Genomic DNA, 111,347 nt, shown 5'->3' with positions numbered 1-111,347 from the left:
TGCCCTGCGCCATTCCTTTGCCACCCACCTTCTGGGCAAGGGCGGGGATCTGCGCGCCATTCAGGAGCTCCTGGGCCACGCCAGCCTCTCCACCACGCAGATCTATACCGCAGTCGACACCGAGCGCCTCCTCGAGAGCTACGCCCGCGCCCATCCGCGCGGCTAGCTGGACGGTTTGCGCCAAACCGCACTTGGCGCTGCCCGAAAGCTCGCGCTAGGAGAATGAGTATGTCTTCCTTCGCGCCCATCCAGCTTCCGCTTATTCGGCATTTCGGACCCATCAGGGCCCGGACCGAAGGCTGACACCGGCTTTCGTCCACGGCCCGCCCCAGGCGGCCAGAGTGGACATCGGCGGGCGGGCAAACAGGAACCACCCGCAATGATACCGCCCTCCGCAGCCCGAACCGCGACCGCACCCGGCACCGATGTGCTTGGCTATGGCCTCGCAATGAGCGGCGCGGCGCTTTTTTCCACCAAGAGCATCTTCATCAAGCTGGCCTATGCCGGCGGCGTGCCCACCGAGACGTTGCTCGCCCTGCGCATGCTTGTCGCCCTGCCCGTCTACGTCGTCATTCTACTCACGCTGCTGCGTCGCAAGCCTGACGCCCGGGCCAGACTCCGCCCCGCGCTCATCCTCTCCTCCATGGCGGTCGGCATATTGGGCTATTATGTCTCGAGCTACCTCGATTTTGCCGGCCTCAATTTCGTGACCGCTCAGTATGAGCGGCTGGTGCTCTTCACCTACCCCTTCTTCGTCCTCATCTTCGGCGTGCTGTTCTTTGGCGACAGGATGAACTGGCGTCTCGTCCCACCCATGGTCGTCTCCTACGCGGGGCTCCTCGTCATCTTCGGCTGGAACCTCGCCGTGCAGCCGGAGGGTCTTTTGACCGGGACGCTGCTGGTGCTGGGTTCGGCGGTCACCTTCGCCTTCTACCAACACCTCGCCCGCCGGCAGATCGTGCTGATCGGATCGGCGCTGTTTACCTGCATCGGCATGTCCACCGCCGCCGTGGTCGCCATCGGCCAGAGCCTCCTGCTCTCCGGCGTTGCCGGCTTTGCCGCCCTCGAACCGGTCGACTGGGGCTACGGCCTGGCGCTCGGCGTCTTCGGCACGGTCTTGCCCTCGTTGCTGATGAACGCCGGCATTGCCCGCATCGGCGCCCGCGCCACCTCCTCGACCGCCGCGTTCGGCCCGATCGCAACGATCCTGCTCGCCGTCGCGATCCTGGGCGAGGCGTTCACCCTTTTCCACGCCATCGGCACGGCTCTCGTGCTGCTCGGGTCCTGGCTCTTCGCGCGCCGGGAACGACAGCTGCGCTGATTCGTGCAGCAGGCGCTTTTGCTGCCCGCAATGGCGCTGTAATGTTCCATCGTCACGATCTGGGGAGGCGCCCGGCATTCAGCGCGGGGCTCGATCGTAAAGCGAGGTATCAGATGACGCTGCATCCGCTCCGCATGGTCTTTGCCGGCGTGGCCCTGTGCCTGGCCACAGCCACGCCGCTCTTCGCGCAGGACATCGATTTCGGGGACGACACCAGCCAGTGGGCCAAGGACGGCGAGTGCGACGATCCTCGCTTTACCGGCTCGGGCGCCGCTGACGAATTGGTCGACGAGGACCGCATGCATGACGCCACCGATTGCCGGGCGGCTTTCGAGGCCGGCACGGTCACCCTTGCCGAGGAGAAGGCACCCCCCAAGCCCGCACCCGATACGCCCGCGCCGCCCGCCGCCCCCGAACCGGCGCCGGTCGCGCCATCGACTTCGTCGACCGCACCCGAGATCGACTTTGGCGACGACAGCAGTCAGTGGGCCAAGGACGGGGAATGCGATGACCCCCGCTTTACCGGGACCGGCGCGGCCACCGAACTCCTGGACGAAGATCGCCTGCACGACGCCACCGACTGTCGGGCCGCCTTCGAGGCCGGCACCGTGACCCTGTCCGAGGGTTCCGGCGGCGGGACCGGAGACATCGATTTCGGCGACGACGCCAGCCAGTGGGCCAAGGACGGAGAATGCGACGATCCGCGCTTCACCGGCACCGGCGCGGCCGACGAACTGGTCGAGACCGATCGCCTCCACGACGCCACCGACTGTCGCGCCGCCTATGAGGCCGGCACCGTCACGCTGGCAGACGAAACTGCCCCTGGCTCTACCTCCGCCGATACCGCGGCGCTCACCGCCATGGCTGGCCGCATCGATTTCGGCGACGACACCAGCGAATGGGCCAAGGACGGGGAGTGCGACGACCCCGACTTCTTCGGCCCCGACGTGGCCGAGGAGCCGTCGGCCGAAAACCGCATGAAGGACGCGACCGACTGCCGGGCGGCCTTTATCGCCGGCACCGCCAGCTTCGGCAAGGCCAGCAGCACCGCCACCCAGCCGGCCGCCTTCGACTACGGCAACGACAGCTCGCGCTGGGCCAATGACGGCCAGTGCGACGACCTGCGCTTTGTCGGGCCCGGCATGGCGAAGAAGCTCGACTACGAAGACGTCATGGCCGACGCCACCGATTGCCGCACGCTCGAGGAGCAGAACGACATTAGCATTCGTGAGGTTTACACCCCTCAATACGCTGCCGGGGCGCCGTACGATTCGAGCGGCGTCGACTTCGGCGACAACGCCTCCGCCTATGCCGACAATGGCGAATGCGACGACCCGCGTTTCGAGGGCCCAGGCGCGGCGGTCACCCTGCTCGATAGCGATCGCGCGGCCGACGCCAATGACTGCAAGGCCCAGTTCGAAGCGGGCCGCATCGTGCTGCGTGACGGCGAGAGCTGAGCCGGTCCGGCATAAAGAAGCCCGCCTTTTCCAAGGCGGGCTTTTTCCTGCAGGAGAAGGCCGGTTCAGGCGGCCTTGCGCTCCACCATCATCTTCTTGATCTGCGCGATCGCCTTGGCGGGGTTCAGCCCCTTCGGGCAGACCTTGGCGCAGTTCATGATGGTGTGGCAGCGATAGAGCTTGAACGGATCTTCGAGGTTGTCGAGGCGTTCGGAGGTGGTTTCGTCGCGCGAGTCGATCAGCCAGCGATAGGCCTGCAGCAGGGCCGCCGGCCCAAGATACTTTTCCCCGTTCCACCAATAGCTCGGGCACGAGGTCGAGCAGCAGGCGCAAAGGATGCACTCGTAGAGCCCGTCGAGCTTGGCCCGGTCCTCGATCGACTGCGTCCACTCCTTGTCCGGCGTGGGCGAGGTGGTCTTGAGCCAGGGCTCGATGGCGCGGTGCTGCGCATAGAAGGTGGTGAGGTCCGGCACCAGGTCCTTGACCACCGGCATGTGCGGCAGCGGGTAGATCTTGATGGCGCCCGAGCTGTCGTCCATGCCCTTGGTGCAGGCCAGGGTATTGAGCCCGTTGATGTTCATCGAGCACGACCCGCAAATGCCCTCGCGGCACGAACGGCGCAGCGTCAGGGTCGGGTCGATCCGGTTCTTGATGTAGAGGAGCGCATCGAGGATCATTGGACCGCAATTGTCGAGATCGACGAAATAGGTGTCGATCCGGGGATTGTCGGCCTTGTCGGGATCGTAGCGGTAGATGTGGAATTCCCGCAGGCGCGTCGCACCCTCGGGCTTGGGCCAGGTCTTGCCCTTTTGCGGCTGGTCGGCCTTGCGCAGCGTCAGTTCAGCCATGGTCTCAACTCTTCCTTCTCAGCGTCGGAGGCCACTTCGGGCCCTCCGAAATCCCGTCGCGCCAGCCCTAGTAGTTCGGCTTGCAGATCTGGTTCGATTTGGCGACATAGGTGTTGTAGGCGTCGTAATCGGCTGCGGGCGGCGACTTGGTCCCCTTCATCGAGCCGATCACGAGGTCCATGAAGCGCTCGTCGATCAGCGTCATCGCCGCATCCGCCTTGCAGCCGCACAGCGTCGCATCCTGTGCGATCCCCATGCAGACGGCATAGAACGCCTCCTTCTGCGCCGCGCTAGGCTGGGCAGCCAGCGCAGGCAGGTTCGACATCAGCATCGCACCAGCGATGATCGGCAGCAGGCCAGTAAGCCGCATCAGTACACCCGCGCCTTGGGAGCGATCTTCTTGAGCGCGATGCCGCCTTCGCTTTCGGGCGTCAGCGGGTCGACATGCACAGGGCGGTAGCCGAGGTTCACTTTGCCCGACCCGGCATCGATCCAGCTCAGCGTGTGCTTGCGCCAGTTCTCGTCGTCGCGATTGGGGAAATCCTCATGAGCATGGGCGCCACGCGATTCATGCCGGGCTTCGGCCGAAACCACCGTGGTCATGGCGCAGGCCATGAGGTTTTCCAGCTCCAGCGTCTCGACGAGATCGGAATTCCAGATCAGCGAGCGGTCGGTGACCTTGATGTCATGGAGCCGCCCGTAGATCTCGCTCATCCGCTCGACACCCTGCTTGAGGGATTCAGAAGTGCGGAACACGGCGGCATCCGACTGCATGGTGCGCTGCATCTCGTCGCGCAGCTTGGCGGTCGGGTTGGAGCCGTTGGCGTTGCGCAGCCGGTCGAAGCGCGCCAGAATTTTCTCGTCCTGCGCGGCGTTGATGCCCGGCACCGGCGCCGCCTTGTCCAGCACCTTGCCGGCCCGTAGCGCCGCCGCACGGCCGAACACGACAAGGTCGGTGAGAGAATTGGATCCAAGCCGGTTGGCGCCGTGCACCGAGGCGCAGGCCGCTTCACCCACGGCCATTAGGCCCGGCACGACCCGGTCGGGATCGGCTTCGGTGGGGTTCAGCACCTCGCCGTGGTAGTTCGCGGGAATGCCGCCCATATTGTAGTGCACCGTCGGCAGCACCGGGATCGGCTCCCGCGTCAAATCCACGCCGGCGAAGATCTTGGCGCTCTCGGTAATGCCCGGCAGCCGCTCGTGCAGCACCTTTGGGTCGAGATGATCGAGGTGCAGGTAGATGTGGTCCTTGTTGGGGCCCACGCCCCGCCCCTCGCGGATTTCGAGCGTCATGCAGCGCGAAACCACGTCGCGCGAGGCGAGGTCCTTGGCGTTGGGCGCATAGCGCTCCATGAAGCGCTCGCCTTCGGAATTGGTCAGATACCCACCCTCGCCGCGCGCGCCCTCGGTGATCAAGACGCCCGCGCCATAAATGCCGGTGGGATGGAACTGCACGAATTCCATGTCCTGGAGCGGCAGGCCGGCCCGGGCCACCATGCCGTTGCCGTCGCCGGTGCAGGTGTGCGCCGAGGTGGCCGAGAAATAGGAGCGACCATAGCCGCCAGTCGCCAGCACCACGAGCTTGGCGCGGAAGCGATGCAGCGTGCCGTCGTCGAGCTTCCAGGCGATGACACCCTGGCACTCGCCGTTTTCGCCCATGATGAGATCAAGCGCGAAATACTCGATGAAGAACTGCGCGTCGTTCTTGACCGACTGGCCATAGAGCGTGTGGAGGATCGCGTGCCCGGTGCGGTCGGCCGCGGCACAGGTGCGCTGGACCGGCGGGCCGTCCCCGAACTCGGTCATGTGGCCGCCGAAAGGCCGCTGGTAGATCTTGCCTTCCTGCGTGCGGCTGAAGGGCACGCCATAGTGCTCGAGCTCGTAGATGGCGGCGGGCGCCTCGCGCGCCAGATATTCCATGGCGTCGTTGTCGCCCAGCCAGTCCGACCCCTTGACGGTGTCGTACATGTGCCACTGCCAGCTGTCCGGACCCATGTTCTGCAGCGAGGCGGCGATGCCGCCCTGCGCCGCCACGGTGTGCGAGCGGGTGGGAAAGACCTTGGTGATGCAGGCGGTGTTGAACCCCTGCTCGGCCATGCCCAGCGTGGCGCGCAGGCCCGCGCCGCCGGCGCCGACCACCACCACGTCGAATTCGTGGTCGATCAGTTCGTAACTTGCCATAGGTAGATCAGCCCCAGAACACGAGCTTGACGAGAGCGCCGGCAGCAGCCAGCGCGACGATGAGACAGAAGAGCGTGTTGAGCATCATGGCGAGGCTGTACATCCGCCCCGCGAAGTAATCCTCGAACACGTCGCGCATGCCGTTGCGCATGTGCACTGCCGCAATGCAGATCAGCGCGGCCAGTGGCAGGCCCACAAAGGCATTGCCGAGGAGCGCCACCATGTCAGACCGGTCCTGCCCGGCCAGGGCGACGACGACGTAGAGCAGCAGTCCAAGAAAGAGGACATTGAAGCCTCCGGTCACGCGCTGCGTGATGAAGTGCCGCGTCGAGGCGGGGGCATTGCCGTAGTGGCTCTTCGGATTGGCGATTGTCGCCTGGCTGATAACGGTTTCACGCATCGCTCAGCCCACCCACACGAAGACTATCCAGATTAGGAGCGTGATGACGACCGAGCCGATGATGGTCGCCCAGGCCATCGCCTCGCGCTGCCCCGCCTCCATCATGGCCGCGCTGTCCCAGACGAAGTGCCTCAGGCCCCCCAGCATGTGATGCACCAGACTCCAGCTGAAGCCGAACAGGATCACCTGCCCCAGCCAGCTGCCATAGATGACGTTGACGACGTTGAGGGCATCCTGCCCGCTGGCCGCTGCGACCAACCAGATGGCGAGGAACGCCATCCCGGCATAGTTGGCGATGCCGGTGGCGCGGTGGAAGATCGACATGGCCATGGTGATGGTCCAGCGGTAGATCTGCAAGTGCGGGGAAGTGGGGCGGGCGCGAGCCGTCATGAGCGAAAGGGCCTTCCTGTTGCAGCGGAGCTGCGTCCAGTTTGGAATGTTTCGACTTTTAGGCTGGAACACCCCGGATTTCCAACCCCCTTATGCCACATTTGCGGCCACAAGCGGCGCTTTGCGCACTTTGTTCGCTTTTCGCACAATGGAGTTCGGATGACGGACGACGTCACCCCGATGAGCCCGGTCACCGCGCTGGTGGGGTAGGCAGAGCCGAATGGCGGACCTTTTCCTCCGCCGCCAATCGGGCTAAGCCGCCCCGAGCCGCAAGAGGAACTTCGTATGGACCGGATCAAGATCAAAAGCGTCACCACGCTGGCCGAACACTGGGGCGCGCTGCGCCAGGCCGATGTCGAATACCGCGCGGCCGATGGGAGCCTGCATCACCTCAAGCGCGAAATCTATGATCGGGGCAACGCGGCGGCGATTGCCCTGTTCGATCCGGCACGGCAGACGGTGCTTCTGGTGCGCCAGGCGCGGTTCCCGGCCCTCCTCAATGGCGACCCCGCCTTCATGCTGGAGGTCTGCGCCGGCATGCTGGATGGGGATGACCCGTTTACCTGTGCCCATAAGGAGGCCCTGGAAGAAACCGGCCACGCCCCGCGCAATGTGCGCAAGATCTGCAACATCTATCCCAGCCCCGGCGCCGTTCAGGAAAAAGTGGCCCTCTTTGTCGGCGAGTACGATGCGCAGACACGGCAGGCACAGGGCGGGGGGCTGGCGCATGAAGGCGAGGACATCGAGCTGGTCGAACTGCCGCTCGATGAAGCCCTCGGCATGATCGAGAGCGGCGAACTAACCGACGCCAAGACCATCATCCTCCTGCAGCACCTCGCCCTCGAACGCGGCGCTTGACGCATTCATAGCTCGTTGGCTATAGATAACTCATAGCCAACCAGCTATGAGTTTGCCATGCCCGATGCCGAACCCCTCTTCAAGGCACTTTCCGACCCGACCCGGCGCGGGCTCTTCGAAGCCCTGTGCCGCAACGGAGAACTGACCGTCGGCGCGCTGACGGTAGGCGCCGGCGTTTCCCAGCCGGTTGTCTCCCGTCATCTCGGCGTCCTCAAGGTCGCCGGCCTCGTCGCCGATCGCCAAGACGGGCGGCAGACCCACTATCGCGCCCGGCCGGAGGCGCTCGCCTCCCTGACCGACTGGGCCGATGACATGCGCAGCTTCTGGGAAAAGCGCATGGATGCGCTGGAAAACCTGCTTACGAGGATGGATCAATGACCCCGACATCGCTCATCCGGCAAAGCCACCGCTGGATTTCGCTCTTCTTCACCCTCACCGTCATCGCCAATTTCGTGGCGCTGTTCGCCGGCCGGCAGATGGATTGGCTGACCTATCTGCCGCTGCTGCCGCTCTTCCTGCTCATCGCCAGCGGCACGGTCCTCTTCTTCCAGCCCTATGTGCGCAAGGCCAAGGCCCGGCGGGCCGTGGCATGAGGGAACAACCCGCACCCGTGCTTCTCTCGGGCGGCAACCCGCAGATCGCCAAGGGCAATGGACCCGAGGTGGTGGAGCAGTACCTCGCGGCCATGCCGGGCTGGAAGCAGGCCGTCGGCCGGCGCCTCGACGCGCTGATCGTCGATGCCCTTCCCGGCCTGCACAGAATGGTCAAGTGGAACTCGCCCTTTTATGGCCCGGACTATTCGAGCTGGTTCGTCAGCTTTCATTGCATGACGCGCTACATCAAGGTCGCCTTCCCCCAGGGGACCGCGCTCGATCCCGTGCCTCCAGGGAAGTCCAAGCAGAAATCGGTGCGCTACCTCGATATCCCCGAAAGCGGGGCGTTCGACGAGGCGCTGTTCACCCGCTGGATCGAGCAGGCGAGCCGCCTGCCTGCAGAACGCTTCTAAGGAGCCCGTCAATGCCCAAAGCGACCGCCGATTGGGATCAATCCGAATCCCCCCGCCACATCGACCAGCGCATCGCGCAGTTGAGCGACTGGCGCGGCGCCATGCTGGCAGAGATCCGCAAGCTGATCCTTTCTGCCGACCCCGACGTGATCGAAGAGTTCAAGTGGAACCAGCCGGTCTGGTCCTGCGCCGGCATCATCTGCACCGGCGAAGCCTATAAGAGCGCCGTCAAGACGACCTTTCCCAGGGGCGCCGCGCTGGAAGACCCTGACCAACTCTTTAATTCCAGCCTCACCGGCAATGCCCGCCGCGCCATCGACTTCCACCAGGGCGACACCATCGACGAAGCCGCCTTCGTCGCCCTCATCCGTGCCGCCATCGCCCTCAACCGCGCCAAAAAGAGCACGCCATGACAGAAACCCGCACCGCCGTGGTGGAACGCGAATTCGCCCATCCGCCCGAAAAGCTCTGGCGCGCCCTCACCCAGCCGCACCTGATTTCGGAGTGGCTGATGGACAACGACTTCGTGCCCGAGGCCGGTCACCACTTTCAGTTGCGCGGGGAGTGGGGCGGCGTGCTCGAGTGCGAAGTGCTGGCGCTCGAGCCCAACCGACGGCTGTCTTACTCCTGGAACTTTGCCAATGACGATCCAGCCTACGCGCTCGAGAGCGTCGTCGTCTTCACGCTGAGCCCGACGGACACCGGCACGCATCTGCGCGTCGAGCAAAGCGGCTTCCGCCCCGAGCAGAAGCAGGCCTATGGCGGCGCCCATGCGGGCTGGCAGCAGTTCCTCGCCAAGCTCGACGAACTGCTGCCCCGCCTCTAGTAGTCGACGAGCTTCTTGTCGGGGTCGTAGGGCTGGTCGCGCACGATCTTTGTCACGGCCTGCCCGCATCGCATCTTCTTGCTGATCGCGTCGAAGCCATAGGTGGGGCTGCCATGCAGCTCCCAGCCCTCGCTCAGCGCCTTGGTGACCTTGTGGCAGAACGCCGAGTCGTCTTCTCCCGAAAGGAATCGATAGATGCGCATGCGCCCCCCTTGCGCTCGCGGCTGTTCCGCCGCATGTGGTCATGTCGCCTCATACAGCTAATCGGGATTTCATGCACAATTTTCCTCAGCATCTCCTGGACGGCCATGCCAGTTTCATGTCCGGACGCTATGTTCGTGAGCGCGAACGCATCCGGGAACTGTCCGAAATCGGCCAGAGCCCGTCGACCCTGGTGATCGCCTGCTGCGACAGCCGCGCGTCTCCCGAGATGATTTTCGATGCCGGACCGGGTGAAATCTTTGTTCTGCGCAACGTCGCCAACCTCGTGCCGCCCTACCAGCCCGACGGCGGACAGCACGGCACCTCCGCGGCCATCGAATTCGCGGTCAAGGCCCTGGAGATCTCCAACGTCGTCGTCATGGGCCATGGCCGCTGCGGCGGCATTCACGCCGCGCTGTCGCCCGAGGCCAGCCCGCTCGACCAGGGTGACTTCATCGGCAAGTGGATGAGCCTGCTCGGCGCGCTGCCCGAACAGCTGGGCCACAACGAGTTGATGACGCCCGCCGAGCGGCAGACGGCGCTGGAGCGCATCTCCATCCGCAATTCGATCCGTAATTTGCGCACCTTCCCCTATGTCGCCGATCTCGAAAATCAGGGCAAGCTCGCCATCCACGGCGCCTGGTTCGACATCTCGACCGGCGAATTGTGGGTGATGGACGACAAGGGCGATTTCATCCGGCCGCAAATCACTCTCGAGCACTAGCGGCCGCGCCGGGTTGCAGCCATGCCGCCGCGGCCTGTTCTCCATCGCCCGCGGTGGCCGATCCGCGCCCTGAGCCGGCGGACGCTCGCCCCTGCCCCGAAATTGCCCTCACATGGCCCCCGGCGGCCCCGCTTGTGGCCCGCCCCTCACCACAAATCCGCGTGATCTTGGATGCCACGGGCCGCCGGAGAGCGACCCGTCGGCGCCTGTGGGCGCCGCCTTTCCCCCATGGAGACACCCCCATGAAAAAGCTCATTCTGTCGTCCGTTGTCCTGCTCGGCCTTTCCGGTGCCGCCGTCGCACAGACACCCATGGCCTTTGCCGATGTCGATACCGACGGCAACGGGACCATCAGCTTCACCGAGTTGCAGGCGGTCTGGCCCACGCTGACTCAGGAAGAATTCGACGCCGCCGACACATCCGGCACCGGCGAACTGACCATCGAGCAGATTGCCACGCTTCAGGCAGGCGCCGGCGCTTCTGCGACCGCACCGGCTCCCGGCGGTGCCGGCGATATCATGGGCAACACCACCGGCACGCCCGCGGACTTGCCCACTCCGGCGCCGACCGAAACGCTCGACTCCCTCTCCGGCGGCAACTGAAACCATCGGGCCACCTCCGGGTGGCCCGCCTCCTAGTCGAGGCGAATGGGCGGCTCGCTCTTGCGCGCCCGGCGCAAGGTCACGATCAGGCCCAGGATCACCAACAGCGCCCCCCCGATCTCGACCACCGTGACCCGTTCACCCAGCACCAGATACCCCGAGGCCAACCCGGTGATCGGCACGAGCAGCGTGAACGGAGCAACAACCGAGGCCGGATGCTGCCCGAGGAGCCAGCTCCAGATCGCGCCGCCCAGCAGCGTCGCGGGATAGGCCAGAAAGGCGATCAGCGCCACATCGCCCCAGGAAAAGCTGCCCACGGCGCCAGCGATAGCCGGCCATCCCTCCGTCAGCAGCGACAGGCCCAGGAGCGGCAGCGGTGCGGCCAGCACGCCCCAGACCGTGAAGGCGACCGCATTCACCTTGCCCGCCTTCTTGGTCAGCACATTGGCAAGGCCCCAGCTCACCGCCGCCATCAGCACCATGCCCAGCGGCACGAGACCGGTTCCTGCCACGTGCTCGCTGCCGATGACGGCAATGCCGGCAAAGGCGACGGCGGCGCCCGCCACCTGAAAGCGGCTCGGGCGTTCCTTGAGGATGACGAAGGCCAGCAGCATGGTGAAGAACGCCTGCGTCTGCAGCACCAGCGAACTGAGGCCCGCCGGCATACCCCAGGCAATGGCGAGGTTGAGAAAGCCGTAAAGCGCAACCCCGAAGGTCAGCCCGAACCCGAGAACCAGCACAAAGGGCGCCTTGGGCGGCCGCACGAACAGCACCGCCGGAAACGCCGCCGCCAGAAACCGCAGCGCTGCCGCCAGGATGGGCGGAAATGCCTCGACGCTGAGTTTGATGACGACGAAGTTGAAGCCCCAGATCGCCACGACGAGGAGCGCCAGCAGCACGTGGCGGATGGGCATCAGGCGCTCCTTGCCCGGACAAGCAACCGCGGCCCGAACACGTTGAGCAGCAGTCCGACGAAGATGAGGCCACTGCCCGCGTATTCGAGCAGGCTCACCGTCTCGTTGAGTAACAGGGCGGCAGCGGCAAAGCCCACGATCGGCACGAGAAGCGAAAACGGCGCCACAAGGCTGGCGGGATAGCGCCCGAGCAGGATTGCCCAGAGCCCGTAGCCGACAAGAGTGGAGCCATAGGCGATGAACAGCACCGAAAAGATCGCCGCCGGCGAAATCGTGCCCAGGGCCAAGAGCGCTCCTGGCCCCTCGAGGGCCAGCGACAGCGCCAGCATGGGCAGTGGCGGCACGAGGCTTCCCCACACCACGAAGGCGAACATGTCGATCCGCCCGGCGCGCTTGGTGACGATGTTGGACGAGCCCCAGAAGAACGCGGCAGCCAGCGTCATGACCAGTGGCGCGAAGGTCGCCGCGCCCAGATGTTCGCTGGCAATGGCCAGAAGCCCGAACAGCGCCACCCCTGCCCCCAGCAATTGCACCGGCCGCGGCCGCTCGCCCAGGAACAGCACGGCCAGCCCCATGGTGAAGAACACCTGCATCTGCATAACGAGGCTGGCGAGCCCGGCTGGCATGCCCAGCCGGATGGCCGTGAAGAGGAAACTGAACTGCAGGACGCCCACCGTCAGTCCATAGGCGATGAGGATCTTCCACGAAACAGCCGGCTTGCGGACGAAGAACACAGCCGGCAAGGCGCAGCCAAGATAGCGCAGGGCCGTCAGGAGGAAGGGCGAGACTTCTGCGACCCCCCATTTGATGGCCACGAAATTGAGGCCCCAGATGACGACGACGAGAAGGGCGAGGAGGAGATCGCGCAAAGGCATGGGGTAACGTCCGGTACGGTTCGCGCTTGTACGCCCGGACCTCGGGAGGCTCAAGGGAAGTTTTTGAAGCGAGTTCCCAGGCCACGGTGGTCGGCGCCGGTTTCAACCAAAAAGTCCCAACCTTCCCCTTGCGAGGAGAGGCTGGGACTGGTTGAGGTCTCAGGTCACAGCGCCGGCCGCACCCTCGTCAGTACGGAAAGGGTGCCAGATTTGCCGCTTCTTCGCAGGATGCGAAAACTCAGGCCGCCAGGGCGCGCGCCTTGTAGCCCTTTTCGATCAGCGTCTCGGCGATCTGGATGGTGTTGAGCGCCGCGCCCTTGCGCAGATTGTCCGAAACCACCCACATGGCGAGGCCATTCTCGACCGTGTTGTCTTCGCGAATGCGGCTCACATAGGTGTCGTATTCCCCGACCGTTTCCACCGGCGTCGCGTAGCCACCGGGCTCGCGCTTGTCGAGCACGGAAATCCCCGGAGCCTCGCGCAGCACGTCGCGCGCCTCGTCTGCCGTGATGGGATTGGCGAATTCCAGGTTCACCGCTTCCGAGTGCCCGACAAAAACCGGCACGCGCACGGCCGTGCAGGTCACCTTGATCTTGGGATCGAGGATCTTCTTGGTTTCCGCCAGCACCTTCCACTCTTCCTTGGTGTAGCCGTCTTCCATGAACACATCGATGTGCGGGATGACGTTGAAGGCGATCTGCTTGGTGAACTTCTGCGGGGTCGGGCTGTCGTTGACGAAGATGCCCTTGGTCTGGTTCCAGAGTTCGTCGACGCCCTCCTTGCCTGCACCAGACACCGACTGGTAGGTCGAAACGACCACGCGCTTGATGGTCGCCGCGTCGTGCAGGGGCTTGAGCGCGACCACGAGCTGCGCCGTCGAGCAATTGGGGTTGGCGACGATGCCGGTGCGCTTGGGATCGGCCAGCCAGCGCTCGAGCACATGCCCGTTCACTTCCGGCACGACGAGCGGCACGTCCGAATGGTAGCGCCAGTAGGAGGAGTTATCGATGACGATGGCGCCGGCGGCCGCAATGCGTGGCGCCCATTCCTTGGCGATCGAGCCGCCTGCGGACATGATGGCGAAGTCCACACTCGAGAAATCGAAGTGCTGCAGGTCCTTGGCCTTGATGATCTTGTCGCCATAGGAAAGCTCCTTGCCGATCGAGCGCGACGAGGCCAGCGCAATGACCTCGTCGGCCGGAAACTTCCGCTCGGCCAGGATGTTGAGAACTTCGCGGCCCACATTGCCTGTGGCTCCGACGACGGCGACCCGATAACCCATTTGGAACTCCGTTCCTTGACCATTTTCCGCCCCCGCACATCGCCTCGGGCGATGCGGCTCTGCTTGATGACGCCTCTCCCCGGCGGGAGACGACCCGGGGACAAGCGTCAGGCGGTTTTGCTGGTTTTGGTCATGGCAGGACCCTTCCCGGTGGTGCGGGAAGCGGCAAGAGCGGTGATGAGACCGAAGCTGCGCATGACGAACTTTTCGCTCGATAAGAAAGCAGGACTTCTCATACTCCTATATAGGAAAGAGTCAATCTCGCCCGCGTTCCGGCCCATCCGGGCCACCCTGCCTCTTGCGTCTCGGCCCCGATTGCGGGACAGGGAGGCGCCGACGCCTCAGCAAGGACCACTCGTATGACCGACTTCGACGTAATGGTGCTCGGCGCCGGTGCCGCCGGCATGATGGCCGGCATCGAAGCGGCGCGGCGCGGCCGGCGGGTTCTCGTGGTCGACCATGCCCGCGACCCGGGCGAGAAAATCCGGATTTCGGGCGGCGGCCGGTGCAACTTCACCAATGTGAACGCCACCCACATCCTCGGGCGTGACCGGTTCTTGAGCCAGAACCCGCGCTTCGCCCTTTCCGCGCTGTCGCGCTACACCCCCGACATGTTCATCGAGCGGGTCAAAAAGCAGGGCATCGCCTTTCACGAAAAAACCCTCGGCCAGCTGTTCTGCGACGGTTCGGCAACCCAGATCGTCACCATGCTGACCCAGGATCTGCGCCAGGCCGGCGCGTCGATCTGGACCGGACGCAGCGTGGGCAGCATCGAAAAGATCGCCGACGGGTTCGACGTGATGATCGGCGATGGCCGGGTCACCGCGACGAGCCTGATCGTCGCCACGGGCGGCAAGTCGATCCCCAAGATGGGCGCCACGGGCCTGGCCTACGACATCGCGCGGCAGTTCGGCCTCGGCGTGACGGAAACCCGCCCCGCCCTCGTCCCCCTCACCTTCGAACCCTCGGCCCTCGAAAAACTCAGAGACCTCGCCGGCGTCTCGACCAATGCGATCGTCAGCCACGGCAAGACGCGCTTCGAAGAAGCCCTGCTCTTCACCCATCGCGGCCTCTCGGGCCCGGCGATCCTGCAGATTTCCTCCTATTGGCGCGAAGGCGATGCCATTTCCGTCGATCTCCTGCCCGGCCGCAACGCCCTCGACCTGCTGCGCGCCGCCCGCAAGGACAGCCCCAAGCTCCATCTCCAGACCGTGCTCGCCAACGCCTTGCCCCGGCGGCTGGCGCAGCTGATGGGCGAGTTCATCGGCCAGCCCGGCATGATCGGTGATCTATCCGACAAGAAGCTCGCCGCCGCCGCCGAATGGATCGAGCGCTGGACCCTCAAGCCCGTCAGCTCCGAAGGCTACCGCACCGCCGAAGTCACCCTGGGCGGCATCGACACCCGTGATCTCGATGCCAAGACCATGATGGCACGTGCCGTGCCCAACCTCTTCTTCGTCGGCGAAGCCGTGGACGTCACCGGCTGGCTGGGCGGCTACAATTTTCAATGGGCCTGGGCCTCGGGTTATGTCGCTGGCCTGGCCGCGTAACGAGCCAGTAGACCTCATGATGAGCCCGTCGTGCCGACCCGTCTCGTTTGGCCCCGTCTGCGGAATGAGAGATCGGCGCGGGCGCCCTAGAACTTCCAGCCCACGCGCAGGCCGAAATTGGACAGCCCATCGTTCTGCGAACAATAGCCATTGTTGGACGTGTGCTCGTAGGTCAGCGTCGCGGTGACGTTCTCGCTCACATGCGCGCCGACGCCCCAGCGCTCGTAGAAATTGACCCGGCAGCCGAAATTCTTGCGTCCCGGCGCCGCCCCGTCCATCGCGCCATTGTTGATCGCCGCGCCCAGTGACGCTTCGAGGTAAAGCGGCGTTTCGAATACCGGCAACTGCCAGGTCAGGCTCGCATGGGCGAGACTGTCCTGCCCGTCAAGATTGATCGTGGTGCCGATTTCCGGGCGCGGCGCACCGATCCAGCGGAACGCGTCGATATCGGGCGAGGTGAACAGCACATCGAAGCTGACGTCCTCGACCTGGTTGAGCCGCCATTCCTTGACGAGGAACGGCAGGGCCGCGTGGTGCACGTCATGGGCACTGAGCCCGATGCGGATTTCGTCGACGACATCGGCGATCGGGTGCGGGTCAAGCATGTTCTGCGCCAGCGCCGGGCCGCTGCTCGCCACAAGAAGGCCCGCAATCACCGCTCCGGTCACCGTGCGCATCGTTCGCTCAACTCCGCATTTTCCGGCGTCATAACGCCCACGCCGGCTTTGGCAAGTCAACCACCGCGGGACGAAACCGGCCGAACGTGATCAAAAGCGCACGCCCAGACGCAACCCCGCCGTGGTCAGAGGGCGGCTCGCCGTGCCGCAAAAACCGAAGTCGGTGACGTGCTGCACTGTCCCCATGAGCGCGGTGTTGGGCAAGACGTCGATGCCAAGGCTGGCCTGGGCCTCGGCCAGCACGCCGCAGCCGAACCGCGCCTTGCTGTTGTGCACGGCGGCACCCAAGCCGGCTTCCAGAAACACCGGCACCACCGGCGCCCGCACCGTCCAACTCAACCCCGCATAGCCGAAGCTCTCGTGCCCCGCGATGTTGAACGTGGCGCCCAGATGCGGCCGCAACTCGCCCAACGGAACCCAGGCGCTGAGATTGGGGATGGTGAACAACATCTCCGCATTGATGTCCTGCACGCGCGTTGGATCAAACAGGCTTACGCCGCCGCCCACATCGTGCGCCGCTACCCCTCCCCTGGCTTCCAGCAGGAGCGTTCCTTGCGCCATCGCGCCCGAAACGAGCGCTGCGGACGCCACCAGCAGGGCAGCCAAACGCCGGCCAACAGTCATCGCGTATCTCCGCTTGGGAAGGAGGAGACGCGAATTGGGCCTGATTCACCCATGCGACGACAACGCTTACTTAGCGTTAGGTTTAAGCAATGCTTAAAATGCAGATGGTCCGCCCGTCGGCGGACCCTTCGCTCGTCGAGAGGAGCGAGCCCTCTTACTTGGGCAGGAGCACCTTGTTGACGACGTGGATGACGCCGTTCGACTGGTTGACGTTCGAAATGGTGATCTTGGCGGCATTGCCGCTTTCGTCCACCACATAGAGCACCGAGCCCAGCTTCGTGAACTGCAGCCGATCGCCGGATACGGTCTTGAGCGTGAAGCCCTCCGGGTTCTTCTCGGCCATGGCTTCGAGATCGGCGTCGGAATAGTTTCCGGCAATAACGTGCGCGGTCAGGATCTTGACCAGCATCGCCTTGTTTTCCGGCTTCAGCAGGGTTTCGACCGTCCCCTCCGGCAGGGCCGCAAAGGCGGCATTGGTGGGCGCAAAGACCGTGAACGGACCTGCGCTCTGCAGCGTGTCGACAAGGCCGGCCGCCTTGACCGCGGCAACCAGGGTCGTGTGATCCTTGGAGTTGACCGCGTTCTCGATGATATTCTTGTCCGCATACATGGCGGCGCCACCCACCATCGGGTTGGACTGGGCATAGGCGCCGACGCTGCCGGCAAGAGAGAGGCTGGCGGCCAGGGCGGCAGCGCCGAAAAGCTTGGTGAACATGAACAATTTCTCCCATTGGACGCTCTGAAGTCGTCGGCGGGAGCTACGGCGGGCACCGTGAAAAAGTTTCGCCCGGCCTTGACGTTGCCGCCAACCATCGTGATCTACCGATCAAGTTCAATAGTGAAAGCCGTTGCCATGCCCGCCGATTTTGCCCTCTCCCTGCAGGACCTCGCCCCCATCGCCCAGGGAACGACGACCCCACAGGCCATGGCCGAAACGGTGCTGTTGGCGAGGGAGGCGGATCGCCTCGGCTACACCCGGCTCTGGTACGCCGAGCACCACGGCATGCCCTCCATTGCCTCCTCGGTACCCGAAATTCTCATCGGCAGCGCTGCCGCCGCCACCAAGGACATCCGCGTCGGCTCCGGCGGCGTGATGCTGCTCAACCACGCGCCCCTGCGCATCGCCGAAGCCTATCGCACGCTCGAAGCGCTCCACCCCGGGCGCATCGATCTTGGGCTCGGACGCGCCCCCGGCGGCGACGGCTACGCCATGCGCGCGCTGCGCAGCGGCGGCGGCGAAGAATTTTCCGCCTATCTCGCCGAACTCATGGCGTTCGACGAAGAAGGCTTTCCTGCGGACCACCCGTTTTCGCGGGTGCCGGTCTCCCCCGGCGGCATCCGTCTTCCCCCCAAATGGCTCCTCGGATCGTCCGGCGCCAGCGCTGCGGCGGCCGGGCAGATCGGCTTCGGCTATGCCTTTGCCGCGCACTTCTCGCACACCCCGGCCGCGCCGGCCTTCGCCGCCTACCGCGAGGCCTTCCAACGCAGCGAACACTTCCCCGAGCCGCGCACCATATTGTGCCTCTCTGTCATCTGCGCCCCCACCGAAGACGAGGCAAAATTTCTCTCGGCCTCGCAGGCCGTCAACTGGGCCCGCTTCGTCACCGGGGAGCAGCGCCAGCTGACATCGCCCGAAGAGGCCCTCGCGCACAAGCTGACCCCGCAGCAGCAGCAGGTCATCGATCACCAATCGAGCCTGTGGCTGGTCGGATCGCCCGAGCGCATGGCCGAGGTCATCACCGAAAAGGCGAAGGCTGCCGGCGCCGACGAGGTGATGGTGACCACCACCATCCACTCCTACGCCCTCCGCCGCCGCTCCTATGCGCTGCTCGCCGAGGCCCTTGGCATCGCAGGAAGGTAACGTCATCAGGCGGCGCGCGTTAACGTTCCCTTCGCGTGCCGCCTTGTAGATTGGGGCCGTCTCGAGCCTTGCGTGTTCCATGAGCGCCGCCCTTTTCGTCCTGGCCATCAATCTGTTTGTGGCCGCCCTCTTCGCCATCGCCTTCGGCGTGGTTGCGGCCGCGGCCCGGTCAAACTCGGGCCCACGGTGGCTGGCGCTCGGCTATGGCTTTGGCATGCTCGATGTCCTGCTCGAGTTCATCCTCCCGAGCCAGGCCGATCCCGCTCCCGCCAGCATCGGCATCTTCCTGAGCTTCCTGTTCGCCGTCAGTTTCACGCTCGTGGGTCTCGCGCGACACTACCGGGTGCCGCTGCCGCGCCTCCCGCTCGGGCTTATCCTCGGCCTCAGTGTCATCGGCATTGTCTTCATCATCGACATGCCACGCTCGTCGCTGCTTCGCGGCACGCTCTACCAGTTGCCCTACAGCGCGCTTCACCTCCTGGGTGCCTTTGTCGTACTTGGCAGTGGCCGGCGCCAACCGCTCGATCGTGTCCTCATCGCCCTTCTTGTCTTCACCAGCGTGCAATTCCTGCTCAAGCCCTGGCTCGCCGTCATCCTTGGCTCGGGCGCCACCGCTCAGGCTTATCTCGGCACCACCTATGCCGCGCTGTCGCAGACCCTTGGCGCGGTCGCCCTCATCGCCATCGGCCTCACCACCCTGCTGATCCTCATGCGCGATCTCAATGCCGAGACCGCCATGCGCGCGGAAACCGACACGCTATCGGGCCTGCTCAACCGGCGCGGCTTCGAAGAACGGGGTGATCGCGCAATGGCTGCGCTCCGCCGCGCCGGACGGCCCGCGGTCATGGTGGCCGCAGACCTCGACCACTTCAAATCGATCAACGATGCCTATGGCCATGCCGCCGGCGACGAAGTGATCCGACACTTTGCGGGCATCCTGGCGGACGTCGCCGGCCCATCGGCGATCGTCGCCCGCATGGGTGGAGAAGAGTTCGCCGTGCTCGTGGTGGGCGCAAATCTGTCGGCAGGCCGGCTGATGGCGGAGGCGGCGCGCGTAGCGCTGTCCGCCTCGTCGTTCGACGAGACCGAACTGAACCGCCGGGTGACGGCCTCCTTCGGCCTGGCCCAGCTTCAAACCAATGACACGCTCTGGGACCTGCTCCGGCGTGCCGATCGGGCCCTCTATCGCGCCAAGGCGGAAGGGCGCGACCGCGTGGCGGTCGCGCTCGATGATGCCGCTGTCCAGCCCCTGGCCAACAGCCGATCGCCGGGCGGGCGATGATCGCTAGTTGAGCGGCGTGCGCGAAACCAGTTCGTAGTCGCCGGTTGGCGCAACCTGCAGGGCAAGATGCTGCCGATCGAGTTCGGCCAGCCAGGCGCTCCACGAACAGGGGCTCATGCTTCCGTCGAGCCGGCCCTCCTCGGCCCTCGCAAACCGCAGCTTGAGTTCCGCGCGCTCCTGCCCGAACCGGTTGCGCAGCTTGCTGATCGCCGGCGTCCCATGTCGATCCGTCACCCAGTTTTGGATGTCCCGGTGTCGGGTCAATGTATGTTTGTCTTTCATTGTGGCCTCCTCCGCATAATTGTCGATCAACGGGACCGTTCATTGCCGGTTCCCGCCTCAAAACATCACTTTTCCAACCACGTCGTGACGAGCTTGAGATCCTCCATTTCCTGGGGCTTGAGATAGTAGAGCCGATCGGGGGGCGTTTCCAGCGCGTGCAGCCAAAGCGCCGGATCAACGCCGCTCTCGGCAAGCTGTCGCGTGACCTTTGCCGTCACCCGCTGCGCGTCCGCCATGGCGACCCCGGCCGCGGCCAGGGCTTGTGCCGGATCGGTCGAAAGCGACGCGGCATAGATCTGGTGCACCCCGATCGCCGCCTGCCGCCCCGCCCGCCGCTCCACGCCCCCGGCAAACACAAGCGGACACGAGGATGCGCAGAGCGTCCCGCTATCCACCTGTGTGGAAAGGCCTTTTTCTCGGATGAGACGTCCCATCTCGAGCGCATCAGCGACCGAGCCCCCCGGTGAATTGAGTACCACCGTCTTCACGTACTCGCCGCGCTGGACGATCTCCTCGGCAAAGCGCACCGCGGCGCCCGCGCCGATGGTGCCGGTGAGGTGGAGATTGCCCCCGCCTTCGAGCGCGATCTCCAGCGGCGCCTCGAGCGCTGCCTGCGGCGTCGAGACCGTCGGGCGCGGCTGGCCGTCCGGATCGGGCGCGCTCGCCGGCGGCAGCACCGGCTCGGGCACGAAGGTCAGGTCCGCCTGGCTGGCGCTTAACTCACGATAATCGACATAGAGCACCCCAGCTGTACCGGCGAGCAGGGCAAAGAAGGCAAAGCGCAGGATCGACCCGTCCTCGATCCGGGCGAGGCGCGCGAGCAAAGAGGGGGACCGGGGTCCGCCTTTGCCGCCAGAACCCGCTTCTGCCGCCGTGCTCATGCCGGTCGCGGCCCCTCCCCACGCTTGCGCTGCGCCATTTCGATCTTGGTCACCGTTCCGTCCTCGGCGGCGGTCTCGACAGGCGGTTCGTCAGCCAGCGGCTGCTGCTCGTTCACGCGCTCTTCATCGGGCTTGATACCCTCCCGCACCGGCGCAATGCCCGCCGCCTCCATCTGCCGGTAGATCGACAGGGCGCGCAACATTTCGGCCGCCGTGATGCTCTCGGCCTCCTCCAGGTCCTGCGCATCGCGCCGCATCGCGTCGTTGACGACCATCAGCACCAGCACCATCACGACGGGCAACAGGTCGATCGACATGGCGCCTGCCCAGGACGGAATGAAATCGCTCCAGTAGCGGATGACGGCCTCGGCCGAAGAAAGCGGCACGAAGCGCCGCTGCTCGACCGGGGGCGTTGCCAGAATTTCGTCCGCCGCCAGCGCCAGCGCCGCCGATTGCGCATCCACCGACGCGCGCACCGTCTCCATTACCTGGTCCTGCCGGCTCGCCAGGTCTGCCGATTGTCCGTCCGCCACCGGGGCGATGAAGCCCGCCGTCAGGTCGGACGCAGCGCGCTTGACCGATCCGGCCACGTCGGTCTGCTGCAGCGCCGCGATCACCGCCGAAAGCTGCACTGCCTCGGCCTGGAAACTGTCGGTCCGCGGCTCGATGGTGCCGGGCGTGGACACGAGCTCGCGCATCCTGGCCAGGTGCTGCGACCCCTCCTCGAACAGCCCCTCCACCTCGGTGCGCGAGGTGGTGATGGTCTGCCCAAGCTGGTTCATCTGCTGGCTCATCTGCGACAAGAGCTGCACCACGCTCCCCGACCCTTGCGTCCCCGTCAGTGCGCCGCTCTCGCGTTCGTCCTGGGCCAGCGCCGCGAACCGCGCCGAAGCGCGTTCCACGTCCGGCAAGAGGCTCTGGCTGGCCAGCGCATTAGCATGGGCGCGGTCGAGATCTTCGGCATAGCCCTGCAGCGTCACGGCCATGTGCTGCTCGAGTGCCGCCGATCCGGCCAGCGCGGCGGCATTGAGCCAGGAACTCATGGCGATGATCATGCCGCAGCCCAGCAGCATGACCAGGAACAGGCTGATGCGCTGCACCCCGCTGACCACCAGCGGAATGAACCGCATCATGTAGGTCCAGAAGGCATAGATGGCGACCGAGACGGCGGCCGAATAGATGATGGCGGCGAAGAACACGAAGGTTGCCGAGCCATCGAGCAGGCCCCGCACGCCCAGATACGTGTATACGCCCGAGGCCAGCGAGAGCACGGCCAGCGCGAATCGCGTCATGGTTTCAACGCCGCGCACCGTTTCGTTGAGGCGGAACGCGTTGGGCTTGAGCTGCATGACATGTCCCCGCACAGCCGGGTCGAACTCCCCGGTTTTAAGCAGACGTTAACATGCACATCCGGGCCGAACAGTGGCAGATGTTAATCCGGTTCGCCAAACACGGCGATTTGCGCGCGCCGTTTCCTGCGCGAGGGGCCCCTCTACCGCCCCCGCCGTTCCACAATCCCCTTGAAGTCGCGCCGCAATCGCGCGATATACCGCCTCGGTGAGGGGCTGTAGCTCAGTTGGGAGAGCGCGTCGTTCGCAATGACGAGGTCAGCGGTTCGATCCCGCTCAGCTCCACCAACTAACTTGTCACACATTTTTTGCAGTAGAATCAGCAACTTGTGCCCGGTGGGTGGCTGATGAACGCCGGTCGGCCCGAAACGCCGGTCGCCGGCATCACGGCCGATGACTTGGGGGCCGCCGCACTCGGCAAGGAAGCGCGCTCTGCTGAAGAGCAGAAGCGGATTGCGGTGCATGAGGCGGGCCATTGCGATACCGGCGCCTGGAACATCGTTGCGCGCCGGGGTGTGCCGTTGTCGGTCAGTGTTTGCTTGCGTGCATGAATGACTGGAAGCAAGCCGACAGTGACGTCATCTTATCGCGCGACCAGTGCTATCGAACCGGTGGATGTGTCGTGCCTCGAAGGTCATCGGCAGTTCCTGGGCAAGGGTGATCTCGTGTTGGCGATCGGTTTTTACCACGACCAGTTGGTCACCAACTCGCACATATGCCAGCATGTGTTCGCCCAATTGCTCCACGATTTCTACCGTGCCGCCTAAAGTCGCCTCCTCCAGTCTCGCCGGTTTGAGGTGCTCTGGTCGTATCCCAACAAGACTGGCGTCGGCGCCAACTCCGCCAGCCAGAGCCGCAGCGGGTAGAAAGTTCATCCGAGGCGAACCAATAAAGCCCGCGACAAAGACGTTGTCGGGCCGATCATAAAGGTCGAGCGGCGTGCCAACTTGTTCGATCCGCCCGCCGTTCAGAACCACTACCCGGTCGGCAAGCGTCATTGCCTCGATCTGGTCGTGCGTCACGTAGATCATGGTGGCGCCGAGCGTCTGGTGAAGCCGGGCGATCTCAATGCGGGTCTGTGCACGGAGAGCCGCGTCAAGGTTGGAAAGGGGTTCGTCGAACAGGAACACCTTTGGTTCTCGGACGATGGCTCGTCCAATCGCCACGCGCTGCCGCTGCCCTCCGGACAGTGCCCGGGGCAGGCGCTGAAGCAGCGGTTCGAGCTGCAAAATCCTCGCAGCTTCCGACACCCGCCGCGCCACTTCAGGCTCGGGGGTCCTGATGTTTCGTAGCCCGAAGGCGATGTTGTCGTAGACGCTCATGTGCGGGTAGAGCGCGTAGGACTGGAATACCATGGCAATGCCACGACCCGATGGCGGCACCTCATTGACCATTTGGCCGCCTATGAGGACGTCGCCCCCTGAGATGTCCTCGAGGCCAGCGATCATGCGCAGCAAAGTCGACTTGCCGCATCCAGATGGGCCTACAAAGACCACAAGTTCTCCTGATGGCACCTCAAGATTTACGCCATGGATCACCTCCAAGCCGCCAAAACTCTTCCGCACATTTCGAAGTGCCATTCCAACCATGAGTTCCTCCTCCGACGGTCATGGGTAAACTCCACCCAGGCATCGTTGACAGACTTTGTTATTACATTATGATGATTTGTCAAACGGTAGCGATCGGCGGGAAGCCGGCTGCCGCTGACCCGTCGGCTGTCAACCGGCGTTCATACGAGGGAGGAATGCAATGAGGAATGTGACACTCGCCATGCTTGGCGTGGCAGTTCTGGTAGGGTGGTCAGGTAGCGTCGCGGCGCAGACCCTGACGGTCTCCAGGTGGGCGGGGCCGCAAGCGGATGCCCAGAAGGTGCTGCTCGACCAATACGCCGCCGAGCATGGCATCGAAATCCGCTTCGATGCCATCGATTACGGCCAATTGAAGCAGAAGCAAACGCTCAACATGAGCACCAAGACGGGCGAGTACGACCTGATCTATGTGCCGGAGGCCTGGTTCGGCGAATACTCCGAGGCCGGCTATCTGGAGCCCCTCACCAAATACGTCGAAAACCCCGAGCTGACTGGCGAAAACTGGGATATGCTCGACTTCTCTCGCGCCGGCATGGACGTTTATTCCGATGCCGACGGCGCGCTGAAGGCGCTCCCCTACTTCGCGCAGACCCCGCTGCTGGTCTACAACAAAACCATGCTGGAAGAGGCTGGCTTCGAGCCGCCACAGACCTGGGATGAACTGCTGGCCGTTGCCAAGTACTTCAAAGAGCAAGGCACCGGCATCGCGCTACCGTTCCGCCAGGGCTCGGCAATCACCAACGTCCTTGCCGTGCTGCTTGCCGGCAACGAGACGGACTTCTTCGCCGCCGACGGAAAGCTCGACCTGACCAACCCAGCCGTGGTCGAAACGGTCAATTTCATGCAGGACCTCGCCCAGTACGGTTTCAACGGCTCCAATGGCTGGCACTGGGATGAGGTCAACAAGGTGCTGCAGTTCGGCCAGGCGCCCCTCGGCATCACCGCCTCTGGGCTGTTCACGGCGCTTGAGGACGAGGACCAGTCCAATGTCGCCGGCCAACTGGGTTATGCCCCCATTCCTCACAACAAACGGGTGGCAGGGCTGCTGCAGATGTGGGGCTGGGCCATTCCGGCCGACAGCAAGAACAAGGAGGAGGCCTTTAAGCTCGCCGCATGGCTCACCAGCAAGGAAGCCCTGACGGCAATGAGCGAAGCCGATCCGTCCTTCATCAGCTTCCGCCAATCGCTCGGCAGCGACCCGGCGCTTGCCGCCACGGCCCCATGGCTGCAGGCCGCCAATGAGGCGCTGGCAAGCGGCGTGACCCTGCCGCTGCGGCCCGCCGCTCCCGAACTGCTGACATCGCTCGCCACCGGCCTGTCCAGCGTAGTGACCGATCCCAATGCGGATGTTGGGGGGATGCTGTCCGGTGTACAGGACGCCGAGGCCGGCAAGTTCTAGGTTGGACCTCCCGCCAGCGCTGCCTTCGGGCGGCGCTGGTCCTTTCATGTAACGGACCGGAAATGACAGTGACCACTGCTGGATCCACCTCCACCTGGCGCCCGACGTCGAGTTATGCGCGGCGAGACCAGATGCTTGCCTGGCTGCTTCTCATTCCCGCAGCCGCCGTCGTGGTGACGGTGATGATCCTACCGCTCGGCTTTGCGCTGTTTGCCAGCCTGTTCCAGTACAGCCTCGGTCAGGAAGACCGCATGGTCTTCGTATTCCTCGACAACTACGTGCGGTTCTTTACCGACCCGGTGGCGCTGCACGCCCTGTTCAACACCCTCCTGTTCACGGTCCTTTCACTCTCGCTCTGCCTGGCAGTTGGCGTGGGGGTCGCTGTCCTGCTGCGCGACATGCATCGGCCGACGGCAAATGTCCTGCGCGCCATCTACGCCATGCCTATCCTGATCTCGCCGATCATCGTCAGCCTCATCTGGCGCTATATGTACGATCCGACCTATGGGCTCGTGTACTGGCTACTGCATCTGTTCGGGCTCGGCGGCTTTCCGGGACTCACCAGTTCGGCCACCGCGCTTATCTGCATCGTCATCGCCGACGTCTGGCACACGGCTCCCTTCATCATCCTCGTGGCCTCGGCCGGCCTGACCGTTATTCCCGAGGAACTCTACGAAGCAGCCCGCATCGATAATGCCAACCCCTTGCAGGTCCTCTTCAAGATCACCCTCCCGCTGCTTACCAAGGTGCTGGTGGTGCTGATCCTGATCCGCGGTACCGATGCGTTCCGCACCTTCGATCTGATCTACGGCCTGACCGGTGGCGGACCGGCTAATGCCACGACCTCACTCAGTATTTACGCCTATCAGCAGGCCTTCGAGAACAATCAGATGGGTTACGCGATGGCCGCGTCCATCGTCACGCTCGCCTGCCTGGTGGTGCTGTTCGGGCCGTTCCTGCGCAACTCTGCTCAGGACCAGGGGGAGTAACGACAATGCGGAAACCAACGGTCGGATCCGTTGCCAAGTGGGTCGCGCTGGTCCTGTTTTGTGTCTGGACCATCGTTCCCATCGCCCTTGTGGTGCTCAATTCCTTCAAGAAGGCCAAGGACATCTTCACCACGACGCCGACGCTTTTCTTCACGCCGACCCTCGACAACTACGTGAACGCCTTTACCAAGGCCAATTTCGGCCTGTTCTACCTAAACAGTATCGTGGTGGCGCTGGTTTCGACGGTGATTGTCATAGTCGTCGGCACCTTCGCGGCCTACGCGCTCACCAATTTTCGCCTACCGTTTGCCAACGCCATCGCCGGCGGTTTCCTGCTTGGCAAGCTTGTGCCGGTGATCTCCATCCTCCTGCCGCTGTTCGTGATGATCAACGCCATTGGCCTCCGTGGCACCCTCGCTGGCCCGATCATCGCGCACGCCGCGCTCAACCTGCCGTTCGTGATCTGGCTTATGATGGGCTTTATCCGAGACGTACCTCGAGAACTCGCCCAAGCAGCGATGATCGACGGCTGCACACGCATGCAGATCTTCTGGAAGGTCATCTTTCCAATCATCCTGCCTGGTGTCGCCGCCGCCTTCGTACTGTCGATGCAGTATTCCTGGAACGAGCTGTTGTTCTCTCTGCAGCTGACAACTCTCGATACCTACACCTTGCCGGTGGGCATCGCGAGTTTCGTGGGAGCTATCTCGGTCGACTGGGGATTGTCGAGCGCTGCCGCCACCGCCACCATGGTGCCGCTGATCATCGTTGGTTTCTTCGTGCAGAAGCACATCGCCCAAGGCACCACCGGCGGCGCGGTTAAGGGCTAGGCGATGTCAGTTATCTCCACGGAACCTCGCGCTCAGCTACTTCTCCACAACGGTCATCTCGAACGCGTACATGTCAGGCCGATAGGAGTTGAGGCCATATTCGAAGGCTTGGCCGGACTGGTCGAAGAAGGTGCGCGTCATGGTCAGAACCGGCGAACCGGGGTCCTGCTCAAACAGGTCAGCTTCCTGCTTCGTTGCTACTCGCGCGCCGATCGTCTGACGGGCCACCCGCATTGCCACACCCCGTCCGCGCAACAGCTGGTAGAGCCCGTACTTCTCGAGGTCGGCGACTGCCAGGTCGAGAAAAGCCGGCGGCATGTAGTTCTCGAGCAGGGCGAACGGCACGTCTTCGCTGTAGCGCAACCGCACCGTGTGCAACACCTCGGTGCCCGGGGGCAGCGCCAGCGCCTCCAGCACTTCCGCCGGCGGCACCACCGCCTCCCTAGTGAGCACTCGGGTAGTGGGCGAGCGCCCGGACAGGCTAAGGGCGTCGTAGAGGCTGGTGAATTCCACTCCGCGCTTCAATCGTCCGGGCACCACTTGAGTGCCGACGCCGCGCCTCCGCACCAGCATGCCCTTGTCGGCGAGCTCGCGAATGGCCCGGCGAACCGTGGGACGGGAGATGTTGAGCTGATCGGCGAGTTCAACCTCATTTTCGATGCGCGAGCCGGCCGGCAATTGCCCACTCTCAATCGCATCCTGAAGCCGCTGAGCGATCTGGTAGTAGAGCGGGATTGGTCCGGCACGGTCCAGGTTGATGAACAGGTCTTTGATGCTAGTCGTCACTGGCCCCCGATTATCATCATGCATGTATCTGCTCCTGCGTCGCGACCTGATTGTAAAAACAATCTATCATATCATGAACTGTCCCGGACACACAAAGGGCGGCGAATTCACAAGGAGTACGCGGGAAATGCCGGCTTCGACTGATACGACTTCGGAAATGCTTGCCGTGGTCAAGACCGGACCGGGACCGGAAAACGTCCTCGTCCAGCCGATGCCGGTGCCCGAAGCGGGCGAAGGCATGACCCGGGTGCGGGTCTTGGCAGCCGGCATCTGCGGCACGGATGTTCACATAGCCCGGGACGAATACCGCTACGAGGCGCCAGTGATCCTCGGTCACGAGATTCTGGGCATGGCCGAAGCCGCCGACGCCGAGCCGCAGCGCGTGACGGTCGAGACTTATTTCTCCACTTGCGGCCGGTGTGACTGGTGCCGCGACGGCCGACCGAACCTTTGCCCCAGCCGCCGATCAATCGGTTCTTTCGAGAATGGCGGCTTTGCCAGCTATGTGGTCGTGCCCGCTCATAATCTCCATCCGCTGCCCGACTTTCTCGACGACATCGAAGGCGTCCTTTCCGAGCCGCTTGCCTGCGTCACGCATTGCCTGCTCGACCCGCCGGTGGTGAGCGCAGGCGACCGCGTGCTCGTCACCGGCCCCGGCACCATTGGCCAACTCGCAGCCCAGGTGGCCCGGGCGGCCGGCGGGCTCGTGACGCTCGCGGGCCTGCCCAAGGACAGTTCCCGGCTGGACATCGCGCGCAGTCTCGGCATCGAAACCACCACAGGATTACCGGAAGCCGAAGCGTTTGATGTCGTCGTCGAGTGCTCCGGTAGCGCCCCCGGTGCCGCGGCCGCCCTTCGTGCGGCCCGCCGTGGAGGGCGCTATGTGCAAGTCGGCATTTTCGGCAAAGACGTCACCCTGCCGATCGATCTCGTGCTCTACAAGGAGTTGGTGGTGACCAGCGGCTTTGCATCGACTCCCAGTTCGTGGCGGCGCGCGCTGGCGCTGATCGAGCAGAAGCTCGTGACACTCTCCCCGCTCGTCACCCGCCGCGCCGACATCCGCGACTGGCCGAGTGCCTTCGAGGCCGCGGCCTCCGGTGAGGGGCTGAAAACGGTGATTGTGCCGGAATGACCTCCGCACCGAGGAAGGGGCGAGGTCGTCTCGCTCCCCTCACGTCTTTTTGTGCCCCACCGAGCCGTTCAACGTCAGCCCGCCATCCACCAGCAACACCTGTCCGGTAACATACCGCGCCGCGGGCGAGCCCATCATGACGATAGCGTCCGCGATTTCCTCAGCCGCGGCAATGCGGCGCAGCGGAATTCGAGCGCGATAGGTGGCGCGCACGTCCTCCGTCCAGCTCTGATCGTTGAGAGGCGTTTCGGTTGCCCCCGGCGATACCGCGTTGACCCGCACTCCCGTCGGCCCCAACTCCACAGCCATGGAGCGTGTCAATCCGGCAATGCCGCCCTTCGCGGTCACATAGGCGGTCATGTCGGTGGGCGGAAACGGGTCAACGGCGGAACTGATGTTGACGATGGCGCCGCTGCCCGCCGGGACCATGTGACGAGCCGCCGCTCGTGCGCCACGGATATAGCCCATGAGATTGGAATCCAGCAGTTCGGACCAGTCGTCGTCCGACATCGACAAGAAGGGCTTCACCAGAAGCCGTGCCGCATTGTTGACCCACACATCGATCCCACCCCAGGCAGCGGCAGCGGCATCGGCCAGCCGGTTGATGTCAGCGGTGCTGCGGGCGTCGCCTACCTGGATCAGCGGCTCGCCCCCGGCGGCGCGGATTTCCTCTTCGAGCGCCCGGGTGGTCTCTGGGTTGGGGTCGCGGTGGAGGCCCGCCACCCGGCCACCCTGTGCCGCATAGACCAGCGCGGTTGCACGCCCGATACCTCGTGAAATGCCAGTGATGACAGCACGTGGTCCAGTGTTCGATCGATCCATAACATCCTCCCGTTCCAAGGCTTTTGTATTAACAATCGAACTATTTGACAATCACTGGCGCACCACTTAGCGTTGCTCCACCGGAGGGGGAAGTGAAAACTACAGCAAACTTAGTCGCCGCCGTTGTAGGTACCGGCTTCATCGGCGCCGTCCATATCGATGCAATCCGCCGGCTTGGGGTGGAAATCGCGGGAGTGGTCGGCTCTTCAGCCGAGCGCGCCGCAGCAAAAGCCGAGCAGTTCGGTGTCGCCCGCAGCTATGCCAGCTTCGAGCAGATGCTCGAAGATCCGCGAGTTGATGTAGTCCACATCACGTCGCCAAATCACCAGCACGCTCATCAAGCTGAAGCAGCACTGCTGGCCGGCAAGCATGTAGTGTGCGAGAAGCCGCTTGCTCTCACCTCCCGCGAGACCGACCATCTGCGCCGCACCGCCCAAAAGACGGGCAAGGTCGCAGCAGTGAACTTCAACATCCGTTTCTACCCGCAGGTGCACGAGATGCGCGCTCGCATCGCGAACGGCGCCGTCGGTAGGCCGAACCTGATTATGGGCTCATACCTTCAAGACTGGTTGCTGCGTGATACCGACTGGAACTGGCGTGCCGAACGCGAAAAGGGCGGTTCGCTGCGGGTGGTTGGCGACATCGGTTCGCACTGGTTCGACCTCGCGACCTTCATCACTGGCCGCCGCATCGAAGCGGTGATGGCGGAACTGCCGACCTTCATTGCCGTGCGCAAGAAGCCGCGGGGCCCCGTCGAGACTTTCTCCGGTGCGGGCGGCGGCTTGACCACCGACGTCGATATCGGTTCGGAAGACGCAGCCATCGTCATGCTGCGGTTTGAAGGCGGCGCTCGCGGCGTGATGACGGCCTCCCAGGTCAGCGCCGGCCGCAAGAACGGCATCACGGTCGAAATCAGTGGCTCGGAAGCCTCCCTTGCCTGGATAGGTGAACGTCCTGATGAGCTGTGGATCGGCCATCGCGACAGTGCCAACGAGGTGCTGCTGCGCGATCCGGGGCTCTTGACCCCTGGGGCCGCAATGATCACGGCGTTGCCGGGGGGCCATGCCGAGGGGTTCGAGAATGGCTTCAAGGCCATGTACCGCGCCATCTATCAGGATGTGCTCGCCGGCAGCCCGTCGGCCACCCCGGCCTATGCCACCTTCGAAGATGGCCATGAAGAAGCTCTGATCGTTGAAGCGGTGGAGCGCAGCGCCCGCACCGGCCAATGGACGACCATTGATCGCCAGCAGCAGGAGACAGTGTAATGAAACTTGGTTTTCTAACGGCACCCTTCGCCCACCAAGACCTTGAGGAGGTCAGCAGATGGGGCCGGGAGGCTGGCTTCTCTGCCATCGAGATTGCAGTATGGCCGCGAGCAGGAGGCGCCAACCGCCGCTACGCAGGAACTTCGCACATCGATGTGGCGACGCTCGATCAGTCGACCGCCTCGCGCCTTCGCGACGATCTAGATGCGAAGGGTCTCGAGATTTCCTCCCTCGCCTATTATCCCAACCCACTCGATCCTGACGAACGGATATCGACCGCGGCATTTGCGCATCTCAAGGATGTGGTGAAGGCAGCGCGGCTTCTCGGCGTGCGCACCGTTGGCACCTTTGCTGGCCGCGACAAGACACAATCGCTCGACGCCAATTTCGACCGCTTCGCTCAGGTCTGGCCAGACATGGTGCATTTTGCGGGCGACCACGGCATCAAAATCGCTATCGAGAACTGCCCTATGATCTTTTCCGGCGACGAATGGCCGGGGGGCACCAACCTCGCCTACTCTCCCGCCAATTGGAGGCGGATGTTTGACATCATACCGGACGAGAATTTCGGGCTCAACTTCGACCCCTCCCATCTGATTTGGCAGTTCATCGACATTCCCCGCGCAATCCGCGAGTTCGGCCCCCGCATCTTCCACGTCCACGCCAAGGATCTCGAGATCCGCACCGACGGGCTCTACGAGCACGGGGTGATGAGTGCCGGCGTGGGCTGGCAGGTGCCGCGGCTCTGCGGGCTTGGACAGGTCGATTGGGGTGCCTTTTTTGGGGCGCTTTATGCTGTGGGATACGACAACGTTGTATCCATCGAGCATGAAGACCGCATGTTCGAGGGCAACCTGGAAAAGGTGCAGCGCGGCTTCGCCATTGCGCGCGACGCGCTCAAGCCTTTCATCCACTAGCCGATGGCGAATCTGCCGAGATTCGGGTTGATCGGCACAGGTGTATGGGCGCAGTCCGTGGCCATGCCAGCGGCCGCCGCTAGTTCTGAGGTCCGCTTTGCCGCCCTGCTTGGCCGCAACGGCAAGGTGGTCGATGCACTCGCCACCCCGTATGGGGCGCAAGCGTTCACCGGTTGCGACAGTTTCCTCGACGCCGTCGACATTGTGGGCATTGCCGTGCCGCCGGCGGTGCAGCCGAGCTTTGCAAGGGCCGCCATTGCCCGAGGCAAGCCGGTGCTGCTCGAAAAGCCGGTAGCGCTGAACGTTGGCGAGGCGGAGCGGATGGCCGAAGATTTGGAGCGCGCCGGCTTACGCTCGGCTGTGTTCTTCCCCACCTCTACATGTCAGCGGTTGCCGACTGGCTCCAACAGGTGACATCGGCCGGCGGCTGGATGGGGGCGCGCATCGAGAGCTTCTCACAAGTTCTGATCGACCCGGCCAGCCCGTATTATGGGACGGCCGCCTGGCGCGGACCTGCAGGGGCGCTTTGGGACATCGGCCCCCACGCGGTGGCACTGCTGCTCTGGGTACTCGGTCCCGTGGAGCGGGTTTTCGCGAACAAGGGCCGTGGCGATCACACCCAGACGCTGCTGGTCCACCGTTCCGGGGCCTTGTCAAGCATCAGTCTCGCCATGGACGCGCCTGCGCCCATTCCCGGGGAAACGGCCTTCTACGGCAAGCACGGCCGTTGGGCCATGCCGCCCATCGGAGATTGGGTTGGCGGGTCCCCCCAGGCTTACGGCTCGGCCATCGCGCCCCTTGTATCGCCAGGAGAGCCGCATCCCGCCGATGCGCGGTTTGGATTGGCAGTGACCCGGGTTTTGTGGGGCGCTGAACAATCCCAGAGGCGGGGGCTTGCAATCATTATTTAAGCGGCCGGCCCGGAGGCCGGCCGCCGGTGGTCAGGCGAGGCGGGCGATCAGCGCCTGGGCGTTCCCGGAGAAGATCTTCCGTTGGTCCGCTTCGGAGAGGCCTGCTGCCTTGATGGAGGCGATCACCTGCTGCGGGCTGAAGTAAGGGGCGTCGCTGCCGTACAGCACCCGCTCCGCCCCCAGTCCATTGACGAGCTCGGCGCAGATAGCGGGATCGGCCTGATAAGCGAGATCCACCAGCAGGTTACTATGCGCCCTCGTCTGTGCGATCGCCTGCGCCCGCTGATCCTGCGTGAACACCGGATGGCCGAGCTGGAAGGTCAGATGCGGAAACGCTGCCGCCACCTTGGCGATGGCGTTAGGATTGGCGCGTCCGTCCGGCGTTGAGTGCAGGAGGATCAACCCGGGCCTGTTTCCCCAGGAAGACAGCACTGCCGCAAAGGCGGGCGAATCGACCGAGAAGCCTTCGAAGGTGGCGTGGAACACCATGCCCTTGAGGCCAAGTTCGTCACGGGCGCGCCGTACCTCGGCATGGCCGGCCTCCCCGTGCCGCACCTCGATGGCGGCAAGCCCCATCGGGAAGCGGTCGGGTCGCTGCCGTACTGCGGCGGCAATGGTGTCGTTCATCCGGCGAGTGTCGGCGAGGCCATCGGCCTGCAGCCCGCCGGCCGCCACCGAGATGATCGATTGCTGGATCGCGGCAGCATCCATGGCGGCGAGCCATTGCTCGGTCGTCTGGCCCACGCCCGAGGTGATCGTGGTCCCGATATGACTGTGGGCATCTATGATGGTCACCAAAGTCAGGCTCCCACACTGTCGAGGCCGAGCTTGCGCCCTTCCTTTCCAGACTTATAGGCGGCCTCGAGGATGAGTTGGGTCTTCAGTCCAAACTCGCCGTCGCTGCGCACCGCCGTGTCGTTCAGGCAGGCATCGACGAAGTGCTGGTGCTCTGGCACCCAGGGGCTCTCCTCCCCGTTGATATGCATGGAAAACTCACGATGGTCCGGCGGCATCACCGGCAGCTTCGGCGATACCCAGCCATTGTTGAGCAGCGGGTCAAGCGCATCATTGTCTGAGGTAAATACCCGAAAGGTGGGACGGGCGGCAGCATCCCAGGCTATTGTGCCTTTGGTCCCGAACACCTGCCACTGGTCCTTGAAGGCGGTAGTGGCGCCCCCCGGTTCCTGCAGGCGGTTGGACCCGGAGATTTCGAGAATGGCCTTTTCCGTCCGCACGAGGATCACCGCTGTGTCCTCCACCTGGACGTCGGCGGTTAGTGCCCCGTACTCGGCGTAGACACTGTCGATCCGTGGGTTCCCCAGCAAGTATAGCGCATTCGATACGTGGTGGACGTTGCCGTCGAGGATAACGCCGCCGCCCGCCAGTTCTGGATTGAATCGCCAGCCGGCCGTCACGTCCGGAGTGTACCACGCCATGATGGCCTTGAAGAAGAAGGGCTCGCCGATCAGCCCCTGGTCGATGATCTGCTTGGCGCGTTCGACAGGCGGCAGAAACAGCTCGAAGAACGATACCATCAACTTAAGGTTCTTCTCCCGAGCGAGCGCAACAGCGGCCCGCGACTCGACCACGGACGCGGTCATCGGCTTTTGCACCAGCACATGCTTGCCCGCATGAAGTGCTTTCATGATCAGCATCCCATGGGGCTTTGAGGAAGTTGCGATCACCACCGCATGCACATCCTCACGGGCCAAAACGGCGTCGAGGTCGGTCGAGCAGGTCTCAAAGCCAAAGCGGTCCTTGAAGCGTTTGGCTGCGGCTTCATCGATGTCGACGCTTGCGACCATCCGGGCATTCGGCACCTTCGATAAGGCAAAGGCGTGGCTGCGGGCAATGCCGCCGCATCCGACCAACACGACACCAAGTCTCTCCGACATTCCAGTTCCTTCCACGAGAAGCACGACGCCAACCTTCAGCGCCACAGACCATATGACAGAATGTTTGCACATACGACTTGACGCCGCAAGCCGGGCTGCTACAGCATGGTGACGACCGATCGCAGGCGCCAAGAACGGCGCTTTGGTCGTAAGTCCTTGCTATGTAAATGACAATTTTTTCTGCAGCAGTGAGTCAGACCGTGGCGGGCGCACCTAAACAGAATATTTGTTCCATTAGGGAGTATTTTTGGAAATGAGCGACTTCCCGGAGCAAATGCCCACCCCCGCCGTCGCGCCCTTACGTGGCGGCCCGGTCCTGCGCTGGGGGGTGCTCGCACCGGGCGATATTGCAAACGACTTCGTCAGGGCCATCCACACCCACACAGATCAACGCGTGGTCGCCGTGGCGGGCCGCTCACCCGAAAGGGCGCAGGCCTTCGCCGATCGCTTCGGGATCGCCCGCGTGCACCCCGACCATGCCGCGCTTGTGGCCGACCCCGCCGTCGACATCGTTTACGTCGCCTCGCCCCACAGCGAGCATAAGCGCATGGCCTTGCTCGCCATCGCGGCGGGCAAACACGTGCTGGTGGAAAAGCCGATCGCCGTGACGGCCGCCGAAGCGCGCGAAATCCGCGATGCTGCGCGCAACGCCCGGGTCTTCGCCATGGAAGGGATGTGGAGTCGCTATCTTCCGCAGACCGACGCAATGCTGAAGCTGCGTGATGATGGGGTTCTCGGTGACCTCAGGCTCGTCACTGCCGATTTCGGAACCCGGGGCAACCCCGACCCCACCGGCCGGATCTATAACTCCGAGTTGGCTGGCGGTGCTCTTCTCGACCTTGGGATATACCCCGTATGGTTCGCACATCTCTGGCTTGGTAAGCCGGATCAAATTACAACATTGGGCACTCTAACGTCCACCGGCGTGGACGAGCAGGCGGCGATTGTTCTGCAGTATAATAGCGGGGCCCAGGCACTCCTCTCGACGACGCTCATGGCGTTCACGCCGGCGCGCGCTAGCGTGAGTGGCACTAAAGCCCGAATAGAGGTCAATCCGTGGATGGCCGTGCCTGCCGGCTTCGAACTGGTGAAGCCAGGCAAAGGGGATGTTCGACTGCAGTTCCGCAACGATACACCCCTTCAATTCCGCGACGGTCTCGCATGGGAAGCCGCGGCAGTCGCTCGCCACGTAGCCGACGGACTACTCGATTCGCCGCTCCACCCCCTCCAGTTTGCCATAGGGGTGCTCGAGACCATGGATGAAATACGCCGGCAAATTGGCACTTTCCGAGCGAGTTCTTCTTGACGCCGGCCGGGAGAGCAGCACCGTGATGGATCCGGTGCGACTTTCTCTGCATCAATCCATTGCCAGAAAGCCATGATTGCCGCGGATGAGCGGCGTTGTGAGGCCTTACCAGATGATCGCTGAGGTCTGAAGGCAGGGTCTAGATGAAGCACCGAACCAGCCGGCCGACAGCCAGATCGTCAGCGACCAGTGAGATGCGGCGCCTCCTGTCTGTCAGGGGCTATGCCCCGACTAGGGTGCGGGCGTAGGCCCGAAGTTGGTCCACAAGCTCGTCGTGACTGTTCGAGGACAGGCTGGTGAGGTGACCCTCAAGGTCTGCGTCATCCTGCCGATCCAGGAAATGCACGGCAAATCCATCGTCACGGTAACGCACTACCCGTCCCAACAGCTTGCCAACGGCTACCGGGGCGCCGAGCTTTGGGCGGATGGCTGCCGAGACCGCCACTCCGGAGCACGACATGTCGATGATGAAGGCATCCGCGCGCGTGCCGTCGAGCAGCACTACAACGCAGTGGCGGTTACGCGGTAGCCGACGCTTGTTCTCACGATGATCTGGTGTGTTGCTGACCTGTCGCTGCTTCATCCAACCGAGCTTGGCTGCCAGGTGGCGCCTTTCAGCTTCAGAAGCCACGATCGCTACCGTGAAGCCTTGCAGCGTATGGCGTTCCACGCGCCCGTGAAACAGTCCCAAATCGTCAAGTTTGATAAAAATGCCTTCGCCGGTGTCACCGCGTACAGGCGCCTCCAGCACCAGGTCTGTCGTGGAAATACTCTGCGCGCGGCACGGGAAGATCTTACTTTGGCCAGTCGCTCCATCCTTATGGCCGGCCAAGGAGTAGCACCCAGAAAAACTGCGAACGAGCCGAATGTCCCTCGACTTGTACTGCGACCCTGTGGCTGTTGAAGGAACAGTAGCCATGATGGAGCAAGCTTGCAGGTTGCCTATCCGATCCTGCGATCATTATTGGAAGAAAGACTTAAATTATAGTAAAATTTAACCGTTTTACTGTCAGCTCCGTTTGCGCCCTCAAGGAGACGACACGGTCAATAAAGCCAATAATGCAGAATTAGTGTCACTACTTATGCGGCATTTCGTTGCTCGAACTTGCCTCGAATTCCGCGGGGTCGCAGCGCCGTATACCTGTGAAGGGCTTTTGTCGGCGGACAAAAAAGAAGCCGAGCTCTCCAGCGGACCAGCGACGATTGAAGGCCGCTCTGGCCGGCATGAAATTTCCAACAGCTCATGATCTCATGGACCGGCCGGTTTCAATCCTGAGTAGTCAATGCAGTCGAACCAGCAGATATTCGTCGCCGAACTGAATGCCGCACACTTCCGCCTCATGCTCTCGGTCAAATTGAGTGATACACAGAGGCGCACGATCACGAGGCTTCTTGCCGAGGAAGTGAAGACCTTGGCCCGGTTCACGGCGGCGGCGGTCGAACGCGCACTGTCCGAATTGCTTGACCTGCTCGCGCAAGGGCCAAACACCCACTGGTGCAACGTTCAGCCGTCGTTCACAGCGTGTCGGGGCGTAGGCCCTGTGGTGCGAAGGTCAACTGATGCCCCACTCTCGCCAGTGCGTTGGCTGTAGGTTCGGCAGACGCTGCATTGTCTGCGCATTCATCCAGCCTCCAAGAGTTCTGCGACACGCAAAGACCAGGGCATGTATGCCCTCTGCGTCGATTACGGCCAATTGGATGTCGCGATCAATTGGGGCGGTCGATATTTCTTGCCACCCAGAATTGGACGCGCGCGCCCTTGAGGCGTCGACTGAAGTTTGCATATGCGTGCTCCGCTCTCAGGCGAGAGCACGTCCATTGTCCCCCAGTTGCCGGCACCTGTGAAACTTCCGGCAATAAAGGAGACTACGCCTCCTGCGGGGGTACAATCCATTTCGACGCCTCGTGTGCCTACTGGCTCGGCCGCCTCAGGTTCTGCGGTCAATCATGCGGGGCACCGTGCTCCGGCGTCTTGCTCTTGAGGCGCCGTCTGGAGTGCTTTCCGGCGCTTGACAGAAAACAGATTTGTCCGGGACACCGGCGGAACGCGACGGCGTGCCCAGTGCTATTACAAACCGGTTCAACTGCTTCGGCCGAGTGGCATGCTGAGCCTTAAGCCACTCGGCGAAATAGAACTGACTCAGGCCCAGCGGCGCTCGAACGCCCAGACGTCTTCAAAGCCCAACAACGCGCACATTTCGTTGAAATCGAACAACGCGGCATCTTTGTCCGCTCGAGCTCGATGGGCGACATCGTCTGGTCCGCCAGTACCGATTTCGTTCTCATTGCCGTCCCGATCTTCATCCTCATGGGCGAGTTGATGCTGCGCTCCGGCATTGCCGGAGGCATGTTCAGTGCGCTCTCAAAGATGCTGTCGACCCTGCCCGGCGGCCTGATGCACGCCAATATCGGGGCCTCCGCGCTGTTCGCGGCCACCTCCGGATCGAGCGTTGCCACCGCTGCAACCATCGGCACGGTCTCGACGCCTCACCTGAAGTCCGGTGGCTACAACAAGCCGCTTTATCTCGGCTCCATCGCCGCCGGCGGCACGCTGGGCATTCTGATCCCGCCCAGCATCAACATGATCGTCTACGGCATGCTCGCCGAAGTGTCGATCCGCAGCCTCTACATCGCCGCGCTCATCCCCGGCCTGGTGCTCGCCGCCCTGTTCATCGGTGTGGTCCTGGTCATCTGCATCGCCAGGCCGGAAATGGGCGGCAAGGAAAAGCGGGCAACACTCAGGGAGGTCTTTGCCGGTCTTCCGGCCCTGCTCTCTCCGTTGATCCTCTTTCTGACCGTGGTCGGCTCGATCTACGCCGGCCTCGCCACGGCCACCGAAGCGGCGGCGCTGGGGCTCATCGCCACCCTCATCCTTGCGGCACTGCGCAAGGAGCTGAACTGGTCCGTGATCAAGGCGTCGTGCGAAAGCGCCATGCGCACCACGGCCATGGTCATGCTGATCATCGTTTCGGCGTTCTTCCTGAACTTCGTCCTGTCCAGCACCGGCCTCACCGCAACGATCTCGAACACCATTGCCGGGCTTGATTTGCCGCCTGTCGTGACGCTGTTGATCATCATCGCGATCTATCTCGTCCTGGGCTGCTTTATGGAAACGCTGACGCTAATGGTTGCGACGACCCCGATCGTGGTTCCCGTGATCGTTGCAATCGGCTACGACCCGATCTGGTTCGGGGTGCTGTTCATGGTGCTGATCGAGGCAGCGTTGATCACGCCACCCATAGGAATGAACCTGTTTGTGGTGCAGACGATTTATCCCTCGGCAACGTCCTGGGACGTGGCAAAGGGCGCATTCCCCTTCCTGCTCGCGATGTTCCTCATGATCGCGTTGCTCATCGCCTTTCCGGGGCTCGCTCTCGCGCTTCTCTAGGCACTTTTGGAACTGGACTGGACATCCCATGCCGACTGGTAGCAAGACACGAGCCCAAGGCAGCAAAGGGGCATCGGCCTTGGACGTGGCGCGGTTTGCCGGCGTTTCTCAGGCAACCGTGTCCCGCGCCTTCACCGAAGGGGCCAGCATCAGCCGGGCACTTCGCAAGTAGGTCCTCAGTGCGGCCCAGGAACTGGGGTACCAGCCCAACATCATCGCCAGGAGCCTCACGACCAGCAAGACCAAGATCGTCGGTCTGGTGATGGGCAATTTTGAGAACCCGTTCTACAGCGTGGTCCTTGAAGAACTCACGCTCGAACTGCAGCGGGGGGGCCTGCACCCCTTGCTGTTCGTGGTCCCACGGGGTCAGGCCGTGGACGGGGTCCTGCCCCAACTCCTGCAGTATCGCGTCGACGCGATCGTCATCGTGTCCGCCACGATGAGCTCGAACATGGCCGAGGCATGTCTCAAGCGCGGGCTGCCCGTTGTCCTGTTCAACCGCAGCATCCCCAATGCTGCCGCCCATGTCGTCATCAAGGACAATTACCGGGGCGGCGGGATCATGGCCGACCTCCTGGTCGGCTCGGTCCACCGGCGGCTGGGATATATCTCGGGCCACACGGACACGATGACCAGCATCGACCGGCAACGCGGCTTCATGGACCGGCTGCAATTGCTTGGGGTGGCCGATGTCGTGACCAGGCAGGGCAACTACACCTATGAGGGCGCCCGCCGCGCCGCCACCGAGATGCTGGCCGCGCGCGACCGCCCGGATGGCATCTTCTGTGCCAATGACCTCATGGCCTGCGGTGCCGTCGACGCCGCGCGCGCCCTTGGTATCGACGTGCCCGGCGAACTGTCCATCGTTGGGTTCGACGACATTCCCCAATCCAGCTGGGCCGGCTATGGGCTGACGACGATGCGCGGCCAGGTGGGCGCCATGGTCCGGTCCACCTGCGACCTGCTCGCGCGCTTGAGCGACAGCGAATCCCCCGAGCGGGTTTCGATCACCATGCCGACCGAACTGGTTGTGCGCGGCTCGGCCCGCATCAACGACGCAACCATCGCAGCCCTGGCCGAGAGCGGCATCGCGGTCGTCCGAGAGCCGATGCCGCAGACCTGATCCAACCCCAAAACGTGCGGAATTGAAAAAAACCCATGGCCAGTCCACGCTCCAATTTTGCCTTTTTTTCGGTGAGCGGCATGCTCTTTTCCCCCGGCGGAGCGCACCAGCTCGCCACCTTCACCCGCGGCGGTCTGGGGCCTCGCGTCTTGCTGGTGACCGATGCCACCATCCGGCGATTGGGGTTGTGCCAGCCGGTGCTGGATGCGCTGGCCGGTTCTGACGTCACCATCTTCGACGCCGTCGAGGCCGATCCAAAGGTCACGACCGTGGAAGCGGCGGTTCGCGCGGCCCGGGAGAACAAGGTCACCGGTGTCGTGGGCCTGGGCGGTGGGTCATCGCTCGACGTGGCCAAGGCCGCAGCCCTGCTCGCCGGTTCGGGCCAGACGCTCGACGAGGTCTGGGGCGTCAACAACGCCAAGGGGCCGCGCCTGCCGCTGGCCTTGATCCCCACCACCGCCGGTACCGGGTCAGAGGCAACGCCGGTGGCCATCTTCACGCTGCCCAATGATGAGAAGCGGGGCGTGTCGACATCGCTCAACATCCCGGACTGGGCCATTCTCGACCCGGACCTCACAGCCGGCCTGCCGCCGCACATCACCGCCATGACGGGACTTGATGCGGCGGTACACGCGATCGAGGCCTTCGTCTCCGCCAATGCGAACAACAACCCGCTGTCGCGGTTGCTGGCGAAGGAGGCGCTGTCGCTGCTGTGCGGCAATATTGGCGCGGCGGTATCGAATGGCCATGACGGAGAGGCGCGCAGCGCCATGCTGCTCGGCTCCTACATGGCCGGCCAGGCCTTTGCCAATTCCCCGGTGAGTGCGGTCCATGCCCTGGCCTACCCCATCGGCGGCGGCTTCCACGTTCCCCATGGCCTCTCGACCGCGCTGATGCTGCCGCACGTCATGCGCTTCAATCAGGCTGCCGATCCGCTGCTCTATGCCGAGCTGGCAGTGGCCAGCTTCCCCAACCTTGCCTCCATCGCGCCGGAAGGGCGGGGCGAGGCCTTCGTCCAGGCGCTGGACGGCTTGCGCCAGGAGATCGGCCTGGTCGGCCGCTTGCGGGACGTGGGCATTGGCGAGGATCACCTTGCCGGCATGGCCCGGGACGCGATGCAACAGCAGCGCCTTCTGGTGAACAATCCCCGGCCGTTGACCGAGCAGGATGCGCTCGACCTCTACAGGGCCGCCTGGTGAAACGCCCACGGCACCATTCGCGATATCCGTTGTCCGATGGGCAGCCCATTGCGCTTGTCGGCATGATGGGGGTCGGCAAGACCACGGTGGGGCGCCACCTTGCCCGCTTTTTCGACTCGCGGTTCCTCGACAGTGACGAGGAGATTTGCCGCTCCGCCGGCATGCCCATCCCCGACATATTCTCATCCTACGGGGAACCGGCCTTTCGCGACCTGGAATACAAGGTCATCGACCGCCTGCTGGGCAAGGGTCCTGCCGTGATCAGCACGGGGGGCGGCGCCTTGACCGATGCCAGGACCCGGCACGCGCTCCTCACGCGCAGCTGCGTGATACGGCTTGATGCATCGATCGATGACATCGCCATGCGCGTGAGCCGCACCCAGGACACGCGACCGAACCTGGCCGGCGAAAGCCTGCTGGACACCCTCGCCAGACTGATCAGGGAACGCGAGCGGTTCTACAGTCTCGCGCACAGGACATTTCACGCTCAAAGCGGGCAGTCGTCACGACAGCTCGCCTTCGACATCGCAACGGCTCTGCTGGACGGGACAAGCCCGACAACAAGCCATTCGTTCAACCTGGAGGACTAAACAATGGCCGAGTGGCTGAAGCGCTCCGTCGCCAAGGGCGAAACGAGCCAGCAAAATGAGAAGGTGGCGGAGACCGTCGCCAATATCCTCCGCGACATAAGGGAGCGCGGCGACGAGGCCGTTCATGAGCTTTCGCGCAAGTTCGATAATTTCGCGCGGGACGACTACCGCCTGTCGCAGGCTGAGATCGACCGCTGCATCGACACGCTGTCGCGCACCGATCGCGACGACATCCGGTTCGCGCAGGCGCAGGTGCGCAATTTTGCCCAAAAGCAGCGCAGCGCCATTCTGGATCTTGAGGTGGAAACGCTGCCCGGCGTGGTGCTCGGCCACAAGAACATCCCGGTGAACGCCGCCGGCTGCTATGTGCCGGGCGGCAAGTATCCCCTTCTGGCCTCCGCCCATATGTCGGTCATCACGGCTCGCGTCGCCGGCGTGCCCACAGTCATCAGTGCCGCCCCCCCGTTCGAAGGCAAGCCGGCTCCCGCCATCGTGGCGGCCCAGCACATGGCCGGTGCCGATGAAATCTATTGCCTGGGCGGCATTCAGGCGATCGCTTCGATGGCCTATGGAACAGTGGGCATGCCGAGCGTCGACATGGTCGTCGGGGCCCGGCAATGCCTTCGTGGCCGAGGCCAAACGACAGATTTTCGGCACCGTCGGCATCGATCTGCTGGCCGGCCCCACCGAGACCCTTGTCATCGCCGATGAATTTGGCGCCGATGCCGAGCTGTGCGCGACCGACCTGCTTGGACAAGCCGAACATGGCGTCAATTCCCCGGCCGTTCTGCTCACCACAAGCCGGTCCCTGGCGGTGGACACGATGCGCGAGGTCGAGCGCTTGCTGGCCATCCTGCCCGCGGCCGCGGTGGCATCGCGATCCTGGGCCGATTACGGGGAAGTCATTGTCTGCGAGAGCGACGCGGAGATGGTGGACGTCGCCAACGAGATCGCCTCGGAGCACGTGCAGGTCATGACGCGGGACCCTGACTATTTCCTCGAGCACATGACCAACTTTGGCGCCCTGTTCCTTGGCGCGCGGACCAATGTGGCCTATGGCGACAAGGTGATCGGCACCAACCACACCCTTCCCACGCGCGGCGCCCCACGCTTCACCGGTGGCCTCTGGGTCGGCAAGTTCCTCAAGACCGTCACCTACCAGCGTGTGTTGACCGATGAGGCATCGGCCATGCTGGGCGAACACTGCTCCCGCCTCTGCCGGCTCGAAGGCTTCGCCGGTCACGGCGAACAGGCCAATATTCGCGTCAGGCGCTATGGCCGAAAGAACGTGCCCTATGCCGGGACGCCCTGATTGCACCACCGCAGGGGGCGGATTCTGCTTACGCGTTGATCAGGCGCAGGCTGTCAGCCACTTCGGGGGCTGACTGCCTTTCGGCGGTAATGAATTCTCGCATGCTCTGGACGAAATTCTGCTCCAGCGCGGGGCGCGCGCCGCGCGGGTGGATGGTGGCGTATGTCACCCAGCGGTCCTGGGTCAGGGGACGCAGCACCAGCGGCTCCCCGGGCCGAATGCGGCCACAGACTCGATCAACGATGGTGAGACCCAATCCATCTCGCACCAGTTGCGTGACGACGGGTGTAGAGGTGGTCTCATAGGGGATGGGTGGGGAAAGCCCGGCGCCTGAAAAAACCTGGTCCATCCGGTCACGCCAGCGCTGCCCCTTGCGCAAGGCGACCAGTGGCTGACCGACCAGGTCTTCGGGAGCCACTGTGCTCTGTCCGGCCAGCGGGTGGTCCGAGGGCATCAGGACGCCCATCCTCGCCTCGAGAAACGGTTCCACCGTGAGTTCGACGATGGCGTTTTCCAGCGGGACGGAGATGATCCCGAAATTGTAGGCCCGGGCAGCCACCATGCTTTCGATGCCGAAGCGGGTTTCGACATTGATGTCGCATTCGAACTGAATGCCCTGGCGCCGCATCCGCACCAGAGTGGGCGCGATGACGCCCATGGCCAGGGGCGCCGCCGTAACCAGCCGCAGGCGGTTGTTGGTCTGTTGCCGGATATCACGGGAGACCGCGCTCATCTCATCGAGGCCGCGCAGGATATGCTCCGTCTCCTTGTAGAAGCGGTCGCCCTCCTCAGTCAGCTCGAGCCGCCGCTTGTGGCGCGCGAAGAGGACGAGGCCCAGCTCGGCCTCCAGCAGCGAGACCAGCCGGCTGGCGGCAGAGGGCGAGATGTTGAGTTCGCGCGAGGCCTGGGCCAGCGAACCAAGGGTGACAATGCGTCGAAAGATGCGCAACGATCGCAGGTTCAAATCGGGGCCTCCGGCGGCAGCTGGCCGCGCGTATCAGTCGGGCTGCGGACGCAACATCTCGAACATCTGGGTAGCCTGCACATAGTCTCCGCGATAGCCGCAGCGCGCAATGGTCCCGGCGCGGACGAGGTCGAACAGGCCATCCACCAGCAGATCTGCACGGATGTGGACCCGCGTCACCTGGCCGATGATCAACTGGCTGATGACCGGCTTTCGGTCGAGATCGTATAACTGCCGGATGTCGAGCAACCGGCACTCCATGGCGGCCGCGGCGCCTGCCACCCTTGGGGCGGCGATTGTCTCGCTTGCAAGTTTTCCGACGCCCGCCACTTCGAATTCGTCCGTGTCCGGCGGATAGGCTCCGGAAGTTGCGTTCATCTGTTCGGCCAGGTCGCGCGTTGCCAGGTTGAACACAAAGCCGCCCGACTGGCCGACATTGGCCAGCGTATCCTTGCGTCCTTCGCTGCCGAAGATCAGGATCGGCGGCCTGTGGCAGAACATGTTGAAATAGCTGTAGGGCGCCAGGTTGGCGGCGCCTTGCGCCCCGACCGAGGAGATCCACCCGATCGGCCGGGGCGCGATGATCGCCTTGATCGGATCATGGGGAAGGCCGTGCCCCTGGGCAGGATCAAAGGAATGATAGAGCGTCAAGCGGTCTGCTTCCCCGTCTGCTGTGGGTCCTGGCGGGGCAGGCGTTGCCGCAACTCGCTGGACACCTCGGACGCCAGCGAAACCGATTGGCGGGCAATGGCTGCGCTTTCGCCCAGATAGTTGGCGGGATCGAGTGCCCGTTCAAGCACGGCGCGGTCGAAATGTGCAGAGATCTTGTCATTGGCCAGCAGCAGATCCACCAGGCTTTGGCCATCGCGGGTCGCCACGGTCACGGCGTGGTGCACCACATCGTGCGCTTGGGAGCGGCCGATCTTGGGCGCCAGCACCATCATGAGGTTTTCCGAGGCAATGACGTTGGCGCTGCGCCGAAGATTATCGGACATCGCTGCGGGCCTGACTTCGATATGCGCCAGCGTCGTCTCGAGCCGCTTCGCCAGGTCCCAACCGAGCATGGAGGCGTTTTCAAGCGTCCGCGACATGAGTTGGTTGCTCGCGGCGTCCCCCTCATGACCAGGCAGGCCCGCCTCGAGCGCGGGAGCGACGCAGGCGCGCAATTGTGCGGCCGTCGAGATCAGATGCACGACGTACTTGGGGTTGACCTTGTGCGGCATGGTGGAACTGCCGATGACGAGGTCGCCGAGCTGTTCGGCCACCTCATCGATTTCGTTGGCCATCAGGCGGTAGAGCTCGTTACCGATGCGCCCCGCCGACATGGCGAACAGGCCCAGCGTCGACACATATTCCGCCAGGGTGTCGATGGAGGCCCGGGAGGGCACCAGCACCTGCCCGAGATCCAGCCGCCGCCCGAGGGCCACCGCCAGCGCAGCGCCGTTGCCCTCGAAGGAGTGCATGGCGCCGATGGCGCCCCCGAAGGACAGCGTGAACAGGCGTTTCTCGCATTGTGCAAAGCGCTGGTCCTGGCGCGACAGCTCCTCGATCCAACCTGCCACCTTGAAGCCGAAGCTGATCGGCAGGGCATGCCGGTTGTTGGTGCGTCCGGCCATGAGGGTTTCGGCATGTTCTTCCGCCCAACCGCCAAGGACGTCGATCGCACTGGCCAGATGACCGAGCATCTGCCGGTGGCCTTGGCGCACCAGGAGCAACATGCCGGTCGACATGATGTTCTGCGTGGTGGCGCCCCAATGCACATAGCGGCCGGCATCGCCGCAGAGACCGGTCAACGCGCGAACCAGCGACACGATAGGCGCCATGGTTTCAGCCACCGACCGCTCGAGCGCGTGGAGGTCAAACAGGTCGAGGCGCGCTTTGCTGGCGATTTCGTCGGCCGCCCATTGCGGGATCATGCCGATTTCGGCCTGGGCCTGCGCCATGGCAGCCTCTACGTCGAGCCAGGCTTGCCAGAGACTGGGGCGGGAAAACAGCGTCTGCGGCGCCAGGCCGGCATCACGAACGGTCATGGATGATGGCCTCGTCGCGGATACAGCGGGTGAGTTGCGGGCCGGTGCGGGCCGGCCGTAGCGCCGGGTCCTCGGCCCGGCAGTCTTGCACCACATAGGGGCAGCGTGCCGAGAAGCGGCAACCGGGCGGCAGGTCGAGCGGGTTGCTGACGATGGCCGAACCGGCATGCCGGACCTTCCTCACGCCGTGCAGTTCAGGCACGGAGGAGAGCAGCAATTGTGTGTAGGGATGACGGGGAGCCGAGAGCACATCGGCTGCCTCCCCCGTTTCGACGATCTGCCCCAGATACATCACGGCAATGCGCGAGGCGACCTGGTGCACCACGCCGATGTCGTGCGTGATGAGCAGATACGTCAGGCCCAGGTCCCGTTGCAGGTCGGACAGCAGGTTGAGGATCTGCGCCTGCACGGAGACGTCCAGTGCGGACGTAGGCTCGTCGCACACCAGCACTGCCGGTTTCATCACCAGGGCCCTGGCGATCGCCACGCGCTGGCGTTGCCCACCCGACATCTGATTGGGATAGTTGTGCATGACGCGCGCGGGCAGGCCCACCCGTTCCATCACCTCCACCACTGCAGCTTCGCGGCTCCGGGCATCGCCGATGCCGTGGATTTCAAGCGGCCGGGCGATCAACCTGCCGATCGTGTGGCGCGGATTGAGCGACGAATAGGGGTCCTGAAAGATCGGCTGCACGAGCCGGGCGCGCCGCAGCCGGTCCATGCTGGTGATCGGTTCGCCTTCGAGCAGCACCTGGCCATTGCTGGCGGGGTTGAGCCCGAGGAGGATCTTGGCGAGCGTCGTCTTGCCCGAGCCGCTTTCCCCCACCAGGGCAAATGTCTCGCCGCGGCGGATATCGATGGAGACATCGTCCAGGGCGTGCAATTTCTGCGCTCGCGCGAAGATCGAACGCTTGATGTCGTAGACTTTCTCGATGCCCTGTCCCTCCATGATCACGGTGTCGGGCGCGGCCTTTAGCGGGGGCATCTCGACATCGGGCTGGGCGGGCGGCAACTGCTCGATCTCCTCGGGCGTGAGCACGCAGGCGTAGCTGCGGCCACCCAGCGCGAGCAGGGGAGGACGGCTAGTGCGGCAGACGGCCCGGGCCTGCGCACAGCGGGAGGCGAAGACGCAGTAGTCCACATCCCCGATCAGCGACGGGACGATCCCCGGAATGGCGCCAAGCCGATGCGGCACGTCCGACAGCTTTGGCGCGCTGGCCAGGAGCGCGCGCGTATAGGGGTGCATCGGTTGGTGCAGCACCTCGGCACAGGCACCCTGTTCGACGATCTCGCCCCCATACATCACCGCCACCTTGTCGACACTGGAGGCCACCACCGCCAGATCGTGCGTGATGAGGATCATGGCCATGCCGAATTCGCGCCGCAGATCGGCCAGCAGGTCCATGATCTGGGCCTGGACGGTGACATCGAGTGCGGTGGTCGGTTCGTCCGCGATGATCAGGTCCGGCTCGTTCATCAGCGCCATGGCGATCATCACTCGCTGGCGCTGTCCGCCCGAAAGCTGGTGCGGATATTGCTCCAGCCGGCCGGCGGGATCGGGGATGCCGACCTTGCCCAGCAATTCGATTGCCCGCTCCCGCGCAACGGCCCCACTCAGGCGTCCGATCCGGGTGGCCGCCTCGGTCATCTGTCGGCCGATCGAATAGACCGGATTGAGCGAAGTCATGGGCTCCTGGAAGATCATCGAGACCTTCTGCCCGGCGACATCACCGGCGAAATTCCGGTCGCTCATTGTGCCCAGATCATCGCCGCAAAGGGTGATGGCCTTGGCCCTGACCTGGGCATTGCGCGGCAGCAGCCGCATCAGCGCCAGGGCGGTCATGGACTTGCCCGAGCCCGATTCACCGACAATGCCGATGGCCTCGCCGGCCTTGAGGTCGATGCTCGTGCCGCGCACGGCATGCAGCGGACCGGCCGGAGTGGACAGCACGACTTCGAGGTCGCGAACCGACAGGATGGTGCGATTGTCGAGCATGGTCAGTTCCTTCCCTGCGGGGAGGTGACGTCGCGCAGCCCGTCGCCCAGCAGGTTCGCGCCAATGACCAGCAGGAACAGCATGAGGCCGGGGAACAGGACGAGGCTGGGGCGATAGAACAGGGCCTGCTTGCCTTCGGCAATCATCAGCCCCCAGGAGGGTATTGGCGGCTGGATGCCGACGCCGAGGAAGGACAGCGAGGACTCTGCGAGGATGGCGATCCCCAGCTCGAAGGTGAAGATCACGATGATCTGGCTTGAGAGATTGGGCAGGATTTCGCTGCGCAGCACCTGCCAGCGGCTGGCGCCCATCGCATTGGCGGCGGCGACGAAGTCCTGCGACTTGAGCCGTTGTGTCGCCGACCGGGTCACCACCAGATAGTAGGTCCAGTGCAGCACACCAATGATGCCGATCACCACCCATACGGAAGGGCCGATGATGAATACCAAGGCCATTGCCAGCAGCAGGCCGGGCAGCGCCAGTTGGGCGGTGAGCGCGAAGCTGACGACGGTATCGACCCAGCCGCCGAAATACCCGGCGCAAATGCCAAGGGTTACACCGATCAGCAAGCCCACCGTGGCGGCGCCGAAACCGATGATCAGTGATACCTGGGTGCCGTAGATCAGCCGGCTGAGATAGTCCCGCCCGACCTGGTCGGTGCCCAGCACATGCTCCCATGTGCCGCCTGCTTCCCAGGCCGGCGGCAACAGCCGCTTGGCGAGGGACTGGGCGTAGGGGTCGTGCGGGGCGAGCAGGGGGGCGAAAATCGCCACCAGGAGCAGCGCGCCGACGACGATGCCGCCGATCAACAGACCCTTGTGGGCCAGGGCTCGGCGCAGCAGCATATTGCGGGGCGCGGGCGCCAGGGCCTCTTCGTGCCCGATCGCGGGCTGGGTTTCGACACTCATCCGATGCGGATCCTCGGGTCCAGGGCTGCGTTGAGAAGGTCCGCCAAAAGGTTCATCAGAACGAAGGTGATGGCGAAGATGAAGATCAGCATCTGTACGGTGGGGATGTCCGAGCCGAGGATCGACTGCAGGGCCAGCCGGCCCAGCCCGTTGATGGCAAAGACCGATTCAGTGATCACCGAGCCTCCGAATTTTTGCCCGAGCTGAACGGCCAGTACGCTGACGACAGGCAGGAGGGCGTTGCGCATCGCGTGGCGGCGCAACAGGGCGAAGCCACGAAATCCCTTTGAGCGCGCGGTGCGGATGTAGTCGGACTCCATGACGTCGATCAGCCCGGTGCGGGTCAGCCGCATCACGGCAGGAACGGAGCTGGAGCCGAGGACGAAGGCGGGCAGCACGAAGTGTTGCCAGGTGCTGTCACCCGATATCGGCAGGATGGGCACCATCACGCCAAAAAGGATGATGAGCAGCAGTCCGAGCCAGAAATTGGGCGTGGCCTGAGCCGAAACGGCGATGGTCAGGGCAAACCGGTCAGCCCAGCTATTGGGGTTGAGCGCCGCGATGGCCCCCAGCGGAATGGCGATGACGATGGTGACGAGAAGAGCCGACAAAGCCAGGGCGATGGTGACGGGGGCCCGTTCGAGCACAAGCTCGCCGACACCCTTGTTCCAGTAGTAGCTCTCTCCGAAATCCCCTCGGGCGACGCCAGCGAGCCAGTCGACATAGCGCACGGCAACGGGCCGATCGAGGCCATAGGCAAGGCGGATGCGCTCGACCACTTCGGGGGTCGCGTCTTCACCAGCAATGGCCGAAGCCGGGTCCGTTGCAAAATTGAGCAACAGGAAGGTAGCGAGCGACACCACGAGGGCGACGGCCAGAGCCAGGGCCCCGCGCTGAAGAATGTATCTGAGCATGGCTGCAATCCGATCTGTGACCGGCGCGGCGGCGGCCACGCCAGTCCGTGAGGCGTTTGCCGGTTACTTCCAGCTTGCCTGATAAAGCCGGGGCAGACCATCCGCGCTGAGTGGGAAATCCAGCTCGGGGTTGACCAGATAGTTGACCGAATAGGTGACCAGCGGCACCCAATAGGCCTGGTCGGCTATGATGGTGAGGGCTTGCGTGTAGATCTTGAGCCGCTCGTCCTGGTCGCTGGTCTCCTCCGCGGCCTGGATCAGCTGCGATACTTCTGCATCGCCCGACAGATTGCGATCGGTGGTCTCGTTGAAGTGGATCGAGGCAATGGCCGCCGTATCGGCGGTGCCGCCCGAGCCCCAGGTGCCGATATAGGCGGGAATGTCCTGGTTCGCGCGGGCCTGGTTGAGCGATTCAAGCTGGACATAGCGCAGGTCGACGTCAACGCCCGCGAGTTCGAGATCGGCGGCGACCGCCTCTGCCATGGGGCGCTCGCGATAGGCCCAGAGGTCGAGCGGGAAGCCGTCGGGATAGCCGGCCTCGGCAAACAGCGCCTTGGCCTTCTCCGGGTCGTACTCGTATTCGGCAATGTCCTGCACGCAGCCGAACTGTGCCGGATGGCAGGGGGTATGGATTGCCTGGGCGGTGCCGCCGACGAGGTACTGTGCAATGTCCTGCTTGTTGACGGCATGGTTCATGCCTTGGCGCACGAGCTGCTTGGTCAAGGGGCCGTCGGGGTCCGTATAGCCAGCCGCGTCGAGCACGATGAAGGAGACCCGCAGATCGGGGCCGGACAGGTGTTCGGCGACCGGGGTCGCGCCCATGCTCTGGGCCACATCGAGTGGCACATTATACATCCAGTCGACGCCGCCGCTCATCAGTTCGGCCTGCTGCGTGCCGATATCGGGTATGGTGCGGATAATGATCGTCTTGATTGCCGGATCGCCCTTGGGGCTGTCGGCGTAATAGTCTTCATAACGCTCGAGGACCAGTTCCTGGCCAGGCTCGAACGAGACGACGCGATAGGGGCCCAGGCCCACCGGCTCAAGCGCGGCGGCATTGCGCACGACGGCGCCGTCCACATGGTAGGTGTTTTCCGGACGGATGCGGACCCGACTGGCGAGGTCGCGGATCGCGAGCGGATAATCGCTCTTGAGGTTGAAGCGAACCGTCAGGTCGTCCACCACATCGACGCTCTTGAGCCAGCTCTCATGGGTGGCGCCGGCATTGGACTCGCTCGCGGGGTCGATCATCCAGTTGTAGGTATAGGCGACGTCAGCCGCCGTCAGCGCCTTGCCGTTGTGAAAGGTCACGTCGTCGCGCAGCGTGACCTCGATGGTGCGATCATCGATGTATTCGTAGCCGCTGGCCAAGGCAGGCAGAAACTCGTTGGTCTCCGGATCGACGCTGAACAGCGTGTCGTCGATCAGGTCCGAGATGATGATGTATTCGCGCTTGGTGGTGTAGTTGTAGTCGAGCTCGAGGATTTCTTCGGTGAAGGCGACGCGCAAGGTGTCGTCCGCCTTATTGGCAAAGGCCGCAGTGACTGGTGCCACGCTGAGCAGCGCCGCAAGCGCCAAGGCGCGCAATGGATAACTCTTGGTCATGTTCTTCCTCCCTCGTTTCCCGAAACGTGGCAGAGAACGTCCCTTTCCAAAAGAGCAATTGATCTAACGATAGTTTCGATAAATGGAACTCTCGGTCGCCTTGGCCAGTGTCACAAGCTGCCCGGCGGCGTGCTTTGCAGCCCCTCCGCAGGACCCCGAATAAGGCAAGCCCAACTCTGAGAAGCACAACACCTCTGTGCGGCGCCTCTCTACTTGCTCCCAAGCAGATCACCCGGAATTCCAATGTTTACGGACATGGAGGCCGCCCGCTTAGCGCGTTGTATTCTTTCAGCAGCGCGATCTACCGGCTTGGGCCGCCTGTAAATGTTGGACGTGCTCGCTCGATGAGCACATAATAAGCAAGACAAAACAATCTTCAAATACAACTCTGTAGAGACGGAAGCATAGACAAATTATTTCCGCTCCGCGAATCAGAACACCAAATTGGTCGCGCAGGGAAAGGACCAAATCAGCGCTAAATATCTGGTATTATTCGATTATTTTGACAGCCACACTGGCCCTCCGTAACGAGCAGTCGCACCGGCACGTAATGAGCGTGCCGCGATCATCCATCTGATTCCACTGCTATTTTTTGTTTTCCACCGTGGAGTAGACCCCGAGTCAATGGGTTCACCTAACGACTTGGCGTTAACCAATACTTAACTGCTCGTGGACTCGCGATTAAAGTTGTGGCAGTCTCATGGTCGAAATGCGGCGAGTGGAAACAATAGAGGGAGCCACTTAGCAATGAAGACGACTGTAGCCTTCTAACATTTTCGCACCGACGATAAGTCCTGTGTGGCTGGCCCGATGCGCGGCCGACGGTCCATCGTCGCGGACAATTTCAGCAGAAACACAACGACCGCCCGGAAATGCTTTGCGCATCCTCGGTAGCTGAGTTCTGCTGTCCCGAACCCCTGCAGCCCACTGTCCACAACGCGAGATGACTACGCGTTACTTCGTCACGACCCCCGGCTGGAGGGTAATTGCTGCCGCACGCCTCGAAAAGAAGGCGACGACAGCGGTGTCAACACGAGAAACCTGGAGAACTTGAAATGAAGAAGACACTTTTTGTGGCGGCCTTGCTCGCGACCACCGCTGCAGGCGGAACGACTGCCTATGCGACCAACTACAACTATCTCTGCACCACCGACCGGTGCACGCCGAACCTCGCGGACTTCCTGCAGAACCTCGACGGCATACAGACCGCGATCAACCTGATCGTCGACATCGATGATGCCAACACCATCGTGCAGGAAGCCGTGAACGCGGGCAACCTGGTCAACATCGAGACCGACATCGACTTGGCTAATGTCGAGCAGAACGCCAGCGTCTATCAGTTCGCCAGCAACCTGCTCGACGGCGACGCCTGGTTCTTCAACAGCAGCGATATGACGGGCGTGACGCAGTCGGCAACCAACGTTGCCAACTCCATCAGCAGCGACAGCTTGGTCAAGGCCGCCAAGCAGACCGCTGGCGACGCGCAGATGGCCAGCAACGCTGTCCTGGGCACCTACGGCAGCAAGCTCTATGATCTGCAGCAGGCCGCCACCAACGTCGTGAACACGGTGACGGCCGGAACGTCCAAGACGGTCAACCAGTACTCGACCACCGACCAGGTCGCGGTCAACGTCATCTATGGTGGATGGGGTGGCTACGACGCTGACGCCGTGGACTGGGAAGACGACGTGGAAGATGTTTCTACGCAGGCCGCAGTAAACGCCGCCAACCTGGTCAATCTCGACTCGCTCACCGGAGCGATCAAGCAGACGTCCTATGGCAGCCAGGACGCCATCAACAAGGCGATCTTCAGCGGCAACGTCTATGACCTCGGCCAGTCGGCGACCAACGTCGCGAACAGCGTCAGCGTGGGTTCGATCACCCCCGCCGTGTTTGATTGCCTCTGCTACGACGGCTGGGAAGTCAACCAGCTCGCCAATGTCGACCAGTTCGCCAAGAACCTGCTGGTCACGGTGGGCGACGTCAACAACACGATCCAGTCGGCAACCAACATTGCCAACTCGATCAACGTCGCCACTCCCACGGCTCCATGACAAATCGGAAGAGGCCGCACCCTGCGTGCGGCCTCTTTTCTCCCTGCTGACCCGGGAACCCAAAAAATGCGACGGCATGGCCTTGCCTACATCGCTGCGATCTTGCTGTCCTCGGCGGCCAATGCCCAGGATGGGCCGATCCGTATCGACCAGCACGGCGACAAATCACAGGTGGCGAACAATGTGCTGCAGGCCGGCACGCTCGAGGCCCTGACCGACAATTTCATGGCCCAGATGCTGCGGATCGGGGTCACGGGCACCGTCAGCCAATCCGGCGCCAACGCTATCAATAGCGTCCAATACGATGGCGATCTCGACAGGGTAGTGCAGCATTTCAATGGCACCCAGTCCATCAACAACACCCTCGCCCTCGGCGTCGTCGACGTCTCCGGCAGTGTCAGCCAAACCGGCACCAACATCGCCAACTCGACACGTTCCGTCACGTTGAACTTCGCCAATCAGACGCTTGGCATCGACGCGAAGCAACTGGTGGACAACAGCGCCGAGTTCGGGATCCTTTTTGGCTCGGTCACCCAGAGCGGCCGCAACATTGCCAACAATGCGGTTGCCGATCTGGCCATTGGCACGGCGTCACAGCTCTTTCCGACTGGTGCGGAGCAGCGCGTGGATAACAGGCTCGAGCTCGCCGCCATGTCGGCCATCGCCTCCGCGGTCAGTCAGCGCGGCGAGAATTTCGGCAACATCATGATCTCCGACGAGGTGGACCAGGTAACGCGCAACTTTGCCGGCGAGCAGATCGTCCACAATGTCGTCCATCTTGCGGATGGGGCTCCCGGCACGATCGAGCAATACGGCATCAACGTCGCCAACATGATCACCTCGAGCAAGATCGGCTCGCTGAGCCAAACCTCGACGGGCAGGCAAGAGGTCATCAATGAAGTGTTCGACGCGCAGAACACCCTGCTGACGGGCGGCAATATCACTCAGTCGTCCGACAATTACGTCAACCTGATCGTGCTGACAGCACCGGCCGATGGCGGCAGCAACGCCATCATCTCTGTCGACCAGTCGGCAAACTATCCGCAGGATGCCTCCGGCAACGGCGCTCATTCGCAGACGGGCAACGCGCTCACCGTCAACCGCTAACCCGTACAGGTGAAGCGGCAACGCGCTCTTCTGAGTCTATCGCGCAAAGAAAAGCCCGGGACGATCCCCGGGCTGCTTCACGTTCGGCCTAAATCCTTACGGCCGGATCAGCGCAGCTTCGGCCGACTGCTCGGCCCGCAGTTCCTGGGTCGCCTTGGGCAGGTACTTGTCGCAGGCACCCCTGTGATGGACGAGCGAGCTGACGATGTCATAGGCCGCTTCCGCCATCAGCCAGCGCACGCCGGCGTGCAGGCCCTCCTGCGATTTGTCGCCGATCTTGATGTCGAACATCTCGTTGGCGAAGAACCGGAACACCGAGGCATAGACTTCCGTGCCTACCGCCTGCTTGGCGTAGGAGCCGGCCCGCACGATGCGGGTCGATTGGGTGTCGGTCACCCGCAGATCCGCCGCGGCCGTCAGCGCGAAGGCGCGGGCGCCCCCGCCAATGCCACCGATCGTGGCCTCGGCGCCGCCCGAATAGGTGTTGAAGTCGAGCTGCGTCAGCGCGCCGTCGATCACATAGTCCGAGCCGCGGATGGAGCCCTTGGTGACGGGGCGAAAATCCACCGTCTGGTTGCCGACGGTGGCGCGGCCGCCATCGCCGAGCAGTTGCTCCTTGGCGCGCGCGATCTCCCACTCGGTCACGGTGGTGTTGCTGCGGTTGACCTGCTGCATCCCCGCCTTCTGCAGGGATGTGACCAGCATGGCAGCCACGTCGCGCGGCACGAAGCTGCCTTCGTCGGTGTTGAACTTGTTGGTCTGGTCGGTGATGGTGTGGACCGCCAGCACGATGCCGGAATTGCGCACCTCGGGCGTTTTGCTCAGGCAGATGAGGGCATCGTCGGCGGGCGTCGCATTGGCCACCGGAACGGGCCCGTGGAACTCCGCCTTCGGCCGCGTCATCGGCGTGAGGGTGGTGCAGCCCGCCAGCGCAAAGGCGCTGAGGGTCAGGCCGAGTGCCTTCAGCATCCGTACATCCCCCCGGTGATGTTGAAGTCGGCACCGGTGCAGTCGCGCGTCTGCGTCTGGGCGCCGTTGTTGGTCTGGTTGATGGTGATGACGTTGTTCGAGCCGCTGACGTTGACCGATGTGGTGTTGCCCGTCTGGCCCGTGCCGCCCGCGCCCGTCCCGTTGCTGCTGCCATTGCCGAGCAGCCCCAGAAGCTCGAGCCGCGTCCGCTCCACCGTCAGCAGCACCTGGCGCTGGCTGTCCGAACGGAACTGATAGGAGCGGCTTTCGCCCAATCCGTTTGCTGCCACCGGAACACTGCCCGCCACGACCAGAAGCGCCGCTACCATGATCTTCGTTTTCATAACCCCACCCAAAGCTCGCGCCTCTCAGTACTCGAGGCAGTTTTCGCTGCTGCACCATGCCGAACCGGGCACACTCGGCGGTTCCGGCCAGTCATCCGGTTTGTTGGCTCGATAGACCTGCGCTTGCGCCATGTAGCCGCCCATCGCGACGTTCATCTTGTCGCGGCACAACACTGCCGCCTGCGACGGGACGAAGCGCGAAAGGCTCGCCTGCGTCACCGTGTCGGCCATCTGCGGCAATTGCTGCTTGAGCGCCTCGAAAAAGCTGACGATCTCGGTTGTCCGGCGCCCGGGTTCGTTGCCGAGAAACGGGTCGCAGGTGACCGCCGCCGAGCGCAGTGTGACCATCGATGACAGGAAGGGCGTCGGATCATACGCCGGCGCATCCTGCGCAACAGCGGCTCCATTCCCCAATACGACTATGGCGCCCAGCGCCAGCCAAACCAAGGCACGCATGTTCCCTCGCGTGTCAAATCACCGGGGGACGATAACGCAAAATCAAGCACGACGATCTGACATTCGTGCAACACTGGCGCAAAAGAATGAATAAAGTGCAGCGCCAAGGGAACTAAATCGGAAGCTTGTATTTCGGTCTATTGCGTTTTTACTTATTCACTACGTCGAAACACGTATCCGTGTCTATCGCGCGGGTTCCGTCGCCGAAGAGCGCAGCGCCCCATCGGGCCGCACCGCGCCGTCCGCGCCGCGCTTCCGCCCGAGCCCGGTGGATAGGGCGACGCGCGAGCGCACCCGCGAAAAGAGCGGGGCGGACATCGGGTAGTCGGGGGGCAGTTGCCACCGCAGCCGGTAGGCATCGGGCGTCAGCCGATGCACGGCCCCAAGATGGCGCTTGAGCGACTGGAAGCGCGAGCCGCATTCGAGGCAGACCAGAAAATCCTCGCTGAGGGATTTGGCGATCGGGACGGCCGGGCCGGAAACCGGCATGGCCGCCGGGCTGAAGTCGAGCCGCAGGCTCGCCTCAACGGCCGCAGCCTCGCTCACGGCGCGCACGCAGGTCTTCATGATCTCGGACACCGGCGTGTCCAGCAGCCTGTTGGCGGCGATCAGCGCACAGGCGAGGTCCGTCGCAAGACGCATCTTCGCCTCGGCATGGTCAATACCGTCGTCCATCGGCTCTCCCCCCAGCTTCTGCCCGGCAGCCAAAGCACATCCGGCCGCAAGAACAGGTCAAAGGCAAAAGACAAGGTCGCACTAAACTTGAAGAGTGCGCGATCCTTCGAGCAGAGACTGCACCACCTCCAACGCTCGACAGTCCTTCGCCTGTACCACGCACTATAGCAGCCCGGGCCGGGGCACGTATGAGGGGTTCTGCGTAGACCAGCTGGGCGGCGTCTATCCCAGGGACACCACCGCTTCAAAGCCATCCGCCCGGCCTGCTGCCGGAGACGCCAGCCTCAGCGTGCCCCCGGCCTGCTCCACCACCGAGCGGACGATCGAGAGGCCGATGCCCGCCCCGCTGGCCTTGGTGACCCCGCGGACAAAGGGATGGGCGAGGCCGGCCAGGATGTCCGGCGGCACGACCGGGCCGGAATTGATCACGCGCACCGTGCCATCCTCTGCCACGTGGATGGCGACCGGTTCTCCGTCCGCCCCGTGCAGGACGGCATTGTCGATGAGGTTGCGCATCACCAGGGCGTAGGCATCGGGGTTCACCCGGCCATGCGGCGCGGCATCGGGATGCGCCTCCACCACCACCGGTACCCCGCTCTTGACGAAGTCCCGCACGACCAGATCGATGATGGGCCGCAGCGGAACGTCCGTCTCGCTGCGGGCAAATCCGGCTTCGAGCCGCGCCAGTTGCAGGAGCCGTTCGGCCAGGACCGAGAGCCGCCGCAGCGCCCGCTCGATCTCGCCGGTGCGCTGCGCCGCCGGGTGGTCGCGCAGTTCGGCCGCCAGCACCTGCGTCTGGGCCAGCGCGCCGGCAATGGGAGTGCGCAATTCGTGCGCGCTGCTAGCGGCAAAGGCCCGCTCGGCATCGAGTGCCTTTTGCAGTCGCTCCAGCAGCCCCGCCAATTCTCCCACGATCGGCGATAGCTCCGGCGGGTAGCTGGCCGGATCGAGCGGCGCCAGATTGTGCCGTCCCCGCTCGGCAAGGTCGGAGCGCAGTCGCTCGAGCGGCGCCAGGGCCAGCCGCAGCGCCACCCAGACGCCCAGCGCCACCAGGGGCAGCAGCGCCGCCAGGGGGCCGAGCAGCCCGAGCAGCCCGTCTCCCAAGGCGTCACGCCGCTCGCTCTCGCCCTCCAGCACGACGATGCCAAGGCCCGAGCGCCGGTCGGTGATGGCAAAGGCCCGCCCAGCGGCGGTATCTGCATACCCCTGCGCCCCCACATCGGCGAGGATGGCTTCGGGCAAGGCGCCATCGTTGAGGATGATGCCGCCCGCGCGGTTGCGGATCACATAGCTGAACGTACCCTCGTCCTCTTCGATGGCATCGACGCGCCCCCGCTCGTCGGGCTCGCGGATATCGTGGATGGCCAGCGGCAGGATGCGGTTGGCCGCCTGCGCCAGGGCATAGTCGTAGGCCTGGTTGATGGCGTGGCTCATGACCGCCGCCGAGATGGCCGCAGCACCCAGCCACAGCAGGCCCGTCATCAGCGACAGTCCCAGTGCCAATTGCCAGGTGAGTGACCGCCGTTTCATGCGACCGCCTGGTAGCCGAGGCCGCGAACGGTCAGGATCAGGTCGCGCCCCAGTTTCTTGCGCAGCCGGCTGACATAGACTTCCACCGCATTGCTTTCGATTTCCGCGCCGAACGCATAGAGCGATTCCTCGATTTCCGCCTTGGTGACGATGGCCCCCGGCCGAGCCACCAGCCGCTCCATCACCGCCCATTCCCGGGCACTGAGCGTCACCGTCTCCCCGCCCGCCTTGACGATGCGGTGCGCCAGGTCGATCTCCACCGGGCCCAGCCGCAGCAGCGGCGCGCTCTGCCCTACCGAGCGCCGCGCCACCGCATTGATGCGCGCCGTCATTTCGCTCAGGTCAAAGGGTTTGACGAGGTAGTCGTCGGCGCCCGCGTTCAGCCCCTCGATGCGCACGGCAATCTGGTCCTGGGCGGTCGTGATGATCACCGGCAGCGCCTCCCCGCGGCCACGCAGGCGCCGCAGCAGGTCGAGACCCCGCCCATCGGGCAGGTTGAGATCGAGCAGCATCAGCTCGTACCGCACCCCGAACAGCGCCGCCTCGGCATCGTCGAGCCGCCGCACCCAGTCCGTGGCATGCCCGCTGGCGCGCAGATGGTCACGGATGGCCTCCCCCAGCACATGGTCGTCTTCGATCAGCAGAATGCGCATGCCCGCCTCGTTCGCCGCCTCATCAATACCCCAAAGCTGACGGGAACCTGAAGCCGAAACGGCGATGGCTTCAGGACGATGTCAGCTTGCCGTGCGAACTCAGGGTCATTGTCCCAACGAGTTCACGGTCATGAAAAAACTCCTCGCCCTTCTCCTGCTCGGCACCGCCCTCGTCGCCCCCTCCGCAGCATCGGCCGCGCAAGTGACCCTTTCGGGCCAGATGACGGGCTATGGCGGGCCGCCGGCCTATATCGCGGTTTACCTGACCGGGCCCGACGGCAGCTATGACAGCACCCTCTATGTCGCCGGCCACAAGACCCGCTACTACCGCGAGCTGGGTGGCTGGGTCCGCTACGCCGCCGCCGATCCGACGCTCAATCTCGATGGCATTACCGGTGCCAGCATCGGCAGCGGCCAGAGCTTTTCCATCAATCTCGATCTCGCCGATGCTCTCATCGACGCCGGCTACACGCTGCATATCGACTCCGCCGTCGAAGACGGCGGCTCGGCCACCGATGACGTGGTGATCCCGCTCGACAGCGCCTCTTCCGGCGTGAGCCAACCCGGCCGCGGCTTCATCCGCTCCGCCAGCGTCAACATGTAAACGCACAAGGAGAGTGGGCCATGCTGCGCCGCTTCCATTCCCTGCCCGGTCTCGTTGCCGCCCTGATCGTGAGCTTCATGGCCCTCACCGGTGCGGTCCTGTCGCTCAAGCCGATCCTCGAGCGTACTGCCGCGCCCGCAACACCCTCGAGCAGTGTTGCAGATCTGGCATCGGCGGTGCTGGCGGCCCTGCCGGACACGGAAAGCCTCGTTCGCTCGGCCTCGGGCAGCATAACCGCCTATTCCGGCTCCAGCGCCACGCTCATCGACCCCACCACGGGCGCGGCGCTCGGGCCGGCGGCGCAGTCGCCCCTCTTCACCTTCTTTACCGAGCTCCACCGGTCCCTATTCCTGGGCGATGGCGGCCGCATCGCAGCCGGCGTGGCTGCCGGCGCGATGATCGTCCTCGCCATCAGCGGCATCCTGCTCCTGCTCAAGCGCATGGGCGGCTGGCGGCAATTGCTGACCAACCCGCGCGGTACGCTGAGCCAGCGATTGCACGTGGAACTGGCCCGGCTGGCGGTGGCGGGCCTCCTGCTCTCGGCGCTGACGGGCCTATACATGACCCTTGCCACTTTCGGCGTCCTCTCCGACGGGGTGGACGGCTTCGGCTTTCCCGCCTCGGGCAGCGGCGGCACGCCCGCGCCGGTCGCCAGCCTGGCGGCGCTGCAGCAGGTGCCGGTTCGCGACCTGCGCGCACTGGTGTTGCCCATGCCCGGCGATCCTGCCGACGTCTTCACCCTCACCACCAATACCGGCCTGGGCTATGTCGACCCGGCGACCGGCGCCCTCATCGATTTTACCCCCAACGCTCCGGCGCAGACCGTCTACGAAGCGATCTACACCCTCCACACCGGGCAGGGCGTCTGGTGGCTGGCCGCTCTTCTGGGCGCCTCGAGCCTCGCCGTCCCGGCCCTGATGCTGACCGGCACCGTCGTCTGGTTGGTGCGTCGCCGCAGCCTGCCCCGCTTTGCCGGTGATGCCGGCTGGCGCAAGGCCGACACCGTCATCCTCGTGGGCAGCGAAGGCAACACCACCTGGAGCTTTGCCGCGACCTTGCAGTCCGCCCTGCGCGAAAACGGCCATGCCGTCCATGTCGCGCCGATGAACAGCCTGCGCCCGTCCTACCCCCGCGCGCGCCACGTTCTCGTTCTGGCCGCGACCTATGGCAACGGCTCGGCGCCCGCCAGCGCGCGGCAGTTCCTCGCCCGCCTCGAGCGCTTCGATGCGGGGAGCGCGGATGTGGCCGTGCTCGGCTTCGGCGATCGCAAGTTCCGCAATTTCTGCGCCTATGCCGAGCGCGTCGCAGCGGCGCTCCAGGCGGCCGGCGTCCCGTCCCTGCTGCCCATTTCGACCATAGACCGCCAGTCGGCTCAGGCCTTTGCCCAGTGGGGGCGGCAACTGGGCACGGCGCTGGGCGAACCGGTCGGCCTCACCCATGCGCCGGCGCTGCCCCGCACGGCCTCGTACCAGCTCGTGTCGCGCGAGGATTTCGGAGTGGAGGTCCAGGCGCCCACGGTGATGCTGCGCTTTGCCGTGCCCCGCCCGAACGGCTGGCGGCGCCTGTTCGATGCCGGCAGCTTCCGCGCTGGAGATCTTGCCGGCATCCTGCCGCCCGGTGACCCAATCCCGCGTTACTATTCCATCGCCTCTCGTAGGTCCGATGGCCTCCTCGAGATCTGCGTGCGCCAGCAACCCGGCGGCGTGTGCTCCGACTATCTCTTCGGCCTCAAGCCCGGCGACAGCGTGCAAGCCTTTGTCCGCGCCAATCCCGACTTCCAACCCGATCGCTCGAGGCGCCCCCTCGTGCTGATCGGCGCCGGGGCGGGCGTTGCCCCCCTCGTCGGCTTTGTGCGCGCCAATAGCCGCAAGCGCCCCATCCATCTCTATTTCGGCGGCCGCGATCCAGACTCCGATTTTCTCTACGGCACCGAATTGCATCACCAGTTGCGCGCCGGCCGGCTCAGCTCCCTGGTCACCAGTTTCTCCCGCGTTCTGGGCGGCCGCTATGTGCAGCATCGGCTGACGGACGATGCCGCCGATCTGCGGCGCCTCGTGGAGGACGGCGCCCGCTTCATGGTCTGCGGGAGCCTCGCCATGGGCGAGGGCGTGCGCACAGCGCTCAACGCCATCCTGGCCCCGATGGGCCTCGACGTCGAAAAACTGCAGGCCTCCGGGCGATATGCCGAAGATGTCTACTGAAACCGCAACGCGCCTGCGCCTTGCCCTGAGCGGCCCCACCATGGGCACGCGCTGGTCGGCCATTGCCTATCCCCCCGAAGGCATCGATGCCGTTGCTCTCGAAGAGGCCCTGGCCGAGGACTGCACCCGCGTCGATGGCCAGATGTCCACCTGGAAGCCTGGATCCGATCTCATGCGGCTCAACCGCGCCCCATTGGGCCAGTGGCAGTCCGTTCCGCCCGAATTGGGCTATGTGCTGGCGTTGGGGGAAGGGGTCCGCAGGCGCTCCGAAGGCCGCTTCGACATGGCCGTCCTGGCCTCGGTGGAAGCGGCAGGCTTCGGCGCGCAAACCGGCCTGCCCCTGCCTCTCACCTCCGGTGGCACGCAAGACTCCATCGAGATCGACCTCGACGCCGGCCGCGTGCGCCGTCTCCGGGCCGTGGGCATCGACCTCTCGGGAATCGCCAAGGGTTTTGCCGTCGATCTCATGTGCCGCACCATGGAGCGCTTTGGCATAGCCGACTACCTTGTCGGCCTGGACGGGGAAATCGCCGCCGGCGGCGCGCGCGGCGATGGCCGCCCCTGGACCGTGGCGCTCGAAGCCCCCGTGCCCGGTACGCGCGACGTAGCGGCGCGCCTGCAGCTGAGCAACGCGGCCCTTGCGACTTCCGGCAACTACCGCCACCGGCGATGTGTGGATGGCCGCTGGCTCAGCCATACCATCGATCCGCGCACCGGCGCCCCGGCAGAGACCGATCTGGTTTCCGTCACGGTCCACATGGCCGATTGCGTCCTGGCCGACGCTTGGGCAACGGCGCTTCTAGTCGCCGGCCGGAATGCGGCGCAGCTTCTGTGCACGGAAAACGGCATCGACGCCATTCTCATGGCAGAGACCGAAACCGGTTTCGAAACCACGGGCTGTGGCGCGTTCCGTTAGCCGCCCTGCTCCATTCGTCCCGCTGCGCGCGCGAACCCATCGGCGATCGCCACCTTCATGGCCGCCCGCGCATCGTCCGGCTTGCCCGCCCCGATCGCCGCCGCAATGGCGCCGTGCGTCCTGACGGTGCTCTCGAGCGCCACCGGGTCGTTGACCGGCGAGGAAATGGTGAAGGCTGCCGTCAGCGCCATTTCCACCAGCGCACTGATCGAGGCCATGAAGGGATTGCCCGACGCCGCGGCCACGATCTTATGGAAGTCGAGGTCATGGCGCGCGAAATCCTCCGGCGTCTCCGCGCCCGCCATGCGTTGGACGCACGCGCGCAGCATCTCGATCTGCTCCGGGCTCGCCCGCTCCGCCGCCAGCGCCGCCGCCTCGATCTCGATGCCGATGCGCACTTCCGCGAGGCTGCGCAGGAAATCCACGTCCGGGCCCATCTCGAAATGCCACGCCAGCACGTCGGCATCGAACAGGTTCCAGCGGTTGCGCGGCAGCACCCGCGTGCCGATCCGCGCCCGCGCCTCGATCATGCCCTTTGCGGCCAGCGTCTTGAGCGCCTCGCGCAGCACCGTGCGCGACACGCCGAACCGCTCGAGCAAGTCACTGTCGGAAGGCAGGATGGAGCCTTCCTTGTACTCCCCCGAAACGATGGCGTAGCCCAGGGTCCAGAGCACGTCCGAATGGAGGTTGCGCGCGAGGCTCCGGCCCGAAAGGGCCGCGATGAGATCGCCCGAATGGCGCGCTCTGCCGCCAGATCTGTCCATGCTGCCCGTCCCGCTGTGGTGCCGGACCTAACCACAGGCCAATAAGTATGACAATAACGGCGCTTGCGCATCACTGGACAGCCCGCGTCCGGCTGGGCCAGTGTGCGCCCACTCTTTTGCACACCCTCAAGGACCTGCCATGCCGACCACACCCGCTCTCGACGCCGTTCTCGCCCAGGTTGACCAGGGGCTGGACGCCAGCCTCGAGCGGCTGTTTCACCTGCTGCGCATCAGGTCCATCTCCACCGACCCCGCCTATGCCGAGGACTGCAGGAAAGCCGCCGACTGGATCGCCGGGGAACTCAATGCGCTGGGCTTTGCCGCCTCCGCCCGCCCGACGCCGGGCCATCCGGTGGTGGTGGCGCACGGCCCGGAGCAGCCCGGTCCGCATGTGCTGTTCTACGCCCACTACGACGTGCAGCCCGTCGATCCGCTCGAGCTGTGGCACACCGACCCGTTCGATCCGCAGATCAGGGAGAAGGATGGCCGCAAGATCATCGTCGCCCGCGGCGCTTCGGACGATAAGGGCCAGATGCTGACCTTCATCGAAGCCTGCCGCGCCTGGAAACAGGCGACGGGCGCGCTGCCAATCCGCATCTCGATGATGCTCGAGGGCGAAGAGGAATCGGGCGGCAAGAACCTGCCCCCCTTCATGCGCGACAACGCCGCCGAGCTCAAAGCCGACATCGCGCTCGTCTGCGACACCGACATGTGGGACCGCACCACCCCCTCGATCACCACCATGCTGCGCGGCCTTGTCGCCGACGAGATCGAGATCACCGCTGCCGACAAGGACCTGCATTCGGGCATGTTCGGCAATGCCGCGCGCAACCCCAACCAGGTGCTGGCCGAAATCATCGCCAGCCTGCGCGCTCCCGATGGCTCGGTGACCCTCCCCGGCTTTTACGAGGACGTCGCCGAAATCCCGGCCGAAGTGAAGGCGCAGTGGGATGGCCTGGGCTTCGACGAAGCCAAATTCCTCGGCCAGGTCGGCCTCTCCCAGCCTGCCGGCGAAAGCAAGCGAAGCGTCCTCGAAATGCTCTGGGCCCGCCCCACCTGCGAGATCAACGGCATGATCGGCGGCTATACCGGCGACGGCTTCAAGACCGTCATCCCCTCAAAGGCCCGCGCCAAGATTTCCTTCCGCCTCGTCTCCGGCATGGACCCGCAAAAGATCCGCGCCGCCTTCCGGGCCCATGTCGAGGCCATGCTGCCGCCCGACTGCACGGTCAAATTCACCCCCCATGGCGGCTCCCCGGCCATCACCGTGCCAGCCGACGGCGAGTTTCTCGCCCGCGCCCTGCAGGGCCTGTCCGACGAATGGGGCAAGCCCGCCGTCATCACCGGCTCGGGCGGCTCCATCCCCGTGGCGGGCGACTTCAAGTCGATCCTGGGCCTCGACACGCTCCTCATCGGCTTCGCCCATGTCGACGACCAGATCCACTCGCCCAACGAGAAATACGACCTCGAAAGCTTCCACCGCGGCATCCGCTCCTGGGTCCGCGTCCTCGCCGCCCTGGCGGCCTAGCACCGAAATATCATCCACCGTCACCACCCGGCTCGTCCGGGTGGTCCATCGCGCCGAAAACTGGATTGCCCGGACAAGCCGGGCAATGACGGCGGTACATTTGAGTGGAGTGTCCCAAACCACACCCCGCCCTATCCCCACCCCATCGCCTCCCTCCCCCTTGTGGGGAGGGACCGAGGGTGGAGGTACAGAGGTCGAGCGCCAGCCTAAAACACCACCAGCGCCACGATCGCCAGCACCGCCGGCAGCGCCTGCACCACGAGGATCCGCCGGCTCCGCGTGGTGATCCACCCAAAGATCCCCGCCACCGCCACGCAGCCGAGAAAGAACAGCGCGATCTGCCAGCGCATCGCCGGGTCGGGATGAACGAGGCTCCAGACCAGCCCCGCCGCCAGAAACCCATTGTAGAGCCCCTGATTGGCCGCCAGCACCTTGGTTTCGCGCGCGAACTCCGGGGTCATCCCGAACGCCTTCTGGCCGCGCGGGGTCGCCCACCACACCATTTCGAGCAGCACGATATAGAGATGGATCAGCGCCACCACGACGATCAGCACAAAGGCGATGGCGTCGGTCACGCGTCCACCGCCACGTCGAGCGCCAGTTCCACCATGTCCCTGAGCGAGCTCTGCCGGTCCTCGGCGCTCAACTCCTCATGAGTGATCAGGCAGTCGGTCATGGTGCAGATGGTCAGCGCCTTGACCCCGAAGCGCGCGGCCAGCGTATAGAGCGTCGCCGCCTCCATCTCGACCCCGATGACCCCGTGCCGGGGCAGCGCGTCATACCCCTCGAACCCGTTCTCGTGGTAAAAAATGTCCGAGGACAGCATATTGCCCGCGTGAAAGCGCAGCCCCTTGGCATCGGCCTTGTCCGCCGCCGAGCGCAACAGCCCGAAATCGGCGATCGGGGCAAAATTGTACGGGCCGAACCGCCCCTTGACGATGCTCGAATCCGTGCTCGCCCCCTGCGCCAGGATCACGTCGCGCACCTTCACATCGGTGTTGAGCCCGCCGCACGTCCCCACCCGGATCAGCGATTTTGCGCCATAGACAGTGATCAGCTCGTGCACATAGATGCCCAGCGAGGGCTGCCCCATGCCCGAGGCCTGCACCGATACCGGCCTGCCCTTCCATTGCCCAGTGTATCCCAGGCAGTTGCGCACCGAGTTGACCAGTTTGGGCGCTTCGAAAAACGTCTCTGCGATCCACTTGGCCCGCAGCGGATCGCCCGGCAGCAACACCGCTTCGGCATAGTCTCCGGGCTTGGCGTGGTTGTGCGGCGTGGTCATGGTGCGCTCCCGTTGCATTTGGTCGAGCCAAACCAATGCCACCGGCCTATCCCGAACACAATGCCGGCGGCCCGCGCGGGAACGCCGCCGCCCCTTATGCGCTATGGTCTTGACGCCGGTGCTCGCCCGGCCCATGTACCGCGCCAGCTTGGGAGAAAACGATGGTCGCAAAAATCTTCATCGACGGCGAAGCGGGCACCACCGGTCTGCAGATCCGCGAGCGCCTCTCCGGCCGCCGCGACCTCGAGGTGCTCTCCATCGCGCCCGAAAAGCGCAAGGACCAGGACGAGCGCAAGCGCCTCCTCAATGCCGCCGACGTCGCCATTCTGTGCCTCCCCGACGAGGCGGCACGGGAAAGCGTGCGGTTGATCGAGAACGACACCACCCGCGTCATCGACGCCTCCACCGCCCATCGCGTCGCCGATGGCTGGGCCTATGGCTTTGCCGAAATGGACATCGGGCAGACCGAGGAAATCGCCAGGGCGCGCTACGTCGCCAATCCCGGCTGCTGGCCGCAGGGCCTGATCGCGGCCGTGCGCCCCCTGGTCGAAGCGCGTCTCCTGCCCGGCGATTACCCGCTCTCCTACCACGGCATTTCCGGCTATTCCGGCGGCGGCCGGCAGATGATCGAGGAATACGAGGCGCCCGGCGTCGTGGCCAGCCAGTACATGCCCTACGCGCTGACGTTCCTTCACAAGCACCTGCCCGAAATGACCGCCTACGCCCATCTCAACCGCACGCCGCTGTTCGAGCCGGTGGTCGGCAATTTTGCGCAAGGCATGGCCACCTCGGTGCCGCTCCACCTCGACATGGTCGCCGACACGCCCACCGGCAGCCAGCTGCACCAGTGCCTCGCCGACCATTTTGCCGCCATTCCCAACGGTTTCGTTCGTGTCGCGCCCTACGATGCCACGCTCGGCAAGACCGCCGCGCTCGACCCGCAGACCCACAACGGCACCAACACGCTGACCCTGCACGTCTTCGCCAATGACGACACCAACCAGGCCGTCATCGCCGCCGTCTACGACAACCTCGGCAAAGGCGCCTCCGGCGCCGCCGTGCAAAACCTCAACATCATGCTCGGCGTCGACCCCCGCGAAAGCCTGACGGCTTAACGTCGAACTGGGCTCGCGCGCCGACGCCCGACGCCTCCCCCATCCCCCTCCTCCCCCTCGACGGAGGAGGCCGGATGGGGTGCGCCGCGCGCTCGAACCCCACAACGACCTACCGGGCCCCCATCCCCCCACCCCAACCCTCCCCGCAAGGGAGAGGGAGCCGCACCGAGCAAGCCGCAACTTCACCGCCCATCACGCCCTCTGGTGTGGTAGCCAAAGCCTCACCCAGCCCCGATCCCCCTCCTCCCCCTCGACGGGGGAGGCCGGGTGGGGGTGCGCCCCACGCTCGAACCCCACAGATAGGCACCGGGCTACCACCCCCCACCCCAACCCTCCCCGCAAGGGAGAGGGAGCCGCACCGAGCAAGCCCCGACTTCACCGCCCATCGCACCCCTCTTGCGTAATGGCCCCAAGGCCCCACCAAGCCCCGATCCCCCTCCTCCCCCTCGACGGGGGAGGCCGGGTGGGGGTGCGCCCCTCGCTCGAACCCCACAGACAGGCCCCGGCCCATCCCAGTAGTCCACCTGGCCGCAGCCACGATGTCAGCCAGACAAACCCGCCCTCGCCGATCCCTCACGGTGAGGTGCGAAGCGCAGCGCAGTCTCGAACCACGAGGGCGGGCTCCCCGGCCAAAGCGACAGCCTCACCCCCAACCGTACGCTTCGGTACGGTTCAGCCTTGACCGCCACCCGGCTTTCGCGCAAAGACGCTCTGAACAGCGAGGTCCCAGTCTCATGGAAAAGTTCACCACCCTGACCGGTGTCGCGGCGCCCCTGCCGATCATCAATATCGACACCGACATGATCATTCCCAAGCAGTACCTCAAGACCATCAAGCGCACCGGGCTGGGCACCGCCCTGTTCTCGGAAATGCGCTACAACGAGGATGGCACGGAAAACCCCGATTTCGTCCTCAACAAGCCCGCCTATCGCAACGCCAAAATCATCATCGCCGGCGACAATTTCGGCTGCGGCTCGAGCCGCGAGCACGCGCCTTGGGCCCTGCTCGATTTCGGCATCCGCTGCGTCATCTCCACCAGCTTTGCCGATATTTTCTACAACAACTGCTTCAAGAACGGCATCCTGCCCATCGTGGTGACGCCCGAGCAGTTGAAGCTCTTGCTCGATGATGCCGAGCGCGGCTCCAACGCCACGCTCACGGTCGACCTCGAAGCGCAGACCATTCGCGGCCCCGATGGCGGCGAAATCCACTTCGATATCGACCCGGCCCGCCGCCACATCCTGCTCGAAGGCCTCGACGACATCGCCGGCACCCTCAAGTCCGACCCCTCCATCTCCGCCTTCGAAGGCAAGATGGCGGCCGAACGGCCCTGGCTCTAGAAGGCAGCTCAGCAATTGGTCCAGCGCGTTTCCACCGGCTCTCCCTTCGAGACCATCTTCGGCTATTCCCGCGCCGTGCGGCATGAGGACACCATCTACGTGTCCGGCACCACAGGCTACGACTACGCCACCATGACCATGCCGGAGAGCGTGGGCGAGCAGGCAAAAAATGCGCTGGCCACCATCGACAAGGCCCTTCGGGAGGCCGGCTCGTCCATCGCCGACACGGTGCGCGTGGTCTACTACATCGGCGATCGCGCGCTGGTGGACGAAGTCGTGGCCGCCGTCGGCCCCGTCTTCAAGGACATCCGCCCCGCAGCCTCCATGCTCATCGTGCAGATGATCGAGGCCGGTATGAAGATCGAGATCGAAGTCACCGCCCGCATCGGCGCAGCCAACTCCTGAGGATTTGCCCATGGCCACCCATTCCCTCTTCCTCCTCCCCGGCGACGGCATCGGCACCGAGATCATGGTCGAGGTGGAAAAACTCATCGCCTGGACCAATAGCGAAGGCCTCACCGACTTCTCGCTCGATCGGGGCCTTGCCGGTGGGTCGGCCTATGACGCCCACCAGGTCGCCATCACCGAGGAGGACGTCGTCAAGGCCAAGGCCGCGGACGCCGTGATCTTCGGCGCCGTGGGCGGCCCCAAATGGGATGACGTCCCTTACGACCAGCGCCCCGAAGCCGCTTTGCTGCGCCTGCGCAAGGAACTGGCCGTCTTCGCCAATCTGCGCCCCGCCATCTGCTACCCGGCTTTGGCCGAAGCTTCCTCGCTCAAGCGCGAACTGGTCGAAGGCCTCGATATCCTCATCGTGCGCGAGCTGACCGGCGGCGTCTACTTTGGCGAGCCCAAGACCATCACCGATCTCGGCGATGGCCAGAAGCGGGCCGTCGATACCCAGGTCTACGAGACCTACGAGATCGACCGCATCGCCCGCGTCGCCTTCGACCTCGCCCGCACCCGCCGCAACAAGGTCCACTCGGCCGACAAGAAAAACGTGATGAAGTCGGGCGTCCTCTGGGACGAGGTGGTCAAGGGCGTCGGCAAGGACTATCCGGACGTCGAGTTGCATCATATCCTGGCCGACAATGCCGCCATGCAGCTGGTGCGCACGCCAAAGCAGTTCGACGTCATGGTCACCGACAACCTCTTCGGCGACATCCTCTCCGACGTCGCCGCCATGCTGACCGGTTCGCTGGGCATGCTGCCCTCCGCCGCACTCGGCGCACCCGATCCGGTCACCGGCAAGCGCAAGGCCTTCTACGAACCCGTGCACGGCTCCGCTCCCGACATCGCCGGCCAGGGCATCGCCAACCCCATCGCCATGATCGCGTCCTTCGCCATGGCCCTGCGCTATTCGTTCAACATGATCGAACTGGCCGACAGGGTCGAAGCCGCCATCTCGGCCGTCCTCAGCGATGGCCTGCGCACCGGCGACATCGCCCAGGACAACCGCAAGACCATCGGCACCGAAGAGATGGGCGCGGCGATCCTGGCGAAGTTGAAGCAATAAGCTGCGGGTCAACATGAGGCGTAGGACTGGCGGCCCCTGCGCCCCCTCGCCCCTCAGGGGAGAGGGTGGGGTGAGGGGTGAAGGCCCATCCAGATGTGAACCCCTCATCCGGCGCTGCGCGCCACCTTCTCCCCTCAGGGGAGAAGGGATCCACCACGGCAGAACCCACAACGAACAAAAAGCCCCGGTCTCGCGACCGGGGTTTTTCTCATTCCATCAGAGCCAACCTTACTCGGCAGCGGCTTCCTGGCCGGCAGCGGCCTTGGCGGCGCGCTCTTCGGCGCGTTCCTTGGCCTTGTCGCCCGGCACGCCCTTGTTCGGGTTGTTGCGGGCGTCGCGCTTGGTCAGGCCGGCGGCGTCGAGGAAGCGCAGCACCCGGTCGGTCGGCACGGCGCCGTTCGAGAGCCAGTGCTGGGCGCGCTCATTGTTGAGCACCACGCGGTTTTCGGCGTCCTTGGCCAGGAGCGGGTTGTACGAGCCGAGCCGCTCGATGAAGCGGCCGTCGCGGGGCGACCGGGCGTCAGCCACGACGATGTGGTAGAACGGGCGCTTCTTGGTGCCGCCGCGGGCGAGACGAATCTTGAGAGCCATGATTTGGGTCCTGTCTTGAGAGTGTCGGTTTAGGGGTTATTTCTTCTTGCCCAGGCCGGGCAGGCCAGGGAAACGGGGCGCGCCGCCGAGGCCGGGCAGGGCCGGTCCCCCGGAGGCTTTCAGAAGCGCATTGACGTCGGTCGGCAGCGCCTTCTGCTTGGGCAGGTCCGCCGAGGGCAGGCCCTTGAGCTGTTCGGGGTCGATGCCGGCCTGGCGGGCCATCGCCTCGAGCTGCTTGGGGTCCATCTTGGAAAGGTCGGGCATGCCGCCGAGCATGCCGCCCATCTTTCCGCCCATCATGCCGCCAAGGGCACCCATGCCGCCCTTGGACACCTTTTTCATCATGTCCGCCATCTGGCGGTGCTGCTTGGCGAGCTTGTTGATTTCCGAGACCTCGACGCCCGCGCCCGCGGCGATGCGCTTGCGGCGGCTGGCATTGAGCAGGTCCGGATTGGCCCGCTCCTTCATGGTCATCGAATTGATGATGGCCACCTGACGGTCGAAGATCTTTTCGTCGATATTGGCCCCGGCCATGGCCTTCTTGAGCTGGCCCGCGCCGGGCAACATCCCCATCAGCCCGCCCATGCCGCCCATCTTCTTCATCTGCAGCAATTGATTGCGCAGATCCTCGAAGTCGAACGAGCCCTTCTTGAGCTTCTTGGCCATCTTGGCCGCGTCTTCGGCCGATACGTGCTCGGCGGCCTTTTCGACGAGGCTGACGATATCCCCCATGCCCAGGATGCGGTCGGCGATGCGCGAGGGATGGAAATCCTCGAGCGCATCCATCTTTTCGCCCACGCCGATCAGCTTGATCGGCTTGCCGGTCGCCGCGCGCATCGACAGCGCCGCGCCGCCACGCCCGTCGCCATCGACGCGCGTCATCACAATGCCGGTGACGTCGAGCCGCGTATCGAACGAGCGCGCCACGTTGATCGCGTCCTGGCCGGTCAGCGCATCGACCACGAGGAGAATTTCGTGCGGATGCGCGATTTCCTTGATCGAGACCGTCTCGGCCATCAGCTCTTCATCGACATGCGTTCGGCCCGCCGTGTCGAGGATCAACACGTCGTAGCCGCCCAGGCGCCCCTCGCGCTCGGCGCGCCGCGCGATCTCGACCGGCGTTTCAGTCGCGACGATGGGGAGCGTAGCGACGCCCACCTGCTCGCCCAAGACGCGCAACTGCTCCATCGCCGCCGGACGGCGCGTGTCGAGCGAGGCCAGCAGCACCTTCTTGCGCTGCTTGTCCTTGAGGCGCTTGGCAATCTTTGCCGTCGTCGTGGTCTTGCCCGAGCCCTGCAGGCCCACCATCAACAGCGTCACCGGCGCGGGCGCATTGAGGTCGATGGTAACCGCTTCGGACCCCAGCACCTCGACCAGCTCGTCATGGACGATCTTGACGACCTGCTGGCCCGGCGTCACCGAGCGGGTGACCTCGGCGCCGACGGCGCGCTCCTTGACCTGCTCGACAAAGGCCCGGACCACTTCGAGCGAGACGTCCGCCTCGATCAGCGCCCGGCGGATTTCGCGCGATGCCGCGTCGACATCGGCCGCATTGAGCGCGCCGCGTCCGCGAAGCCCGTCGAAGATCTTGCCAAGCCGGTCGCTTAAGCTGTCAAACATGTCCGTTCCTTCGTCGTGCCGCTCTCGTGCGGCAGAGATAGGATGCATCGGGCCAAACGCCAAACCCACCCGCGGGCGCAACGCGCTGGCGGATGGTGACCTCCGGGATCGTCGAACCCTTGCGGGGCCCCGGTCGGTGGCTCAGGAGCAAAGCCTGATGAACGGGCTGCGTGTACGGCAGATTGCCGAGCGAGTCAACAAAACCGCCGCCCCGCCGAACCCTTCGCTCCCGCGTCCCCTCGCCCCTCCGGGGAGAGGGCCAGGGTGAGGGGCGCGCCGGCTCTGGCATTTTCCCCCTCGATCCGCCATATAGGGCGCAGACTTTGACAGCAGGCGACAGGCGCGTGAGCGACGCACCCTTTCTCAAGATGAACGGTCTGGGCAACCAGATCATCGTGGCCGACATGCGCGGCCGCGCCGACCGCGTCACTCCTGAAGCCGCCATCGCCGTCAATGCCATGCCCGAAACGCGTTTCGACCAGATCATGGCCATCCATGATCCCAAGACGCCCGGCACCGCCGCCTATATCGAGATCATCAATTCCGACGGCTCGCGCGCCCAGGCCTGCGGCAATGGCATGCGCTGCGTCGTTCAGATGCTCTCGGCCGAACAGGGCCGCCAGCGCTTCACCTTCGAAACCGTGGCCGGCCTGCTCTTTGGCGAAGAGGCCGAGGACGGCACCATCACCGTCGATATGGGCACGCCCAAATTCGCCTGGTACGACATCCCCTTGACCGAAGAGTTCGCCGACACCCGCTATATCGAACTCCAGATCGGCCCCATCGACGCGCCGGTGCTCCATTCGCCCGCCGTCGCCTCCATGGGCAATCCCCACGCCACCTTCTGGGTGGCGGACGATGTGGGGTCCTATGCGCTCGACCGCTTTGGGCCGCTGCTGGAAAACCATCCGCTGTTCCCCGAGCGCTGCAACATCTCCATCGCCCAGGTGATCCGGCCCGACCACATTATCCTCAGGACCTGGGAGCGCGGCGCCGGCCTGACGCAAGCCTGCGGCACCGCCGCCTGCGCCGCCCTCGTCAATGGCGCGCGCACCCGCCGCACCGGTCGCAAGGCGACGCTCACCCTGCCCGGCGGCGACCTTGTGGTCGAATGGCTGGACAACGATCACGTGACCCTCACCGGCCCCGCCGAGTTCGAATGGCGCGGATTTTTCGATCCCGCCACCGGCGCCTGGACGCGCAGCGAGGCCGCCTGATGGCCATCGAAACCCTGACCTTCGGGTGCCGCCTCAACGCCTATGAGGGCGAAGTGATGAAGGCCGAGGCCGAAAAGGCCGGGCTCGACAACGCCATCATCATCAATACCTGCGCTGTCACCCAGGAAGCCGTGCGCCAGGCCAAACAGGCCGTACGCAAGGCCCGCCGCGACAACCCGGAGGCGCGCATCATCGTCACCGGCTGCGCCGCCCAGACCGAGGCGCGGTCCTTCGGCGACATGGCCGAGGTCGATCTCGTCATCGGCAATGCCGACAAGCTCAAGGCCGCGAGCTACACGCCCATGGTCTTCGGCACGCCCCTCAATGACAAGGTGCAGGTCAACGACATCATGAGCGTGCGCGAAACCGCCGGGCACCTCATCGAAGGCATGGACGGGCGCACCCGCGCCTTCGTCCAGGTGCAGAACGGCTGCGACCATCGCTGCACCTTCTGCATCATCCCCTTCGGCCGCGGCCCCTCGCGTTCCGTGCCCATGGGCGTCGTCGTCGAGCAGGTCAAAAAGCTTGTCGGCAACGGCTACCGCGAAATCGTCCTCACCGGCGTCGACATCACGTCCTATGGCCCCGACCTGCCCGGCAGCCCGACCCTGGGCACACTGACCCAGTCTATCCTCCGCCATGTCCCCGACCTGCCGCGGCTGCGCATCTCCTCGATCGACAGCATCGAGGCCGATCCTGCCCTTTATGACGCCATCAGCGACGCCCGCCTCATGCCGCACCTGCATCTCTCCCTGCAGTCCGGCGACGATCTCATCCTCAAGCGCATGAAGCGCCGCCATCTGCGCGACGACGCGCTGGCGGTGGTGGAGAAGCTGCGCGCCCGCCGCCCCGACATGGTCTTCGGGGCCGACATCATCGCCGGCTTCCCCACCGAAACCGAGGCGATGTTTCAAAATTCGCTCTCCTTCATCGCCGAGGCCAACCTCACCTATATCCACGCCTTCCCCTATTCGCCGCGCCCCGGCACCCCCGCCGCCCGCATGCCGCAGGTGGGCAAGGCCATCGCCCGCCAGCGTGCCGCCCTGCTGCGCGCCGCCGGCGAGACGCAGTTTGCCGCGCTCTGCGACACGCGGATCGGGCACACCGAACAGGTGCTGGTCGAGCGCGACGGGCTCGGCCGCACCGAACAATTCATCCCCGTGCGCGTTGCTGGCAGCGAGGCCGGCGATCTCCTGCCTGTACGCATCACCGGCCGGGGCAAGGATGGCCTCGTGGGCGAAGCCCTCCGCGCCGCCGCCTGAGGGTACGGGGCCCCGGGGCTCAAAGCGCGCCGCGAGGGATTCCGGGGCACTGGTTTTTAAGCCGCCCACATGGTGAGGGGCGCAGTTGAAGTAGCCCTCATCATGAGGCGCACAGTTTGAGTAGTCCTCATGGTGAGGTGCGAGCGAAAGCGAGCCTCGAACCACGAGGGCGTGGCACGGGGTCCGTGCGGCAAAGGAACGAGAATGACCGACAAAGTCTCCGGCTTTTTCAAGCGCTTGTTCGGCACCGAACCGGCCCCCGCGCCAACGCATTCCGAGCCGGAAACCCCGCTCGAGCCGATCCCACCCGTTCCCGAGACCGTGCTGCCCGCAAGCGCGCCCGAGCTTGCGCCTGCTCCTCCAGAAAGTCTGCCCGAGACGGAGCCCGCCCCGCCGCCGCCCGAGCCGGTGCCGTCCCAACCCGAGCCTCGGGACACGCCGGAGCCGCCCGACGCCCCGGAACCGCCCCACCGTCCCCTCCCGCCCGGCCCTCCGGAAACGACGCCGGATTACATCGAAGATGTGGAAGACGATCTTGCGGCCTCGCCCGCGCCCGTCGCCGCTGTCGAGCCGCCGCGCCAGGGCTGGCTCCAGCGCCTCGCCTCCGGCCTCAAGCGCTCCTCGGACAATCTCAGCACCTCCATCACTTCGGTCTTCACCAAGCGCCGCCTCGACGCGGCCACGCTCGATGACCTCGAGGATGTGCTGATCCAGGCCGATCTCGGGCTCGAGACGGCAACCGCCATCACCGAGACGCTGCGGCGCGACCGGTTCGACAAGGACGTCTCAGGCGACGAAGTCCGCGCCGTCCTCGCGGCCGAGGTCGAAAAGACACTCGGCCCCGTCGCGCGTCCGCTCGTGATCGACGCCGCCCAAAAACCCTTCGTCATCCTGATGATCGGCGTCAACGGCTCGGGCAAGACCACCACCATCGGCAAGCTGGCTCAAAAGTTCAGCCACGAAGGCCGCTCGGTCATGCTCGCCGCCGGCGACACCTTCCGCGCCGCGGCCATCGAGCAGCTTCAGGTCTGGGGCCAGCGCACCGGCGCGCCGGTGATTGCCCGCCCCGCCGGCGCCGATGCCTCGGGCCTCGCCTTCGACGCGGTGACCCAGGCCCGCGCCGAGGGCCGCGACGTCCTCATCATCGACACCGCCGGTCGCTTGCAGAACCGTGAGGAGCTGATGGACGAACTCGAAAAGGTCATCCGCGTCATCAAGAAGGTCGACCCCACCGCCCCGCACGCGACCCTGCTCACCCTCGACGCAACGACGGGCCAGAACGCCCTGAAACAGGTGGAAATTTTTGGCCAGCGCGCCGGCGTCACCGGCCTCGTCATGACCAAGCTCGACGGCACCGCCCGCGGCGGCATCCTCGTCGCCATCGCCCGCAAATTCGGCCTGCCGGTCCACTTCATCGGCGTCGGCGAAGGCGTCGAAGACCTCGAACCCTTCGCCGCCCGAGACTTCGCCCGCGCCATCGCCGGCCAAGACTGATCAACCCTCCCACCGCCCCGATCCCCTCGCCCCTCCGGGGAGAGGGCTAGGGTGAGGGGCCTTTCAACAAGCTCCCGCAGCATGGCGGCCCCCTCCCCCCACCCACCGCGTCATTCCCACCCACCGTGTCATTCCCGCGAAAGCGGAACCTCCGTTTCCCACCCCCAGCCCCCGAAAAACCCGCCCCTCCGTCCAAATTGCACCACTCTTGCCCCCTATGTCCCTTGCATCGCAGCAGCCGAGCCCCCACACTGGAGCGATGCCATGGATCGACCAATGACTGAACAAGACGACGCCGAGACCAACTGGGCTGAAATGCGTCCGCAGATCACCAAGCTGGCGCTCGAGCTGGGACCGCTGGTGGTTTTCTTCATCGTCAACGGCCGCGCCGACATCTTCGCCGCCACCGCCTGGTTCATGGGCGCCATGGTCGTCTCGCTGCTGCTGAGCTGGATGATCCTCAAAAAGGTGGCGGTGATGCCGCTGGTCACCGGCTTTGTCGTCCTCATCTTCGGCGGCCTGACGCTCTGGCTGCAGGACGACACCTTCATCAAGATGAAGCCCACCATCACCAATGTCCTCTTCGGCGGCACGCTGCTGGGTGGGCTGATGTTCGGCCAGTCGCTGCTGCGCTACGTCTTCGGCGACGTCTACCGGCTTCGTCCCGAGGGCTGGTGGCGCCTCACGCTCAATTGGGGCGTGTTCTTTTTCGTCCTCGCCGTGCTCAACGAGGTGGTGTGGCGCAATTTCTCCACCGACGCCTGGGTCACCTTCAAGGTCTGGGCCATCATGCCGCTGACGGTGGTGTTCTCCATCTCGCAGGTGCCGCTGCTCAGCAAATATGCGCCGATCGGCGAGGCCGCCAAACCGCCCCCCGTCGCCATCGAGAACTAAGGCTCCCTGCGCAGATCTGTGTCGCTTCGGTCCCCTTCGCCGAGAGGGAGAGGAAGAAGCGAAGCCTGCTTCACGAACCACCGGCCCACACCCTCCCCCTGGCGGGGAGGGCAAGCAAGCTTGGCGACGAAGGCGCCTAGCGACGCTCGGGTGGGGGGCCGGCGCAACTCCAAACTCTCCAGCCCCTCTCCCCAAAATCCCCCTCACCGATCTCCGCTGCGCTCCGGCCACCTCTCCCCGAGAGGGAGAGGATTAAGAGGTGCATCCCACCCCGCAGCGCCCACCGGCCCAATTCTTCTCCCCCTCGGGGAGAAGGTGGCCCGAAGGGCCGGATGAGGGGGTGCTGCCGCGCCTGCCAGCGCCCCAGCACATGCCAAATCTCTCCCCCTTCTCCCCGCCCCAAAACCCCCTGCCATACTGCCCCCATCAGCCGGGCGTGATGGAGTTGCAACGATCAACTGCCCGGCGACTGTCGGGAGGGCTCTGCATCGTTCCGGAGCCTGGGCCGGGGTTAGAGGATCAACAGGGCCAACGCCGATCCTTTGGAGAACCTCGCGTCAGAAAACCCGGCGCCCGGAGGCGGTTCTCGTCTCACACACTTACCAAACTCCGAGGCGGGTGCCGCCTCCGGGCACCGTCACCTCTCATGCAACCGCAGGGTTATTGCCCGGGCGGGGCTTCGGCATGCCCGTTGGAGAGCGCGTCAGAGCCCGCCCATCTTGCAGATCAGCGCCCATTCCTCGGGCCGCACCTTGGAGACCGACAGGCGCGAAAGCTTGATCAGCTCGATCTCGGCGAGCTCCGGCGTGGCCTTGATCTGCTGCAGGCTCACCGGCTTGGGCAGCGGCTTGACCGACTGCACGTCGACGCATTCCCACACCACCTCGCCCTTGGCGTTGAGCTCGGCGGTGCTGTCGGGGTGGGCCGGCGCCACGATCGTCATGATGCCCACCACGTCCTTGCCGATATTGGAGTGATAGAAGAACGCCTCGTCGCCCACCGCCATCGCCTTCATGTTGTTGCGCGCCGCATAATTGCGCACTCCATGCCATTCCTCGGCCTCTCCCCTGGCCGTCTTGGCCACGAGATCATCGAAGGAAAAGACGTCCGGCTCGGACTTCATCAGCCAGTAGGCCATGGATCAGAGGTCCACGCCGGTGGTGTTGATGGCGACGCGCCAGCGCTTGACCTCGTAGCTGGCGAAAACCCCCGCACTCACGAAAGGATCGGCCTTGGCCATGGCTTCCGCCTCTTCCAGCGTTTCGGCATCGAACACCATGAGCGAGCCTTCCGGCTGCTCGTCCGCCCCCAGCAGCGCGCCGGCGAAGACCAGTTTCTTGCCCAGGCTGTTGAGATGGTCCAGATGCACCGGCCTTGTCTCCTGCCGCTTGAGCAGTGCATCCGGCGCATCCTTGGCGATCATGGCATAGAGCATGGGTCAGTCTTCCCTCTTGAGTGGGCGGGACATCAGTCCCGCAACGATTGTCGCAATATCGGCGCGGCCGGCAACCACCGCATCCACGGCATCGATCAGCGGCGCGTCGATCCCCAGGCTCCGGGCCAGCGCGGCCGCGACGGGCGCCGTCGCCACCCCTTCGGCAAGCTTGGCACCCCCCGCCAGGATGGCGTCCGTCTGCCGGCCGGCGCCCAACGCCATGCCGAACTGGTAGTTGCGCGATTGCACGGACGTACAGGTCAGCGTCAGGTCCCCCAGGCCCGCCAGCCCGGTCAGCGTATGGGCGGAGCCGCCCATGGCCGTCACCAGCCGCGCCATTTCCGCATAGCCGCGGGCGATCAGCGCCGCGCGCGCCGAAGCCCCCAGCCCGGCCCCTTCCACCGCGCCGCAGGCCAGCGCATAGACATTCTTGAGGGCTCCCGCCACCTCGACCCCGACGCGGTCGTCCGCCGCGTAGGGACGGAAGCTGGGGCCCGCCAGCGCCGCGGCCAGCGCCGAGGTCTGCGTCGCATCGTCGCCGGCCAGCGTCACCGCCGTCGGCCGCCCGGCCGCCAGATCCGACGCGAAACTCGGGCCGGACAGCACGAAAGGCACCGCCTCGGGCGCCATGTCCGCCAGGATTTCGCTCTGCCGCGCCAGCGTGCCGGTTTCGAGCCCCTTGGCCGAAAGGATCACCGGCTTGCCCGCCAGCAGCGCCGGATCCATGCCCGCCAGCACCGTCCGGGTCGCCTGCGCCGGAACGGCCAGGATGACGATATCGGCCTCCTCCGGATGCGTCGTCGCCCGAAGGCCAGCGTGCAATTCCTGCCCCGGCAAGGCGCGGCTATTGCTGTGGCTGCGGTTGATCTCCTCGGCCTGGCCCACGTCCCGCACCACCAGATGCACCGTGCGGCCCGCCAGGATCGCCGCCTGCGCCAGCGCCGTGCCCCAGGCGCCGCCACCGATCACGCAGACGCGGTCAAGCGGCATCACGGGCAATCCTCATGTCCGGAGCATCGAGCGGCCAGCGTGGACGCGCTTCCACATCGAGCCGATCGACGGCACCCAGCGCAAACCGCTCCGCCCCGGCCCACGCGATCATCGCACCATTGTCGGTGCACAGCCCGATCGGCGGCACCACCAGCCGCGCCCCGGCAATTTTCGCCACCTCGGCGAGCGCGGCGGCAATGGCCCGGTTCGCCGCTACCCCGCCCGCAATCACCAGTTGCGGCACGACGCCGGGCAGCTCGGACGCAAACCGGTCAAGCGCCTGCCCCGACCGCACCGCGACGATGTCGGTCACCGCAGCCTGGAACCCAGCCGCAATGTCGGCGACGTCGGCTTCGCTCAGCGGCGCCAGCGCTTCGGCCTGGAGGCGCACGGCGGTCTTGAGCCCCGAAAACGAAAAATCCAGCCGCTCCTCGCGCAGCAAAGGCCGGGGGAAGCGAAACCGCCTCGGGTCCCCCGCAAGCGCCATCCGTTCCACGGCCGGGCCGCCGGGCGTCCCCAGGCTCAGGAGCTTGGCGACCTTGTCGAACGCCTCCCCCAGCGCATCGTCGATCGTGCCGCCCCAACGCTCGTATTCCCCCACCCCGCGAACCAGCACAAACTGGCTGTGGCCACCGGACACGAGGAGCATCAGATAGGGAAATTCAATGCCATCGGTCAGCCGCGCCGTGAGCGCATGACCCTCGAGATGATTGACCGCCAGGAGCGGCTTGCCCAGCGAGGCTGCCAGGGCCTTGGCGGTGGTGAGGCCCACGAGCACGCCGCCAATCAGCCCCGGCCCTGCCGTCGCGGCGATGGCATCCACCTCTTCGAGGCTGATGCCGGCCTCCGCCAGGGCCTGCGCCACGATATGGTCGAGCCATTCGACATGGGCCCGCGCCGCCAGTTCGGGCACGACGCCACCGAAGGGCGCATGCTCCTCGAATTGCGACCGCACGACGTTGGAACGAATGATACCCCGCCCGGATTGCTCCCGCACGACGAGAGCGGCGGCGGTTTCGTCGCAGCTGGTTTCAATGCCCAGAAGGATGGCTTGCGCTTGCCCGGTCACGACGAACTGGTCTACTCCCATCAGCGAGCCTATCGCCTACACCAGGACCGCCCGGATATGCAATCGCCCACCCCTTTCGCCCGGATCGGAACGCGCGGCAGCCCCCTCGCGCTCAAGCAGGCCGAACTGGTCCGATCGCGGCTCTCTGCAGCCCATGGCGTGGACGAGGCGGACATCGACATCGAGGTCTTCTCAACCGGCGGCGACCGCAGCCAGAAGGAAAACACCACCCTGTCCGACATCGGCGGCAAGGGCGTCTTCACCCGCGAAATCGACGATGCGCTGCTCTCGGGCAGGATCGACATCGGCGTGCACTCCAGCAAGGACGTCGCGACGGCCATGCCGGCGGGCATGCAGTTGGCAGCCTTCCTCGAGCGTGAAGATGTGCGCGACGCCTTCATCTCCGTGACGGTCAAGGGCATCGACAATCTCCCCCAAGGCGCCCGCTTCGGCACGTCCTCGATCCGCCGCGCGGCCCAGGCCCTTCGGCTCCGCCCCGATCTCCAGATCGTGCCGTTCCGCGGCAATGTGCACACGCGCCTCCAGAAGCTCCTCGATGGCGTCGCAGACGCGACGCTTCTGGCCATGGCCGGTCTCAATCGGCTGGGCGAAGGCCACCGCGCCACCGCCGTGCTCGAGCCGCACCAGTTCATGCCCGCACCGGCGCAGGGTGCCATCGGCCTTGCCGTTCGTGCCGATGACAGCCGCCTGGCCGATCTCGTCGCCAAGCTGGACCATGGCCCCACCCACGCGGCCATCGCCGCCGAGCGCGCCATGCTGGCCGTGCTCGACGGCTCATGCCGCACACCCGTCGGCGCCCTGACCCGCTGGGAGGGCGACCGGCTCTATCTTGAAGGCGAAATCCTCAGCCTCGACGGGCAGTCCAGCTTCCAGGCTCAGGATAGCGGCACCGATCCGGAAGCCATTGGCGCTGCCGTGGGACAGGCCCTCCTCGACCAGGCGGGCACCGACTGGCTGGCACGGTGGGCGGCGACATGACCCTGCGCTTCCTCGTCACCCGCCCTGAACCCGATGCCCGGGCGACCCTCGAGCGCCTTGCCGCGCTCGACATCGAGGCCGTGGCCGCTCCCTTGATGACGCGCCAGACCCTCGATACCGGCCTTCCCTCGGCCGAGGGTTTTGCCGCCATGGCCATCACCAGCACCAACGCCCTCCGCGCTCTGGCCGATCGGGGCGTTCTTGCTGGCTATAGCGGGTTGCCGCTCTTCGCAGTCGGCGACCGGACGGCGCACGAAGCCCGCTCGATGGGCTTTTCCGCGGTGACCAGTGCCAGCGGAGCCTTTGCCGATCTCGCCGCCACCATCGCCCTTGCCCGTGTCAACGGACCCATCTTCTACCCGGCCGGCCGACATCTCAGTGCCGACCTGGCGCATGCCCTGGCACCGCAGGGCATTATGGTGGTGACGACCGAAGTCTATGAGATGATCGCGGTCGCAGCTTCCCCCCCAGCGCTTTCACAGATGCTGAAGGACGATGGCAAGGCGCATGGCGTGATGCTCTACTCGCGCCGCACGGCAGAAATCTTCTGCGCGCTCACCAAGACGCTTCCCCTCGAGCACCGTCGCTACATGCCGATGCTGTGCCTTTCGGAAAAGGTGGCCGAGCCCCTCCTGGAACACCACTTTGCCCGCGTACTGCTGGCCGACCATCCGAGCGAGGAGGCGATGATGGCCCTCGCCCTGGCTTTTGCGCGGGAACAATCTGAGCCATGATCGGTTCGACAAAGAGGATGCGTCATGGCTGATGACAAGAAAAAGGACGACCCTTCCGCCGATGCCGGCGCCCCGAAATCGGGCGCGGTAAAGCCGCCCGTGCTCGAGGGGACAGCGCGCAAGAGCGGGCCGGACGGCAAGCCTGAGGCCGAAAAGAGCGCGGCAACGATGCCCCCGAAGGCCGGTGGCGCCGACGCGAACAAGCCCTCGCCTCCGAACGCCACCTTCTCCGGCAACGACACCAGGAACCGCAGCAGGACCGGGGCGGGTTCCGACCCCAAGTCGGCAGAGACGGCCGCGCGGCCCGGGTCCCCCTGGGTGGCGGGCCTCGCCGGCGGCGTTCTCGGGCTCGCATGCGCCTATGGCCTTGCCTATGCCGGCTTGTGGCCGACCGCGCCTGTTGCCCCGCCCGAACCCGATCAGCGCATCGGGCGCCTCGCGGCCGAAGTTCCCGAGTTGCAGACCAGAACGGACACGGTGCAGGACGAGCTGTCCACGCTCGACCAGCGCGTCGCGGCGCTCGAACAACAGGAACCCCCTTCGGCCAGCCCCGCGCCACCCGAGGTAACGGGCCTTTCCGATCAACTCGAGGCGCTGAGCCAGCGTCTGGCCGCGCTCGAGGAGCAGGCGCAATCCGCGCCCTCTGCCCAGCCGGCCGAGGCGGTGACGGCCCTTGAGGGAGAGCTCGAGGCTGTCAAGCAGCAGGCCCAGACCTTGGCCCAGCGTCTCGACCAGACCGATCAATCGGTGACGGCACTCGATCAGAAGGTGGCTTCCGCGTCACAGACAAGCGGCGCGGAAGTACGCTTGCCGCTGATCCTCTCGGGCCTCGAGACGGCGTTCGACAGCGGCCGGCCGTTCGACCTTGAATTGTCGGCCCTACGCCAGGCTCTGCCCGATATCGCCGTGCCAAAGGCCGTGGCCGCTGCGGCACCGGAAGGACTTCCGCGTCCGGAATCCACGGTGCGCGAGTTTGAGGACGCCCTGCCCACCATCCTGGCGGGACGGCCGGCAGCGCCCGATGCCTCGTGGCAGGATACGGCCGGCAACTGGTTTCGCGGCCTGATCGCCCTGCGCCCCAGCACCAGCCGGGAGGGTGACAGTCCCGAGGCGGGCGTTTCCCGCATCGAGGAGGCCCTGGCGCGGCGGGACTTCATCACCGCCCATAAAGAGCTGCAATCCCTGCCGCAGCCCATGCAACAGGCCGCCGGAGAAACGGCAGCGCAGCTCGAGACGCTCGCACAGGCTCAGCAATTTCTGATCGACGTGCGGTCCACGGTGCTCAGCGCGGAGAACCCGGCATGATCCGCCTTGCCTCCTGGATTGTGGGAAGCCTCGTCGTTGCGGCTGTTGCAGCCTGGGTGATCGCGCTGCCCGGGACCCTCACCCTTGAGGTCGCCGGCTACCGCATGCAGCCGCGGCTGGGGACGGCCGTGGTCCTGCTGCTGCTGTTTGCCGCGCTGATCATTCTGGTCTGGGCCGTGCTTCGGCGCATCATCGGCGCTCCGCGGGCCCTTGCCCGCAGGCGGCTGGCGCGGCGCCGCGAACAGGGGGTGCAGGCGCTCTCCGATGCGGTGATCGCCCTGCAGTCCGGAGATCCGGCAAGAGCTCGGCTCATGGCGCGCGAGGCCCAGGCCCGTCTTTCTGACGATACGGCGGCACGACTGCTCGAAGCCCGCGCCGATCTGGCCTTGGGCGACATGCCCGCAGCGCGCGAACACTATCGGGCGCTTATCGCCAGCGAAAAGACGGCCATTGCCGCCCTGACCGGCCTCTACGACCAGGCTCGGGCGCAGCGCCGCCCCGATGCGGCGCTCACCTTCGCCCGCAAGGCCCTGACCCTTTCCCCCGACGCCACCTGGGCTTCGGAAGCGGTGTTCGACGATCTGGTGCAGCATGGCCAATGGGCCGAGGCGGTGGCCATGGTCAATGCCGAGGCCGCTCCCAACCGCGAGGAGAAAGCGCGCAAACGCCGTCGGCAGGCTATTATCGAGACGGCCCGCGCCCGCGAAGCGGAAGTCTCTCACCCCAACGCCGCGCTCGACCACGCGCTGACAGCGCTGAAGCTGCTTCCCGATTTCGTTCCGGCGGCGCTTATTGCCTCCCGCATCTACATCAACCGCGGCGAGACGCGCCGGGCCATGAGCTTGCTGCGCCGCATCTGGCGCGCCACGGGGCACCCCGATGCGGCGGCGCTCTATGCCCATGCGCAGCCCGGTGCTTCCGCCGTTGATCGGCTCAAACGCATGCGGGACCTCGTCGACACGCCGCCCCAGCATCGCTCCGCCGCCATGGCCCTGGCTCGCACGGCTATCGATGCCTATGACTGGCCCGCCGCACGCGCTGCGCTGGAGCCGTTTACGGGGGCAGAAGCCACGCAGGGCGTTGCCAGCCTCATGGCAGAAATCGAGGAGGGACAGAATGGGGACCAGGGCAAGGCCCGCGAATGGCTGGCCCGCGCCGTCCGCGCGCCGCGTGACCCGGCGTGGACCGCGGACGGCATCGTCAGCGACGAATGGGAACCGCTCTCGCCGGTGACCAAAAAGCTCGATGGGTTCGAGTGGAAAGTTCCTGTTGCCAACGCGGCCCGCGCGCCGTCCCTGCCGGGCAGACCGTCCGAAGAGGCACCACAATTGCCGGCCGCCGACAACGTCTTGCCTCTTGCACCGGCGGACAACCCCCAGTAAAAGACCGCGCATCGAAGTGGCGCAAGCGCCGCTTGGCCGCTTTAGCTCAGTTGGTAGAGCACATCATTCGTAATGATGGGGTCGTCAGTTCGAGTCTGACAAGCGGCACCACCCCACCTAAGCATCGAGACCAAGCATTTGCAGGCGCTGCGCCTGGCGTGCCGAGGGCGTAATGCCGACAATGCCCTTGTGCCCCGGGGCAAAAAGCGCGGCGCGCTCTTCGGGCGTGGAATCGAAGAACGGGTAACGCCGGATGACACGCGGGTACATGACCGGGATATATGACGCATAAAGGCAGACGGGAAAGGTGAGCTCTCCCCAGTATCCCTCTCCTGCAAGCTGTTCCGAGCCGAAGACGCGGCGGTAGAATGCGGAGTGCTCGGGTCGAACAGAGGAGATGCAGTAGGTCGCCTTGAAGTGCTCGCACGCCATCACGGCGGTGCGCAGCGTCAGATAGGGAATGGCAGGAAATTCCAGCGACGCCTCGTGATCGGCCGTAAAGCGGCTGGGATCGATGTAGACCTGGCCCTTCTCGACGATGCCGCCAAGGATATCGGGCCAGATGGCGGCGCTGGGCGATGTGGGGTCGTCCGGCCCTGCGATATGCAGGCGGACGGAGCTGACGAGCCTCTCGTCGATATAGACCCCGAAGCAGAAGCAATTTTCTGCCTCGTCATAGCGGTCCCGCGTCACCTGCTGCGAATTGGTGGGGATGAACTCCTCCCGACGATACGCTTCGTAACGCAGACGATAGACCGGGTCGAGTTGTTCATCGACCGACACACGGCGGTACTGCACGCGGTCCAGCAGGTCGATGAGGGAGGTGGCGAAGCGCGAGGGCGCTGGGGAGGAAAGAGTAGGTTCTGCCAAAGACATTGACCAATTCCTGTTCAATGCCCGCAGATTAACCTTCTGTTAGCCATAACCGGAATGGTTAAAATTACGCTGAATTCCCCGCAGGGACCGAACAGGAGGAAAATGGAATTGAGGAACAGCTGGTTAACGCAGATTAACCACGTTTACGCTTTCTCAGCACCTGCTCTGCACCGCGCCCATTGAAGCGTTTGATCAACTCGGCGATATCGCGGGACGGGAGGGGCCGGCTGAAGAGATAGCCTTGCACCTGCTGGACGCCGGTATGCTCCAGCATTGCCTCGAGTTGCGCCTCGGTTTCCACCCCTTCGGCCACGACGACGAGGTCGAGGTCGCGCCCAAGCCGCGCGACGTTTGCCAGAAGGCTCAAGGCCCGCGCATTGCCATCTACTTCCACCACAAAGGAGCGGTCGATCTTGAGTTTGCTGAACGGCAGGGCATTGAGATAGCTCAGGGAAGAGTACCCCGTCCCAAAATCGTCGAGCGCAATGGCAATACCGCGAGCGGCGAGCCGCCCCAGGGCGGTACTGGCCAGATCCCGCTCTTCGATGACCGCCGTTTCTGTGACTTCAACCTCGAACCGGCCTGGCGGCAACTGCGCTTCCCGAAGAGCGTCTTCGATCACGACGGGCAGGTCGAGCCCACGGAAATCGCGGGCCGAGACATTCACGGCCACGGCGACCTCACCGGCCCAGCGGCTGCATTCCACGGCGGCATGGCGGATGACCCAGGAGGTGATCTCGGAGATCAGCCCCATTTCCTCGGCAAGAGGAATGAAGGTTGCGGGGGGTACGGTGCCGAACTGGGGATGTGTCCAGCGCGCCAGCGCCTCGCAGGACACGACGCGCCGGCTGGAGATGTCGAGCAGCGGTTGGAAGGCGAGGGTGAGCTGATCTTTGGCGACGGCCTCGCGCAGGTCGGCCTTGAGTTGTTGGCGGTAGTGATAGTCGATGTCCATCTGGCCATGAAAGATCTGGCTGCGCCCTTTGCCTTCCGCCTTGGCCGTATAAAGGGCCAGATCGGCCTTGGTCATCAACTCATCGAGCTCATCGGCGCTTTCGCGACTGATCACGACGCCAATGCTGAGCTGTACGACAAGGGTGACGCCCTCCAGCGCGAAGGGCGCCCCGAACGCCGTAAGTATCCTGTCGGCGCAGCTTTCGACGTCGCTATCATTGCCGTCGACCAAAGCGATGAATTCGTCGCCCCCCAGCCGCGCCAGAACAGCACTGGCCGGGAGGGTTTTGCGCAGGCGGTCCGCGGCTTGGCGCAACAGTGCATCGCCCACCACGTGGCCGTGGCTATCGTTGACGTGCTTGAACTCGTCGATGTCGAAGATCATCAGGGCGCTGGCCTTGCCCGCGGCATGGCGCAATTCCAGCTCTTCAAGGGCCAGGTCGCCGAAGTATGTGCGGTTGGGCAAGCCCGTGAGCGCATCATGGCGCGCCATGAAACTGATGCGCTCCTGCGCTTCTATGCGCTGGCTGATATCCTCGAACAACAAGACGCAGCGTGCACCGCGCGAGCTAACAGTGACCTCGTAGTGGACCTTGGGCTGCAAGGAAAGCAGGGAGAGCAGCACCTTGCCCGAGTCACGGCGGCTGATCATGTCGCCAAGCCGGTCTATGGCGGTGCGCGGCACGCGCTCGGAAGCGGCCAGCGCGGCCATGACGGTGCCAAAGGGCTGGCGGAGCAAATCCGGCACGCCCAGAAGGGCAAAAGTGCGGACGGCCCGATTGTTGGCCACGCTGACCACGCCGTTCTCGTCCAGCATGCACAGGCCATGTTCAAGGGTGGTCAGCGCAATATCGAGCTCGGCCGCGAGTCGCGAGGCCTCAACGCGGTCGTGGACCGCCGAAAGGAGGATGCTGCGGATATCGCTGGCGAGCTTGCGAAAGCTCGAAAGCATGATGCCCAGCAGCGCTGCCAGCGTCACGTGGTAGACGTCGCCGTGCAGGGCATAGCCTGCCGAGAGCGGCACGATGACCGAAATCATCTGGATCGTGACGAGGCGATCGAGGCCGAAATTGCGCCCGCAAATGCCCACCATCACGGCGATGGTGATGGAGGCGCTGGCCAGCTCCGCCACAGGATCCTGCACGATGGCCATGGAGACGAAGCACCACAAGCCGTACACGAAGGCCAGGGTACTGCCCGAAAAGACGGCGCGATTCTCCCAATGTTCGGCGCCGGCCGCATCGTCGTTGCCGATATTGGCGCGCCAGAATGCCTGCATGTCGGCGTAGCGGACGAGACCGAAGACAAGGAAAGCCGCCGTCACTGCCCAAAGCGCGATGGACTGCGTCTTGAATGCCGTCATGCCGGCCATGAGGACGCTTGCGAAGGTACCCGCAATCATGGCACGCCGGTCACCATAGACCGAACGGACTATGGATACGTAGTCGAGTGCGGGCAGTGTTTTGCGGGCCGAAGTGAACACGGGTGCCTTCCCAATACTCATCCACTCAACGGCAGAGCCCTTAATAAGGACTTGCGCGTATGCGTTTGTGGGCCTGCGCAGCCGCAGGTTTCATTGCGGAAGCTGAACGGAAGGTTAACTGCCGCACTCGCGAAAGCTGCCCGGTTTGGGTTAAGCAAAGTGGTGCAGATGGTTCATCGGAGATCGACATGGCCAAAAAGCTCCTGCCCCAGGAGCGCGATCAGGCGCTCCAGTCGCTGCCCGAATGGCGTCATGACGAGGCAGATCAGTGCATTTCCCGCGAGTTTCGCTTTAGGGATTTTTCGCAGGCCTTCGGCTTCATGGCGCGTGTTGCCCTGCTTGCCGAAAAGGCAGGGCATCATCCGGACTGGTCCAACAGCTACAACCGGGTGCGCATCAGCTTGACGACGCATGATGCGGGTGGGCTCAGCCAGAAGGACGTTGACCTTGCAGGCAGCATTGACGGCCTCTTGCCAGCGTCAGTGGAAATTCCGTCCGCCGGGTAGCGCGGCATAGGCTCGCCGGCGCGCCTGCTCGATCTCTCTTATGGCGTTGCGGTCCCGGCTCTGGCTTCCCGACGGCCCTGACTTGCCTTCGTCGGCCCGCGCCAGAATGCGATCGCCGAAATCTTTGCCGTGGGAGAGATCGAGCAGATGTGGGGTCAGATCTTCCATGTCCTCGGCGATGACATGAATAACACCATCGGCAGACTGCACTTTTCCGGTTACGGACAGCATGCGGCTTGAGAGCAATATCTTGCGGAGCCTGTCGTCCTGGAACAGCTTCGGCCAGACCACGATATTGGCCACTCCGGTTTCATCCTCGAGCGTGGCGAAGATCACTCCACTGGCCGTGCCCGGCCGCTGGCGCACCAGAACCAGACCGGCCACTTCGATACGGACATCGGGCGGGACACCGGCGAGGTTTTCCGCTCGCGTCACCCCCCGTTGACTGAGCATGGGGCGAAGGAACTGCACAGGATGTCCCTTGAGCGATAGCGAAAGCGTGGCATAGTCATGGATGACTTCTTCACCTGGCCCCATCATCGGCAGGCCAGCTGGCTCCTCTCCACTCCGATCCTCGGAGGGGCCGGCCGCGGCGAAGAGGGGCAGCGTTTCGGCGCCGTGCGTGCCGATGAGCCCCTTCACGGCCCAAAGCGCCTCCCGCCGATTGAGGCCCAGTGAAGCAAAGGCATCTGCCCGCGCCAGTTTCTCAAGACTGGCTATGGGCACCCCCGTCCGCACCCAAAGCTCGCGCACCGACGCATAAGGTTTCTGTCCACGGCGAGCGACGATCCGGTTGATGTCATTTTCGGCGAGGCCCTCGACGAACCGCAGCCCTAGCCGAATGGCCTTGGTGGACAAGATATCGTCACTCATCTGGGCATGACGCGGCCAGATACGGCCCTTTATCCCCCCGCCGTCGTCTTCCAGAATGCACTCCAGATCGGACCTGTTCACATCGGCTTCGCGGACGGCGATACCGTGTTCGCGAACATCCCGCACGATCTGGCTTGGTGCATAAAACCCCATGGGCTGGGAGTTCAGCAACGCACACGCGAAGACGTCGGGATAGTGGCATTTGAACCAGCAGGACGTGTAGACCAGCAGCGCAAAGCTTGCGGCGTGACTCTCGGGAAAGCCGTATTCGGCAAAGCCCTGGATTTGCGCAAAGCTCTGCTTGGCGAATTCGGGTGCGTATCCGTTGCCGACCATGCCGGCGATGAATTCCTGCCCGAACTGGGCGATCTTGCCGGTTCGCCGCCAGGCCGCCATGGCGCGGCGCAGCTGATCGGCTTTGCCCGGAGAAAATCCGGCGCCCACGATGGCAATCTGCATCGCCTGCTCCTGGAACAGCGGAACGCCAAGCGTCCGTTCCAGCACGTCCTGCAATTGCGGGCTGGGATAGACGACGGGCTCCAGCCCCTGGCGGCGGCGCAGATAGGGATGCACCATGTCTCCCTGGATCGGGCCGGGCCGCACGATGGCCACTTCGACGATAAGATCATAGAAGCGGCTGGGCTTGAGGCGCGGCAGCATGGTCATCTGCGCCCGGCTTTCGATCTGGAACACGCCCAGCGTATCGGCCCGCTGGATCATCGCGTAGACCCGGGTCTTGTCCATGGGACCTTCACCGACCTCTTCGGCCAGAAGGTCGGTCAGGGCGTAGGTCTTTTGGTAATGCACATGCAGCAGCTCGAAGGCACGCCTGAGGCAGGTCAGCATGCCCAGCGCCAGGATGTCGACCTTGAGAATGCCAAGGATGTCGATGTCGTCCTTGTTCCACTCGATGATGGCGCGACTGTCCATGGCCGATTGCCCGATCGGCACGAGACTTTCCAGGGAATCACGGGTGATGACGAACCCGCCCACATGCTGGGAAAGGTGGCGCGGGAAGCCTCTCAAAACCTTCACCACTTCGAACATCTGCGCCATCACCGGATCGTCCGGATTGAGCCCGAGACCGGTGAGGTCGCGCAGGTCGACTTTGCTGCCCCAGCCCCAATGCAACTGGTTGAATGCAGCGATGGTGTCGTCGGAAACGCCAAACACCTTGGCCGCCTCCCGTATGGCGCTCTTGGAGCGATAGGAAATCACGTTGGCCGTGAGACCGGTCCGGCGGCCGCCATATTTGTTGTAGACATACTGCATCACCTCCTCGCGCCGTTCGTGCTCGAAATCGACGTCGATATCGGGAGGCTCGTCCCGCTCGGTGGAAATGAAGCGTCCGAAGACCAGCTTGGCCTGTTCGGGATTGACCTCGGTGATCTCGAGGCAGAAGCAGACGGCCGAATTGGCAGCCGAGCCGCGCCCCTGGCAGAAAATCTTGCGCTCGTGCCGGGCAAACCGGACGATGTCGTGCACCGTCAGGAAATAGGCGGCATAGCCCTTGTAGGCGATCAGGCACAGCTCCTTCCAAAGGCTCGCCTTGACCGCGTTGCTGATCCCTTCCGGATAACGCCGGGCAGCCCCCTCCCATGTCAGGCGCTCGAGGGTCTGCTGGGCGGTCTCATGATTGCCCGTGGTTTCTTCGGGGTAGTTGTACTTGAGCTGATCGAGCGAAAAATTGATGTTCCGGATGAAGATTTGCGTCTGGGCAATGGCATCGGGATGTTCGGCAAAAAGCCGCGCCATTTCCTCAGGCGTCTTGAGATGCCGCTCGGCATTGGCCGAGAGCAGGAAGCCGGCCTCGTCGAGCGTGACATGTTCGCGGATGCAACTGACGACATCGAGGACGATGCTGCGATCGGGCTGGTGATAGTGCACATCGTTGCTGGCGATCATCCAGGCGCCATGCCTATGCGCGAGGCTCTCGATCCTGTTGAGACGCGCCCGATCCTGGCCGTCGAGTCGTGCGACACCGGCAATCCACACCCTGCCCGGCGCTTGCCGGCTCAAGCGGTCCAGCGTTTGTTCGGTGAGGCTCCAATCGCTCTCGTCGGGCAAGAGGATAAACAATTGGCCTTGGGAGAAGTCCTCGACCGGCCCCTGCTCCAGCGCAGAGGTGGGGGCGCTGGACCCGAAAAGATCATCGAGAAAGAGCGTCGGATTGCCCTTTTCTCCCCGCTTGTTGCCAATGGTGAGGAGCTTGCACAGCCGCCCATAGGCTACCCGATCTGTGGGGTAGGCGATAATGTCAGGGGTTCCATCGGCAAAGCCGAGGCGGACACCGACGAGATAGCGAAAATCGGGGCTTTTCTCCTGGTTGTCCCGGGCCGTGCCATAGCCGCGCACCACTCCGGCAAAGCTGTTGCGATCGCACAGACCCATGGCTGTCATGCCCATCGCCATGGCATGGGCCACCAGCTCCTGTGGATGGGAGGCACCGCGCAGGAAGGAGAAATTGCTCGTGGTGATGAGCTCCGCATAGAAAGGAGTCTTGAGCCTGACCGGTTCGAGGTTTTCGGCCAGAACGGCTTCCAGGCTCATGGGAAAATCCCATGCAGATACCAGGTCGTTTGCTGGCCTGACCCGTAGAGGCCCTGGCGGAATACCCAAAAACGGCGACCTTCCCCATCCTCGACGATGAAGTAGTCCCGCGTGCCGGCGAAGGGCTCACAAAGGGGGAGATCCGGCACATAGGAAGGCTGCTCGGGCTTTTCCCCCGGTTCGGGTTTTTTGGGCGGAGGCGGCTCCACCAGTTTGAGCCGCGCCCGCTGCCGCCACCATTCGCCGCCCAGACGCTCCGGCCCCTGCCCCTTGGTCAGCCGATAAGGCGCGCGCCGCCAGATCATCAGAGCAGGCAAGCCATCGGGGACCTGCGCAGTTATGGCCACCTGCTCTGGAAAAGGCAGCAGCCGAAGCGGACGCTGCAGCAAGGGCGTCTGGACCGAAACAGCCGCCGCAGCCGCCTGAGCCGGCACGAGCCGGGCCGCCCGTTCGGGCACATGGCTGGCAAGAAGCTCGGTTTTCAGCACCGCGGCCGTGCCCAAGCGACTGGCCAACCGATCCGCAAGACGATCGATATCGACAAGGCCACTTTCGTCCGAAAAGGCGCCAGTCTGCACCTGATCGAGCTGTTCGATGCTGCTTGCCGCAAGGCGCACCATGTCGATGCCGAAGCCGGCATCGTATTCACCCCCCAAGCGCTGCGCGCGATGGCGGAAAAGATCGCTGATGTGATGGGGGTCCCGTGTCAGCCGCCCCGAATTGAGCGACAGCGTCATGACCTTGTGGTCGACCCGATAGAGAAACAGGTGAAAACTCTGCGCTCCCTGCCCTTCGGCCTCGAGCATGAAGCTCAACTTCACCGCAAGATCGTGGGTGATCATCAGGACGTCGTCCATCAAACTTACGGGATCGGCAAGCTTCCGGTCGACATGGTGGTCAATCGGAGGCAATCGAGGCGTCATGCGCTCTTCGATCTGCCCGAATGCCTGGTCGATCCGAAGCAGCAAGGAGGACCCGAAGCGGGCCTGCAATTGCTTGCGCGATCGCTGACGGACCTGTCCGATCGTGGTGAGGCCCATCTGTAGGAACCCTGATATCTGACTTTCGCTGATGCGCAGGCCGGCAACCGGCAGGGCATCGAGGATGGTTTCGAGCGAAGCGTTTTCCACGACCTGGCTGCGGGCGAAATGGCTGACGGCCCAGGCGGCACCGATGGTGGGCGCTATGGCACCCGAAACGGTATAGCCGAGGGCCCTGAGCCGGGAGAGAAGCGTGCGGAGCATGGCCTGCTCCCCGCCGAAAAGGTGGCTGACGCCGGTGACATCAAGCACCAGATCCCCGAACGCATTGACATCCTTCAGGATGGAAACCAGCGGGCTGGCATTGGAGTGCCAATCGGCAAGGCCTTCAAAGGCATCGGCCAGGGCCGGACGGTTCATTTCCTGCACCACAAGATGGGGAAAGATGGCACGGGCATCGGCGAGGTTTTGCCCGATGCGCAAACCCTGCCTTAGAAGCTGCGGCTCGACCGCCCCCAGGCGGAGGCCACCCTTGATGCGCTCGAACAGCACCAGCGGAGCATCGCGCAGACCAGGATCAGCTCGCTTCAGAAAATCGGTCGCCCAGTAAGGCAGATACAGCACCAGGAACCGTCGTTGACTGACGGGCGAAAGAAGAGTCTGTCGATGGAGATGTGAAGACTGCAAGACCATTTTTGGTCCACTCCAGAAGCCATTCGGTGCGCTGGCCAGCAATGCGACCCTTCTCCAGGCGCAAGCGCCAGCGGGCCGCTCCCAAGCCTTTGCTGTCGTAAGGATTTTTGCTGCCGGGCTGGGAAGACAAGCGCCATCGCAGATGGCTGGCGCTGGTTTCCTGACGCGAGCCGTAGCGCAGCATGAAAAGGGCAACCTTGTTGCTGCTGGCCCGCATGCTGAGGCGGCGACTTGCCGTAAAATTCAGTAGCCGCGGCGATCCTTTGATATCGGCCACCATGGCGGCAACGGCGCGGCAGGAAATGATCTCCTCGGTGGCCCAGAGAAATTCCATCATGTCTGCGGTGCGAACAATGGTGAGGCTGGCCGGATCGAGGCCGAACCAGGTAAGCCCTGGCCCGTAAGGCAGGCCAAGGGCTTGTGCATCCTGAGCCAGTTGCACGTAGAAGATACTGGGCCGACGGGTGTTCAGAAGGCTTCTGGCCTGGGCCAGCGCAAAGGCGAGGCTTCCCCCGCCATCGCGGCTGGCATCAGCATACACCTCCTGCACCAAGCCACGTGGTAGTTGAGGAAATCCATCCCCCTCCGCCTCCACCCGCTGCCGGGCTTCGATCAAGGCTGGCTTGCGCTCTATTCCGGCAATGGTGTCCCGCAGCGCGTCGAGGCGCTGTCGGCGGTCCTGGGGGGGCATGATGGCACCGGCTAAGTGAACAAAACAAGAACATCTAGACTCCGAATCTTTTCAGAGTCGAGTCCCTTTTTGCTTTCGTCCCTGTGGCGGGTCTGCACCACCAGGGACAAGACGGCGTGAAGAGGGAGCCTGGGGCTTGAGCAGAACGTTGAGGTCGCTAAACCAGACCTGTCTCGATTCATCCATTTCTCAAGACCCCGAAAGAGCACCCCCGCCATGTTCGAGGCCCTCAGCCGCCTGTTCTCCCAACCCGAGCGCCGGGACGATACCGACCCGCGCCTGTCCGTTGCTGCGCTCCTGGTGCATCTGGCTGCGGTGGATGGATCGATGCAGGACAGTGAGCGGCAGACCATCCGCAAGGCGCTCAAGGACCATTATGATCTTGACGATGTGCGCGTTGACCAGCTGATCCGCGACGCCGCCCGACGCGATGCCGACGCCGTTGATTTTTATAGTTTTACCTCGGGCATCACGCGCCTTGAGATGGAGGACCGCATCGAGATCATCCGCATGATGTGGACCGTGGTCTTTGCCGACAGCGCGAATCATGAACTTGAGGACAACATGGTCTGGCGCGTGGCCGAGCTGATCGGCGTGTCGAGCCGGGATCGCACCATCCTGCGCAACAAGATCCGTGGCGAAGCTGCCGCGGCGCGTCAGTAAGCCTGGAAGCGCCCGATCACCTCGACCTCGTCCGTCTGGCAATCGAAATGACCAGCCTTGTCGGCGGCTTGCCTGGCAAGACCGTTGGCATCAGCATTGGTCTTGGCGTCAATATAGGCGATGTGGCAGCTGTTGCCTTCGGCGATCTGGCTGACGACCAAGACCTCGCCACTGTCTTCCCCCGTTTCGCTATCAGCGGTGTGATAGCGCACGATAGTGGCGATGGGAAACCAGCGGCCCGTGGCATTGGACAGGCGCCATTCGAGCTTGCTACCGAGCCGGTTGAAGGGCGGAAGTGTCTGAAATCCGGCAGAATTCTTCTCGACATTGAAGCCGTAGCTTAGGGAAAAGCGCAGGTCCGCTTCCTGCACCATGAGAGGAAATCCCTTGTACCCGGGGCAGGCCCAGCTGGCGCCGAAATCATCGGCATCGAGCACTAGGCAGGTGTCGAGATCAAGATCGGTATAGGCGCTGGTGAACCCCGGTTGGGCCGACACCGGTGCGGCTCCCAGGGTCAGCACGGCGACCGCCAAAGCTAGCATACTGTTACCCTTCATCGTCACCATCTCGGCCATTGCGCGAAACTCCTGCTCCCCCCGACCTATGCATGGTCGCCCCGGCGGATTTGTGGCTTGCCATCGTCTTGCGATGTGGGGCAGAACGCGCCCGATCCACCCATTCTGTTTCACCGGACCTGAGCGTATCATGAACATCGCCGCCATCCCCACCGGGAAGAACCCGCCCGACGATCTCAACGTCATCATCGAGGTGCCTCTGGGCGGCGAACCGATCAAATACGAGATTGACAAGGACAGCGGTGCGCTGTTCGTCGATCGCTTCCTCTACACTCCAATGCGCTATCCGGGAAATTACGGCTTCGTGCCGCATACGCTATGCGGCGATGGTGACCCGCTGGACGTCATCGTGATGAACTCACGCCCCCTCGTGCCCGGGGCCGTGGTGCGCTCGCGGCCGGTGGGCGTGCTGTTCATGGAGGACGACGGGGGTCAGGACGAGAAGATCATTGCCGTCCCGGTGGGCAAGCTGACGCGCATGTATGACAACATCCTGGATATCGGCGATTTCCCAGAAATCCAGCTCGAGCGGGTGAAGCACTTCTTTACCCACTACAAGGATCTCGAGCCGGGTAAGTGGGCCAAGATCGACCGGATCGGCGGGATCGACGATGCACGCCGGGTCATCCTCGAGTCTATCGAGATGGCGAAGAAGGCCTAAGCCCACACTCAGCAGTTGCACAAGGCCGGACAGTTGCCCGGCCTTATCAGCTTCGGGCAAAGCCCGCGGGCGGTTCGGCCAGCGCAATGCGGTTGCCATCGGGATCGCTCACCTGCGCGACGGCGCCGAAATCACCGCGCGATTCGGGACCTATCGTGATCCCTGCCCCTTGCAGCCTCCGCCGCTCGACACTCAGGTCCTCCACCACGACGGTGGCAACACCCGGCCCCATCTCGCCCTCCTTCTGCCAGAGCTGCAGCCCGGCGCGCCACTGCACCATGGTGGGCAAGGGCCGGTCGTCCGGCGCGCGGCCCATGAAGCGGGTGTACCAGTCGGTCGCTGCGGCGAGGTCGCTGACGCAGAGGCCGGCATAGATGCCGATGACGGTGATCGAGGTGGTCATGGGATTAGCTCCTTGCTGGATCCACCCGTACGACGCTCTGGCGGGCCGCGCTTCGACACGGCTCAGGCCCGGCCGGGCCACATGCGCTCGATCAAACGGTCGCGGCGAATGAATTGGTGGTAGAGTGCCGCGCCGATATGGCCGACGGCAAGGGCCAGCAGCAGCTTGCTGACCAGGCTATGGGCGGCGAACGGTGGCACCGCTTCGAAGTCGGGCAGGACGCCGCCTCCGAATATGACCGGCAGGGCTCCGGTCAGCGCCAGCATGGCGATGCCCGAGGCGACCATGACGATCAGCGAGAGGTAGAGCAAACCATGCACCGCTCCGGCCAATCGCCGCTGCACCGGGCCAAGCGTCGCCTCGGGCCGGGGGCGCCTATCGAGAGCCAGCCACCAGACGATGCGCACCAGCGTCAGAAGGCCGACCACAAGGCCCAGGCTCACGTGAATGGGGAGAATTTTTCCTAGACGTTCCGGAGCACTCCCCGCCATCACCTGTCCACTGGCAAGGAGCGCAACGACAGCCAGCGCGCTCAGCCAGTGAATGGCCATGGCAACACTCCCATAACGCTGGGACGAACTTTTGATGGGCATGGTAACCTCCACTGGACAGGGCGCTGACGGCGCATATACTAAGCACACTATATATATGCTTAGCACACTATGTAAATGACCCTCGATCGCAATTCCTCTGTCGGCTATGTCACCAACCTCGCCGGGCGCCTCCTGGTGCGCGAACTCGAGCGGCACCTGTCGCGCATCGGGCTGAGCCCAGCGCACATGCCGGTTCTGCTGGCACTCGATGACGGTTCGGCGGCGACGCAGAAGGCGCTGGCCGAAGACGCGCGCGTCGAACAGGCTACCATGGCCGCCACGCTCGCCCGGATGGAGCGGGATGGCCTCATCCAGCGCACGCCCAACCCCGACGACGGCCGCTCCAGCCTCGTCCGTTTGACGCCGGCCGCACTGGAGAAACTGCCCCAGGTCAGCGCCATTACCCGCAGCATCAACGCGCTGGTGCTCGAACAACTGACGCCCGAGGAACGGGCGCAGTTTTTCACCCTGATGAGCAAGATCACCGCCGTGCTGGAGGCGCAGGAAAAGAACTGATCGTCAGCGGGGATCGAAGCCCGCCTTTTGCCAATCTTTTTCCCCTGCTGACCCAAAAGCCGCCGCCGCACGTTACTGGGGGGAGCGAGGCCGACGAGCGGGCTTGTCGCCTGACGTCCGATTCTCCCAAAAGGCCTCCGATGACCGAAACTTCTTCGCCTCGCCCAGCCCGCCTTCTCGGGCTGGCCACACACGTGCCGCCCCACCGCCTGCCCCAGGATCTTGTCCGGATCAACGCCAAGCGCATCCTGGGCGAGCGCTATCCAGATTTCGCACGACTGACGAAATCCTTCGAGAACGCCGGCATCGAGGCGCGCTATTCGGTGGTACCGTTCGAATGGTTCGAACAGCCGCAGGACTGGCCCAGCCGCACCGCGGCCTTCCTCGACGGCGGGCTTGCCATGTTCATCGGCGCAGCGGAAAAAGCGCTCGCGGCGTCCGGCCTTGAGCCTCAGGACATCGACACCGTCGTCACCGTCTGCTCGACGGGCATCGCCACCCCAACGCTCGAAGCCCGGGCCATGCAGACCATGGGCTTTCGCGCCGACGTCCATCGGTTTTCGGGCTTGGCTGTGCCGGCGGGGTGAGCGGGCTGTCGCTGGCGGCGCGCCTGGCTCGCGCCGAACCGGGCAGCAAGGTGCTGTTCGTGTGCCTCGAGACCTGCACCCTCTCCTTCCGCGATGACCGCATGCAGAAGGCCGACATAATCGCTACGGTGCTGTTTGGCGATGGCGCCGCGGCGGCGTGCCTCTCGACCGAGGGGGAGAGCCAGGCGAGCATCGGACGCGGCGTCGAGCACACCTGGACCGACACCTTGGCCATCATGGGGTGGGACGTGGACGAAAAAGGTTTTGGCGTGATTTTCGATCGCTCCATCCCCGAATTCGTCAAGACCGAATTCGCCCAGGCCGTGGCGACTGGCCTTGCCGCGATGAACCTCGCTGAGGATGAGGTAACGCGTCTGGTCTGCCATCCCGGCGGCGCCAAGGTTGTGGAAGCCATCGAGGGCGCCCTGCATCTCCCCTCCGAAAGCCTCGATCACGAGCGCGGGGTGCTGCGCGATTTCGGTAACATGTCAGCCCCCACCGCCCTTTTCGTGCTCGAGCGGGTGCTCAAGGACCGCCCGAACGGCCCGTTGGTCATGGCGGCGCTTGGCCCGGGTTTCACCGCATCCCTGCTCGAGATCGACGCAAAATGACCGCGTCGCTGCCGGCCATTTTCTTCATCGGCTTCGTCATCGTGCAGCGGCTGGGGGAACTGGCGCTGGCCCGGCGCAACACACGACGTCTGCTTGCGCGCGGCGCGCGGGAAATCGGCGCGGGGCACTATCCGTTGATCGTGGCGCTGCATACCGCTTGGATCGTCGCCATCGCGGTGTTCGGTTGGACCGAGGCCATTCACTGGAGGTGGCTCGCGGTCTATGCCGTCCTGCAGATTTTCCGGGTGTGGATATTGGCCAGCCTCGGCGCCCGCTGGACGACGCGCATCATCGTGCTCGACGAGCCGCTGGTGAGGCGTGGGCCCTATCGGTTTCTGCCGCATCCCAACTATACGCTGGTGGTGGCCGAAATTTTCGTGACCCCGCTGGTGCTGGGACTATGGCCGGTGGCGCTGGTGTTTTCGGTGCTCAATGCACTGGTGTTGTGGCTGAGGATTTCGGTGGAGCACCGGGCGCTGTACGGGAGCGCGTGAATAGGCGCAACAAGGGTTCCCGCTTTTGCGGGAATGACGTCGGGGGTGAAAAAGAGGTTCGGGGAGAGACGGCCCGGGCCTTCAGCAGTTTCTCGACCCGTTCGTCATTGCCGGGCTTGTCCCGGCAATCCAACTCGCGGGCAGATGGACCACCCGGATGAACCGGGTGGTGACGATGGGGGTCGTCGCCTGAGCGGCAGGCAACGACGGGCTGTCTTGCTTAACCGGACATCCGGGCCAGGACTGCGAGCAGCAGCAGGGCGACGATGTTGGTGATCTTGATCATCGGATTGACGGCGGGACCCGCCGTGTCCTTGTAGGGGTCGCCGACGGTGTCGCCGGTCACCGAGGCCTTGTGCGCGTCCGACCCCTTGTAGTGCGTGACGCCATGGGAGTCGGTGAAGCCGTCCTCGAAGCTCTTCTTGGCATTGTCCCAGGCGCCGCCGCCCGCCGTCATGGAGATGGCGACGAAGAGCCCGGTGACGATGACGCCCATTAGCATCGCGCCCAGCGCCGAGAAGGCGTTGGTCTGACCCGCGATCCAGAGGATGAGGACATAGACCACGATGGGGCTGAGCACCGGCAGCAGCGAAGGGACGATCATTTCCCGGATGGCTGCCTTGGTCAGCATGTCCACCGCCTTGGCATAATCGGGCTTGGACGTTCCGGCCATGATGCCCGGATCGGCCTTGAACTGGCGGCGCACTTCCACCACCACCGATTGGGCCGCCCGGCCCACCGCCGTCATGCTCATGCCGCCGAAGAGGAACGGCAGGAGGCCACCGAACAGCAGGCCGACCACCACGTAAGGATTGGCGAGGTCGAAATTGACCGCCAGGTCGGCAAAATAGTGCTTGAGGTCTTCGGTATAGGCGGCAAAGAGCACCAGCGCGCCGAGGCCCGCCGAGCCGATGGCATAGCCCTTGGTGACGGCCTTGGTGGTGTTGCCCACCGCATCGAGCGCGTCGGTGTTGTGGCGCACGCTTTCGTCGAGCCCCGCCATTTCGGCGATGCCGCCGGCATTGTCGGTGACGGGCCCGAAGGCGTCGAGCGCCACGATGATGCCGGCTAGGGCCAGCATGGTGGCGACGGCGACCGCGATGCCGAAGAGCCCGGCGATCGAATAGGTGACGATGATGCCGGCAATAATCACCAACGCCGGCAGCGCCGTGGATTCGAGGCTGACCGCCAGCCCCTGGATGACGTTAGTGCCGTGGCCGGTAACGGACGCCTCGGCAATGGAATTGACCGGGCGCCGGTTGGTGCCGGTGTAGTACTCGGTGATGACGACGATCAGGCCCGTAATGACGAGGCCGACCACACCGCACCAGAAGAGGCTCATCGGCGTGAAGGTCTTGTCTGTGGCTTCGATGGAGACGTTGAGGTCGCCGAAGACGAAGAGCAGCACGGGCAACAGCGCCACCAGCGACAGCACGCCGGTGGCGATGACGCCCTTGTAGAGCGCGCCCATGATGTTCTGGCTCGCGCCCAGCCGCACGAAGAAGGTGCCGATGATGGAGGTGACGACGCAGGCGCCGCCGATGGCCAGCGGCAGAACCATGCCCATGAGCTTGAACGCGTCCGGCAGAATGATCGAGGCCAGGACCATGGTGGCGACGATGGTCACCACATAGGTTTCAAAGAGGTCCGCCGCCATGCCGGCGCAGTCCCCGACATTGTCGCCCACATTGTCGGCGATGGTGGCGGGATTGCGCGGATCGTCCTCGGGGATGCCCGCTTCGACCTTGCCTACCATGTCGCCGCCCACATCGGCACCCTTGGTGAAGATGCCGCCACCGAGACGCGCAAAGATGGAGATAAGCGACGCCCCGAAGCTCAGCGCCACGAGAGAATCGACCACGGTGCGGCTGGTGGGCGCATTGCCCATGCCGGTGAGGATCATGAAGTAGAGCGTGACGCCAAGAAGCCCGAGCCCGGCCACCAGCATGCCGGTGACGGCGCCCGACTTGAAGGCGAGATCGAGGCCGCGACCCAGCGAGGTGGTAGCCGCCTGCGCGACCCGCACATTGGCGCGCACAGAGACGTTCATGCCGATGAAGCCGGCCGCCCCCGAAAGCACAGCACCGATCAGGAAGCCGATGGCCGCGTGGACGCCCAGCAGCAGCCAGGCAAGGATCAGGATGACGACGCCGACGATGGCGATTGTGGTGTATTGGCGCCTGAGATAGGCCGAAGCGCCCTCGCGCACGGCCGCCGATATCTCCTGCATGCGCGCCGTGCCCGCATCGGCCCTGAGCAGGTTCTGCGTGGTCACCACGCCATAGACGATAGACAGGCCGCCGCAAATAACGATCAGCCAGAGTGCCAGATCCATTGGAAGTCCCTTTCTCCTCCAGGGACCCACGCCGGTTCGGCCGGCTCTTTGGCCAGTCCGTTACCCGCCCTCCATCAGGCCCCTCTGGGAGAAGAGATTAGCCAGATCGCGAGGTTAAGCAATGGAGATTGCGCGCTTTTGTCGCAACCATAAATCAGCCCAGTGCAACGACCCGCGCCGTGAGATCGTCGGTATCGCCGGTGACGGCGACCGTCTTCATCCGGCTTGTTTCGCCTGCGATGAAGGCGAAATGGGACTTGGGAAGACCAAGGGCTCTGGCCAGCAAAGCGATCACTGCGGCATTGGCCTTGCCCTTGTCGGGCACCGCCTTGACGCGGAGGCGCAGCGCGGCAGTCCCATCATCGCGCGTTTCCACACCCTCAACGGCGTCCCGCGGGGCATTGGGAGTAACGCGCAAAAACAGCGTCAGCCCTTGGTCGGTGCTGCGGAACCAGTCAGCCAAGCTTCAGTAGAGGCCCATCATGCGGGGCACGTCGTTGGCGAGGAAGGACTGGAGGAAGAAGATGATGATGAAGACGATGATCGGCGAGAGATCCAGGCCGCCCATGGGCGGAATCACCCGGCGGATGGGGCGCAGGATCGGGTCGGTAATGGAATTGACCGCGCGCCAGACCATGGCCACGAACTCGTTGCGCGTGTTGATGACGTTGAACGAAATCAGCCAGCTCATGATGATCATGATGAGAAAGACCCACCAGACCAGGTTGAGGATGATGGAAAGGGTCTGCAGAACGGCGATCATGAGGGTCTTTCGTCTTTTCCGCTGAACTTGGGCCCGCCCTATGTAGGGCCAGCGCCGCGAGCCAACAAGTGCCGCAGTGCCGCAATGGTCTGGACCCCGCACCAGAATTCACGCGGTGCAGGGCCCAAGAGACTGACTTTGCCCGGTACGCAGAACTCTTCCATCCGGACATCGCGTTCATTGCATTTAGCGTGCCAGATTGAGGAGCCCCCAAACGCGTGAGCAAAGATTAGAGGAAGGTAAAGTTTCGCATTCTGCGAGCGTCGGGGCGATTGCAGAATGCAAGACAGTTGCAGAATGCGAGACCGGATCACCCGATGTCCTTGATCGGCTTCCAGGTGATGAAGCGCCAGATGTAGAGCACGACCGCGAGAACAACCACGCCAGTCGAGACCGGGTCTACCCAGGCTTCAACGACATCATAGCTTTCGTGCAAGACAAAGCCGGCGCCGGTCAGGATGCCGGTCCACGCCAGAGAGCCCACAGCCGAAATGCCGAGAAACATGCCGAACGGCATGACGGCCAGACCCGCCGGAACGGAAATCAATGTACGAATGGCCGGAATAAGACGTCCTAGGAGCACGGCTATCCCGCCATGGCGCTTGAACCAGTAATCGGCCTTGTCGATGTCGTCCTCGGACAGCGTCGCCACCCTCCCAAGCCGATTGCAGAGCCGGGTGAACCGCTCAAGCCCAAGCAGGCGGGCCGCCAGATACCAGGCCGATGTGCCCACCAGCGAACCCAGCGTACCGGCGATCAGGATGCCCCAAACATTGAGCGCGCCGTCGGCGGCAACATAGCCCGCAAACGGCATGATCAGCTCGGAAGGAATGGGCGGAAACACATTCTCCGCCACCATGAGCAGGAAAATGCCCACATAGCCCCAGCTGGTGATGAACTCGATGATGAACTCGCTCATCGCTAAGGGCCTCCGGGTCCCATCGCCACCGGGTGGGCCCCGGCATCGGTCATGGTGCTGGAACGATTGGCCGGAGAAGCCCGGCAATCCTGGTTCGACACGATGCGGACCTTGTGAGCCCGCTGATCAGGCGGTCTTGGCCGCGCGGCTCATGCGCTTGCGGTCGTTGGGGTCGAGCCAGATCTTGCGCAGGCGGATCGACTTGGGCGTGACCTCGACATATTCGTCCTCGGCGATATAGCCCAGCGACTGCTCGAGGGTGAGCTTCTTGGGCGTCGTCAGCCGAACCGCTTCGTCCTTGGACGTGGTGCGGATGTTGGTCAGTTGCTTGCCCTTGAGGGCATTCACTTCCAGATCATTCTCGCGCGAATGCTCGCCGATGATCATGCCCTCGTAGATGTCGACGCCGGCGTCGATCATGATCGGACCTCGGTCCTCGAGGTTCCACAGCGCAAACGCGACCGACTGGCCGGTGCCGTTGGAGATCAGCACGCCGGTGCGACGGCCCGGCAGTTCGCCCTTGTAGGGCACGAAGGAGTGGAACAGGCGGTTGAAGATCGCCGTGCCACGGGTGTCCGACAAAAGCTCCGGCTGGTAGCCGATCAGCGACCGGGTGGGAACGAGGAGCTGGATGCGGGTCCGGCCGATGCCGGAGGGGCGCATGTCGGTCAGCTCGCCCTTGCGCTCGGTGAGCTTCTGCACGACCGTGCCGGTGTGCTCGTCATCCACGTCGATGATGACTTCTTCGATGGGCTCATGACGAACGCCGTCGATATCCTGCATCAGCACCTTGGGGCGGCCGATGGTGAGTTCGAACCCCTCGCGACGCATGTTTTCGATCAGCACGGCGAGCTGCAATTCGCCGCGGCCGGCCACGTCGAAGCTGTCGTTGTCCTCGCCGGGGGTGACGCGGATGGCCACATTGCCTTCGGCTTCGCGCATCAGGCGTTCGCGGATGACGCGGGACTGCACCTTGTCGCCTTCGCGACCGGCCAGCGGGCCGTCATTGATGCGGAAGGTGACGGACAGGGTCGGGGGATCGATCGGCTTGGCAGCAATCGGGGTCGTGACCGAGGTGGCGCAGAGCGTATCGGCCACCGTCGAGGTGACGAGGCCCGCAATGGCGACGATGTCGCCGGCTTCACCGACGTCCACCGGCGTGCGTTCGAGGCCGCGGAAGGCGAGGACCTTGGAGACGCGGCCCTTTTCGACTTCCTTGCCTTCACGGTTGAGCGTGTGGATCGGATCGTTGGCCTTGACCGAGCCCGAGGTGATGCGGCCGGTGAGGATGCGGCCCAGGAACGGATTGCGTTCGATGGTGGTGACCAGCATGCGGAAGGCGCCTTCTTCCACGGCCGGCTCGGGCACGTGCTCGACGACCTTGTCGAGCAGCGGCGCCAGCGTTTCCTTGGGGCCTTCGGGCTCGAGCGCCATCCAGCCCTGCTTGGCCGACCCGTAGAGCACCGGGAAATCCAGCTGGTCGGGAGACGCATCGAGCGCGATGAAGAGGTCGAAGATCTCCTCGAGCACTTCCAGATGCCGCTCATCGGACTTGTCGATCTTGTTGATGGCCACGATGGGCCTGAGGCCCTGGGCCAGGGCCTTGCCGAGCACGAACTTGGTCTGCGGCATCGGGCCTTCGGCCGCGTCCACCAGGATCACCACGCCGTCCACCATGGAGAGGATGCGCTCGACTTCGCCGCCGAAGTCGGCGTGGCCGGGCGTGTCCACGATGTTGATGCGGGTATCCTTCCACATCAGCGACGTGACCTTGGCGAGGATGGTGATGCCGCGCTCGCGTTCGATGTCGTTGGAGTCCATGGCGCGCTCTTCGACGCGCTCGTTCTCGCGGAAGGAGCCGGACTGCTTGAGCAGCACGTCGATGAGAGTGGTCTTGCCATGGTCGACGTGGGCGATGATGGCGATATTGCGCAGGGACATCAGGATCAGCCTTGTTGGCATGCTCCACGAAACCTGTCCCACAGAGGTGCACTCGGTGGGGCCGGCCAGGGACGGACCATGCGGTATAAATGTGCCGGCGCCAAAATCGGAAGCGTCCCGACAGTTTGCGCGGCTCTTACAGGAAAGAGGCCGAATTCACAAGGTTTCAATCTGCAGGGGTGGGTTGCAGACAGTCCCCCAAGGGTGCTGCGGGCAGCGCGGACAGGTGGTCAAACCGCCCGGAGCGCGCCGAAAACCGGCCTTAGGAGGCTTTTTGCCTTGCCTGCCCCTTGGCCCTTGCCGAGTGCAGCAGGTTGGCCAGCGCCGCGGCCGACAGCGGTGGCGAGAAGAGAAAACCCTGCACTTCCGACACACCCTGCTCGCGCACCATTACGAGCTGCTCTTCGGTCTCTATTCCCTCAGCCGTCGTAGACATGCCCAGCGAATGGCCCAGACCGATAATGGCCTTGATAATGGCCTGACTGTCCGCCCGCGTGGTGAGGTCGCGCATGAAGGAGCGGTCGATCTTGATCTTGTCGAAGGGGAAGGAGCGCAAATAACTCAGCGAAGAGTACCCGGTGCCGAAGTCATCCATGGAAATGCGAACGCCCATGGCGCGCAGTTCATGCAGCGCCTCGATAGTCGCTTCGCTGTCGGTCAGAAGAAGAGACTCGGTGATCTCAAGCTCCAGCCGAGCTGGCGGCAGGCCGTTTTCGAAGAGGGCCGCCTTGACCTGCGCCACAAGGTCCTTTTGCCGGAACTGCACCGGCGAAAGATTGATGGCGATCCGCACATCACCAGGCCAGCTGGCTGCCGCACGACAAGCCTGGTGAAGAACCCAGTTGCCGATTGGCACGATAAGCCCGGTCTCCTCGGCTACGGGGACGAAGATAGAAGGTGAGATTGTCTGCTCGTCATGATCCCACCGCAGTAATGCTTCTACGCAGGTGACGCGGCTTTCTGCGAGCCCCAGGAGGGGTTGGAACATCAGGCGCAGTTCGTTCCGTGGCAGGGCCAGGCGCAGCCCTGCCTCGATGGCCCGACGCTGTTGCAGCTCGGCATCCATGCCCGTTTCGAAGAAGTGATAGGTCGAGCGCCCCTCGCTCTTAGCCTTGTAGAGCGCCAGGTCTGCATTCTTGACCAGTTGATCGGTGGTGATTCCATCCAGGGGCCCCACGGCGATCCCGACGCTGGCGCCGATCTCGATCTGCTGGCCGCCGATGTTCATCGGCGCGGACATGGACTTGATGATGCGATCGGCGACACGTGCCGCAGTGTCGGCGCTCTCGATCGGGTGCAGGAGGATGGCAAACTCGTCCCCGCCCAGACGCGCCAGAAGGTCGGATTCGCGCGTTGTACCCCAAAGACGGACGGCAGCCTGCTTAATCACTTCGTCGCCCACCGCGTGTCCCAATGTGTCGTTTACGGCCTTGAAGTGGTCGAGATCCACATAGAGCACAGCGCTCATCTCACCCCGTTGCAGGCCTGCCTCTGCCTTGGCCATCTGCTCCAGGAACTCGATCCGATTTGGGAGATCGGTCAGCGCGTCATGCCGCGCCAGATGGCGAATGCGTGCTTCGTTCTGCTTTTGCTCGGTAATGTCCTCATGCGTCGAGACCCAGCCGCCATCCTTCATCGGGTGGTGCTGCATCATGATGGTGCGGCCATTGAGCTCGTGCACCGTCTTGCCGTATTCGCGCCGGGCGATGACCTCGCGTCGCCAGGCGATATATTGCTCCCTGGTCCCGCCGGTGGACATGCCGACATCGAACAGATGTCCCAGGATGTTCTCGAGCTGGGTCCCGGGCCGCAGGTACTCCACCGGCAGGTTGTAGATGCGGGCGTAGGGCTCGTTGCAGATCACCAGTCGCCCTCGTGCATCCATCATGCAGAGCCCGATGGAAATGTTGTTGACCGCCGCATCGAGACGGATGTTCTGCCGTTCCAGCTCCAGCTTGCGCTTCTGGGCGCTTTCGGAAAGAGCGATTTCGTCGGTGATGTCTTCGTGCGTCACCACCCAGCCGAGCTGCGGCGAATAGATGTGAGCGGTTTCGATGATCCGACCGCCGCGGACCACCTCCTGGCTCTTTGCGCGCGCGCCTGAGCGGTTGTTGAGCAGTTCACCCGAATAGTGCTCGTAGAACTCTTCAGGACCGTGTTCGGAATGGTTACCGAGCCGGCAGGAGAGGTGCACCACCTCCTCCAGGGTCATGCCGCGACAGATAGCGTCCTCCGGAAACCCATAGAAGTCCCGGTAGTGCTTGTTCCACATCAGGAGGCGGAACTGAGGCGACCAGACGCAGAAGCCATAGGGAATGTTTTCCAGCGCTGCATCGAGCAGCAGCTTTTCAGCCACTTCCCCCACGGACCCTTCGCTTTTGCCTTGCATCGAGCCCCCCAAGTGCAAGTCCACGACCGACGCTGGCGCAAAAGCTACGCAGCCCCCCTTAACGGCGCCTTAAATCGATGACACGCAATCGAATTCGGGCAGTCGCGCCTCGATCTGGAGCGCCCCCTGGGCGGGTTCGAGCCGGCCCATGTCGAGCCGCAGGTGATAGGTTCGCCCGGCATGGACGGCATCCTGCCAGCGCTGGACCGGCGCGGGTATGCCGGGCCCGGCAACATAGAGCCCCTGCGCCGGATCGGCCCGCCGCCGCGCCATGATGACTTCGAGCGCGCAATCGATCCCCACCAGCATCACCGGCAGGCGCGCGAGGCGCTCGGCCATCACGGCGAAGGGATCGAACGGGGCGGCGTAGTCGCGATGCATGCCAAGTTCGGCCACCACGTCGAACCCGGACCGGGCAAAGACGGCGAGGGCATTGAAGAAGGCCGGATAGAGAAGAGCCACCTGCGGCTCGAGATCGGGCCGTTCGCCGCCGGGCCGCAGCCCGATGCCCGGCAGCAGGTGCGGCGGCAGCGTCGCATTGAATGCGTCCACGCCCCAGTTGAGCCAGGTGCCCCCTTGCGCCTGGATGGCGCGGGCCAGCGTCGACTTGCCCGAGCGCGGTGCCCCGTTGAGGATGACGATGCGACCGGGCATGGCGAACTCCCAGGAAGACGGGCGGGCCGCCGGCCCACCCGCAGTCAGGTCAGCGGCGCGCCCTGGCGTTGCGGGCGGCCCAGGTCTTGAGCCGGAGGCCGTTGAGGCGGATGAAGCCCTCGGCATCCTTGTGGTCATAGGCCACCGCGCCCTCCTCGAAGGTCACGAGGTCTTCCGAATAAAGGCTGTAGGGCGAGGTGCGGGCCACGACATTGGCCGAGCCCTTGTAGAGCTTGATGGTGGCCTCGCCGGACACGAACTCCTGGCTCTTGTCGATCAGTGCCTGCAGCATTTCGCGTTCCGGCGAATACCAGAAGCCATTGTAGATGAGCTCGGCATATTTGGGCATGATCTCGTCCTTGAGATGCGCCGCGCCGCGGTCGAGCGTGATCGATTCGACGCCGCGATGCGCATGCCAGAGAATGGTGCCTCCGGGCGTCTCGTAGACGCCGCGCGACTTCATGCCCACGAAGCGGTTCTCCACGAGGTCGAGCCGCCCGACGCCATGCTTGCCGCCCAGCTCGTTGAGCCGGGTCAAGAGCGCTGCCGGCGACAGTGTCTCGCCATTGACCGAAACCGCATCGCCCTTTTCAAAGCCGATCCTGACGTATTCGGGCTGGTCCGGGGCCTTTTCCGGGTCGGTGGTGCGCTGGTAGACGTATTCGGGCGCCTCGACGCCCGGATCCTCCAGCACGCGGCCTTCCGAGGAGGTGTGCAGCAGGTTGGCATCGACCGAGAACGGCGCCTCCCCGCGCTTGTCCTTGGCGATCGGGATCTGGTTGGCTTCCGCATATTCGAGCAGCTTGGTGCGGCTGCGCAGGTCCCACTCGCGCCACGGCGCGATCACCTTGATCGAGGGGTCGAGCGCATTGGCGGTGAGCTCGAACCGGACCTGGTCATTGCCCTTGCCGGTGGCGCCATGCGAGATCGCATCGGCACCGGTTTCCTGCGCGATCTCGACCAGCCGCTTGGCGATCAGCGGCCGGGCGATGGAGGTGCCGAGCAGGTAGAGCCCCTCATACATGGCGTTGGCGCGGAACATCGGGAACACGAAATCGCGCACGAATTCCTCGCGCAGGTCCTCGATGCGGATGTCCCTGATGCCGAACATCTCGGCCTTGCGGCGCGCCGGCTCGAGCTCCTCGCCCTGCCCCAGGTCGGCCGTGAAGGTCACGACCTCGCAGTTGTAGGTCTCCTGCAGCCACTTGAGGATGATGGAGGTGTCGAGCCCGCCCGAATAGGCGAGTACCACTTTCTTGATGTCATTGGCCATGTGTGTATCTCGGTAGGGTCGGCCGGAACGGCCCCAAATCGGGCGCACCCTATT

The 111,347-nt window shown here is 64.4% G+C and carries 114 protein-coding genes, 2 tRNA genes and 1 pseudogene (1 of these 117 running past the window's edge); 57 read left to right on the top strand and 60 right to left on the bottom strand.

All coding sequences use genetic code 11. The features are described from left to right. From IC608_RS14305 to IC608_RS14295, 3 genes are all read left to right on the top strand, one after another. Positions 1-166, top strand: the final stretch of a protein-coding gene (locus IC608_RS14305; RefSeq protein ID WP_191776819.1) for a tyrosine recombinase XerC. The gene continues 764 nt to the left of window position 1, outside the view; only the last 166 of its 930 coding nucleotides appear in the window; its start codon lies beyond the left edge, outside the window; its stop codon occupies positions 164-166. Positions 167-379: 213 nt separating this feature from the next. Then, the gene (locus IC608_RS14300; RefSeq protein ID WP_191776818.1) at positions 380-1,321 is read left to right on the top strand and encodes a DMT family transporter; all 942 of its coding nucleotides are present in this window, start codon (positions 380-382) and stop codon (positions 1,319-1,321) included. A 113-nt stretch (positions 1,322-1,434) separates the two neighbouring features. Next, positions 1,435-2,778 (top strand): hypothetical protein, encoded by a 1,344-nt coding sequence (locus IC608_RS14295; RefSeq protein WP_191776816.1) that lies wholly within the window; start codon positions 1,435-1,437, stop codon positions 2,776-2,778. 65 nt (positions 2,779-2,843) lie between these two features. On the opposite strand, the gene IC608_RS14290 is transcribed toward IC608_RS14295, so the two are convergent. The 5 genes from IC608_RS14290 to sdhC all read right to left on the bottom strand — a co-directional run bounded on the left by IC608_RS14290 (position 2,844) and on the right by sdhC (position 6,597). Continuing rightward, positions 2,844-3,626, bottom strand: coding sequence for a succinate dehydrogenase iron-sulfur subunit (locus tag IC608_RS14290; RefSeq protein ID WP_191776814.1), 783 nt, complete (start codon positions 3,624-3,626; stop codon positions 2,844-2,846). A 67-nt stretch (positions 3,627-3,693) separates the two neighbouring features. After that, the gene (locus IC608_RS14285; RefSeq protein WP_191776812.1) at positions 3,694-3,996 is read right to left on the bottom strand and encodes a hypothetical protein; all 303 of its coding nucleotides are present in this window, start codon (positions 3,994-3,996) and stop codon (positions 3,694-3,696) included. Then, positions 3,996-5,807 (bottom strand): succinate dehydrogenase flavoprotein subunit, encoded by a 1,812-nt coding sequence (sdhA, locus tag IC608_RS14280; RefSeq protein ID WP_191776810.1) that lies wholly within the window; start codon positions 5,805-5,807, stop codon positions 3,996-3,998. Before sdhA ends, IC608_RS14285 begins: the two co-directional genes overlap by 1 nt. 7 nt (positions 5,808-5,814) lie before the next feature. Beyond that, a complete protein-coding gene (gene sdhD, locus IC608_RS14275) occupies positions 5,815-6,207 on the bottom strand; it encodes a succinate dehydrogenase, hydrophobic membrane anchor protein (protein WP_191776808.1) in 393 nt (130 codons plus the stop codon). A 3-nt stretch (positions 6,208-6,210) separates the two neighbouring features. Continuing rightward, the gene (sdhC, locus tag IC608_RS14270; RefSeq protein WP_191776806.1) at positions 6,211-6,597 is read right to left on the bottom strand and encodes a succinate dehydrogenase, cytochrome b556 subunit; all 387 of its coding nucleotides are present in this window, start codon (positions 6,595-6,597) and stop codon (positions 6,211-6,213) included. A gap of 285 nt (positions 6,598-6,882) precedes the next feature. Here sdhC and IC608_RS14265 point away from each other — a divergent pair, with 285 nt between their 5' ends. Genes IC608_RS14265 through IC608_RS14240 form a run of 6 tightly spaced genes read left to right on the top strand, consistent with a single transcriptional unit; the run spans position 6,883 to position 9,287 of the window. Next, positions 6,883-7,455 (top strand): NUDIX domain-containing protein, encoded by a 573-nt coding sequence (locus tag IC608_RS14265; protein ID WP_191776805.1) that lies wholly within the window; start codon positions 6,883-6,885, stop codon positions 7,453-7,455. 57 nt (positions 7,456-7,512) lie between these two features. Next, complete coding sequence (locus IC608_RS14260) at positions 7,513-7,833, top strand: ArsR/SmtB family transcription factor (RefSeq protein ID WP_191776803.1); 321 nt, start codon at positions 7,513-7,515, stop codon at positions 7,831-7,833. Then, positions 7,830-8,048: a hypothetical protein gene (locus tag IC608_RS14255; protein ID WP_191776802.1), complete on the top strand. Its 219-nt coding sequence runs from the start codon at positions 7,830-7,832 to the stop codon at positions 8,046-8,048. The genes IC608_RS14260 and IC608_RS14255 overlap by 4 nt, the downstream gene beginning before the upstream one ends. Further along, positions 8,045-8,461 carry a DUF1801 domain-containing protein gene (locus IC608_RS14250; protein ID WP_191776801.1) on the top strand — a complete coding sequence of 139 codons (417 nt, stop codon included), beginning with the start codon at positions 8,045-8,047 and terminating at the stop codon, positions 8,459-8,461. Before IC608_RS14255 ends, IC608_RS14250 begins: the two co-directional genes overlap by 4 nt. 11 nt (positions 8,462-8,472) lie before the next feature. Further along, positions 8,473-8,874 (top strand): DUF1801 domain-containing protein, encoded by a 402-nt coding sequence (locus IC608_RS14245; RefSeq protein ID WP_191776799.1) that lies wholly within the window; start codon positions 8,473-8,475, stop codon positions 8,872-8,874. Then, on the top strand, positions 8,871-9,287 hold the full coding sequence (locus IC608_RS14240) for an SRPBCC family protein (protein WP_191776797.1): 417 nt from the start codon (positions 8,871-8,873) through the stop codon (positions 9,285-9,287). The genes IC608_RS14245 and IC608_RS14240 overlap by 4 nt, the downstream gene beginning before the upstream one ends. Here the strand turns inward: IC608_RS14240 and IC608_RS14235 are convergent. Then, entirely contained in the window at positions 9,284-9,490 is a 207-nt protein-coding gene (locus IC608_RS14235; RefSeq protein ID WP_191776788.1) for a DUF1737 domain-containing protein, read from the bottom strand. The genes IC608_RS14240 and IC608_RS14235 overlap by 4 nt on opposite strands. A 71-nt stretch (positions 9,491-9,561) precedes the next feature. Between IC608_RS14235 and IC608_RS14230 the strand changes: the two genes are divergently transcribed. Together IC608_RS14230 and IC608_RS14225 are read left to right on the top strand one after the other, a co-directional pair. Then, positions 9,562-10,212: a carbonic anhydrase gene (locus tag IC608_RS14230; RefSeq protein ID WP_191776786.1), complete on the top strand. Its 651-nt coding sequence runs from the start codon at positions 9,562-9,564 to the stop codon at positions 10,210-10,212. A 242-nt stretch (positions 10,213-10,454) separates the two neighbouring features. Next, positions 10,455-10,814 (top strand): EF-hand domain-containing protein, encoded by a 360-nt coding sequence (locus IC608_RS14225; protein WP_191776784.1) that lies wholly within the window; start codon positions 10,455-10,457, stop codon positions 10,812-10,814. Positions 10,815-10,846: 32 nt separating this feature from the next. On the opposite strand, the gene IC608_RS14220 is transcribed toward IC608_RS14225, so the two are convergent. From IC608_RS14220 to IC608_RS14210, 3 genes are all read right to left on the bottom strand, one after another. Then, positions 10,847-11,728 (bottom strand): EamA family transporter, encoded by an 882-nt coding sequence (locus tag IC608_RS14220; RefSeq protein ID WP_191776782.1) that lies wholly within the window; start codon positions 11,726-11,728, stop codon positions 10,847-10,849. Then, positions 11,728-12,603, bottom strand: coding sequence for an EamA family transporter (locus IC608_RS14215; protein ID WP_191776780.1), 876 nt, complete (start codon positions 12,601-12,603; stop codon positions 11,728-11,730). The genes IC608_RS14220 and IC608_RS14215 overlap by 1 nt, the downstream gene beginning before the upstream one ends. A 238-nt stretch (positions 12,604-12,841) precedes the next feature. Continuing rightward, complete coding sequence (locus tag IC608_RS14210) at positions 12,842-13,885, bottom strand: aspartate-semialdehyde dehydrogenase (RefSeq protein WP_191776778.1); 1,044 nt, start codon at positions 13,883-13,885, stop codon at positions 12,842-12,844. Positions 13,886-14,244: 359 nt separating this feature from the next. Here IC608_RS14210 and IC608_RS14205 point away from each other — a divergent pair, with 359 nt between their 5' ends. After that, complete coding sequence (locus IC608_RS14205) at positions 14,245-15,435, top strand: BaiN/RdsA family NAD(P)/FAD-dependent oxidoreductase (RefSeq protein WP_191776771.1); 1,191 nt, start codon at positions 14,245-14,247, stop codon at positions 15,433-15,435. 86 nt (positions 15,436-15,521) lie between these two features. Here IC608_RS14205 and IC608_RS14200 read toward each other — a convergent pair whose 3' ends face one another. From IC608_RS14200 to IC608_RS14190, 3 genes are all read right to left on the bottom strand, one after another. Then, positions 15,522-16,112 (bottom strand): acyloxyacyl hydrolase, encoded by a 591-nt coding sequence (locus tag IC608_RS14200; RefSeq protein ID WP_191776769.1) that lies wholly within the window; start codon positions 16,110-16,112, stop codon positions 15,522-15,524. Positions 16,113-16,202: 90 nt separating this feature from the next. Further along, a complete protein-coding gene (locus IC608_RS14195) occupies positions 16,203-16,736 on the bottom strand; it encodes an acyloxyacyl hydrolase (protein ID WP_191776767.1) in 534 nt (177 codons plus the stop codon). Positions 16,737-16,890: 154 nt separating this feature from the next. Then, a complete protein-coding gene (locus IC608_RS14190) occupies positions 16,891-17,451 on the bottom strand; it encodes a fasciclin domain-containing protein (protein ID WP_191776765.1) in 561 nt (186 codons plus the stop codon). 57 nt (positions 17,452-17,508) lie between these two features. On the opposite strand from IC608_RS14190, the gene IC608_RS14185 reads away from it, so the two are divergent. After that, positions 17,509-18,597 (top strand): LLM class flavin-dependent oxidoreductase, encoded by a 1,089-nt coding sequence (locus tag IC608_RS14185; protein WP_345890903.1) that lies wholly within the window; start codon positions 17,509-17,511, stop codon positions 18,595-18,597. Positions 18,598-18,676: 79 nt separating this feature from the next. Further along, positions 18,677-19,879, top strand: a complete 1,203-nt coding sequence (locus IC608_RS14180; RefSeq protein WP_191776762.1) for a GGDEF domain-containing protein — start codon at positions 18,677-18,679, stop codon at positions 19,877-19,879. 3 nt (positions 19,880-19,882) lie between these two features. Here the strand turns inward: IC608_RS14180 and IC608_RS14175 are convergent, their stop codons facing one another. The 3 genes from IC608_RS14175 to IC608_RS14165 all read right to left on the bottom strand — a co-directional run bounded on the left by IC608_RS14175 (position 19,883) and on the right by IC608_RS14165 (position 22,391). Continuing rightward, positions 19,883-20,161 (bottom strand): hypothetical protein, encoded by a 279-nt coding sequence (locus IC608_RS14175; RefSeq protein WP_191776755.1) that lies wholly within the window; start codon positions 20,159-20,161, stop codon positions 19,883-19,885. A gap of 65 nt (positions 20,162-20,226) precedes the next feature. Further along, on the bottom strand, positions 20,227-21,042 hold the full coding sequence (locus tag IC608_RS14170) for a COG3904 family protein (RefSeq protein WP_248306379.1): 816 nt from the start codon (positions 21,040-21,042) through the stop codon (positions 20,227-20,229). After that, the gene (locus IC608_RS14165) at positions 21,039-22,391 is read right to left on the bottom strand and encodes a hypothetical protein (RefSeq protein WP_191776753.1); all 1,353 of its coding nucleotides are present in this window, start codon (positions 22,389-22,391) and stop codon (positions 21,039-21,041) included. Before IC608_RS14165 ends, IC608_RS14170 begins: the two co-directional genes overlap by 4 nt. Positions 22,392-22,603: 212 nt before the next feature. On the opposite strand from IC608_RS14165, the gene IC608_RS14160 reads away from it, so the two are divergent. Further along, positions 22,604-22,679, top strand: a tRNA-Ala gene (locus IC608_RS14160). 59 nt (positions 22,680-22,738) lie between these two features. Next, positions 22,739-22,942, top strand: a complete 204-nt coding sequence (locus tag IC608_RS14155) for a hypothetical protein (RefSeq protein WP_191776751.1) — start codon at positions 22,739-22,741, stop codon at positions 22,940-22,942. Between the two features lie 27 nt (positions 22,943-22,969). Here IC608_RS14155 and IC608_RS14150 read toward each other — a convergent pair whose 3' ends face one another. After that, entirely contained in the window at positions 22,970-23,980 is a 1,011-nt protein-coding gene (locus IC608_RS14150) for an ABC transporter ATP-binding protein (RefSeq protein ID WP_191776749.1), read from the bottom strand. Between the two features lie 160 nt (positions 23,981-24,140). Here IC608_RS14150 and IC608_RS14145 point away from each other — a divergent pair, with 160 nt between their 5' ends. The 3 genes from IC608_RS14145 to IC608_RS14135 all read left to right on the top strand — a co-directional run bounded on the left by IC608_RS14145 (position 24,141) and on the right by IC608_RS14135 (position 27,198). Then, positions 24,141-25,379, top strand: a complete 1,239-nt coding sequence (locus IC608_RS14145; protein ID WP_191776747.1) for an ABC transporter substrate-binding protein — start codon at positions 24,141-24,143, stop codon at positions 25,377-25,379. 68 nt (positions 25,380-25,447) lie between these two features. Further along, on the top strand, positions 25,448-26,368 hold the full coding sequence (locus IC608_RS18180; protein WP_210316359.1) for a carbohydrate ABC transporter permease: 921 nt from the start codon (positions 25,448-25,450) through the stop codon (positions 26,366-26,368). 5 nt (positions 26,369-26,373) lie between these two features. Then, positions 26,374-27,198: a carbohydrate ABC transporter permease gene (locus tag IC608_RS14135; protein ID WP_191776743.1), complete on the top strand. Its 825-nt coding sequence runs from the start codon at positions 26,374-26,376 to the stop codon at positions 27,196-27,198. 36 nt (positions 27,199-27,234) lie between these two features. On the opposite strand, the gene IC608_RS14130 is transcribed toward IC608_RS14135, so the two are convergent. Further along, a complete protein-coding gene (locus IC608_RS14130) occupies positions 27,235-28,008 on the bottom strand; it encodes a GntR family transcriptional regulator (protein WP_191776741.1) in 774 nt (257 codons plus the stop codon). Here IC608_RS14130 and IC608_RS14125 point away from each other — a divergent pair. Then, a complete protein-coding gene (locus tag IC608_RS14125; protein ID WP_210316358.1) occupies positions 28,007-29,116 on the top strand; it encodes a zinc-dependent alcohol dehydrogenase in 1,110 nt (369 codons plus the stop codon). The genes IC608_RS14130 and IC608_RS14125 overlap by 2 nt on opposite strands. A 39-nt stretch (positions 29,117-29,155) precedes the next feature. Here IC608_RS14125 and IC608_RS14120 read toward each other — a convergent pair whose 3' ends face one another. Next, positions 29,156-29,938 carry an SDR family NAD(P)-dependent oxidoreductase gene (locus IC608_RS14120; RefSeq protein ID WP_191776739.1) on the bottom strand — a complete coding sequence of 261 codons (783 nt, stop codon included), beginning with the start codon at positions 29,936-29,938 and terminating at the stop codon, positions 29,156-29,158. Between the two features lie 92 nt (positions 29,939-30,030). Here IC608_RS14120 and IC608_RS14115 point away from each other — a divergent pair, with 92 nt between their 5' ends. Genes IC608_RS14115 through IC608_RS14100 form a run of 4 tightly spaced genes read left to right on the top strand, consistent with a single transcriptional unit; the run spans position 30,031 to position 33,031 of the window. Then, on the top strand, positions 30,031-31,203 hold the full coding sequence (locus tag IC608_RS14115) for a Gfo/Idh/MocA family oxidoreductase (RefSeq protein WP_191776736.1): 1,173 nt from the start codon (positions 30,031-30,033) through the stop codon (positions 31,201-31,203). After that, positions 31,203-32,120 carry a sugar phosphate isomerase/epimerase family protein gene (locus IC608_RS14110; protein WP_191776734.1) on the top strand — a complete coding sequence of 306 codons (918 nt, stop codon included), beginning with the start codon at positions 31,203-31,205 and terminating at the stop codon, positions 32,118-32,120. The genes IC608_RS14115 and IC608_RS14110 overlap by 1 nt, the downstream gene beginning before the upstream one ends. A 3-nt stretch (positions 32,121-32,123) precedes the next feature. Further along, positions 32,124-32,534, top strand: coding sequence for a Gfo/Idh/MocA family protein (locus IC608_RS14105; protein ID WP_282567985.1), 411 nt, complete (start codon positions 32,124-32,126; stop codon positions 32,532-32,534). Beyond that, a complete protein-coding gene (locus tag IC608_RS14100; protein WP_191776731.1) occupies positions 32,501-33,031 on the top strand; it encodes a Gfo/Idh/MocA family protein in 531 nt (176 codons plus the stop codon). The genes IC608_RS14105 and IC608_RS14100 overlap by 34 nt, the downstream gene beginning before the upstream one ends. 30 nt (positions 33,032-33,061) lie before the next feature. Here the strand turns inward: IC608_RS14100 and IC608_RS14095 are convergent, their stop codons facing one another. Then, a complete protein-coding gene (locus IC608_RS14095) occupies positions 33,062-33,826 on the bottom strand; it encodes an amidohydrolase family protein (protein ID WP_191776729.1) in 765 nt (254 codons plus the stop codon). Positions 33,827-33,831: 5 nt separating this feature from the next. Continuing rightward, positions 33,832-34,971, bottom strand: coding sequence for a Gfo/Idh/MocA family protein (locus IC608_RS14090; RefSeq protein WP_210316357.1), 1,140 nt, complete (start codon positions 34,969-34,971; stop codon positions 33,832-33,834). A 208-nt stretch (positions 34,972-35,179) separates the two neighbouring features. Between IC608_RS14090 and IC608_RS14085 the strand changes: the two genes are divergently transcribed. Further along, the gene (locus tag IC608_RS14085; protein ID WP_191776725.1) at positions 35,180-36,232 is read left to right on the top strand and encodes a Gfo/Idh/MocA family protein; all 1,053 of its coding nucleotides are present in this window, start codon (positions 35,180-35,182) and stop codon (positions 36,230-36,232) included. A 220-nt stretch (positions 36,233-36,452) separates the two neighbouring features. On the opposite strand, the gene IC608_RS14080 is transcribed toward IC608_RS14085, so the two are convergent. After that, positions 36,453-37,064, bottom strand: a complete 612-nt coding sequence (locus tag IC608_RS14080; RefSeq protein ID WP_191776723.1) for a PilZ domain-containing protein — start codon at positions 37,062-37,064, stop codon at positions 36,453-36,455. Positions 37,065-37,512: 448 nt separating this feature from the next. Further along, positions 37,513-37,710 carry a hypothetical protein gene (locus IC608_RS14075; protein ID WP_191776721.1) on the bottom strand — a complete coding sequence of 66 codons (198 nt, stop codon included), beginning with the start codon at positions 37,708-37,710 and terminating at the stop codon, positions 37,513-37,515. A gap of 764 nt (positions 37,711-38,474) precedes the next feature. Here IC608_RS14075 and IC608_RS14070 point away from each other — a divergent pair. The 6 genes and pseudogenes from IC608_RS14070 (at position 38,475) to hisD (ending at position 43,844) form a co-directional block, all read left to right on the top strand. Continuing rightward, positions 38,475-39,620, top strand: coding sequence for a TRAP transporter large permease (locus IC608_RS14070; protein WP_191776719.1), 1,146 nt, complete (start codon positions 38,475-38,477; stop codon positions 39,618-39,620). Between the two features lie 28 nt (positions 39,621-39,648). Next, on the top strand, positions 39,649-39,792 hold the full coding sequence (locus IC608_RS18640; RefSeq protein WP_191776717.1) for a LacI family DNA-binding transcriptional regulator: 144 nt from the start codon (positions 39,649-39,651) through the stop codon (positions 39,790-39,792). Positions 39,793-39,879: 87 nt separating this feature from the next. Then, positions 39,880-40,743: a substrate-binding domain-containing protein gene (locus IC608_RS14060; protein WP_191776715.1), complete on the top strand. Its 864-nt coding sequence runs from the start codon at positions 39,880-39,882 to the stop codon at positions 40,741-40,743. 35 nt (positions 40,744-40,778) lie between these two features. After that, the gene (locus IC608_RS14055) at positions 40,779-41,942 is read left to right on the top strand and encodes an iron-containing alcohol dehydrogenase (RefSeq protein WP_428055660.1); all 1,164 of its coding nucleotides are present in this window, start codon (positions 40,779-40,781) and stop codon (positions 41,940-41,942) included. After that, entirely contained in the window at positions 41,939-42,532 is a 594-nt protein-coding gene (locus tag IC608_RS14050; protein WP_191776712.1) for a shikimate kinase, read from the top strand. The genes IC608_RS14055 and IC608_RS14050 overlap by 4 nt, the downstream gene beginning before the upstream one ends. 3 nt (positions 42,533-42,535) lie before the next feature. Continuing rightward, positions 42,536-43,844 (top strand): annotated as a pseudogene (gene hisD, locus IC608_RS14045) (histidinol dehydrogenase). A gap of 28 nt (positions 43,845-43,872) precedes the next feature. Here hisD and IC608_RS14040 read toward each other — a convergent pair. The 7 genes from IC608_RS14040 to IC608_RS14010 form a co-directional block, all read right to left on the bottom strand. Then, positions 43,873-44,808: a LysR family transcriptional regulator gene (locus tag IC608_RS14040; protein WP_191776701.1), complete on the bottom strand. Its 936-nt coding sequence runs from the start codon at positions 44,806-44,808 to the stop codon at positions 43,873-43,875. Between the two features lie 33 nt (positions 44,809-44,841). After that, entirely contained in the window at positions 44,842-45,459 is a 618-nt protein-coding gene (locus tag IC608_RS14035) for a flavin reductase family protein (RefSeq protein ID WP_191776699.1), read from the bottom strand. Then, positions 45,456-46,838, bottom strand: coding sequence for a lyase family protein (locus IC608_RS14030; RefSeq protein ID WP_191776697.1), 1,383 nt, complete (start codon positions 46,836-46,838; stop codon positions 45,456-45,458). The genes IC608_RS14035 and IC608_RS14030 overlap by 4 nt, the downstream gene beginning before the upstream one ends. Then, entirely contained in the window at positions 46,825-48,834 is a 2,010-nt protein-coding gene (locus tag IC608_RS14025) for a dipeptide ABC transporter ATP-binding protein (protein WP_191776695.1), read from the bottom strand. Before IC608_RS14025 ends, IC608_RS14030 begins: the two co-directional genes overlap by 14 nt. A 2-nt stretch (positions 48,835-48,836) precedes the next feature. After that, on the bottom strand, positions 48,837-49,742 hold the full coding sequence (locus tag IC608_RS14020) for an ABC transporter permease (protein ID WP_191776693.1): 906 nt from the start codon (positions 49,740-49,742) through the stop codon (positions 48,837-48,839). Next, positions 49,739-50,656, bottom strand: coding sequence for an ABC transporter permease (locus tag IC608_RS14015; RefSeq protein WP_191776691.1), 918 nt, complete (start codon positions 50,654-50,656; stop codon positions 49,739-49,741). Before IC608_RS14015 ends, IC608_RS14020 begins: the two co-directional genes overlap by 4 nt. 63 nt (positions 50,657-50,719) lie before the next feature. Beyond that, positions 50,720-52,261: an ABC transporter substrate-binding protein gene (locus tag IC608_RS14010; RefSeq protein ID WP_191776689.1), complete on the bottom strand. Its 1,542-nt coding sequence runs from the start codon at positions 52,259-52,261 to the stop codon at positions 50,720-50,722. 1,055 nt (positions 52,262-53,316) lie between these two features. On the opposite strand from IC608_RS14010, the gene IC608_RS14005 reads away from it, so the two are divergent. Together IC608_RS14005 and IC608_RS14000 are read left to right on the top strand one after the other, a co-directional pair. Continuing rightward, positions 53,317-54,315 carry a hypothetical protein gene (locus tag IC608_RS14005; RefSeq protein ID WP_191776687.1) on the top strand — a complete coding sequence of 333 codons (999 nt, stop codon included), beginning with the start codon at positions 53,317-53,319 and terminating at the stop codon, positions 54,313-54,315. Positions 54,316-54,381: 66 nt separating this feature from the next. Beyond that, positions 54,382-55,422 (top strand): hypothetical protein, encoded by a 1,041-nt coding sequence (locus IC608_RS14000; RefSeq protein ID WP_191776685.1) that lies wholly within the window; start codon positions 54,382-54,384, stop codon positions 55,420-55,422. A gap of 96 nt (positions 55,423-55,518) precedes the next feature. Here the strand turns inward: IC608_RS14000 and IC608_RS13995 are convergent, their stop codons facing one another. From IC608_RS13995 to IC608_RS13970, 6 genes are all read right to left on the bottom strand, one after another. Beyond that, positions 55,519-56,391, bottom strand: a complete 873-nt coding sequence (locus IC608_RS13995; RefSeq protein WP_191776683.1) for a CsgG/HfaB family protein — start codon at positions 56,389-56,391, stop codon at positions 55,519-55,521. Further along, a complete protein-coding gene (locus IC608_RS13990; RefSeq protein ID WP_191776681.1) occupies positions 56,385-56,735 on the bottom strand; it encodes a hypothetical protein in 351 nt (116 codons plus the stop codon). Before IC608_RS13990 ends, IC608_RS13995 begins: the two co-directional genes overlap by 7 nt. A 24-nt stretch (positions 56,736-56,759) precedes the next feature. Beyond that, a complete protein-coding gene (locus IC608_RS13985; RefSeq protein ID WP_210316356.1) occupies positions 56,760-57,191 on the bottom strand; it encodes a hypothetical protein in 432 nt (143 codons plus the stop codon). Between the two features lie 183 nt (positions 57,192-57,374). Further along, positions 57,375-57,866 carry a MucR family transcriptional regulator gene (locus IC608_RS13980; protein WP_248306375.1) on the bottom strand — a complete coding sequence of 164 codons (492 nt, stop codon included), beginning with the start codon at positions 57,864-57,866 and terminating at the stop codon, positions 57,375-57,377. A gap of 222 nt (positions 57,867-58,088) precedes the next feature. Continuing rightward, positions 58,089-59,396 carry a sensor histidine kinase gene (locus IC608_RS13975; RefSeq protein WP_191776679.1) on the bottom strand — a complete coding sequence of 436 codons (1,308 nt, stop codon included), beginning with the start codon at positions 59,394-59,396 and terminating at the stop codon, positions 58,089-58,091. Beyond that, positions 59,393-60,049 (bottom strand): response regulator transcription factor, encoded by a 657-nt coding sequence (locus tag IC608_RS13970; RefSeq protein ID WP_191776678.1) that lies wholly within the window; start codon positions 60,047-60,049, stop codon positions 59,393-59,395. The genes IC608_RS13975 and IC608_RS13970 overlap by 4 nt, the downstream gene beginning before the upstream one ends. Before the next feature lie 130 nt (positions 60,050-60,179). Between IC608_RS13970 and IC608_RS13965 the strand changes: the two genes are divergently transcribed. The 3 genes from IC608_RS13965 to IC608_RS13955 are packed head-to-tail and all read left to right on the top strand — an operon-like array spanning position 60,180 to position 63,770. Further along, a complete protein-coding gene (locus tag IC608_RS13965) occupies positions 60,180-60,653 on the top strand; it encodes a DUF2271 domain-containing protein (RefSeq protein ID WP_191776677.1) in 474 nt (157 codons plus the stop codon). A gap of 20 nt (positions 60,654-60,673) precedes the next feature. Beyond that, positions 60,674-62,854: a PepSY domain-containing protein gene (locus IC608_RS13960; RefSeq protein WP_191776676.1), complete on the top strand. Its 2,181-nt coding sequence runs from the start codon at positions 60,674-60,676 to the stop codon at positions 62,852-62,854. Further along, positions 62,844-63,770: an FAD:protein FMN transferase gene (locus IC608_RS13955; RefSeq protein ID WP_191776674.1), complete on the top strand. Its 927-nt coding sequence runs from the start codon at positions 62,844-62,846 to the stop codon at positions 63,768-63,770. Before IC608_RS13960 ends, IC608_RS13955 begins: the two co-directional genes overlap by 11 nt. On the opposite strand, the gene IC608_RS13950 is transcribed toward IC608_RS13955, so the two are convergent. Further along, positions 63,767-64,534, bottom strand: coding sequence for a FadR/GntR family transcriptional regulator (locus IC608_RS13950; protein WP_191776672.1), 768 nt, complete (start codon positions 64,532-64,534; stop codon positions 63,767-63,769). The two genes, IC608_RS13955 and IC608_RS13950, sit on opposite strands and share 4 nt — an antisense overlap. A 139-nt stretch (positions 64,535-64,673) precedes the next feature. Between IC608_RS13950 and IC608_RS13945 the strand changes: the two genes are divergently transcribed. Further along, positions 64,674-66,062 (top strand): M20/M25/M40 family metallo-hydrolase, encoded by a 1,389-nt coding sequence (locus IC608_RS13945; RefSeq protein WP_191776670.1) that lies wholly within the window; start codon positions 64,674-64,676, stop codon positions 66,060-66,062. 206 nt (positions 66,063-66,268) lie between these two features. Here IC608_RS13945 and IC608_RS13940 read toward each other — a convergent pair whose 3' ends face one another. Next, complete coding sequence (locus tag IC608_RS13940) at positions 66,269-66,637, bottom strand: DUF1304 domain-containing protein (RefSeq protein WP_345890902.1); 369 nt, start codon at positions 66,635-66,637, stop codon at positions 66,269-66,271. Further along, on the bottom strand, positions 66,634-67,347 hold the full coding sequence (gene deoD, locus IC608_RS13935) for a purine-nucleoside phosphorylase (RefSeq protein ID WP_191776668.1): 714 nt from the start codon (positions 67,345-67,347) through the stop codon (positions 66,634-66,636). Before deoD ends, IC608_RS13940 begins: the two co-directional genes overlap by 4 nt. A 161-nt stretch (positions 67,348-67,508) precedes the next feature. Here deoD and argC point away from each other — a divergent pair, with 161 nt between their 5' ends. The 4 genes from argC (at position 67,509) to leuB (ending at position 71,318) form a co-directional block, all read left to right on the top strand. Continuing rightward, entirely contained in the window at positions 67,509-68,462 is a 954-nt protein-coding gene (gene argC / locus IC608_RS13930) for an N-acetyl-gamma-glutamyl-phosphate reductase (protein WP_191776666.1), read from the top strand. A 734-nt stretch (positions 68,463-69,196) separates the two neighbouring features. Then, positions 69,197-69,802, top strand: a complete 606-nt coding sequence (gene leuD / locus IC608_RS13925) for a 3-isopropylmalate dehydratase small subunit (RefSeq protein WP_191776664.1) — start codon at positions 69,197-69,199, stop codon at positions 69,800-69,802. Positions 69,803-69,817: 15 nt separating this feature from the next. Next, positions 69,818-70,207, top strand: a complete 390-nt coding sequence (locus IC608_RS13920; RefSeq protein ID WP_191776662.1) for a RidA family protein — start codon at positions 69,818-69,820, stop codon at positions 70,205-70,207. A 10-nt stretch (positions 70,208-70,217) separates the two neighbouring features. After that, positions 70,218-71,318 carry a 3-isopropylmalate dehydrogenase gene (gene leuB, locus IC608_RS13915; RefSeq protein WP_191776660.1) on the top strand — a complete coding sequence of 367 codons (1,101 nt, stop codon included), beginning with the start codon at positions 70,218-70,220 and terminating at the stop codon, positions 71,316-71,318. A gap of 228 nt (positions 71,319-71,546) precedes the next feature. On the opposite strand, the gene rpsP is transcribed toward leuB, so the two are convergent. Both rpsP and ffh read right to left on the bottom strand, forming a co-directional pair. Next, a complete protein-coding gene (gene rpsP, locus IC608_RS13910) occupies positions 71,547-71,909 on the bottom strand; it encodes a 30S ribosomal protein S16 (RefSeq protein WP_191776657.1) in 363 nt (120 codons plus the stop codon). Positions 71,910-71,945: 36 nt separating this feature from the next. Further along, the gene (gene ffh, locus IC608_RS13905; RefSeq protein ID WP_191776655.1) at positions 71,946-73,529 is read right to left on the bottom strand and encodes a signal recognition particle protein; all 1,584 of its coding nucleotides are present in this window, start codon (positions 73,527-73,529) and stop codon (positions 71,946-71,948) included. Positions 73,530-73,897: 368 nt separating this feature from the next. Between ffh and dapF the strand changes: the two genes are divergently transcribed. The 4 genes from dapF (at position 73,898) to IC608_RS13885 (ending at position 78,396) form a co-directional block, all read left to right on the top strand. Then, entirely contained in the window at positions 73,898-74,746 is an 849-nt protein-coding gene (dapF, locus tag IC608_RS13900; RefSeq protein ID WP_191776946.1) for a diaminopimelate epimerase, read from the top strand. Further along, entirely contained in the window at positions 74,746-76,008 is a 1,263-nt protein-coding gene (gene mtaB, locus IC608_RS13895; protein ID WP_191776653.1) for a tRNA (N(6)-L-threonylcarbamoyladenosine(37)-C(2))-methylthiotransferase MtaB, read from the top strand. The genes dapF and mtaB overlap by 1 nt, the downstream gene beginning before the upstream one ends. 204 nt (positions 76,009-76,212) lie before the next feature. Next, positions 76,213-77,502, top strand: coding sequence for a signal recognition particle-docking protein FtsY (gene ftsY, locus IC608_RS13890; protein WP_191776651.1), 1,290 nt, complete (start codon positions 76,213-76,215; stop codon positions 77,500-77,502). Between the two features lie 264 nt (positions 77,503-77,766). After that, on the top strand, positions 77,767-78,396 hold the full coding sequence (locus IC608_RS13885) for a septation protein A (RefSeq protein ID WP_191776649.1): 630 nt from the start codon (positions 77,767-77,769) through the stop codon (positions 78,394-78,396). A 703-nt stretch (positions 78,397-79,099) separates the two neighbouring features. On the opposite strand, the gene IC608_RS13880 is transcribed toward IC608_RS13885, so the two are convergent. Genes IC608_RS13880 through tsaD form a run of 4 tightly spaced genes read right to left on the bottom strand, consistent with a single transcriptional unit; the run spans position 79,100 to position 81,911 of the window. Continuing rightward, positions 79,100-79,534, bottom strand: a complete 435-nt coding sequence (locus IC608_RS13880) for an EVE domain-containing protein (protein ID WP_191776647.1) — start codon at positions 79,532-79,534, stop codon at positions 79,100-79,102. 3 nt (positions 79,535-79,537) lie between these two features. Continuing rightward, a complete protein-coding gene (locus IC608_RS13875; protein WP_191776638.1) occupies positions 79,538-79,831 on the bottom strand; it encodes a YciI family protein in 294 nt (97 codons plus the stop codon). 3 nt (positions 79,832-79,834) lie between these two features. Then, positions 79,835-80,821, bottom strand: a complete 987-nt coding sequence (locus IC608_RS13870; protein ID WP_191776636.1) for an NAD(P)H-dependent glycerol-3-phosphate dehydrogenase — start codon at positions 80,819-80,821, stop codon at positions 79,835-79,837. Continuing rightward, positions 80,811-81,911 (bottom strand): tRNA (adenosine(37)-N6)-threonylcarbamoyltransferase complex transferase subunit TsaD, encoded by a 1,101-nt coding sequence (tsaD, locus tag IC608_RS13865; protein WP_191776634.1) that lies wholly within the window; start codon positions 81,909-81,911, stop codon positions 80,811-80,813. The genes IC608_RS13870 and tsaD overlap by 11 nt, the downstream gene beginning before the upstream one ends. A 36-nt stretch (positions 81,912-81,947) precedes the next feature. On the opposite strand from tsaD, the gene hemC reads away from it, so the two are divergent. From hemC to IC608_RS13840, 5 genes are all read left to right on the top strand, one after another. Further along, entirely contained in the window at positions 81,948-82,889 is a 942-nt protein-coding gene (hemC, locus tag IC608_RS13860) for a hydroxymethylbilane synthase (RefSeq protein ID WP_191776632.1), read from the top strand. After that, positions 82,886-83,623 carry a uroporphyrinogen-III synthase gene (locus IC608_RS13855; RefSeq protein WP_191776630.1) on the top strand — a complete coding sequence of 246 codons (738 nt, stop codon included), beginning with the start codon at positions 82,886-82,888 and terminating at the stop codon, positions 83,621-83,623. The genes hemC and IC608_RS13855 overlap by 4 nt, the downstream gene beginning before the upstream one ends. Before the next feature lie 24 nt (positions 83,624-83,647). After that, positions 83,648-84,928, top strand: a complete 1,281-nt coding sequence (locus tag IC608_RS13850) for a COG4223 family protein (protein WP_191776628.1) — start codon at positions 83,648-83,650, stop codon at positions 84,926-84,928. Beyond that, positions 84,925-86,310, top strand: coding sequence for a heme biosynthesis protein HemY (locus IC608_RS13845; RefSeq protein WP_191776626.1), 1,386 nt, complete (start codon positions 84,925-84,927; stop codon positions 86,308-86,310). Before IC608_RS13850 ends, IC608_RS13845 begins: the two co-directional genes overlap by 4 nt. 35 nt (positions 86,311-86,345) lie before the next feature. After that, positions 86,346-86,421 (top strand) — tRNA-Thr (locus IC608_RS13840). 6 nt (positions 86,422-86,427) lie between these two features. Here the strand turns inward: IC608_RS13840 and IC608_RS13835 are convergent. Together IC608_RS13835 and IC608_RS18500 are read right to left on the bottom strand one after the other, a co-directional pair. Continuing rightward, entirely contained in the window at positions 86,428-87,186 is a 759-nt protein-coding gene (locus IC608_RS13835) for an N-acyl amino acid synthase FeeM domain-containing protein (protein WP_191776624.1), read from the bottom strand. Between the two features lie 133 nt (positions 87,187-87,319). Then, positions 87,320-89,623 (bottom strand): EAL domain-containing protein, encoded by a 2,304-nt coding sequence (locus IC608_RS18500; RefSeq protein ID WP_191776622.1) that lies wholly within the window; start codon positions 89,621-89,623, stop codon positions 87,320-87,322. 188 nt (positions 89,624-89,811) lie between these two features. On the opposite strand from IC608_RS18500, the gene IC608_RS13825 reads away from it, so the two are divergent. Beyond that, positions 89,812-90,129 carry a 4a-hydroxytetrahydrobiopterin dehydratase gene (locus IC608_RS13825; protein WP_191776619.1) on the top strand — a complete coding sequence of 106 codons (318 nt, stop codon included), beginning with the start codon at positions 89,812-89,814 and terminating at the stop codon, positions 90,127-90,129. On the opposite strand, the gene IC608_RS13820 is transcribed toward IC608_RS13825, so the two are convergent. The 3 genes from IC608_RS13820 to IC608_RS13810 are packed head-to-tail and all read right to left on the bottom strand — an operon-like array spanning position 90,103 to position 95,916. Continuing rightward, positions 90,103-93,552: an error-prone DNA polymerase gene (locus tag IC608_RS13820; protein WP_191776617.1), complete on the bottom strand. Its 3,450-nt coding sequence runs from the start codon at positions 93,550-93,552 to the stop codon at positions 90,103-90,105. The genes IC608_RS13825 and IC608_RS13820 overlap by 27 nt on opposite strands. After that, positions 93,549-95,156: a Y-family DNA polymerase gene (locus tag IC608_RS13815; protein ID WP_191776615.1), complete on the bottom strand. Its 1,608-nt coding sequence runs from the start codon at positions 95,154-95,156 to the stop codon at positions 93,549-93,551. Before IC608_RS13815 ends, IC608_RS13820 begins: the two co-directional genes overlap by 4 nt. Further along, complete coding sequence (locus IC608_RS13810) at positions 95,110-95,916, bottom strand: ImuA family protein (RefSeq protein WP_191776613.1); 807 nt, start codon at positions 95,914-95,916, stop codon at positions 95,110-95,112. Before IC608_RS13810 ends, IC608_RS13815 begins: the two co-directional genes overlap by 47 nt. A gap of 216 nt (positions 95,917-96,132) precedes the next feature. Here IC608_RS13810 and IC608_RS13805 point away from each other — a divergent pair, with 216 nt between their 5' ends. Beyond that, positions 96,133-96,579, top strand: a complete 447-nt coding sequence (locus IC608_RS13805; RefSeq protein ID WP_191776611.1) for a tellurite resistance TerB family protein — start codon at positions 96,133-96,135, stop codon at positions 96,577-96,579. On the opposite strand, the gene IC608_RS13800 is transcribed toward IC608_RS13805, so the two are convergent. Next, positions 96,573-97,154 (bottom strand): hypothetical protein, encoded by a 582-nt coding sequence (locus IC608_RS13800; protein WP_191776609.1) that lies wholly within the window; start codon positions 97,152-97,154, stop codon positions 96,573-96,575. The two genes, IC608_RS13805 and IC608_RS13800, sit on opposite strands and share 7 nt — an antisense overlap. A 130-nt stretch (positions 97,155-97,284) precedes the next feature. On the opposite strand from IC608_RS13800, the gene ppa reads away from it, so the two are divergent. After that, entirely contained in the window at positions 97,285-97,815 is a 531-nt protein-coding gene (ppa, locus tag IC608_RS13795; RefSeq protein ID WP_191776607.1) for an inorganic diphosphatase, read from the top strand. 46 nt (positions 97,816-97,861) lie between these two features. On the opposite strand, the gene IC608_RS13790 is transcribed toward ppa, so the two are convergent. Together IC608_RS13790 and IC608_RS13785 are read right to left on the bottom strand one after the other, a co-directional pair. Continuing rightward, on the bottom strand, positions 97,862-98,218 hold the full coding sequence (locus IC608_RS13790; RefSeq protein WP_191776605.1) for a VOC family protein: 357 nt from the start codon (positions 98,216-98,218) through the stop codon (positions 97,862-97,864). Positions 98,219-98,280: 62 nt separating this feature from the next. Continuing rightward, the gene (locus IC608_RS13785) at positions 98,281-98,811 is read right to left on the bottom strand and encodes a cytochrome b (protein WP_210316355.1); all 531 of its coding nucleotides are present in this window, start codon (positions 98,809-98,811) and stop codon (positions 98,281-98,283) included. A 75-nt stretch (positions 98,812-98,886) separates the two neighbouring features. On the opposite strand from IC608_RS13785, the gene IC608_RS13780 reads away from it, so the two are divergent. The 4 genes from IC608_RS13780 (at position 98,887) to IC608_RS13770 (ending at position 101,019) form a co-directional block, all read left to right on the top strand. Further along, positions 98,887-99,327, top strand: coding sequence for a MarR family winged helix-turn-helix transcriptional regulator (locus IC608_RS13780; RefSeq protein ID WP_191776603.1), 441 nt, complete (start codon positions 98,887-98,889; stop codon positions 99,325-99,327). A gap of 140 nt (positions 99,328-99,467) precedes the next feature. Continuing rightward, entirely contained in the window at positions 99,468-99,914 is a 447-nt protein-coding gene (locus IC608_RS18635) for a beta-ketoacyl-[acyl-carrier-protein] synthase family protein (protein ID WP_428055613.1), read from the top strand. Next, entirely contained in the window at positions 99,911-100,525 is a 615-nt protein-coding gene (locus IC608_RS18630; protein ID WP_428055610.1) for a hypothetical protein, read from the top strand. The genes IC608_RS18635 and IC608_RS18630 overlap by 4 nt, the downstream gene beginning before the upstream one ends. Next, a complete protein-coding gene (locus IC608_RS13770; protein WP_191776601.1) occupies positions 100,522-101,019 on the top strand; it encodes an isoprenylcysteine carboxyl methyltransferase family protein in 498 nt (165 codons plus the stop codon). Before IC608_RS18630 ends, IC608_RS13770 begins: the two co-directional genes overlap by 4 nt. Positions 101,020-101,239: 220 nt before the next feature. Here IC608_RS13770 and IC608_RS13765 read toward each other — a convergent pair whose 3' ends face one another. The 8 genes from IC608_RS13765 to IC608_RS13730 all read right to left on the bottom strand — a co-directional run bounded on the left by IC608_RS13765 (position 101,240) and on the right by IC608_RS13730 (position 111,293). After that, a complete protein-coding gene (locus tag IC608_RS13765; RefSeq protein WP_191776599.1) occupies positions 101,240-103,354 on the bottom strand; it encodes a sodium-translocating pyrophosphatase in 2,115 nt (704 codons plus the stop codon). Positions 103,355-103,508: 154 nt separating this feature from the next. Then, entirely contained in the window at positions 103,509-103,817 is a 309-nt protein-coding gene (locus IC608_RS13760; RefSeq protein ID WP_191776597.1) for a DUF167 family protein, read from the bottom strand. A gap of 3 nt (positions 103,818-103,820) precedes the next feature. Next, entirely contained in the window at positions 103,821-104,117 is a 297-nt protein-coding gene (locus tag IC608_RS13755; protein WP_191776595.1) for a YggT family protein, read from the bottom strand. 310 nt (positions 104,118-104,427) lie between these two features. After that, positions 104,428-105,036, bottom strand: a complete 609-nt coding sequence (locus IC608_RS13750; RefSeq protein WP_191776593.1) for a DedA family protein — start codon at positions 105,034-105,036, stop codon at positions 104,428-104,430. A gap of 126 nt (positions 105,037-105,162) precedes the next feature. Then, positions 105,163-106,977, bottom strand: coding sequence for a translational GTPase TypA (typA, locus tag IC608_RS13745; protein ID WP_191776591.1), 1,815 nt, complete (start codon positions 106,975-106,977; stop codon positions 105,163-105,165). 262 nt (positions 106,978-107,239) lie between these two features. Further along, positions 107,240-109,366: an EAL domain-containing protein gene (locus IC608_RS13740; protein ID WP_191776589.1), complete on the bottom strand. Its 2,127-nt coding sequence runs from the start codon at positions 109,364-109,366 to the stop codon at positions 107,240-107,242. 69 nt (positions 109,367-109,435) lie between these two features. Then, the gene (locus IC608_RS13735) at positions 109,436-110,020 is read right to left on the bottom strand and encodes a phosphotransferase-like protein (protein WP_191776587.1); all 585 of its coding nucleotides are present in this window, start codon (positions 110,018-110,020) and stop codon (positions 109,436-109,438) included. A 49-nt stretch (positions 110,021-110,069) separates the two neighbouring features. Next, positions 110,070-111,293 (bottom strand): argininosuccinate synthase, encoded by a 1,224-nt coding sequence (locus IC608_RS13730; protein ID WP_191776585.1) that lies wholly within the window; start codon positions 111,291-111,293, stop codon positions 110,070-110,072. Positions 111,294-111,347 lie beyond the last annotated feature (54 nt).

It is taken from the genome of Devosia oryzisoli, from assembly GCF_014837245.1.
Taxonomy (GTDB): Bacteria; Pseudomonadota; Alphaproteobacteria; order Rhizobiales; family Devosiaceae; genus Devosia; species Devosia oryzisoli.
Note: the sequence above shows the minus strand (reverse complement) of the source record. Positions and strands in the feature narration are given on the sequence as shown.

Excerpts from the sequence above, each read along its gene's own strand:
- IC608_RS14300 (WP_191776818.1), top strand. The coding sequence starts at position 380 with ATGATACCGCCCTCCGCAGCCCGAACCGCGACCGCACCCGGCACCGAT.
- IC608_RS14295 (WP_191776816.1), top strand. The coding sequence starts at position 1,435 with ATGACGCTGCATCCGCTCCGCATGGTCTTTGCCGGCGTGGCCCTGTGC.
- IC608_RS14290 (WP_191776814.1), bottom strand. The coding sequence starts at position 3,626 with ATGGCTGAACTGACGCTGCGCAAGGCCGACCAGCCGCAAAAGGGCAAG.
- IC608_RS14285 (WP_191776812.1), bottom strand. The coding sequence starts at position 3,996 with ATGCGGCTTACTGGCCTGCTGCCGATCATCGCTGGTGCGATGCTGATG.
- sdhA (WP_191776810.1), bottom strand. The coding sequence starts at position 5,807 with ATGGCAAGTTACGAACTGATCGACCACGAATTCGACGTGGTGGTGGTC.
- sdhD (WP_191776808.1), bottom strand. The coding sequence starts at position 6,207 with ATGCGTGAAACCGTTATCAGCCAGGCGACAATCGCCAATCCGAAGAGC.
- sdhC (WP_191776806.1), bottom strand. The coding sequence starts at position 6,597 with ATGACGGCTCGCGCCCGCCCCACTTCCCCGCACTTGCAGATCTACCGC.
- IC608_RS14265 (WP_191776805.1), top strand. The coding sequence starts at position 6,883 with ATGGACCGGATCAAGATCAAAAGCGTCACCACGCTGGCCGAACACTGG.
- IC608_RS14260 (WP_191776803.1), top strand. The coding sequence starts at position 7,513 with ATGCCCGATGCCGAACCCCTCTTCAAGGCACTTTCCGACCCGACCCGG.
- IC608_RS14255 (WP_191776802.1), top strand. The coding sequence starts at position 7,830 with ATGACCCCGACATCGCTCATCCGGCAAAGCCACCGCTGGATTTCGCTC.
- IC608_RS14250 (WP_191776801.1), top strand. The coding sequence starts at position 8,045 with ATGAGGGAACAACCCGCACCCGTGCTTCTCTCGGGCGGCAACCCGCAG.
- IC608_RS14245 (WP_191776799.1), top strand. The coding sequence starts at position 8,473 with ATGCCCAAAGCGACCGCCGATTGGGATCAATCCGAATCCCCCCGCCAC.
- IC608_RS14240 (WP_191776797.1), top strand. The coding sequence starts at position 8,871 with ATGACAGAAACCCGCACCGCCGTGGTGGAACGCGAATTCGCCCATCCG.
- IC608_RS14235 (WP_191776788.1), bottom strand. The coding sequence starts at position 9,490 with ATGCGCATCTATCGATTCCTTTCGGGAGAAGACGACTCGGCGTTCTGC.
- IC608_RS14230 (WP_191776786.1), top strand. The coding sequence starts at position 9,562 with ATGCACAATTTTCCTCAGCATCTCCTGGACGGCCATGCCAGTTTCATG.
- IC608_RS14225 (WP_191776784.1), top strand. The coding sequence starts at position 10,455 with ATGAAAAAGCTCATTCTGTCGTCCGTTGTCCTGCTCGGCCTTTCCGGT.
- IC608_RS14220 (WP_191776782.1), bottom strand. The coding sequence starts at position 11,728 with ATGCCCATCCGCCACGTGCTGCTGGCGCTCCTCGTCGTGGCGATCTGG.
- IC608_RS14215 (WP_191776780.1), bottom strand. The coding sequence starts at position 12,603 with ATGCCTTTGCGCGATCTCCTCCTCGCCCTTCTCGTCGTCGTCATCTGG.
- IC608_RS14210 (WP_191776778.1), bottom strand. The coding sequence starts at position 13,885 with ATGGGTTATCGGGTCGCCGTCGTCGGAGCCACAGGCAATGTGGGCCGC.
- IC608_RS14205 (WP_191776771.1), top strand. The coding sequence starts at position 14,245 with ATGACCGACTTCGACGTAATGGTGCTCGGCGCCGGTGCCGCCGGCATG.
- IC608_RS14200 (WP_191776769.1), bottom strand. The coding sequence starts at position 16,112 with ATGCGCACGGTGACCGGAGCGGTGATTGCGGGCCTTCTTGTGGCGAGC.
- IC608_RS14195 (WP_191776767.1), bottom strand. The coding sequence starts at position 16,736 with ATGACTGTTGGCCGGCGTTTGGCTGCCCTGCTGGTGGCGTCCGCAGCG.
- IC608_RS14190 (WP_191776765.1), bottom strand. The coding sequence starts at position 17,451 with ATGTTCACCAAGCTTTTCGGCGCTGCCGCCCTGGCCGCCAGCCTCTCT.
- IC608_RS14180 (WP_191776762.1), top strand. The coding sequence starts at position 18,677 with ATGAGCGCCGCCCTTTTCGTCCTGGCCATCAATCTGTTTGTGGCCGCC.
- IC608_RS14175 (WP_191776755.1), bottom strand. The coding sequence starts at position 20,161 with ATGAAAGACAAACATACATTGACCCGACACCGGGACATCCAAAACTGG.
- IC608_RS14170 (WP_248306379.1), bottom strand. The coding sequence starts at position 21,042 with ATGAGCACGGCGGCAGAAGCGGGTTCTGGCGGCAAAGGCGGACCCCGG.
- IC608_RS14165 (WP_191776753.1), bottom strand. The coding sequence starts at position 22,391 with ATGCAGCTCAAGCCCAACGCGTTCCGCCTCAACGAAACGGTGCGCGGC.
- IC608_RS14155 (WP_191776751.1), top strand. The coding sequence starts at position 22,739 with ATGAACGCCGGTCGGCCCGAAACGCCGGTCGCCGGCATCACGGCCGAT.
- IC608_RS14150 (WP_191776749.1), bottom strand. The coding sequence starts at position 23,980 with ATGGTTGGAATGGCACTTCGAAATGTGCGGAAGAGTTTTGGCGGCTTG.
- IC608_RS14145 (WP_191776747.1), top strand. The coding sequence starts at position 24,141 with ATGAGGAATGTGACACTCGCCATGCTTGGCGTGGCAGTTCTGGTAGGG.
- IC608_RS14135 (WP_191776743.1), top strand. The coding sequence starts at position 26,374 with ATGCGGAAACCAACGGTCGGATCCGTTGCCAAGTGGGTCGCGCTGGTC.
- IC608_RS14125 (WP_210316358.1), top strand. The coding sequence starts at position 28,007 with ATGTATCTGCTCCTGCGTCGCGACCTGATTGTAAAAACAATCTATCAT.
- IC608_RS14130 (WP_191776741.1), bottom strand. The coding sequence starts at position 28,008 with ATGCATGATGATAATCGGGGGCCAGTGACGACTAGCATCAAAGACCTG.
- IC608_RS14120 (WP_191776739.1), bottom strand. The coding sequence starts at position 29,938 with ATGGATCGATCGAACACTGGACCACGTGCTGTCATCACTGGCATTTCA.
- IC608_RS14110 (WP_191776734.1), top strand. The coding sequence starts at position 31,203 with ATGAAACTTGGTTTTCTAACGGCACCCTTCGCCCACCAAGACCTTGAG.
- IC608_RS14105 (WP_282567985.1), top strand. The coding sequence starts at position 32,124 with ATGGCGAATCTGCCGAGATTCGGGTTGATCGGCACAGGTGTATGGGCG.
- IC608_RS14100 (WP_191776731.1), top strand. The coding sequence starts at position 32,501 with ATGTCAGCGGTTGCCGACTGGCTCCAACAGGTGACATCGGCCGGCGGC.
- IC608_RS14085 (WP_191776725.1), top strand. The coding sequence starts at position 35,180 with ATGAGCGACTTCCCGGAGCAAATGCCCACCCCCGCCGTCGCGCCCTTA.
- IC608_RS14070 (WP_191776719.1), top strand. The coding sequence starts at position 38,475 with ATGGGCGACATCGTCTGGTCCGCCAGTACCGATTTCGTTCTCATTGCC.
- IC608_RS18640 (WP_191776717.1), top strand. The coding sequence starts at position 39,649 with ATGCCGACTGGTAGCAAGACACGAGCCCAAGGCAGCAAAGGGGCATCG.
- IC608_RS14055 (WP_428055660.1), top strand. The coding sequence starts at position 40,779 with ATGGCCAGTCCACGCTCCAATTTTGCCTTTTTTTCGGTGAGCGGCATG.
- IC608_RS14030 (WP_191776697.1), bottom strand. The coding sequence starts at position 46,838 with ATGACCGTTCGTGATGCCGGCCTGGCGCCGCAGACGCTGTTTTCCCGC.
- IC608_RS14025 (WP_191776695.1), bottom strand. The coding sequence starts at position 48,834 with ATGCTCGACAATCGCACCATCCTGTCGGTTCGCGACCTCGAAGTCGTG.
- IC608_RS14020 (WP_191776693.1), bottom strand. The coding sequence starts at position 49,742 with ATGAGTGTCGAAACCCAGCCCGCGATCGGGCACGAAGAGGCCCTGGCG.
- IC608_RS14015 (WP_191776691.1), bottom strand. The coding sequence starts at position 50,656 with ATGCTCAGATACATTCTTCAGCGCGGGGCCCTGGCTCTGGCCGTCGCC.
- IC608_RS14010 (WP_191776689.1), bottom strand. The coding sequence starts at position 52,261 with ATGACCAAGAGTTATCCATTGCGCGCCTTGGCGCTTGCGGCGCTGCTC.
- IC608_RS14005 (WP_191776687.1), top strand. The coding sequence starts at position 53,317 with ATGAAGAAGACACTTTTTGTGGCGGCCTTGCTCGCGACCACCGCTGCA.
- IC608_RS14000 (WP_191776685.1), top strand. The coding sequence starts at position 54,382 with ATGCGACGGCATGGCCTTGCCTACATCGCTGCGATCTTGCTGTCCTCG.
- IC608_RS13995 (WP_191776683.1), bottom strand. The coding sequence starts at position 56,391 with ATGCTGAAGGCACTCGGCCTGACCCTCAGCGCCTTTGCGCTGGCGGGC.
- IC608_RS13990 (WP_191776681.1), bottom strand. The coding sequence starts at position 56,735 with ATGAAAACGAAGATCATGGTAGCGGCGCTTCTGGTCGTGGCGGGCAGT.
- IC608_RS13985 (WP_210316356.1), bottom strand. The coding sequence starts at position 57,191 with ATGCGTGCCTTGGTTTGGCTGGCGCTGGGCGCCATAGTCGTATTGGGG.
- IC608_RS13980 (WP_248306375.1), bottom strand. The coding sequence starts at position 57,866 with ATGGACGACGGTATTGACCATGCCGAGGCGAAGATGCGTCTTGCGACG.
- IC608_RS13975 (WP_191776679.1), bottom strand. The coding sequence starts at position 59,396 with ATGAAACGGCGGTCACTCACCTGGCAATTGGCACTGGGACTGTCGCTG.
- IC608_RS13970 (WP_191776678.1), bottom strand. The coding sequence starts at position 60,049 with ATGCGCATTCTGCTGATCGAAGACGACCATGTGCTGGGGGAGGCCATC.
- IC608_RS13965 (WP_191776677.1), top strand. The coding sequence starts at position 60,180 with ATGAAAAAACTCCTCGCCCTTCTCCTGCTCGGCACCGCCCTCGTCGCC.
- IC608_RS13960 (WP_191776676.1), top strand. The coding sequence starts at position 60,674 with ATGCTGCGCCGCTTCCATTCCCTGCCCGGTCTCGTTGCCGCCCTGATC.
- IC608_RS13955 (WP_191776674.1), top strand. The coding sequence starts at position 62,844 with ATGTCTACTGAAACCGCAACGCGCCTGCGCCTTGCCCTGAGCGGCCCC.
- IC608_RS13950 (WP_191776672.1), bottom strand. The coding sequence starts at position 64,534 with ATGGACAGATCTGGCGGCAGAGCGCGCCATTCGGGCGATCTCATCGCG.
- IC608_RS13945 (WP_191776670.1), top strand. The coding sequence starts at position 64,674 with ATGCCGACCACACCCGCTCTCGACGCCGTTCTCGCCCAGGTTGACCAG.
- deoD (WP_191776668.1), bottom strand. The coding sequence starts at position 67,347 with ATGACCACGCCGCACAACCACGCCAAGCCCGGAGACTATGCCGAAGCG.
- argC (WP_191776666.1), top strand. The coding sequence starts at position 67,509 with ATGGTCGCAAAAATCTTCATCGACGGCGAAGCGGGCACCACCGGTCTG.
- leuD (WP_191776664.1), top strand. The coding sequence starts at position 69,197 with ATGGAAAAGTTCACCACCCTGACCGGTGTCGCGGCGCCCCTGCCGATC.
- leuB (WP_191776660.1), top strand. The coding sequence starts at position 70,218 with ATGGCCACCCATTCCCTCTTCCTCCTCCCCGGCGACGGCATCGGCACC.
- rpsP (WP_191776657.1), bottom strand. The coding sequence starts at position 71,909 with ATGGCTCTCAAGATTCGTCTCGCCCGCGGCGGCACCAAGAAGCGCCCG.
- ffh (WP_191776655.1), bottom strand. The coding sequence starts at position 73,529 with ATGTTTGACAGCTTAAGCGACCGGCTTGGCAAGATCTTCGACGGGCTT.
- dapF (WP_191776946.1), top strand. The coding sequence starts at position 73,898 with ATGAACGGTCTGGGCAACCAGATCATCGTGGCCGACATGCGCGGCCGC.
- mtaB (WP_191776653.1), top strand. The coding sequence starts at position 74,746 with ATGGCCATCGAAACCCTGACCTTCGGGTGCCGCCTCAACGCCTATGAG.
- ftsY (WP_191776651.1), top strand. The coding sequence starts at position 76,213 with ATGACCGACAAAGTCTCCGGCTTTTTCAAGCGCTTGTTCGGCACCGAA.
- IC608_RS13885 (WP_191776649.1), top strand. The coding sequence starts at position 77,767 with ATGGATCGACCAATGACTGAACAAGACGACGCCGAGACCAACTGGGCT.
- IC608_RS13880 (WP_191776647.1), bottom strand. The coding sequence starts at position 79,534 with ATGGCCTACTGGCTGATGAAGTCCGAGCCGGACGTCTTTTCCTTCGAT.
- IC608_RS13875 (WP_191776638.1), bottom strand. The coding sequence starts at position 79,831 with ATGCTCTATGCCATGATCGCCAAGGATGCGCCGGATGCACTGCTCAAG.
- IC608_RS13870 (WP_191776636.1), bottom strand. The coding sequence starts at position 80,821 with ATGCCGCTTGACCGCGTCTGCGTGATCGGTGGCGGCGCCTGGGGCACG.
- tsaD (WP_191776634.1), bottom strand. The coding sequence starts at position 81,911 with ATGGGAGTAGACCAGTTCGTCGTGACCGGGCAAGCGCAAGCCATCCTT.
- hemC (WP_191776632.1), top strand. The coding sequence starts at position 81,948 with ATGCAATCGCCCACCCCTTTCGCCCGGATCGGAACGCGCGGCAGCCCC.
- IC608_RS13855 (WP_191776630.1), top strand. The coding sequence starts at position 82,886 with ATGACCCTGCGCTTCCTCGTCACCCGCCCTGAACCCGATGCCCGGGCG.
- IC608_RS13850 (WP_191776628.1), top strand. The coding sequence starts at position 83,648 with ATGGCTGATGACAAGAAAAAGGACGACCCTTCCGCCGATGCCGGCGCC.
- IC608_RS13845 (WP_191776626.1), top strand. The coding sequence starts at position 84,925 with ATGATCCGCCTTGCCTCCTGGATTGTGGGAAGCCTCGTCGTTGCGGCT.
- IC608_RS13835 (WP_191776624.1), bottom strand. The coding sequence starts at position 87,186 with ATGTCTTTGGCAGAACCTACTCTTTCCTCCCCAGCGCCCTCGCGCTTC.
- IC608_RS13825 (WP_191776619.1), top strand. The coding sequence starts at position 89,812 with ATGGCCAAAAAGCTCCTGCCCCAGGAGCGCGATCAGGCGCTCCAGTCG.
- IC608_RS13820 (WP_191776617.1), bottom strand. The coding sequence starts at position 93,552 with ATGAGCCTGGAAGCCGTTCTGGCCGAAAACCTCGAACCGGTCAGGCTC.
- IC608_RS13810 (WP_191776613.1), bottom strand. The coding sequence starts at position 95,916 with ATGCCCCCCCAGGACCGCCGACAGCGCCTCGACGCGCTGCGGGACACC.
- IC608_RS13805 (WP_191776611.1), top strand. The coding sequence starts at position 96,133 with ATGTTCGAGGCCCTCAGCCGCCTGTTCTCCCAACCCGAGCGCCGGGAC.
- IC608_RS13800 (WP_191776609.1), bottom strand. The coding sequence starts at position 97,154 with ATGGCCGAGATGGTGACGATGAAGGGTAACAGTATGCTAGCTTTGGCG.
- ppa (WP_191776607.1), top strand. The coding sequence starts at position 97,285 with ATGAACATCGCCGCCATCCCCACCGGGAAGAACCCGCCCGACGATCTC.
- IC608_RS13790 (WP_191776605.1), bottom strand. The coding sequence starts at position 98,218 with ATGACCACCTCGATCACCGTCATCGGCATCTATGCCGGCCTCTGCGTC.
- IC608_RS13785 (WP_210316355.1), bottom strand. The coding sequence starts at position 98,811 with ATGCCCATCAAAAGTTCGTCCCAGCGTTATGGGAGTGTTGCCATGGCC.
- IC608_RS13780 (WP_191776603.1), top strand. The coding sequence starts at position 98,887 with ATGACCCTCGATCGCAATTCCTCTGTCGGCTATGTCACCAACCTCGCC.
- IC608_RS18635 (WP_428055613.1), top strand. The coding sequence starts at position 99,468 with ATGACCGAAACTTCTTCGCCTCGCCCAGCCCGCCTTCTCGGGCTGGCC.
- IC608_RS13770 (WP_191776601.1), top strand. The coding sequence starts at position 100,522 with ATGACCGCGTCGCTGCCGGCCATTTTCTTCATCGGCTTCGTCATCGTG.
- IC608_RS13765 (WP_191776599.1), bottom strand. The coding sequence starts at position 103,354 with ATGGATCTGGCACTCTGGCTGATCGTTATTTGCGGCGGCCTGTCTATC.
- IC608_RS13755 (WP_191776595.1), bottom strand. The coding sequence starts at position 104,117 with ATGATCGCCGTTCTGCAGACCCTTTCCATCATCCTCAACCTGGTCTGG.
- IC608_RS13750 (WP_191776593.1), bottom strand. The coding sequence starts at position 105,036 with ATGAGCGAGTTCATCATCGAGTTCATCACCAGCTGGGGCTATGTGGGC.
- typA (WP_191776591.1), bottom strand. The coding sequence starts at position 106,977 with ATGTCCCTGCGCAATATCGCCATCATCGCCCACGTCGACCATGGCAAG.
- IC608_RS13740 (WP_191776589.1), bottom strand. The coding sequence starts at position 109,366 with ATGCAAGGCAAAAGCGAAGGGTCCGTGGGGGAAGTGGCTGAAAAGCTG.
- IC608_RS13735 (WP_191776587.1), bottom strand. The coding sequence starts at position 110,020 with ATGCCCGGTCGCATCGTCATCCTCAACGGGGCACCGCGCTCGGGCAAG.
- IC608_RS13730 (WP_191776585.1), bottom strand. The coding sequence starts at position 111,293 with ATGGCCAATGACATCAAGAAAGTGGTACTCGCCTATTCGGGCGGGCTC.